The sequence below is a fragment of the Arthrobacter sp. HS15c genome, from assembly GCF_040812005.1.
Lineage (GTDB): Bacteria > Actinomycetota > Actinomycetes > Actinomycetales > Micrococcaceae > Arthrobacter.
In genome coordinates this window covers 1-115,343 of the sequence record NZ_JBFOHM010000002.1, presented here as the reverse complement: position 1 = coordinate 115,343, position 115,343 = coordinate 1, and the positions used below count along the sequence as shown (strand labels likewise).

The 115,343-nt window shown below is 66.0% G+C and carries 104 protein-coding genes, 1 tRNA gene and 1 rRNA gene (1 of these 106 running past the window's edge); 33 read left to right on the top strand and 73 right to left on the bottom strand.

Annotated elements, in window-relative coordinates; genetic code table 11:
* The 3 genes from ABV518_RS03550 to ABV518_RS03540 all read right to left on the bottom strand — a co-directional run.
* Positions 1-380, bottom strand: partial view of a DUF4192 domain-containing protein gene (locus ABV518_RS03550; RefSeq protein ID WP_367765428.1) — the start only. It extends 877 nt beyond the left edge of the window; 380 of the gene's 1,257 nt are visible here — the first part of the coding sequence; the start codon lies at positions 378-380; its stop codon lies off the left edge, out of view.
* An 82-nt stretch (positions 381-462) separates the two neighbouring features.
* Positions 463-1,812: a nitrate/nitrite transporter gene (locus ABV518_RS03545; protein ID WP_367765427.1), complete on the bottom strand. Its 1,350-nt coding sequence runs from the start codon at positions 1,810-1,812 to the stop codon at positions 463-465.
* A 69-nt stretch (positions 1,813-1,881) separates the two neighbouring features.
* Positions 1,882-2,820, bottom strand: coding sequence for a proteasome assembly chaperone family protein (locus tag ABV518_RS03540; RefSeq protein WP_367765426.1), 939 nt, complete (start codon positions 2,818-2,820; stop codon positions 1,882-1,884).
* Positions 2,821-3,079: 259 nt separating this feature from the next.
* On the opposite strand from ABV518_RS03540, the gene ABV518_RS03535 reads away from it, so the two are divergent.
* From ABV518_RS03535 to ABV518_RS03520, 4 genes are all read left to right on the top strand, one after another.
* Entirely contained in the window at positions 3,080-4,606 is a 1,527-nt protein-coding gene (locus tag ABV518_RS03535; protein WP_367765425.1) for a leucyl aminopeptidase, read from the top strand.
* Between the two features lie 251 nt (positions 4,607-4,857).
* Positions 4,858-6,240 carry a dihydrolipoyl dehydrogenase gene (gene lpdA, locus ABV518_RS03530; protein ID WP_367765424.1) on the top strand — a complete coding sequence of 461 codons (1,383 nt, stop codon included), beginning with the start codon at positions 4,858-4,860 and terminating at the stop codon, positions 6,238-6,240.
* Between the two features lie 116 nt (positions 6,241-6,356).
* A complete protein-coding gene (gene sucB / locus ABV518_RS03525; RefSeq protein ID WP_367765423.1) occupies positions 6,357-8,084 on the top strand; it encodes a 2-oxoglutarate dehydrogenase, E2 component, dihydrolipoamide succinyltransferase in 1,728 nt (575 codons plus the stop codon).
* Between the two features lie 167 nt (positions 8,085-8,251).
* A complete protein-coding gene (locus tag ABV518_RS03520; protein ID WP_131134244.1) occupies positions 8,252-8,602 on the top strand; it encodes a hypothetical protein in 351 nt (116 codons plus the stop codon).
* 88 nt (positions 8,603-8,690) lie between these two features.
* On the opposite strand, the gene ABV518_RS03515 is transcribed toward ABV518_RS03520, so the two are convergent.
* Positions 8,691-9,059, bottom strand: a complete 369-nt coding sequence (locus ABV518_RS03515) for a VOC family protein (RefSeq protein WP_367765422.1) — start codon at positions 9,057-9,059, stop codon at positions 8,691-8,693.
* A 136-nt stretch (positions 9,060-9,195) separates the two neighbouring features.
* On the opposite strand from ABV518_RS03515, the gene ABV518_RS03510 reads away from it, so the two are divergent.
* Positions 9,196-9,624 carry an OsmC family protein gene (locus tag ABV518_RS03510; RefSeq protein ID WP_367765421.1) on the top strand — a complete coding sequence of 143 codons (429 nt, stop codon included), beginning with the start codon at positions 9,196-9,198 and terminating at the stop codon, positions 9,622-9,624.
* Between the two features lie 118 nt (positions 9,625-9,742).
* On the opposite strand, the gene ABV518_RS03505 is transcribed toward ABV518_RS03510, so the two are convergent.
* Positions 9,743-13,210 carry a S41 family peptidase gene (locus ABV518_RS03505; RefSeq protein ID WP_367765420.1) on the bottom strand — a complete coding sequence of 1,156 codons (3,468 nt, stop codon included), beginning with the start codon at positions 13,208-13,210 and terminating at the stop codon, positions 9,743-9,745.
* 73 nt (positions 13,211-13,283) lie between these two features.
* On the opposite strand from ABV518_RS03505, the gene ABV518_RS03500 reads away from it, so the two are divergent.
* Positions 13,284-14,171: a TIGR01777 family oxidoreductase gene (locus tag ABV518_RS03500; RefSeq protein ID WP_367765418.1), complete on the top strand. Its 888-nt coding sequence runs from the start codon at positions 13,284-13,286 to the stop codon at positions 14,169-14,171.
* A gap of 62 nt (positions 14,172-14,233) precedes the next feature.
* Here the strand turns inward: ABV518_RS03500 and ABV518_RS03495 are convergent, their stop codons facing one another.
* Complete coding sequence (locus tag ABV518_RS03495) at positions 14,234-16,018, bottom strand: serine/threonine protein kinase (protein ID WP_367765417.1); 1,785 nt, start codon at positions 16,016-16,018, stop codon at positions 14,234-14,236.
* A 144-nt stretch (positions 16,019-16,162) separates the two neighbouring features.
* On the opposite strand from ABV518_RS03495, the gene lipB reads away from it, so the two are divergent.
* From lipB to ABV518_RS03475, 4 genes are all read left to right on the top strand, one after another.
* The gene (gene lipB / locus ABV518_RS03490; protein WP_367765416.1) at positions 16,163-16,831 is read left to right on the top strand and encodes a lipoyl(octanoyl) transferase LipB; all 669 of its coding nucleotides are present in this window, start codon (positions 16,163-16,165) and stop codon (positions 16,829-16,831) included.
* The gene (gene lipA, locus ABV518_RS03485; RefSeq protein WP_367765415.1) at positions 16,828-17,835 is read left to right on the top strand and encodes a lipoyl synthase; all 1,008 of its coding nucleotides are present in this window, start codon (positions 16,828-16,830) and stop codon (positions 17,833-17,835) included. Before lipB ends, lipA begins: the two co-directional genes overlap by 4 nt.
* A gap of 86 nt (positions 17,836-17,921) precedes the next feature.
* Complete coding sequence (locus ABV518_RS03480) at positions 17,922-18,674, top strand: DUF4191 domain-containing protein (protein ID WP_367765413.1); 753 nt, start codon at positions 17,922-17,924, stop codon at positions 18,672-18,674.
* Between the two features lie 100 nt (positions 18,675-18,774).
* Complete coding sequence (locus ABV518_RS03475) at positions 18,775-19,116, top strand: DUF3817 domain-containing protein (RefSeq protein ID WP_367765412.1); 342 nt, start codon at positions 18,775-18,777, stop codon at positions 19,114-19,116.
* A gap of 11 nt (positions 19,117-19,127) precedes the next feature.
* Here the strand turns inward: ABV518_RS03475 and ABV518_RS03470 are convergent, their stop codons facing one another.
* Positions 19,128-19,565: an RDD family protein gene (locus ABV518_RS03470; protein WP_367765411.1), complete on the bottom strand. Its 438-nt coding sequence runs from the start codon at positions 19,563-19,565 to the stop codon at positions 19,128-19,130.
* A 260-nt stretch (positions 19,566-19,825) separates the two neighbouring features.
* Here ABV518_RS03470 and glnA (ABV518_RS03465) point away from each other — a divergent pair, with 260 nt between their 5' ends.
* Entirely contained in the window at positions 19,826-21,250 is a 1,425-nt protein-coding gene (gene glnA / locus ABV518_RS03465) for a type I glutamate--ammonia ligase (protein ID WP_131134232.1), read from the top strand.
* A gap of 221 nt (positions 21,251-21,471) precedes the next feature.
* Here glnA (ABV518_RS03465) and ABV518_RS03460 read toward each other — a convergent pair whose 3' ends face one another.
* The 4 genes from ABV518_RS03460 to glnA (ABV518_RS03445) form a co-directional block, all read right to left on the bottom strand.
* Positions 21,472-22,032 (bottom strand): GNAT family N-acetyltransferase, encoded by a 561-nt coding sequence (locus ABV518_RS03460; protein ID WP_367765409.1) that lies wholly within the window; start codon positions 22,030-22,032, stop codon positions 21,472-21,474.
* Positions 22,033-22,037: 5 nt separating this feature from the next.
* Complete coding sequence (locus ABV518_RS03455; protein ID WP_367765408.1) at positions 22,038-22,481, bottom strand: VOC family protein; 444 nt, start codon at positions 22,479-22,481, stop codon at positions 22,038-22,040.
* Between the two features lie 63 nt (positions 22,482-22,544).
* A complete protein-coding gene (locus ABV518_RS03450; protein WP_367765407.1) occupies positions 22,545-25,556 on the bottom strand; it encodes a bifunctional [glutamine synthetase] adenylyltransferase/[glutamine synthetase]-adenylyl-L-tyrosine phosphorylase in 3,012 nt (1,003 codons plus the stop codon).
* 9 nt (positions 25,557-25,565) lie between these two features.
* A complete protein-coding gene (gene glnA / locus ABV518_RS03445) occupies positions 25,566-26,906 on the bottom strand; it encodes a type I glutamate--ammonia ligase (protein WP_310164672.1) in 1,341 nt (446 codons plus the stop codon).
* Between the two features lie 264 nt (positions 26,907-27,170).
* On the opposite strand from glnA (ABV518_RS03445), the gene panB reads away from it, so the two are divergent.
* Entirely contained in the window at positions 27,171-28,076 is a 906-nt protein-coding gene (panB, locus tag ABV518_RS03440; RefSeq protein ID WP_367765406.1) for a 3-methyl-2-oxobutanoate hydroxymethyltransferase, read from the top strand.
* Positions 28,077-28,114: 38 nt separating this feature from the next.
* Here panB and ABV518_RS03435 read toward each other — a convergent pair whose 3' ends face one another.
* The gene (locus tag ABV518_RS03435) at positions 28,115-28,279 is read right to left on the bottom strand and encodes an SPOR domain-containing protein (protein ID WP_367765405.1); all 165 of its coding nucleotides are present in this window, start codon (positions 28,277-28,279) and stop codon (positions 28,115-28,117) included.
* A gap of 133 nt (positions 28,280-28,412) precedes the next feature.
* Between ABV518_RS03435 and map the strand changes: the two genes are divergently transcribed.
* From map to ABV518_RS03420, 3 genes are all read left to right on the top strand, one after another.
* Positions 28,413-29,291, top strand: coding sequence for a type I methionyl aminopeptidase (gene map, locus ABV518_RS03430; RefSeq protein ID WP_367765404.1), 879 nt, complete (start codon positions 28,413-28,415; stop codon positions 29,289-29,291).
* Between the two features lie 72 nt (positions 29,292-29,363).
* Positions 29,364-30,167: a polyphosphate--glucose phosphotransferase gene (gene ppgK / locus ABV518_RS03425; RefSeq protein ID WP_310164678.1), complete on the top strand. Its 804-nt coding sequence runs from the start codon at positions 29,364-29,366 to the stop codon at positions 30,165-30,167.
* 35 nt (positions 30,168-30,202) lie between these two features.
* Positions 30,203-30,937 (top strand): SDR family oxidoreductase, encoded by a 735-nt coding sequence (locus ABV518_RS03420; protein WP_367765742.1) that lies wholly within the window; start codon positions 30,203-30,205, stop codon positions 30,935-30,937.
* Between the two features lie 82 nt (positions 30,938-31,019).
* On the opposite strand, the gene nrdR is transcribed toward ABV518_RS03420, so the two are convergent.
* From nrdR to ABV518_RS03405, 3 genes are all read right to left on the bottom strand, one after another.
* Positions 31,020-31,535, bottom strand: coding sequence for a transcriptional regulator NrdR (gene nrdR / locus ABV518_RS03415; RefSeq protein ID WP_367765403.1), 516 nt, complete (start codon positions 31,533-31,535; stop codon positions 31,020-31,022).
* A 151-nt stretch (positions 31,536-31,686) separates the two neighbouring features.
* Positions 31,687-33,063 (bottom strand): histidinol dehydrogenase, encoded by a 1,377-nt coding sequence (gene hisD / locus ABV518_RS03410; protein WP_367765402.1) that lies wholly within the window; start codon positions 33,061-33,063, stop codon positions 31,687-31,689.
* Between the two features lie 9 nt (positions 33,064-33,072).
* The gene (locus ABV518_RS03405) at positions 33,073-33,606 is read right to left on the bottom strand and encodes a hypothetical protein (RefSeq protein WP_310164683.1); all 534 of its coding nucleotides are present in this window, start codon (positions 33,604-33,606) and stop codon (positions 33,073-33,075) included.
* Positions 33,607-33,743: 137 nt separating this feature from the next.
* Here ABV518_RS03405 and ABV518_RS03400 point away from each other — a divergent pair, with 137 nt between their 5' ends.
* Positions 33,744-34,244 carry a flavin reductase family protein gene (locus tag ABV518_RS03400; RefSeq protein WP_347559580.1) on the top strand — a complete coding sequence of 167 codons (501 nt, stop codon included), beginning with the start codon at positions 33,744-33,746 and terminating at the stop codon, positions 34,242-34,244.
* Positions 34,245-34,247: 3 nt separating this feature from the next.
* Here ABV518_RS03400 and dnaE read toward each other — a convergent pair whose 3' ends face one another.
* The 23 genes from dnaE to dinB form a co-directional block, all read right to left on the bottom strand.
* A complete protein-coding gene (dnaE, locus tag ABV518_RS03395; protein WP_367765401.1) occupies positions 34,248-37,805 on the bottom strand; it encodes a DNA polymerase III subunit alpha in 3,558 nt (1,185 codons plus the stop codon).
* 35 nt (positions 37,806-37,840) lie between these two features.
* A complete protein-coding gene (locus tag ABV518_RS03390) occupies positions 37,841-38,767 on the bottom strand; it encodes an RluA family pseudouridine synthase (protein WP_367765399.1) in 927 nt (308 codons plus the stop codon).
* The gene (gene lspA / locus ABV518_RS03385; protein ID WP_367765398.1) at positions 38,760-39,356 is read right to left on the bottom strand and encodes a signal peptidase II; all 597 of its coding nucleotides are present in this window, start codon (positions 39,354-39,356) and stop codon (positions 38,760-38,762) included. Before lspA ends, ABV518_RS03390 begins: the two co-directional genes overlap by 8 nt.
* A gap of 109 nt (positions 39,357-39,465) precedes the next feature.
* Complete coding sequence (locus ABV518_RS03380) at positions 39,466-40,161, bottom strand: DivIVA domain-containing protein (protein ID WP_310164693.1); 696 nt, start codon at positions 40,159-40,161, stop codon at positions 39,466-39,468.
* Positions 40,162-40,334: 173 nt separating this feature from the next.
* Complete coding sequence (locus tag ABV518_RS03375; RefSeq protein ID WP_131134972.1) at positions 40,335-40,622, bottom strand: YggT family protein; 288 nt, start codon at positions 40,620-40,622, stop codon at positions 40,335-40,337.
* Between the two features lie 122 nt (positions 40,623-40,744).
* Entirely contained in the window at positions 40,745-41,275 is a 531-nt protein-coding gene (locus ABV518_RS03370) for a cell division protein SepF (RefSeq protein ID WP_310164697.1), read from the bottom strand.
* A gap of 88 nt (positions 41,276-41,363) precedes the next feature.
* Positions 41,364-42,086, bottom strand: a complete 723-nt coding sequence (locus tag ABV518_RS03365) for a YggS family pyridoxal phosphate-dependent enzyme (protein ID WP_367765397.1) — start codon at positions 42,084-42,086, stop codon at positions 41,364-41,366.
* The gene (locus ABV518_RS03360) at positions 42,079-42,768 is read right to left on the bottom strand and encodes a polyphenol oxidase family protein (RefSeq protein WP_367765395.1); all 690 of its coding nucleotides are present in this window, start codon (positions 42,766-42,768) and stop codon (positions 42,079-42,081) included. The genes ABV518_RS03365 and ABV518_RS03360 overlap by 8 nt, the downstream gene beginning before the upstream one ends.
* A gap of 8 nt (positions 42,769-42,776) precedes the next feature.
* Positions 42,777-44,009: a cell division protein FtsZ gene (gene ftsZ, locus ABV518_RS03355; RefSeq protein WP_066285766.1), complete on the bottom strand. Its 1,233-nt coding sequence runs from the start codon at positions 44,007-44,009 to the stop codon at positions 42,777-42,779.
* A gap of 188 nt (positions 44,010-44,197) precedes the next feature.
* Entirely contained in the window at positions 44,198-45,217 is a 1,020-nt protein-coding gene (locus ABV518_RS03350) for a cell division protein FtsQ/DivIB (protein WP_367765394.1), read from the bottom strand.
* Entirely contained in the window at positions 45,210-46,586 is a 1,377-nt protein-coding gene (gene murC / locus ABV518_RS03345; RefSeq protein ID WP_367765393.1) for a UDP-N-acetylmuramate--L-alanine ligase, read from the bottom strand. The genes ABV518_RS03350 and murC overlap by 8 nt, the downstream gene beginning before the upstream one ends.
* Positions 46,583-47,683 carry an undecaprenyldiphospho-muramoylpentapeptide beta-N-acetylglucosaminyltransferase gene (gene murG, locus ABV518_RS03340; RefSeq protein ID WP_367765392.1) on the bottom strand — a complete coding sequence of 367 codons (1,101 nt, stop codon included), beginning with the start codon at positions 47,681-47,683 and terminating at the stop codon, positions 46,583-46,585. The genes murC and murG overlap by 4 nt, the downstream gene beginning before the upstream one ends.
* Before the next feature lie 6 nt (positions 47,684-47,689).
* Positions 47,690-49,018, bottom strand: coding sequence for a putative lipid II flippase FtsW (gene ftsW / locus ABV518_RS03335; RefSeq protein ID WP_367765390.1), 1,329 nt, complete (start codon positions 49,016-49,018; stop codon positions 47,690-47,692).
* A 2-nt stretch (positions 49,019-49,020) separates the two neighbouring features.
* Positions 49,021-50,598: a UDP-N-acetylmuramoyl-L-alanine--D-glutamate ligase gene (gene murD, locus ABV518_RS03330; RefSeq protein WP_367765389.1), complete on the bottom strand. Its 1,578-nt coding sequence runs from the start codon at positions 50,596-50,598 to the stop codon at positions 49,021-49,023.
* Positions 50,580-51,689: a phospho-N-acetylmuramoyl-pentapeptide-transferase gene (gene mraY, locus ABV518_RS03325; RefSeq protein ID WP_131134981.1), complete on the bottom strand. Its 1,110-nt coding sequence runs from the start codon at positions 51,687-51,689 to the stop codon at positions 50,580-50,582. Before mraY ends, murD begins: the two co-directional genes overlap by 19 nt.
* Complete coding sequence (murF, locus tag ABV518_RS03320; RefSeq protein WP_367765387.1) at positions 51,686-53,152, bottom strand: UDP-N-acetylmuramoyl-tripeptide--D-alanyl-D-alanine ligase; 1,467 nt, start codon at positions 53,150-53,152, stop codon at positions 51,686-51,688. The genes mraY and murF overlap by 4 nt, the downstream gene beginning before the upstream one ends.
* 6 nt (positions 53,153-53,158) lie before the next feature.
* Complete coding sequence (locus ABV518_RS03315) at positions 53,159-54,799, bottom strand: UDP-N-acetylmuramoyl-L-alanyl-D-glutamate--2,6-diaminopimelate ligase (protein ID WP_367765386.1); 1,641 nt, start codon at positions 54,797-54,799, stop codon at positions 53,159-53,161.
* 78 nt (positions 54,800-54,877) lie between these two features.
* A complete protein-coding gene (locus tag ABV518_RS03310) occupies positions 54,878-56,680 on the bottom strand; it encodes a peptidoglycan D,D-transpeptidase FtsI family protein (RefSeq protein WP_367765385.1) in 1,803 nt (600 codons plus the stop codon).
* Positions 56,681-56,722: 42 nt separating this feature from the next.
* A complete protein-coding gene (locus ABV518_RS03305) occupies positions 56,723-57,412 on the bottom strand; it encodes a hypothetical protein (RefSeq protein WP_367765384.1) in 690 nt (229 codons plus the stop codon).
* Positions 57,409-58,401, bottom strand: a complete 993-nt coding sequence (rsmH, locus tag ABV518_RS03300; RefSeq protein WP_131134985.1) for a 16S rRNA (cytosine(1402)-N(4))-methyltransferase RsmH — start codon at positions 58,399-58,401, stop codon at positions 57,409-57,411. Before rsmH ends, ABV518_RS03305 begins: the two co-directional genes overlap by 4 nt.
* 168 nt (positions 58,402-58,569) lie before the next feature.
* Positions 58,570-58,998: a division/cell wall cluster transcriptional repressor MraZ gene (mraZ, locus tag ABV518_RS03295; RefSeq protein ID WP_108599862.1), complete on the bottom strand. Its 429-nt coding sequence runs from the start codon at positions 58,996-58,998 to the stop codon at positions 58,570-58,572.
* Positions 58,999-59,372: 374 nt separating this feature from the next.
* On the bottom strand, positions 59,373-59,747 hold the full coding sequence (locus ABV518_RS03290) for a DUF3040 domain-containing protein (protein ID WP_367765383.1): 375 nt from the start codon (positions 59,745-59,747) through the stop codon (positions 59,373-59,375).
* A gap of 239 nt (positions 59,748-59,986) precedes the next feature.
* Positions 59,987-61,198, bottom strand: coding sequence for a DNA polymerase IV (gene dinB, locus ABV518_RS03285; protein WP_367765381.1), 1,212 nt, complete (start codon positions 61,196-61,198; stop codon positions 59,987-59,989).
* Positions 61,199-61,286: 88 nt separating this feature from the next.
* Between dinB and ABV518_RS03280 the strand changes: the two genes are divergently transcribed.
* Positions 61,287-61,814, top strand: coding sequence for a hypothetical protein (locus ABV518_RS03280; protein WP_367765379.1), 528 nt, complete (start codon positions 61,287-61,289; stop codon positions 61,812-61,814).
* Positions 61,811-62,905 carry a polyprenyl synthetase family protein gene (locus ABV518_RS03275; RefSeq protein WP_367765378.1) on the top strand — a complete coding sequence of 365 codons (1,095 nt, stop codon included), beginning with the start codon at positions 61,811-61,813 and terminating at the stop codon, positions 62,903-62,905. The genes ABV518_RS03280 and ABV518_RS03275 overlap by 4 nt, the downstream gene beginning before the upstream one ends.
* A gap of 9 nt (positions 62,906-62,914) precedes the next feature.
* On the opposite strand, the gene ABV518_RS03270 is transcribed toward ABV518_RS03275, so the two are convergent.
* Positions 62,915-63,268, bottom strand: coding sequence for an Rv2175c family DNA-binding protein (locus ABV518_RS03270; RefSeq protein WP_131134989.1), 354 nt, complete (start codon positions 63,266-63,268; stop codon positions 62,915-62,917).
* A 241-nt stretch (positions 63,269-63,509) separates the two neighbouring features.
* On the opposite strand from ABV518_RS03270, the gene ABV518_RS03265 reads away from it, so the two are divergent.
* Both ABV518_RS03265 and pknB read left to right on the top strand, forming a co-directional pair.
* Positions 63,510-64,880 (top strand): LysM peptidoglycan-binding domain-containing protein, encoded by a 1,371-nt coding sequence (locus tag ABV518_RS03265; RefSeq protein WP_367765377.1) that lies wholly within the window; start codon positions 63,510-63,512, stop codon positions 64,878-64,880.
* A gap of 112 nt (positions 64,881-64,992) precedes the next feature.
* The gene (pknB, locus tag ABV518_RS03260; RefSeq protein ID WP_367765376.1) at positions 64,993-67,050 is read left to right on the top strand and encodes a Stk1 family PASTA domain-containing Ser/Thr kinase; all 2,058 of its coding nucleotides are present in this window, start codon (positions 64,993-64,995) and stop codon (positions 67,048-67,050) included.
* Between the two features lie 91 nt (positions 67,051-67,141).
* Here pknB and ABV518_RS03255 read toward each other — a convergent pair whose 3' ends face one another.
* Positions 67,142-68,536, bottom strand: a complete 1,395-nt coding sequence (locus ABV518_RS03255; protein ID WP_310164731.1) for a class II 3-deoxy-7-phosphoheptulonate synthase — start codon at positions 68,534-68,536, stop codon at positions 67,142-67,144.
* Between the two features lie 68 nt (positions 68,537-68,604).
* Entirely contained in the window at positions 68,605-69,381 is a 777-nt protein-coding gene (locus ABV518_RS03250; RefSeq protein WP_367765374.1) for a lysophospholipid acyltransferase family protein, read from the bottom strand.
* Positions 69,382-69,493: 112 nt separating this feature from the next.
* On the opposite strand from ABV518_RS03250, the gene ABV518_RS03245 reads away from it, so the two are divergent.
* The 3 genes from ABV518_RS03245 to ABV518_RS03235 are packed head-to-tail and all read left to right on the top strand — an operon-like array spanning position 69,494 to position 71,725.
* A complete protein-coding gene (locus tag ABV518_RS03245; protein ID WP_367765373.1) occupies positions 69,494-70,282 on the top strand; it encodes an alpha/beta hydrolase in 789 nt (262 codons plus the stop codon).
* Positions 70,279-71,112 (top strand): alpha/beta hydrolase, encoded by an 834-nt coding sequence (locus ABV518_RS03240; protein WP_367765372.1) that lies wholly within the window; start codon positions 70,279-70,281, stop codon positions 71,110-71,112. Before ABV518_RS03245 ends, ABV518_RS03240 begins: the two co-directional genes overlap by 4 nt.
* Positions 71,105-71,725 carry a hypothetical protein gene (locus ABV518_RS03235; protein ID WP_367765371.1) on the top strand — a complete coding sequence of 207 codons (621 nt, stop codon included), beginning with the start codon at positions 71,105-71,107 and terminating at the stop codon, positions 71,723-71,725. The genes ABV518_RS03240 and ABV518_RS03235 overlap by 8 nt, the downstream gene beginning before the upstream one ends.
* A gap of 18 nt (positions 71,726-71,743) precedes the next feature.
* Here ABV518_RS03235 and ABV518_RS03230 read toward each other — a convergent pair whose 3' ends face one another.
* Positions 71,744-72,835, bottom strand: coding sequence for an ROK family glucokinase (locus ABV518_RS03230; RefSeq protein WP_367765370.1), 1,092 nt, complete (start codon positions 72,833-72,835; stop codon positions 71,744-71,746).
* Between the two features lie 175 nt (positions 72,836-73,010).
* Here ABV518_RS03230 and ABV518_RS03225 point away from each other — a divergent pair, with 175 nt between their 5' ends.
* Positions 73,011-74,819 carry a long-chain fatty acid--CoA ligase gene (locus ABV518_RS03225; protein WP_367765369.1) on the top strand — a complete coding sequence of 603 codons (1,809 nt, stop codon included), beginning with the start codon at positions 73,011-73,013 and terminating at the stop codon, positions 74,817-74,819.
* Between the two features lie 102 nt (positions 74,820-74,921).
* On the opposite strand, the gene ABV518_RS03220 is transcribed toward ABV518_RS03225, so the two are convergent.
* The gene (locus ABV518_RS03220; RefSeq protein WP_367765367.1) at positions 74,922-78,317 is read right to left on the bottom strand and encodes a pyruvate carboxylase; all 3,396 of its coding nucleotides are present in this window, start codon (positions 78,315-78,317) and stop codon (positions 74,922-74,924) included.
* A gap of 304 nt (positions 78,318-78,621) precedes the next feature.
* Between ABV518_RS03220 and ABV518_RS03215 the strand changes: the two genes are divergently transcribed.
* Positions 78,622-79,440, top strand: coding sequence for a ParA family protein (locus tag ABV518_RS03215; RefSeq protein WP_310164745.1), 819 nt, complete (start codon positions 78,622-78,624; stop codon positions 79,438-79,440).
* A 79-nt stretch (positions 79,441-79,519) separates the two neighbouring features.
* Here ABV518_RS03215 and ABV518_RS03210 read toward each other — a convergent pair whose 3' ends face one another.
* The 5 genes from ABV518_RS03210 to gcvH form a co-directional block, all read right to left on the bottom strand.
* The gene (locus tag ABV518_RS03210) at positions 79,520-80,116 is read right to left on the bottom strand and encodes a MerR family transcriptional regulator (protein ID WP_066290467.1); all 597 of its coding nucleotides are present in this window, start codon (positions 80,114-80,116) and stop codon (positions 79,520-79,522) included.
* 237 nt (positions 80,117-80,353) lie between these two features.
* Positions 80,354-80,857: a bifunctional nuclease family protein gene (locus ABV518_RS03205; RefSeq protein ID WP_066285823.1), complete on the bottom strand. Its 504-nt coding sequence runs from the start codon at positions 80,855-80,857 to the stop codon at positions 80,354-80,356.
* Positions 80,857-81,573 (bottom strand): MerR family transcriptional regulator, encoded by a 717-nt coding sequence (locus tag ABV518_RS03200; protein ID WP_131135000.1) that lies wholly within the window; start codon positions 81,571-81,573, stop codon positions 80,857-80,859. Before ABV518_RS03200 ends, ABV518_RS03205 begins: the two co-directional genes overlap by 1 nt.
* Positions 81,574-81,596: 23 nt before the next feature.
* The gene (locus ABV518_RS03195) at positions 81,597-82,067 is read right to left on the bottom strand and encodes an FHA domain-containing protein (protein ID WP_131135038.1); all 471 of its coding nucleotides are present in this window, start codon (positions 82,065-82,067) and stop codon (positions 81,597-81,599) included.
* A gap of 139 nt (positions 82,068-82,206) precedes the next feature.
* Positions 82,207-82,593, bottom strand: coding sequence for a glycine cleavage system protein GcvH (gene gcvH, locus ABV518_RS03190; protein WP_131135001.1), 387 nt, complete (start codon positions 82,591-82,593; stop codon positions 82,207-82,209).
* Positions 82,594-82,710: 117 nt separating this feature from the next.
* Between gcvH and ABV518_RS03185 the strand changes: the two genes are divergently transcribed.
* Positions 82,711-83,580: an Fpg/Nei family DNA glycosylase gene (locus tag ABV518_RS03185; protein WP_367765366.1), complete on the top strand. Its 870-nt coding sequence runs from the start codon at positions 82,711-82,713 to the stop codon at positions 83,578-83,580.
* 51 nt (positions 83,581-83,631) lie between these two features.
* On the opposite strand, the gene ABV518_RS03180 is transcribed toward ABV518_RS03185, so the two are convergent.
* The 10 genes from ABV518_RS03180 to ABV518_RS03135 form a co-directional block, all read right to left on the bottom strand.
* A tRNA-Pro gene (locus tag ABV518_RS03180) sits at positions 83,632-83,708 on the bottom strand.
* Between the two features lie 147 nt (positions 83,709-83,855).
* Positions 83,856-85,406 (bottom strand): ribosome biogenesis GTPase Der, encoded by a 1,551-nt coding sequence (gene der / locus ABV518_RS03175; protein ID WP_367765365.1) that lies wholly within the window; start codon positions 85,404-85,406, stop codon positions 83,856-83,858.
* Positions 85,407-85,416: 10 nt separating this feature from the next.
* Positions 85,417-86,094 carry a lysophospholipid acyltransferase family protein gene (locus ABV518_RS03170; protein WP_367765741.1) on the bottom strand — a complete coding sequence of 226 codons (678 nt, stop codon included), beginning with the start codon at positions 86,092-86,094 and terminating at the stop codon, positions 85,417-85,419.
* Between the two features lie 31 nt (positions 86,095-86,125).
* Positions 86,126-86,839, bottom strand: coding sequence for a (d)CMP kinase (gene cmk, locus ABV518_RS03165; protein ID WP_367765364.1), 714 nt, complete (start codon positions 86,837-86,839; stop codon positions 86,126-86,128).
* Positions 86,839-87,948, bottom strand: a complete 1,110-nt coding sequence (locus ABV518_RS03160) for a prephenate dehydrogenase (protein ID WP_367765363.1) — start codon at positions 87,946-87,948, stop codon at positions 86,839-86,841. Before ABV518_RS03160 ends, cmk begins: the two co-directional genes overlap by 1 nt.
* 3 nt (positions 87,949-87,951) lie before the next feature.
* Positions 87,952-89,172 carry a pseudouridine synthase gene (locus tag ABV518_RS03155; RefSeq protein WP_367765362.1) on the bottom strand — a complete coding sequence of 407 codons (1,221 nt, stop codon included), beginning with the start codon at positions 89,170-89,172 and terminating at the stop codon, positions 87,952-87,954.
* 111 nt (positions 89,173-89,283) lie between these two features.
* Positions 89,284-89,946, bottom strand: coding sequence for an SMC-Scp complex subunit ScpB (locus ABV518_RS03150; RefSeq protein WP_367765360.1), 663 nt, complete (start codon positions 89,944-89,946; stop codon positions 89,284-89,286).
* Entirely contained in the window at positions 89,943-90,755 is an 813-nt protein-coding gene (locus ABV518_RS03145; protein WP_367765359.1) for a ScpA family protein, read from the bottom strand. Before ABV518_RS03145 ends, ABV518_RS03150 begins: the two co-directional genes overlap by 4 nt.
* 7 nt (positions 90,756-90,762) lie before the next feature.
* Complete coding sequence (locus ABV518_RS03140) at positions 90,763-91,662, bottom strand: ParA family protein (RefSeq protein WP_367765357.1); 900 nt, start codon at positions 91,660-91,662, stop codon at positions 90,763-90,765.
* Between the two features lie 261 nt (positions 91,663-91,923).
* Entirely contained in the window at positions 91,924-93,270 is a 1,347-nt protein-coding gene (locus ABV518_RS03135) for a cation:dicarboxylase symporter family transporter (RefSeq protein ID WP_367765356.1), read from the bottom strand.
* Between the two features lie 141 nt (positions 93,271-93,411).
* On the opposite strand from ABV518_RS03135, the gene ABV518_RS03130 reads away from it, so the two are divergent.
* The 6 genes from ABV518_RS03130 to ABV518_RS03105 all read left to right on the top strand — a co-directional run bounded on the left by ABV518_RS03130 (position 93,412) and on the right by ABV518_RS03105 (position 100,171).
* Positions 93,412-95,052 carry an ATP-binding protein gene (locus ABV518_RS03130; RefSeq protein WP_367765355.1) on the top strand — a complete coding sequence of 547 codons (1,641 nt, stop codon included), beginning with the start codon at positions 93,412-93,414 and terminating at the stop codon, positions 95,050-95,052.
* A complete protein-coding gene (locus tag ABV518_RS03125) occupies positions 95,049-95,762 on the top strand; it encodes a response regulator (RefSeq protein WP_131135012.1) in 714 nt (237 codons plus the stop codon). The genes ABV518_RS03130 and ABV518_RS03125 overlap by 4 nt, the downstream gene beginning before the upstream one ends.
* 96 nt (positions 95,763-95,858) lie before the next feature.
* Complete coding sequence (locus ABV518_RS03120; protein ID WP_367765354.1) at positions 95,859-96,527, top strand: GntR family transcriptional regulator; 669 nt, start codon at positions 95,859-95,861, stop codon at positions 96,525-96,527.
* 9 nt (positions 96,528-96,536) lie between these two features.
* Entirely contained in the window at positions 96,537-98,057 is a 1,521-nt protein-coding gene (locus tag ABV518_RS03115) for an MmgE/PrpD family protein (protein WP_367765353.1), read from the top strand.
* Positions 98,058-98,963, top strand: a complete 906-nt coding sequence (gene prpB, locus ABV518_RS03110; protein WP_367765352.1) for a methylisocitrate lyase — start codon at positions 98,058-98,060, stop codon at positions 98,961-98,963. It begins immediately after the preceding gene.
* A 68-nt stretch (positions 98,964-99,031) separates the two neighbouring features.
* Positions 99,032-100,171, top strand: coding sequence for a bifunctional 2-methylcitrate synthase/citrate synthase (locus ABV518_RS03105; RefSeq protein ID WP_367765350.1), 1,140 nt, complete (start codon positions 99,032-99,034; stop codon positions 100,169-100,171).
* An 89-nt stretch (positions 100,172-100,260) separates the two neighbouring features.
* On the opposite strand, the gene ABV518_RS03100 is transcribed toward ABV518_RS03105, so the two are convergent.
* From ABV518_RS03100 to ABV518_RS03065, 8 genes are all read right to left on the bottom strand, one after another.
* Positions 100,261-101,226 carry a hypothetical protein gene (locus ABV518_RS03100; RefSeq protein WP_367765348.1) on the bottom strand — a complete coding sequence of 322 codons (966 nt, stop codon included), beginning with the start codon at positions 101,224-101,226 and terminating at the stop codon, positions 100,261-100,263.
* Positions 101,227-101,228: 2 nt separating this feature from the next.
* Positions 101,229-101,738, bottom strand: coding sequence for an RNA polymerase sigma factor (locus ABV518_RS03095; RefSeq protein WP_367765347.1), 510 nt, complete (start codon positions 101,736-101,738; stop codon positions 101,229-101,231).
* 96 nt (positions 101,739-101,834) lie between these two features.
* Positions 101,835-102,320 (bottom strand): 8-oxo-dGTP diphosphatase, encoded by a 486-nt coding sequence (locus ABV518_RS03090; RefSeq protein WP_367765346.1) that lies wholly within the window; start codon positions 102,318-102,320, stop codon positions 101,835-101,837.
* A gap of 50 nt (positions 102,321-102,370) precedes the next feature.
* Positions 102,371-103,132 (bottom strand): hypothetical protein, encoded by a 762-nt coding sequence (locus ABV518_RS03085; protein WP_367765345.1) that lies wholly within the window; start codon positions 103,130-103,132, stop codon positions 102,371-102,373.
* Positions 103,133-103,134: 2 nt separating this feature from the next.
* Positions 103,135-103,638, bottom strand: coding sequence for an RNA polymerase sigma factor (locus ABV518_RS03080; protein ID WP_367765344.1), 504 nt, complete (start codon positions 103,636-103,638; stop codon positions 103,135-103,137).
* 124 nt (positions 103,639-103,762) lie between these two features.
* Positions 103,763-104,770 carry a site-specific tyrosine recombinase XerD gene (gene xerD / locus ABV518_RS03075; RefSeq protein WP_367765343.1) on the bottom strand — a complete coding sequence of 336 codons (1,008 nt, stop codon included), beginning with the start codon at positions 104,768-104,770 and terminating at the stop codon, positions 103,763-103,765.
* Positions 104,770-105,432 (bottom strand): NUDIX domain-containing protein, encoded by a 663-nt coding sequence (locus ABV518_RS03070; RefSeq protein ID WP_367765342.1) that lies wholly within the window; start codon positions 105,430-105,432, stop codon positions 104,770-104,772. The genes xerD and ABV518_RS03070 overlap by 1 nt, the downstream gene beginning before the upstream one ends.
* Before the next feature lie 25 nt (positions 105,433-105,457).
* Positions 105,458-107,281 carry a CTP synthase gene (locus ABV518_RS03065; protein WP_367765341.1) on the bottom strand — a complete coding sequence of 608 codons (1,824 nt, stop codon included), beginning with the start codon at positions 107,279-107,281 and terminating at the stop codon, positions 105,458-105,460.
* Between the two features lie 85 nt (positions 107,282-107,366).
* Between ABV518_RS03065 and ABV518_RS03060 the strand changes: the two genes are divergently transcribed.
* Positions 107,367-107,882 (top strand): DUF2867 domain-containing protein, encoded by a 516-nt coding sequence (locus tag ABV518_RS03060; protein WP_367765340.1) that lies wholly within the window; start codon positions 107,367-107,369, stop codon positions 107,880-107,882.
* Positions 107,883-107,904: 22 nt separating this feature from the next.
* Here the strand turns inward: ABV518_RS03060 and recN are convergent, their stop codons facing one another.
* From recN to rrf, 7 genes are all read right to left on the bottom strand, one after another.
* A complete protein-coding gene (gene recN / locus ABV518_RS03055) occupies positions 107,905-109,644 on the bottom strand; it encodes a DNA repair protein RecN (RefSeq protein WP_367765339.1) in 1,740 nt (579 codons plus the stop codon).
* Between the two features lie 3 nt (positions 109,645-109,647).
* Positions 109,648-110,673: an NAD kinase gene (locus tag ABV518_RS03050; RefSeq protein ID WP_367765337.1), complete on the bottom strand. Its 1,026-nt coding sequence runs from the start codon at positions 110,671-110,673 to the stop codon at positions 109,648-109,650.
* A gap of 13 nt (positions 110,674-110,686) precedes the next feature.
* Entirely contained in the window at positions 110,687-111,499 is an 813-nt protein-coding gene (locus ABV518_RS03045) for a TlyA family RNA methyltransferase (RefSeq protein WP_367765335.1), read from the bottom strand.
* A 2-nt stretch (positions 111,500-111,501) separates the two neighbouring features.
* On the bottom strand, positions 111,502-111,732 hold the full coding sequence (locus tag ABV518_RS03040) for a hypothetical protein (protein WP_367765334.1): 231 nt from the start codon (positions 111,730-111,732) through the stop codon (positions 111,502-111,504).
* Between the two features lie 9 nt (positions 111,733-111,741).
* On the bottom strand, positions 111,742-112,731 hold the full coding sequence (locus ABV518_RS03035) for an HAD-IIA family hydrolase (RefSeq protein ID WP_367765333.1): 990 nt from the start codon (positions 112,729-112,731) through the stop codon (positions 111,742-111,744).
* Between the two features lie 7 nt (positions 112,732-112,738).
* Positions 112,739-114,424, bottom strand: coding sequence for a hypothetical protein (locus tag ABV518_RS03030; protein WP_367765332.1), 1,686 nt, complete (start codon positions 114,422-114,424; stop codon positions 112,739-112,741).
* Between the two features lie 579 nt (positions 114,425-115,003).
* A 5S ribosomal RNA gene (gene rrf, locus ABV518_RS03025) occupies positions 115,004-115,120 on the bottom strand.
* Positions 115,121-115,343 lie beyond the last annotated feature (223 nt).

Sequence of the window (115,343 nt, the reverse complement as noted above, 5' to 3'; positions counted from 1 at the left end):
TACGAATCGCCCACATACCAGGCGTCCCGGACGGGCATCCCGGCGGTGCCAAGCGCTGCCTGCAGCGATGCCAACAGCCCTGTGTAGGTCTGGACCGAGCCCAGGCAGCCGTCCATCCAGCCCTCATTGGTGAAGAACACCAGCAACGAGGCGTCGGCGTGCCGGTCAGCGCGCAGGTAGTCCCGGACGGTGCCGGCAAACTTCTTCGGGTCCGCAAGGACCTCGGGGCCGGGCAGGTCAAGGCGGAGCGTGGCCCCGAGGCGTTTGCCCTGGAGTGCCATGGCCACCAGGCTGTCAGCCGGCCAATACCCGAGGGAGTGCGGAATGAACCCAAGGATGTCCTCGGGGCCGTGGACGGTGAGGTGTTCTGGAGGAGTCATGCCTCAAGCTTTGGCGCACCAGCAGCCAGGCGTCAGGGGCAACCTGCCTTAAGTGGAGAAAGCCCGGTGTGGAGGAACAGTGTCAGTCGTCGGCGGCGGGTGTCCGCTGCTTCTTCCGGGCCAGGTTTTCCCGCCGCTGCCGGGCGAGGGCCCGCAGGAGCGGCGGAACAACGACTCCTTGCGCCGCCATCTGCCGGCGCACCTTCCGCCGGGATGCCAGCGTCGCAAAGACGCCGATGCCGATGAGCAGGAACTGGACGCAGAGTGCGATCCGGAACGGTTCCAGCCCGTAGAGGACGCCGTTGGAGAACCCGCTGGCGTACAGGATGTCCAGCACCAGCCCGATCAGGAAAATCGCCACGAGCGCGGCGATGAAGCCGCCCACGTTGACGATGCCCGTGGCTGTGCCGATCCGGTGCGCCGGGTTGAACGTCCGGGCGAAGTCGAAGCCGATCATCGAACCGGGCCCGCCAATGGCCAGGACCACCACCAGCCCGGCCAGGAGCCACATCGGCGAGCGGCCCGGCATCAGCAGCACCGCGGCCCAGGCAGCTGCCGTCGCACCGGCGATGAGCAGGACCATGGTGGAACGCCGCAGCGGGTGCCGCGACACAAAGCGTCCGATGAAGGGGCCCACGGCCATGGCGGCGGCCACGTAGAGCGCCATCAGGGCTGCGACGGTTCCGGCGTCCAGTCCCTGGCCGGAGATGAGGAAGGGATAGCCCCAGGTCATGGCAAACACTGTGCCGCTGAACTGGATGGTGAAGTGGCTCCACATTCCCAGCCGGGTGCCCGGCTGGCGCCAGGCCCTCGCGAGCGAGGCTCCCGTGGCCTTGAGCCCCTGCTGCGCCTGGGGCCGCGGCGTGCCCGGCGGAACATCGAGCAGGAACAGGAGAACCAGTACGACGGCGAGCCCGGACATCCCTGCCAGCATCAGGAACGCCGGGGTCCAGCCGGCGGAATGCAGGACCAGGGCAAACGGGACGACGCTGAAAAGCTGCCCCAGCTGGCCTGACATTCCGGTCAGCTGCGTAACGAGGGGCACGCGCGCCGGGGCGAACCACAACGGAATCAGGCGGATGACCGAGATGAAGGTCATGGCATCGCCGGCGCCTACCAGCACCCTTCCCAGCACACCGCCGGGGATGCTGTCGGCGAACGCCAGCTGGAGCTGCCCGAGGCCCATCAGGACTGCGCCGCCGGAAATCATGGCCCGGGAGCCGAACCGGTCCACGAGGACGCCGACCGGGATCTGGAGCCCGGCGTAGACCAGGAGCTGGAGAACGGTGAAGAAGGAGATGGCCGAGGCGCTGGCGTGGAACCTCTCGGTGGCTTCAAGACCCACCACGCCGAAAGAGGTCCGCTGCGAGAGGGCTACCAGATACGCGAAAATTCCGATGGTCCATATCAGCCAGGCGCGGGGTGCAGTCACTCTCCCCATTATGCCCGGGCTGCCTTGCCCGCCGGGTGCGGGGCCGCCAGACGGACAGGCACGGGACGGCTACTGGCCGGGATTTTCCCGGGCGAGGTAGGCCTCGACGGCGGCACCCAGCTCGTCGCCGTTGGGCAGGTTGTCGTTCTCGTCGGCCAGCAGCGACCTGCGGACGGTCCCCTCCGCTTTCTCGTCGTAACGGGATTCGAGGCGTGAAACCACCTGCTGGACGTCCTCGGACGCATCGATCTGCTCGGCAATCTGGCGGCTGACTTCCCGGCCGGCTTCGCGGAGCCGGTCCGTGGGCAGCATCAGGGACGTCGCCGCGCCCAGGTATTCCAGGCCGGCCACGGCAGCCGTGGGGTATTCCGCCTCGGCGAGGTAGTGCGGAACGTGGATCACATAGCCGGCGACGTTGCGCCCGGCTTCGACGAGCCGGAGTTCCAGGATGTGGCCAACAGCCGCGGGGACTTCCACGGTGGGCTTCCATACCGAAATGCCCTCGATCAGGTCCGGCCGGTTTCCGTGGACGGTGACTCCGACCGGGCGCGTGTGCGGCACCGGCATGGGAATGGAGTGGATCCAGGTCACCAGGTTGACGTCCAGTTTTTCGGCGATGCCCACCACTGCGCGGGCGAAGCGCTCCCACTGGAGGTCCGGCTCAAAGCCGGCCAGCAGGAGGAACGGAAGGCCAAGGCCGTCCGTCAGCCTGTAGAGCGCGAGTTTTGGCGCCTGATAATCCTGCAGGTGGTCTTCCACGAACGAAACGTGGGGCCGCCGGGACCGGTAGTCGATGAGCTGGTCGGCGTCGAAAACCGCCACCGGCTCGGCGTCGAGGGTATCGAGCAGCTCGGCGTTGATCTGCTTAACAACATGCCCGGCGTCGGCAAACCCGGTAAACCCCATTACCAGGTTCAGGCCCCGGAGCGCCGGGCTGTTGAACAGCTCGATGTTGCTCGCATAGAGCGCATCGGGGTCCAGCAGGGAGCCGGAAATCCGTTCAAGCACGGCATGTTCCTTTCGTGGTTTCGGGTGGATACCTCGTACAACGCCCCGGGCCACCGCGGCATTCCACCTGGTGGTGTGTTGCAAGTCTCAGATGATTCCGCTGCGGCGGCGCAGACGGGCTACGATCGGAACTGGCCTGCCGGACGGGCTTGCGACGCCCCGGCGGAGTCCCAGGCCCACCGCAGCTTCGGTTTCCATGGCAGGACGCCAAACATGCATTCCTGCCCGAACAATCTTTGAGAATTGAGGACTGATCCCTATGGTCAAGAATACTGAAATCAACCTTAGTACCCTCTCGCGGGACCTTAAGAAGGCCCCCAGTGACGCCGTTGTCATCGGGGTGGGCCAGGGACCGGACGGCCCCGTCCTCCTGGAGAATCCGCTGACGGCCAAGTCCGCCGAAGCATTGGCCGACTCCCTGAAGGTCCTGGGCGTCACGGGCGCCGCCGACCAGGTGGTCCGGCTCCCCGGCCTCCCTGAAACCGGCGCCGGCGTCCTCGTCCTCGCCGGTGTGGGCAAGGTGGGCGCAGACCTCGCCCTCGCCGGGGAAGCGCTCCGCCGGGCGGCAGGTTCCGCCGTGCGCCAGCTTGCCGGCTTCACCACTGTGGTTCTGGCACTTCCGACGGCGGGTGTCTCCGATGTCGCGGCAGTCGCCGAGGGTGCCGCGCTGGGTTCCTATGCCTTCACTGAATACCGCTCCTCCAAGGACGGCCTGAAGGACCCGGTCAGCAACGCCGTGATCTACACGGATATTGCCGGCGGTCCGGAACTGCGTTCGGCCCTGGTGCGGGCCGGCCTGATCGGCAAAGCGGTCAACGCCACCCGGTCGCTGGTCAACCAGCCGCCCAGCCACCTGTACCCGGAGTCGTTCGCCGAGGCCGCCAAGGAACTGTCCAAGGGACTGCCCGTCAAGGTGACCGTCTGGGACGAAAAACGCCTGGAAAAGGAAGGCTTCGGCGGCATCATGGGCGTGGGCAAGGGCTCCACCCGGCAGCCCCGCCTGGTGAAGGTCGAATACGCCCCCGCGAAGGCGACTGCAAAGATCGCCCTGGTCGGCAAAGGCATCACCTTCGACACTGGCGGCATCTCCATTAAGCCCGCCCTGGGCATGGGCGACATGAAGTCCGACATGGCGGGCGCCGCCGTCGTCCTTAACACTGTGCTGGCGATCGCCGGCCTTGGCTTGCCGGTCAAGGCCACCGCGTGGCTCTGCATTGCCGAAAACATGCCCTCGGGTGCCGCTTCGCGGCCCGCGGACGTCCTGACGATGTTCGGCGGCAAGACCGTCGAGGTGCTGAACACCGATGCTGAGGGCCGCCTGGTCATGGCGGACGGCATCGTCGCGGCGAGCCGGGAATTCCCGGATGCCATCATCGACGTGGCCACGCTCACCGGCGCGCAGCTTATTGCGCTCGGCAACCGCACGGCAGGCGTGATGGGGTCCGACAGCGTCACCGGCCCGCTCAAGGCCGCGGCTGACCGCGCGGGCGAACTGGTCTGGCCCATGCCGCTGCCTGAAGAGCTGCGCCCCAGCCTGGATTCCCAGGTGGCGGACCTGGCCAACATCGGCGAACGCCACGGCGGCATGATGACCGCTGCCGTTTTCCTGCGCGAGTTTGTGGGTAAGGGTAAGGACGGGGAGCAGATCCCCTGGGCCCACGTGGACATCGCCGGGCCTTCCTTCAACAACGGGAGCCCCTACGGCTACACCCACAAGCAGGGCACGGGCTGCACGGTCCGCACGCTGGTGGCCTACGTGGAGGACCTCCTGGGCGCCACCGCCTGACCAGCCTGCTGACGTGCCGCGCGGCTTTGTGACACTGGGGTGATTCCTTGAACACAAAGCCGCGTGACACTCACCACAAGCGCTCCACAAACACGGTGGCAAGGTGGAGCATGGATAAGTGGTTCGCTAAGGTGAACCACGGTAGTCACAAATGCAAGAGAACCTGCCTGCTGGCATAATCACGGCAGTACAAGTTCCAAGACCAGATGATGCGTACTCTCGCGTCATCGTTCACGCGAGGGAGCGTCTAAGTGGCCGATCAGGCAACTGCGCAAGAATTCGACATCCTGGTACTCGGTGGCGGCAGCGGCGGATACGCCGCCGCCCTGCGGGCCGTACAGCTTGGCTTCACCGTCGGCCTCGTGGAGAAGGGAAAGCTGGGCGGCACATGCCTGCACAACGGCTGCATCCCCACGAAGGCACTGCTGCACTCGGCCGAACTGGCCGACCACGCCCGTGACTCCGCCAAGTACGGCGTGAATGTCACCCTTGACGGCATCGACATCACTGCCGTCAACGCCTACAAAGACGGCATTGTTGCCGGCAAGTTCAAGGGCCTCCAGGGCCTGATCAAGTCCAAGGGCATCACCGTCATCGAAGGTGAAGGCAAGCTCCAGGGCACCGACACCGTTGTGGTGAACGGCACCGCCTACAAGGGCAAGAACATCGTCCTCGCCACCGGCTCCTACTCCCGCTCACTCCCGGGACTGGAAATCGGCGGCCGCGTCATCACCTCCGACGAAGCCCTGAAGATGGACTCCATCCCCAAGAGCGCCATTGTGCTCGGCGGCGGCGTCATCGGCGTCGAGTTCGCGTCTGTCTGGAAGTCCTTCGGCGTCGACGTCACCATCGTCGAAGGCCTGCCGTCCCTCGTGCCCAACGAGGACACCACCATCGTCAAGAACCTGGAGCGTGCCTTCAAGAAGCGCGGCATCAAGTTCTCCACCGGCATCTTCTTCCAGGGTGTTGAGCAGAGCGACACCGGCGTCAAGGTCACCCTCGTGGACGGCCAGACGTTCGAGGCTGAATACCTCCTGGTCGCCGTTGGCCGCGGTCCCGTCACCGCCAACCTCGGCTACGAAGAAGCGGGCGTCACCATCGACCGCGGCTTCGTCATCACCAATGAGCGCCTCCACACCGGTGTTGGCAACGTCTACGCGGTCGGCGACATCGTCCCCGGCGTGCAGCTTGCCCACCGCGGTTACCAGCAGGGCATTTTTGTGGCCGAGGAGATCGCAGGCCTGAAGCCTGTCATCGTCGAGGACGTCAACATCCCCAAGGTCACCTACTGCGAACCTGAAATCGCGACCGTGGGCTACACCGAGAAGGCCGCCAAGGAAAAATTCGGCGACGACCAGATCCAGATCCAGGAGTACAACCTCGCCGGCAACGGCAAGAGCTCCATCCTGGGCACCGGTGGCCTCGTGAAACTCGTCCGCCAGAAGGATGGCCCCGTAGTGGGCGTCCACATGATCGGCTCCCGCATGGGCGAGCAGATCGGTGAAGCCCAGCTCATCGTGAACTGGGAAGCATACCCGGAGGATGTGGCCCAGCTGCTGCACGCCCACCCCACCCAGAACGAGGCACTGGGCGAGGCCCACCTCGCCCTGGCAGGCAAAGCCCTTCACGGCTAAGCAGCCCCGCAATACAACAGGGCTTAGTGCACCGGGCATGATCCGCCGGGTGCACTAAGCTCGAACAAGCCAGCAATCATCCGCACAAAAAGATCAATAAGGAGAACGGGGACGACATGTCTGAATCCGTTAACTTGCCCGCCCTCGGTGAGAGCGTCACCGAAGGAACCGTCACCCGCTGGCTCAAGCAGGTAGGTGACCGGGTAGAGGTGGACGAGCCGCTGCTCGAGGTTTCCACCGACAAAGTAGACACTGAAATCCCCTCTCCCATAGCCGGCGTTATCGAGGAAATCCTCGTTGCCGAAGATGAGACCGCCGAAGTCGGCGCTCCGTTGGTTCGCATCGGTGATGGTTCAGGATCCGCAGCCCCGGAGGCAGCAGCGCCGGCCGAAGAAGCTCCCGCCGCCGCCGCCGAAGAAGCCCCCGCCGAAGAGGCCCAGGCCGCACCGGCTGAAGAGGCTCCCGCTGCTGCCCCCGCGGCAACCGGCGGCGAAAGCCACGAGGTCACCCTCCCGGCCCTCGGCGAAAGCGTCACCGAAGGCACCGTCACCCGCTGGCTGAAGGCAGTAGGCGACTCTGTCGAGGTGGACGAGCCCCTCCTCGAGGTCTCCACCGACAAGGTCGACACCGAGATCCCCTCCCCTGTCGCGGGAACGCTGCAGGAAATCCGGGTCAACGAGGACGAAACCGCCGAGGTTGGTTCCGTCCTGGCCGTCATCGGTTCCGGTGCCGCTGCCCCCGCGGCAGCGCCCGCCGCCGCTCCGGCCCCGGCCGCCGAGGCGAAGGCCGAAGCCCCGGCTCCGGCTCCCGCTGAAGCCCCCAAGGCTGAAGCACCCAAGGCTGAAGCACCCAAGGCGGAGGCTCCGAAGGCTGAGGCTCCGAAGGCAGCGGCTGAGGCCGCACCGGCCGCGTCGGGCTCCGAGTCCGGCTATGTCACTCCCCTGGTCCGCAAGCTCGCCAACCAGCAGGGTGTGGACATCTCCTCGCTGTCCGGCACCGGTGTTGGCGGCCGCATCCGCAAGCAGGACGTGATCGCCGCAGCAGAAGCCAAGGCTGCTCCCGCCGCCGCTGCGGCCGCACCGGCAGCATCACCTGCCCCCGCCGGCCCGGCTGCGTCCTCCCTGCGCGGAACCACGCAGAAGGCTCCCCGCATCCGCCAGGTCATCGCCCGCCGCATGCGCGAGTCCCTCGAGGTCTCCACCCAGCTCACGCAGGTGCACGAAGTGGACATGACCAAGATCGCCAAGCTGCGACTCAAGGCCAAGAACTCGTTCCAGGCCCAGAACGGCGTCAAGCTCACCTTCCTGCCGTTCATTGCCAAGGCAGTGGCCGAGGCCCTCAAGCAGCACCCGAAGCTCAACGCTGCGTACGACGAGGACAAGCAGGAAATCACTTACCACAACGCCGAGCACCTGGCGATCGCCGTGGACACTGACAAGGGCCTGCTGGTTCCGGTCATCTCCGACGCCGGCAACCTGAACCTGGCCGGCCTGGCCGGCAAGATCGCCGACGTCGCAGGCCGTACCCGCGACGGCAAGATCGGTCCTGACGAACTGTCCGGCGGCACGTTCAGCATCACCAACATCGGTTCGGTCGGCGCCCTGTTCGACACCCCGATCATCAACCAGCCGCAGGTGGGCATCCTGGGCACCGGCGCGATCGTCAAGCGTCCCGTAGTGGTAGCCGACGAGAACGGTGACGACTCGATCGCCATCCGCTCCATGATGTACCTGTCCCTGACGTACGACCACCGCCTGGTGGACGGCGCAGACGCAGGCCGCTTCCTGCAGACCCTGAAGGCCCGCCTTGAAGAAGGCGCCTTCGAGGCTGACCTGGGGCTCTAACCTCAGGGCCGGAACGTACGACGGCGGTGCACGCACCGGTGGGAAACCGCCGGAACGCGTGCGCCGCCGTCGTGGTTTAAGTGCCCGGCGGCAACCGCGGATGCGACACACAGGGCGGCACGGCCAGCCTTACTACATGGCGTAGAACGTCTGGCTAGACTGTTGCCATGATTATCGTCTACAACATCATGGTCTTCCTGCACATCGTCGGCGCCGCCATGATCGTCGGCATCTGGATCGGCAACATGAAGAAGCCCACGGTCCACCCCCGGCAGTTCGACGGCGCGGCGCTGCAGCTCATCACCGGCATCGTGATGATGGGGCTGATCCCGGCCCTGGACATGGACGCGAACTACTTCAAGCTGGGCATCAAGTTCGCGATCGCGCTGGCCGTGGGCGTCCTGGCCTTCATCGGACGCCGCAAGTACAAAAAGGGCGAGGACATCAGCAAGGGCCTCGCCCACAGCGTGGGCGGGCTGGCGCTCCTCAACGTGGCCATCGCCACCTTGTGGAACTGACCCCTCAACCACCACGACGGCGCCGCTCCCCTTGCCCGGGAGCGGCGCCGTCGCTGTTTGATCACCGCTGTTTGATCACCGCCGGTGGTCAGTCCGCAGCGATGCAGAACTCGTTTCCCTCGGGGTCGTGCATGACCACCCAGTGGAAGTCGGCGATGTTGTGCCGCTCCACGAAGGCGGCGCCCAGCGACTCGGCGTGGGCACGGATGGCTGACGCATCGGGTCCGTGGATGTCCAGGTGGAGGCGGCGGCGTCCTTCGGTGGCATCCGGCACTTTCTGGAAAGCAAGACGGGGAGCTCCCGGAGTGGCTGGCGCCAGCCAGAGGAAGTCACCGGACCGGGAGGAAACCGGGGTCCCCAGGAGCGAGGACCAGAATCCCGCCAAACGCTCGGGATCCTCGGCATTGACCATAATGGTCGCGATCCGGGCCTGCGGGGCGGCGGTGTTTTCATCCATGGTCCACATCCTAGGCGGTCACAATCCACTGAGAGCGGACAGCCCGTGCATGGGCGCCGCAGAGTCCCTAGGATGGGAACCGGCGGGGCCCTGGCAGGAGCCGGCCCCGGTTCGAATCTACCTTTGAGGAGTGGACATGGCTGCAACACGCACCGCACACACAGTATGGAACGGCGACCTGATTTCCGGTTCGGGTCAGACCACGCTGGACAGCTCAGGCCTGGGCACGTTCGACGTCACCTGGAAGGCGCGCACCGAAGCAGCCGAAGGCAAGACCAGCCCGGAAGAACTGATCGCAGCCGCCCACGCCAGCTGTTTCTCGATGGCGTTCAGCCACGCCCTTGCCGGGGCCGGCCACGCTCCGGAGGAAATCAACACCAAAGCCGCCGTGACGTTCGTTCCCGGCACGGGCATCACCGGCAGCCACCTGACCATGTCCGCCAAGGTTCCCGGCATCTCCGAAGAAGAGTTCCAGAAGATCGCCGCAGAAGCCAAGGTAGGCTGCCCCGTCTCCGGCGCGCTGGCCAGCATCGACATCACCCTGGATGCGACCCTGGAGTCCTGATCCAGACACGCAGCGGCGCTGTTGGCAGCTGCAAACACTAGGCCCTGCTCCCGCCGGATTACCGGCAGGATCAGGGCCTATTGCGTTCCCGCAGCCTTTTGGGGCTCCGGGCGGGGCGTCAGTCGCCGTGCCGCCGCGCGGGCAACGGAGCGGGCTTGAGCCGGCGGTAGCCTTCGCGGACGGGCGGGCGGTCCGTGGGCAGTTCCTGGACCATCTCCTTCAGTGCGCCGATCCCGTATTCCAGCTGGGGATCCTGGCCGGCCGCATACGCGTGCGGCGGGTAGGCCACCTCGATATCCGGGTCCACACCGTAGTTTTCGACGCTCCAGCCCACACCTCCGCCGAACCAGGTGGCGTACCGGGGCTGGGTCACGCCGGTGCCGTCCGCAAGTGAGTACCTGTTGTCGATCCCGACGACGCCGCCCCAGGTGCGAGTACCGATCACCGGGCCGATGCCGCGGAGTTTCGAGACCTGGGTGATGATGTCGCCGTCGGACCCGGCGAATTCATCAGCGAGGACAATCACCGGTCCGCGCGGGGCGTGGTGCGGGTAGGTGCGGGGCGCCTCGCCGCGGGGCATGCTCCAGCCGGTGACCTTGCGGCCGATCAGTTCCGCAACCAGCTGGGACGTGTGCCCGCCGCGGTTGCGCCTGACGTCCACGATCAGCCCGTCCAGCGCCGTTTCGGTGTCGAGGTCCCGGTGCAGCTGGGCCCAGCCGTTGGCCATCATGTCCGGAATGTGCAGGTAGCCGAACGCACCGCCCGATGCCTCGCGCACCGTACGCCGGTTCGCGGCAACCCATTCCTGGTAGCGCAGCCGCTCCTCGTCCTTGACCGGGACCACGGCGATGCGCCGCTGGATCCCGGCGTCAGGGCCGTGGCCGGGACCGTTGCTGAGCGTGAGCTCAACGGCGCGGCCCGCCGCGCCCACCAGCTGCATGGCCGGCGTCACCGTTGCGGAGAGCGGGACCCCGTCGATGGCCAGCAGCAGGTCCCCCGCCTTGGCGCCGGCGCCGGGGCGGGTCAGCGGGGACGTTGCCAACGGATCCGAGGACTCGCCGGCCAGGATCCGGGTGATCTCCCATCCGGCGGCCGTGAAGGCAAGGTCGGCGCCCAGGCGCCCCTGGCCGTTGCTGCCGTTCTCCGTCACCGCGGCAGGCCGGACGTACGCGTGCGACGTCCCCAGCTCGCCGTGAAGTTCCCAGAGCAGGTCCACGAGGTCGTCATGGGAGCCAAGCCGGTCCACGAGGGGGCGGTAGCGCTTATGGACCGAGTCCCAGTCCTGGCCCGCCATGTCTTCGGCCCAGAAAAAGTCGCGCTGCAGGCGCCAGGCTTCGTCGAACGCCTGGCCCCAGACGCTGAGCGGGTCCATCATCACCCGGATGCGGCCCAGGTCCACCTTGACCAGCTGCCCGGACTCCTCGTCGGCCTTCGCACCCGACGGGACGACGCTGACCTTCTTGTCGCGGACCAGGACAACCTTCTTGCCATCCCCCGAAAGCCGGTAGCTGTCCAGGGCGTCCACCAGGGTCACCGCTTTCCGGCGGGCAAGGTCGAAGCGGACCAGGCTGGGCGGCGTGTCCTTGTCCTCCTGGCTGGCCTTGCCGTCGCCGGTGACACCGGTGAGGGCCCAATCCAGCCAGAGGAGGGCGCCGTCCGCGGCCCGGAGCGAGGAGTAGTTGCCCTGCGGGACCGGCACGCCAATGACCCGGTGTGCCAGGCCTTCCGCATCTACCCGTACTTCCGGGACGCCGGCGGGGTCCGTGCCCTCCGGCTCAACGGCTGCGCCGTCCAGGTCGATGGCCGGGCCAAACGGGGACGGAGTATCGGCGGCCAGGGCCACCAGGTAGGGCTTGATGGGGCTGGGGAACGACAGGTCGAAGGAGTGGCCGTCGTACACCGGGTCGAAGCTGCGGTTGGAGAGGAAGGCAAGGAACTTGCCGTCCGGCGTGAAGCTGGGCGATTTGTCGCAGAACCGGCCGTCAGTGACCTCAACCACCGCGGCTTCCTTGGCTCCGGTCTGGACCAGCCGAAGCCTGCTGCGCGAACCGAACGACGTGACAGGTTCAGACCAGGCCAGCCACCGTGAATCGGCTGACCAGCTCAGTTCCGAAATGGTGCCCTCGCCGATGCTGGCCACGAGGGAGAGTTCACCGGTGGCGGTGTCCGCGACGTAGACGTCGCCGAAGGACGTACCCACTGCAAGCCACCGGCCGTCGGGGCTCGCTTCCATGGAGCTGGCGCGGGCGGGCTTGGAGAACGCGATGCGAGTGGGTGCCGTGCCCGTGGTGGGTTCCGCCGTCCCGTCAGCAACGGGTGCGACGTCGGCGCGTGAGTCATCGCCCACCGGGGCTGTGACCGGCGCGGCCGGGGCTGCCGCGGCGGCCGTGCCTGCTGCCGGCACCGGCCGCGGCAGCGCAGCCACGTCATCGTCGGCAGGCGCGTCAGCAGGCACCGGTGCGGGTGCCACGTCAGCTGCCGGGGCCAGGCCGGGTACCGGCGCAGCGATCTCCTTGATGTACAGCGCCTCGACGCCGTCGTGATCGGCGATGTACGCGAGGCGTCCGCCGTGGAGCGGCCTGGGGAGCCGTGCGCGGACTCCGGGCGCGGCCTCAACCACGCGGGAGGGACCGTCCTTGTGGCGGAGCCAGTGGATGGTGCCGTGGGCCTCGACGGCGCTGGCGGAGCCGGTCGCATCCGGAACCACCGCCCCGAGGTGCTTCTCTGTCTTCAGCAGGGCGGGGCGCCGGGACTGGGAGGCCGAGCCGAGGGAGATGTCCAGCCGCACGGCGTCCGAACGCAGGTCGTGGAGGACCCAGAGTTCGCCTGCGGACTCGAACACGATCCGCTGCCCGTCGGTGGCTGCATGCCGGACGTAGAAGTCCTCATGGTCGGTGTGCCTGCGCAGGTCGCCGCCGCCCGGCAGGACCGAGTAAAGGTTCCCGAACCCTTCGTGGTCGGACAGGAAGGCAATCCGCCCGTCCACCCACATGGGATCGGTGAGGTTGCCGTCCAGCTCCGGGACCAGGCGTTCGAACTCCCCGTTGCCATCGGAATCGATCCAGAGCTTTCCTGCGGTGCCGCCGCGGTAGCGCTTCCACCAGGCCGGCTCGCGGGACAGGACGCTGGCAAGGACTACGGGGCGTTCGTCGCCGACTTCAGGCCCGAAGGCCACTGATTCCACCGGGCCGAACGGCAGCTCCTCGGCCCAGCCGCCGTCCACCGGAACGCTGTAGGCGTACGTGTGCCGGCTCTCGGCCTGGCGGAAGGCGCTGGTGACCAGTGCTGCGCCGCCGGCGGTAAATCCCTTCACCCGGGTGCTGGCGTGGCCGAAGTAGGTCAGCTGGCGGTAGCCGCCGCCGTCCACCTCCGCTGTCACTACCTCGGGCGCCGTCCCTTGGACGACGGTCCAGACCAGCCGCTTGCCGTCCGGCGTGAAGCGGGGGTTGCGGGCGGGGAGCTGGAGGGAGGAGACACGCCATGCCCGTCCTCCGCCAAGGGGCGCGATCCAGACGTCGTCCTCGGCCACGAAGGTGACCAGATCGCCGTGCACATGCGGGAATCGGAAGTAGCTCGAAGAGGTCATCAGTCGATCATAGTCAACTCACCGGGCCCCCTGGCGGAGGTGCCGCGGGATGCCGGGCATGGTGAGATGGATCATGCGCATCGTCATTGCCGGGGCCTCCGGGCTCATTGGAACCCACCTGTCCGCCGCCCTGAAGCATGCCGGCCACGAGGTGGTCACCCTGGTCCGGCGCGCACCCTCTTCGACGGCGGAAATCGGCTGGGATCCGTCGGCCCGCCGCCTCGACCCGGCCGCCCTGGCCGGTGCCGGCGCCGTGATCAACCTCTCCGGGGCGGGCATCGGTGACCGGCCGTGGACCCGCCGCCGGATTGAGGAACTGTTCAGATCCCGACTGGACGCCACCGGAACGCTGACGCATGCGATGCACCAGCTTGATGTCCCGCCGCCCACCTTCATCAGCCAGTCCGCGTCCGGATACTACGGCGACGCCGGAAGCACGGTGCTCAACGAGGACACAAAAGCCGGAACCGGCATCCTCTCCAGGCTGTGCGTCGAATGGGAGGCAGCCGCGCATGCTGCTCCCGCGGGCGTGCGCGTGGTGACGCCACGCACCGGTGTGGTTTTCAGCCGCTCGGGCGGGGCCTTGGGCAGGCTCCTCCCCCTGCTCCGCTGCGGGATCGGCGGTCCGCTGGGCCACGGCGGGCAGTACTGGCCGTGGGTGACGCTGCCCGATGTTTCCTCGGCGTTCCAGTTCCTGGTCGAGTCGCAGCACACAGGACCGGTCAATGTCTGCGCCCCCGAAAGCGCTGACGTTAATTCCCTGATCTCAGCACTGGCGGCTGCCCTGCATCGTCCGGCCATCCTGCGGGTGCCGGCACCGGTCCTGAGGCTGGTCCTGGGGAAGCTGGCCGATGAGCTGCTGTTGCCAAGCCAGCGTATGGACCCGAAAATCCTGGCCGATGCCGGGTTCGGCTGGGAGCACGCCTCGGTGGCGCGTGCGGCAGCGTGGATAGCGTCCTGACCTCGTCTGCAGGGCCTCCGGACCGGGATCTTCGACTTGGCACGCCCGCACTGGGTGCCCGGTCACGGCCCCGGAAGAATCTCGGCAACCCGCCATTTGCCGTCCACCTGCACCAGCACGAGCCGGAGTTGCTGTGGCGGGGCGGCGAGGCCCGTGGCCACCAGCCCTCCTGAGCGGTCGTGTTCCTCATAGGCTGATGCCGCCGAGGTGACTGCTACCACCGCCCGGCTTTCGTCGTTGTCGGGTTGGACGCTCACGTCGGTCAGGATGCTCGCGAAGCCGGCCAGGACATGGCCGGATTCACGGAGCGGGCCGGCGATGCGCCCGTCCGCGGCGGACGCCGTCGAGCCTTGCACATTGACCTGGTCCAGCAGGTCCAGCTGCCCCGAGCTGAAGGCCAGCGAGCGCAGCGAGGCGAGGCCCTGGACGGCCTCAGCCGGGTCCGCCGAGCCCAGCTGCGCCGTTACCGTGTCCGGGATCCGGACGTCGGCCAGCCCGGCGCTCCGGCTCTCCTGGGCCCGGCTGCCCTGGCTCTGGCTGTCCCCACTGCCCGCCAGCACGTGGTCCGGACCAGCCGGCGCCGTACCGCCCGGGACAGCGAACCACCACGCTGCCGCCAGGACCGCAAGCAACGCCGTGGCGGAAAGGACCCGCGACCCGTTCACGGGCCGCCGTCGGGCTGGCCGAACATGCCGGCCGCCCGGCCGTGCCGGTTCTGCGCCTGCAGTGTTTCCGCCGGCTGGTGGCGGATCTGTGCTGATGTGAGGTGCAGTGCCTGACGCTGCGCCGCTGATCCGCGGCGGGCGTTCCGCTCCGCCGTCGCCGTCGCCGTCGCCGGGAAAGGGCAGCACCTGCCGGGCGCCGATGACACCGGACCAGCGGGAGGTGGACATCCGCCGCCGCCACGCATGAAGCGACTCCCGTACCCCGGAGCCTGAACGCTCGGGAAGCGGACGGCGCGTCAGGAGTTCCGGCAGCACCGTTGGGTGCGCTGATCCGGCCAGGTCAACAGGGAGCGGGGCGGCACTGCGGTAGACCGCGGCGGCCAGCTCTACGGCCGTGGGCCTGAGCCGCCGGTCTTCGTTGAGGCCTGCCTCCAGGGCTGCGGCGAGTTCCGCCGGAACGCCCGGAAGGATCAGCGGCAGCGGCGGCCGGTCCGACGTCCGGCCGGGGATATCCCCGGTGAGGCAGTACCAGCCCAGCGCGGCAACGGAATAGACGTCCCGCTCGGGTTGCAGCCCTGCCCGCACCGCATCCACCGGCGCCGGATCCATGAATCCCCGGGTGCCGTGGCCCGGCACGGCAGCGACGTCCCCTACCATCCGGGCAATGCCGACGTCGGCCAGCAACGGTTTGCCGTGGCTGGTGAACAGCACATTGCCCGGTGACACATCCGAGTGGGTAAAGCCGTTGGCATGCAGGTACCCCAGTACCTGGGCAATCGGCGTCAGTACCGTCACCGTCTCGCCGATGCTGAGCTTTCCACGGCTGGCCACGAGCTGGGCCAGGGAGCCGCCTGGCGCATAGTCCACCAACAGCCCGAGTCCGTCGCGGGAGCCCACCACGATGCGGAGCACGTCGTGGGCCTTCACGAGGTGCTGGTGGTCCAGCGCGGACAGGATCCGGATTTCCCGCCGGACGCCACTTTCGACGGCGGCGTCCGGCGCGGCGTCCGGCGCGTTGTCCGGCGCCGAACCCGGCGGCGGGGCCCCGGGCACAAAACACTTCAGGGCAAAGTCCGTGCCCGTGCGCTCATTGGTCACAAGCCAGACGGTGGAGCTCCCGCCCCGGCCCAGCTCGCGTCCCACGGTATAGCCGGGCACCTCCGGAACTGCTGAATCAGCCATGGCTTATGTCTAGCGGAATCCGGCCGGCGCCGCAGAAGTTATCCACAGGCGGGAGCCGGACCGGGCCAGCACCTGCGTGCTGCGGCGATGAGAGCTTGGACACTAAATCGGGAGCAGCGCTGGCCGGGGTCTAAGCTGGATGCCATGACTCTTGAGTTTTCCACGCTGGGTCTTGCACCGGATTTCGTTGATTACATGTTGGGCTGGGACCGCCAGCGCGAACTCCATGACAAAGTAGTCGCTGCCGAGGCGCCCAGCACAGTCCTCATCCTTGAACACGCCGCTGTCTACACTGCCGGCAAACTCACCGAAGAACACGAGCGCCCGATGGACGGCACGCCCGTCGTGGCAGTGGACCGCGGCGGCAAACTCACCTGGCACGGCCCAGGCCAGCTGATCGCCTATCCAATCCTCAAGCTGAAGAACAGGTCAGGCATCCGCGACTACGTGGAACGGCTCGAAGCCGTCATGATCGCCGTCATAGCTGACTACGGCATCAAGGCTGAGCGCATCAAGGGACGCGCCGGGGTGTGGATCAAGGCTGACGGCAAGGGCCCGGACCGGAAGATCGCCGCCATCGGGATCCGCGTCCTGGACGGGGTCACAATGCACGGGATCGCCATCAACTGCAACAATGATCTGGCACCCTATGCCCAGATCATTGCCTGCGGCATCACCGACGCCGGCGTCACCACGATGTCCATCGAAGCCGGCAAAAACATCGCCCCCGGCGATATCGCGGACCGGCTCGCGGAAGAATTCCGCAAGCACGAAGAAGCACTCGTATCAAGCCCCGAAGGAGCTCTACTGTGACACTGGCACCAGAAGGCCGGAAGATGCTGCGCATTGAGCAGCGAAATGCGGCCACTCCGGTGGAGCGCAAGCCGGATTGGATCAAGGCCAAGGTCCAGATGGGCCCGGAATTCGTCCAGCTCAAGAACCTGGTCAAAAAGGAAGGCCTCCACACGGTGTGTGAAGAGGCCGGCTGCCCCAACATCTTCGAATGCTGGGAAGACAAGGAAGCCACCTTCCTCATCGGCGGTTCCGAGTGCACGCGCCGTTGCGACTTCTGCCAGATCGATACGGGCAAGCCCTCCCCCGTGGACATGTTCGAACCCACCAAGGTGGCCCGCTCCGTCCAGGCGATGCAGCTGCGCTACGCCACCGTTACGGGTGTGGCCCGCGACGACCTCGCCGACGAGGGTGTCTGGCTCTATGCCGAGACGGTCCGCAAGATCCACGAGCTCAACCCGGGTACCGGCGTCGAGCTCCTGATCCCTGACTTCTCCGGCAAGCCCGAGCACATCGAGGCGATCTGCGATTCCAAACCTGAGGTCTTCGCGCACAACGTCGAAACCGTGCCGCGGATCTTCAAGCGCATCCGTCCGGCCTTCCGCTACGACCGCTCCCTGGACGTCATCACCCAGGGCCGGAACCTGGGCATGGTGACCAAGTCCAACCTGATCCTGGGCATGGGCGAAACCCGTGAGGAAATCTCCGAGGCGCTCCGGGACCTGCACGAGGCGGGCTGCGACCTGATCACCATTACCCAGTACCTGCGCCCCTCCGAACGCCACCTCCCGGTGGACCGCTGGGTCAAGCCGCAGGAATTCGTGGACCTCCAGAACGAGGCCGACGAGATCGGATTCCTCGGTGTTATGTCAGGACCGCTGGTCCGCTCCTCCTACCGTGCCGGACGCCTCTGGGCCACCGCAATGCGCAAGAAGGGCTGGGAAATCCCCGCCGAACTCGCGCACATCGAGTCTTCAGGCACCACCCGCCAGGAAGCCAGCTCGCTGCTCGCAACGCATTCCTGACCACACAGCTGGAGTGCCTGAGGGCCGGCACCGGGTGTTATCCGGCGTCCGGCCCTCAGGCATAAATCACGTAGAATTAAGGCACTATGGCGAAATCCCCTGATTCCAGCAACTCCACTCCGGCGGCCTCAGACGCCCCGAAGCGTGGCCTCTTCTCGCGCAAGCCAAAAGAAGCGAAGGTCAAGAAGCCCAGCCGGCTCAAGCAGATCGGCGAAGTCTTCAACATGACCCGCCGCCACGACCCCATGGTCCCGTGGCTGATGCTGCTGGTGTTCCTGGGCGTTGTGGCCGTCAGCTTCCTGGTGGGCTTCTGGCTGGACAACTGGATTACCGGCCTGATCATCGGCATTCCGCTGGGCCTGCTCGGGGCAACCCTCATCCTGTCCCGGCGCGCAGAACGGGCAGCCTTTGCCCAGATCGAAAACCAGCCGGGTGCCTCCGGCGCGGCTTTGGGCACACTGAAGCGCGGCTGGATCACCGAGGACCAGCCCGTCGCGGTGAACCCCCGCACCCAGGACGCCGTGTTCCGCGCCATCGGCCGCCCGGGCGTTGTCCTGGTCAGCGAGGGCCCCAGCCACCGGGTCAAGCCGCTGGTTGAAGCCGAGCGCAAGCGCCTCGCACGGATCCTGCCGAACGTCACGGTCCACGTGATCGAGAGCGGCCGCGGCGAGGGCCAGGTCCCCATCAGCCAGGTGGCCAAGAACATGGGCAAGCTGAAAAAGGAACTCACCAAGCTTGAGGTCAACGCCGTGTCCAAGCGGATTTCCTCTCTGGGCAAGGGCCTCCCTATCCCCAAGGGCATCGACCCCTACAAAGCGCGTCCCAACCGCGGACGCTAGGACACATGGAGCCGTCCCGGTTCCGGCCCAGGCCGGCACCGGGACGGTTTTCATTTGGGCGCCTGGCCGCCACCAACACAGAGATTGGAAATCAATGAACATGCCGCTGAAAACCGTCGTCATCCGCGCTTTCCGGATCCTCGCGGTCGCCGAGGCCTTCAGCTGGGCGGCGCTGCTGACCGGCATGTATTTCAAGTGGATCGCCAAGACAACCGAGCTGGGTGTGGAGATCGCCGGACCCATCCACGGTGCGCTCTTCGTCGGCTACGGACTTGCTGCACTCGCGCTGTGGCGGATCCAGCGCTGGCCGTTCGGAGTGGCGTTTTTTGCCGGCGTATCAGCCGTCTTCCCGTTCGCCTTTGAACGCTGGGCCGGAAAGCGCGGCTACCTCACCGAGGGCGCCCGCCCACGCGCCGACGCGAAGGAAACGGCGGGGGTCTAGGGTACGTTCGGCTATCGCCGGATCAGGACCGTGTTCATTGCCTTGTCGTGAAGGCCGCGGTGGTCAGGATCGAAGATGACGGCCGGAATCACCAGGCACAGGAGCAGCGCCCGCACCACGGCTGCCAGCGGACCTGCCGGGCCACCGCCCAGGCGCACCACGTGGATTCCCACGAGCCGGTGGCCGATGCTGTAGCCAAGTGTGCCCACAAGCAGGATCTGCTCTGCCGCAAACACGGCCAGGTTGGCCCAGGAATCGCCGCCGAACGCCAGGTTGCTGATCAGCAGGGCAATCCCCCAGTCCACCATGATCGCCACAATGCGCCGCCCTGCCCGTGCAATGGAGCCGGGACCGGACTCGGGCAACCCGAGCCGCTCCCCCGGGTATTTGGAAATACCCGATGTATCCGGTCCGCTGAGCCAGGAGCCAATGTCTTTGCGATCTACCACCGTCCAAGCTTACCGACTCACCAACGTTCATACTGTGGAACCCGTTAGACCACAGTATGGACACGGGATAGCGTTGCTATATCAGGGCATTCTGTAACCTGCCCGAAACAATGTGGACATGGACGGGAAATGCCGTGTCCATAGGCTGGGTGCAGTTTCAAGCAATTCCACTGAGCAGGGAAACTGCGTTTCCCTGCCTTTCGGATTGCGCTGGATCAGATGGCTTGCAGCCAGATATTACATATGCGTTAGGAGCATAGATGTTCAAGAATGCGGACGAAGTCCTCAAGTTCATCAAGGACGAAGATATTAAATTCGTCGATATCCGCTTCACCGACCTCCCGGGCGTCCAGCAGCACTTCAACGTGCCGGCCAAGAGCGTTGACGCAGACTTCTTCGTCAACGGCCAGCTCTTCGACGGATCTTCCATCCGCGGCTTCCAGGGCATCGCCGAGTCTGACATGCAGCTGATCCCGGACGTCACCACCGCATTCCTGGACACCTTCCGCATGGAAAAGACGCTGGCGCTGAACTTCTCCATCGTGAACCCGCGCACCGGCGACCCGTACCACCGCGACCCGCGTGGCGTTGCTGAGAAGGCTGAAGCCTACCTCGCATCCACTGGCATCGCCGACACCGCGTTCTTCGCACCTGAGGCCGAGTTCTTCGTCTTCGACAACGTCCAGTACGAGTCCTCACCGCAGGGCAGCTTCTACAAGATCGACTCCGAAGAAGCTCACTGGAACACCGGCCGCCAGGAAGAAGGCGGAAACCTGGGCTACAAGACCCCCGTCAAGGGCGGTTACTTCCCGGTCTCCCCCACCGACAAGCAGGCCGACCTGCGCGACGCCATGTGTGTTGCCCTGGACGAGGCCGGCCTTGAGGTTGAGCGCAGCCACCACGAAGTCGGCTCCGCCGGCCAGGCTGAAATCAACTACAAGTTCACCACTCTGACCCACGCCGCTGATGACCTGCAGAAGTTCAAGTACGTCATCAAGAACACGGCCGACGCCTGGGGCAAGTCCGTGACGTTCATGCCGAAACCGGTCTTCGGTGACAACGGCTCGGGCATGCACTGCCACCAGTCGCTGTGGACCAACGGCGAGCCGCTGTTCTACGACGAGAAGGGCTACGCCGGCCTGTCCGACACCGCCCGCTGGTACATCGGTGGCCTGCTGAAGCACTCCTCCGCAGTGCTGGCATTCACCAACCCGACGGTCAACTCCTACCGCCGCCTGGTCAAGGGCTTCGAAGCCCCCGTGAACATGGTTTACTCGCAGGGCAACCGCTCCGCCGGTATCCGCATCCCGATCACGGGTTCCAACCCCAAGGCCAAGCGCATCGAGTTCCGCGCACCGGACCCCTCCTCCAACCCGTACCTGGCATTCGCTGCCCAGCTGATGGCCGGCATTGACGGCATCCGCAACCGCATCGAACCCCCGGCTCCCATCGACAAGGACCTCTACGAGCTCCCTGCCGAGGAAGCCAAGGACATCCCCAAGGCTCCGGGCACGCTCGAGGAGGCCCTGACGGCACTGGCCGAGGACAACGAGTTCCTGCAGGCCGGCGGCGTCTTCACCCAGGACCTGATCGACACCTGGATCGAGTACAAGTACGAGAACGAAATCAAGCCGCTCTCGCTGCGCCCGAACCCGTACGAGTTCGAGCTCTACTACGGCGTCTAGCATTATCGTCGGCTGAACACCTTTCAGTCCACACAGGTCCGCCCGGGCCGCCAGCTCTTACGCTGGCGGCCCGGGCGGACTTTTTGTGGCCAAAGGTGGAGGCTGACTCCAGACGTGCTGAGACCGGGAGCCAGCCCCCTGGCATGTGCTCCCCGAGACGAAGACTTTTCAAGCCTTCCCCCCAACAAGGTTTGAAGAACACCGCCAATCCACATGATCTGTCAATGTGGCGCCCGAGGCAATGGCAAACCGCCGGGCTGATCCTGTGTGAAGCTGCAGAACATGGTCCGCTGCGGCCCGGAACTGCCACCGAGATACTGTCCCCGGTCCACAAACCCGGCCTTTCCGTAGGCGGCCAGCCCTGCCGGGTTACGCTCGTTGACTGAAAGTACGACGCCGGCCTCGCCGCTTGAGTGCCTTGCCGTCAGTTTCGCGGCGGCTTCCACGGCCGCTGCCGCCGCGAGCCGGCCCAATCCCGTGCCCTGCCGCCGCCGGTCGATGAGGAAGCCCCGCAGGAGCCACGCGGAATCGTCGTCTGGCCAGCCTGCCAGCCTGGCGGCGCCTGCCTGAAGTGTCAGCACGCCCACTGCCTCCCCGCCGGCCTCGATGACATACGGCCGCCGCTTCTGCTCCGCGAGACCGGCCAGTGCCATCCGCAGCGGATCGCCGACGAAGTCTGACTGTCCCGGCGCCAGTTCCAACAGGGCAACCGCGCCGAGCTGGATGGCGCATGCGTCCGGTCCAAGGTCGTCAAGGGCAATCAGCCAGACTGACTGCTCCACGCCGCTCAGCTGGCTGGCGCTTCGGCGCCCCCGGCCGGGCTGCCGTCTGCCGGCGGGCCTGCAGGGTCCATCCACATGACCTCCCAAAGGTGTCCGTCAGGATCCTGGAAGCTGTGGTTATACATAAAGCCGTAGTCCTGCACTTCCTGGGACGGGGTGCCGCCGGCGGCGAGGGCTTTGCGTACGGTTTCGTCCACAGCGTCCCTGCTGTCCACGGAAAAGGCCAGGATCGCCTCCGTGGAAGCGGTGGCATCGGCCACGTCCTTGGAGGTAAAGGTCTTGAAGAAGCCTTCCACGAGCAGCATGACAAAGGCGTCGTCGTTGATGATCATGCAGGTGGCGTTTTCGTCGGTGTAGTCCGGGTTGAAGGAGAAGCCGAGGGCGGTGAAGAAGTCCACCGACCTCTTCAAATCCTTTACGGGCAGGTTGAGGTAGATTTGCTTAGCCATGGGCCCAAGGTAGCACCGGGCCGCCGAGGGTGTCAGCCGGCCCGGCCGGCCAGCCCAGGCCTGCTAGTGGCCGTAGAAGACCTTTTCGAAGACGGCGCGGGCGCGCCTGCTCAGGCGGAGGTAGTCCTCCTCGAGGGCGCCGGCCTGGCCGGGTTCGTACCCGCACCAGCGGGCGACCGCTTCGAGGTCGCGCCGCGACGACGGCAGCAGGTCTGATGCCCGGCCGCTCCAGATGACGTTGGCGGACCTGATCCTGCTGGCCAGGCGCCACGCGGCGGCCAGCAGCTCGGCATCACGCTTCTCCAGGAGCTGCAGGGCTGCCGCCGCGTCGAGGGCCTCCACGGTGGAGGTGGTGCGCAGCTCCGGATGTTTGCCCGCGTGCTGGAGCTGGATCAGCTGGACCAGCCATTCGACGTCGCTCAGGCCCCCGCGTCCCAGTTTCAGGTGGCGGGCGGGATCGGCCCCGCGCGGCAGCCGCTCCGATTCCACCCGCGCCTTGACGCGGCGGACTTCCCGGACGTCCTGTTCGGAGATCGTTTCCGGGTACCGGATGGGGTCGATCAGCTCCAGGAAGTCCCTGGCGAGCCCGTCGTCGCCGGCCATTGGCCGGGCCCGGAGCAGCGCCTGCGCTTCCCAGATCAGGGACCAGCGGCGGTAGTACTCCGCGAAGGAATCCAGCGACCGGACCATCGCGCCGTTTTTCCCCTCCGGCCGCAGGTCGGCATCGACCTGGAGGACCCGTTCGGCCATGATGGCCGGCTTCAGCGGCTGGGTGAGGAGGCTGGAGACCTTGGTGACAATCCTGGCCGCCTGGGCCTGGGCCTCCTCCTCCGTGTAGCCCGGCAATGCCCGGTGCACGTACATCACGTCGGCGTCGGAGCCGTAGCCGATCTCGCGCCCGCCCTGGCGGCCCATGGCCACGATCAGCACCGCGGTCTTCAGCGGCTCCTTGGCGGACACCAGGCCTTCGGCCACGCGCAGGGCCCCGAGTACGGCGGCGCGGTCCGTGTCCGCCAGGGCGGCTCCCACCTGGTCCTGGCCCAGCAGCCCGGCGGAGTCCGCGATGGCGATCCTGAGGATCTCCCGCCGCCTGATCAGCCGGATGAGGCGCATGGCGTTTTCCGGGTCTGAATGGCGTGACATCTTGGAGGTGATTTCCTGCCACTGGGCTTCGAAGCTGATCGGTGCGAGCTCCTTGTCCTGGCCCAGCCATGCCACCGATTCGGGCGACACCTCCAGCAGGTCCGAGATCAGCCTGGAGTTGGACAGGACGTGGCACAGCCGTTCGGCCGCGGCCGTGGAGTCACGCAGCATGCCGAGGTACCAGTGGGTGGTGCCCAGGGTTTCGCTGACGCGGCGGAAGGCGAGCAGGCCGGCGTCGGGATCAACGCCTTCGGCGAGCCAGTCCAGCAGGATGGGCAGCAGCTGCCGCTGCAGCGCGGCCCGCCGGCTGACCCCGGCGGTGAGCGCCTCGATGTGGCGCATGGCGCCCTGCGGGTCTCCGTAGCCCAGCGCGGCAAGCCGGCCCTGGGCGGCCTCGGGGGTGAGCCTGGCGTCTTCGCTGCTGAGCTTGGCTGCGGTGTTGAGCAGCGGCCGGTAGAAGATGCGTTCGTGCAGTTCCCGTACCGAGCGTTTGGTCTTCTGCCAGGCGGACAGCAGGGCGTCCGGGTGCGGCCGTTCGTTGGAGAACGGTCCGAGCACGGCCTTGGCGAGGGCGCGCAGCGCTGCGTCGGTGACTGGCATGAGGTGGGTCCGCCGGAGCTGGAACAACTGGATCCGGTGCTCGAGGAGCCGCAGGTACCGGTAGGCGTGGTCGAATCCGGCGGCGTCGGACCGGCCGATGTAGCCGCCGGCCGAGAGTGCGGCGATGGCGGACGTGGTGTCCTTGCGCCGGAGGGATTCGTCGGACTTGCCGTGGACCAGCTGCAGCAGCTGGACCGTGAACTCGACATCACGGAGCCCGCCGCGCCCGAGTTTGATCTGCCGTTGTTCCTCGGCGGCCGGAATGTGTTCCGTAACCCGGCGCCGCATGGCCTGCACCGACTCCACAAACCCTTCGCGTCCTGCGGAATTCCAGATCAGCGGCGCGATGGCCTCTTCGTAGCGGCGGCCCAGTGCCATGTCGCCGGCGATGGTGCGGGCCTTCAGGAGCGCCTGGAACTCCCAGCTTTCCGCCCAGCGGGCGTAGTAGCTTTCGTGCGACGGCAGCGTCCGCACCAGGGGCCCGGACTTGCCTTCCGGGCGCAGGTTCGCGTCCACTTCCCACAGCCCCGGCTCGCGGGCGATCGACGAAATGGCCCGCGAGATGCCGCTGGCGAGGGCGGTGCCGATGGTGTTGGCCCGCGCATCATCGAGCTCGGCGGAGTCGATCACGTAGATCACGTCGACGTCGGAAATGTAGTTCAGTTCGCGGGCGCCGCACTTGCCCATCCCGATGACGGCAAGGCCGACGTCCGCGACGTCGGCTGCGCCGAACTGCTCGGCCGCCTCGGCGCGCGACACCGCCAGGGCAGCTTCCACGGCGGCACCGGCCAGGTCAGCCAGCTCGGCCCCGACGGCGGGCATGAAGTCCAGCGGGTCGGCGGCGCACAGGTCCTTAACGGCCAGGTCCACCACACCGCGGCGGTAGGCGGTACGTAGGGAAACGTACGCTTCCGTTCCGGTGACTCCCGCGACCGGCCTCGCCGACCGGGGATCCGCCTGGACGGATTTCAGCAGGGCGGCCCGGAGCTGGTCCGGATCCGCCTGCAGCGGTTCCGGACTTGCCCTGACGTCAAAGGCATCGAGGTGCTCCGGATGCCGGATAAGGAACTCACCCAGGGCTTCGGAAGCACCCAGGACCCGGTACAGCGGCTCGCTGGTCTCCGGATCGGCCGCCGCAAGCTCCCGGAGCGCCGGATGCTTTTCGATCAGCCGGACCAGGGACTGCAGGGCAGTGTCCGGGTTCGCCGCCATCTGCAGGCCGGCGAACAGTTTGTCCTGGTCCAGGCCGTGCAGTTCCCGGGCAGCGAGGAACCGCTCGCCCTTCTCCAGGTCGCTGAAGCCGGCCGAGATCAGGCGGCGGGCAAGGCTCACCGCCGCAGCCTAGAGGATGCCGAGGTTGCGCTGCAGCTCGTAGGGCGTCACCTGGAGCCGGTAGTCCTGCCATTCGGCACGCTTGTTGCGCAGGAAGTGTTCGAACACCTGCTCGCCGAGGATCTGCGGCATCAGCTCGGACTCCTCCATGGAACGGATGGCGTCGTGGAGGCTGGCGGGCAGGGGGTCGTGGCCCATGGCACGGCGCTCGGCGGAGCTCAGCGACCAGACGTCGTCCTCGGCGGCCGCGGGCAGGTCGTAACCCTCTTCGATCCCCTTCAGGCCGGCCCCCAGCAGGACCGCGTACGCCAGGTAGGGGTTCGCGGCGGAGTCAATGCCCCGGTATTCGATCCGGGCGGACTGGCCCTTGCCGGGCTTGTACAGCGGGACCCGGACCAGGGCCGAACGGTTGTTGTGGCCCCAGCTGAGGTAGCTGGGGGCTTCCCCGCCGCCCCAGAGGCGCTTGTAGGAGTTGACGAACTGGTTGGTCACCGCCGTGAATTCGGGGGCGTGCTTGAGGATGCCGGCGATGAACTGCCGCGCTGTGGTGGACAGCTGGAATTCGGTGCCCGCTTCATAAAACGCATTGGTGTCACCCTCGAACAGCGAGAAGTGGGTGTGCATGCCGGAGCCGGGGTGGGCCGTGAAGGGCTTGGGCATAAACGTGGCGTACGTGCCCTGCTGGAGGGCAACTTCCTTGATCACGGTGCGGAACGTCATGATGTTGTCCGCCGTCTGGAGCGCGTCCGCGTACCGGAGGTCGATTTCGTTCTGGCCGGGACCGGCTTCGTGGTGGCTGAACTCCACGGAGATGCCCACGGATTCAAGCATGGTCACGGCGGTACGCCGGAAGTCCTGTGCCACGCCGCCGGGCACGTGGTCGAAGTAGCCGCCTTCGTCAACGGGTACCGGCGCGCCGTCCGGGCCCGGTTCCTGGGACTTGAGGAGGTAGAACTCGATCTCCGGGTGGGTGTAGCAGGTGAAGCCCATGTCGGCGGCCTTGGCCAGGGTGCGCTTGAGGACGTTGCGGGGGTCCGCGGCGGACGGTTCGCCGTCCGGGGTCAGGATGTCGCAGAACATCCTGGACGTCTGTTCGGTCTCGCCGCGCCACGGCAGGATCTGGAACGTGGAGGGGTCCGGCTGGGCCAGCATGTCGGATTCGAACACGCGGGCGAGGCCCTCGATGGCGGAGCCGTCAAAGCCCAGGCCCTCCTCAAAAGCACCTTCAACCTCGGCGGGGGCAAGCGCCACCGATTTGAGTGAACCCACGACGTCGGTGAACCACAGGCGTACAAACCGTACGTCGCGCTCTTCGATAGTGCGCAGGACAAACTCTTGCTGGCGGTCCATGATGGCCTCTTCTCCGGTCAACGTCCATGCCCCGGGTCCGCAGTTCAGGAAGCCGGCAGCAGTTCACAAACACTTTACTAAGCAATTGCCGCCGATGCGGGAGCCTGCGCCCCGCGTAACACAGCGTTTACACCACAGGAACGGCAGCGGCGCCGGACGGGTCGGCTGCAGGCGGCCCGCGGGGCGGACCAATATGACGCGAATCACCTGTCCGGCGCCACCGGCCGGTAGCTAGGACGGCGGCTGCCGCACTACGCTCTTGCCATGGCCTCAAGCAATAGCTCTGACTCTCGCGCGTCCGCTGAAGTACCCGCACCGTACGGAACCGGGCCCACCCCGGCGCAGGCGCCGTCGTCGGACGCCGCTCCCAAGCCTGCCCCCAGGGTCCGCATCCACCACCTCCAGCAGGCCAAGCGCGACGGCACAAAGTTCGCCATGCTGACCGCGTATGAACAGTACACAGCGGAGATCTTCGACCAGGCAGGCATCGAGGTGCTGCTGGTGGGCGATTCCGCGTCCAACAACGTCTTCGGCAACGAGACCAGCCTGCCCGTCACCGTCGACGAACTCCTTCCGCTGTGCCGCGCCGTGGCACGGTCCGCGAAGCGGGCCCTGGTCGTGGCGGACCTCCCGTTCGGCAGCTACGAAGTGTCCGCGCAGCAGGCCGTGGCTACCGGCGTCCGCTTCCTGAAGGAGGGCCTCGCGCACGCGGTGAAAATCGAAGGCGGCGCGTTCTACGCCGAAACGGTACGGGCCATGGTCCAGGCCGGGATCCCCGTGATGGCGCATATCGGTTTCACGCCGCAGAGCGAACACGCGCTGGGCGGGTACCGCGTCCAAGGCCGCGGCGACGACGCCCAGAGGCTGATTGACGACGCCGTGGCGCTGGCGGATGCGGGCGCGTTCAGCATCCTGATGGAAATGGTTCCTGCAGGGACAGCTGCCGCCGTCGACGCTGCCGTCAGTGTCCCCACCGTCGGCATCGGCGCCGGCAAGGAGACCACCGGGCAGGTGCTCGTGTGGCAGGACATGGCCGGCCTCCGTGGCGGCAGGATGGCGAAGTTCGTCAAACAGTACGCGGACCTCCGCGGCACGCTCAGCGATGCGGCGAAGGCTTACGGCGACGACGTCCGCTCAGGCCAGTTTCCCGGACCCGAGCACTCCTTCTAGGTTCCTCCGGGCTCCGCAAGCCAGGGGGCGGCCGGGCGTCAGTCCTCGTCGCCCTTTTCCCAGGCCTCGTTCCGTGCCTTGACCTTGTCCAGGGCGTGCTCCGCTTCCTCGCGTGTCTTGTAGGGGCCGATCAGCTGGGTCCAGTCTGAGAGCGCGTCCTCTTCCACCTCGTGGGTGTTGACGTTGTACCAGTACTCAGTCATTGTGGTTCCTCTTTCTGACGGCAGGGTTGCGGCTGCGGGTGCCGCCACGTGATCCACGTAACGTAAACACGTACGCGGGCCAGATGCGGCCTCCAGTTACTTGGCGTTCTGCGGTGCCTTATATGATCAATCTATGCCTTCCCTAGCCTCGACTGCACCCACCGGCACCCTCACCCCGGGAACCGTCAGCCCGCAGCTTCCCGTACCGGCGTCCATCCCCCGCCCCGAGTACGTGGGGAAGCCCGGCCCGGCAAAATTCACCGGCTCCGAGGTCAAGTCCGCCGAAACGGTGGAGAAGATCCGGATCGCGGGCAGGATCGCCGCGCAGGCCATCGTTGAGGTTGGCAAGCACATCACGCCGGGCGTCACCACGGACCAGCTGGATAGGGTTGGACACGAATTCCTCCTGGACCACAACGCGTACCCGTCGACGCTGGGCTACCGGGGATTCCCGAAGTCCCTGTGCTCGTCGCTGAACGAGGTTATCTGCCACGGGATCCCGGACAGCACCGTGGTCCAGGACGGCGACATCATCAACATCGACATCACGGCCTTCATCAACGGGGTCCACGGCGACACGAACTACACGTTCCTGGTGGGCGATGTCGACGAGGAATCGCGCCTCCTCGTCGAGCGCACGCAGGAGTCCCTGAACCGGGCCATCAAGGCAGTGGCCCCCGGCCGCGAAATCAACGTAATCGGCCGCGCCATCCAGTCCTACGCCAAACGCTTCGGCTACGGTGTGGTGCGGGACTTCACCGGCCACGGTGTTGGTGAAGCGTTCCACACCGGCCTGATCATTCCGCACTACGACGCCGCCCCGGCTTACAACACCGTGATCGAAGCCGGCATGGTCTTCACCATAGAACCCATGCTGACCCTGGGCACTGTGGATTGGGACATGTGGGCCGATGACTGGACCGTGGTCACCCGCGACCGCAAACGCACTGCCCAGTTCGAACACACCCTCCTGGTGACCGAGTCAGGCGCCGAAATCCTCACCCTGCCCTGACACGCCCCCTTTTTCAGGTCAGCCCCTCCGGCCGGCCTCCCCTGCCCGCCCACTGCCACGAACGGAATCACATTGGCCAAGAAGGACGAGAAGTCGCACAAGAACGCCCCGCTGATCGGCATCGACATCGGCGGCACGGGAATCAAGGGCGGCATTGTCGACCTGAAGAAGGGCAAGCTCCTCGGTGAGCGGTTCCGCGTGCCCACGCCGCAGCCCGCCACCCCCGAGGCCGTGGCCGAGGTCGTCGCGCAGGTAGTGGAGGAGCTCTCCTCCCGGCCCGACGCGCCCGCGGCCGGCTCCCCCGTTGGCGTCACGTTCCCCGGCATCATCCAGCACGGCGTGGTCCATTCCGCAGCCAACGTGGACAAGAGCTGGCTGAACACGGACATCGATTCACTCCTCACCGCGCGGCTTGGCCGCCCGGTGGAGGTCATCAACGACGCCGACGCCGCCGGCCTCGCCGAAGCACGCTACGGCGCAGGCAAGGGCGTGGAAGGAACCGTCCTGGTGATCACGCTGGGCACCGGCATCGGCTCGGCATTTATCTTCGACGGCCGCCTGGTCCCCAACGCGGAACTGGGACACCTCGAAATCGACGGCTTCGACGCCGAGACCAAGGCCTCGGCCGTGGCCCGTGAGCGCGACGGCCTGAGCTGGGAGGAATACAGCGTGCTGCTGCAGCGCTACTTCTCCCATGTTGAGTTCCTCTTCTCGCCCGAGCTGTTCATTGTGGGCGGCGGCATCTCCAAGCGCGCCGACGAGTACCTGCCCCACATGAAGCTCCGCACACCGATTGTGCCGGCCGAACTGAAGAACGAGGCGGGAATCGTCGGCGCCGCCATCGAGATCGCGCTGAAGCACAAGCTCTCCAAGTAGCGTTGGGTCTGCGGGCCGGGGATCGTCCCGGCGTGATGATCGTGACCGGCGCGAGCCGCGGCATCGGCGCGGCCATCGCCCGCCGCGCGGCCCTCGCCGGGCACACCGTCGTCGTGAACTATTCGGCGGACCGCTCCGGCGCCCGCGCGGTGGTGCAGTCCATTACGGACGACGGCGGCTCGGCCGTGGCTGTGCAGACGGACGTCAGCGACCCCGGGGCGGTCCGGGACATGTTCGACGCCGCCGCCCGGCTGGGTCCGCTCACGGCCGTTGTTAACAACGCCGGAACCACCGGGAACCTGATCGGCAACCTCACCGAGGTGCCGGCAGAAACTGTCCGGCGCGTGATGGACGTCAACGTAACCGGCCTCATCTACGTCTGCCAGGAGGCCGTCCGCCGCCTGCGTGCGGACGGGTCCGGCAGCGGCGGGTCCATCGTTAATATCTCCTCGACGGCCACCAAGGCGGGCTCGCCCGGGACGTGGGCCCACTACGCGGCGTCGAAAGGGGCCGTTGATGTCCTGACGGCGGGACTGGCAGCCGAGGTGGCGCCCCTGGGAATTCGGGTCAACTGCGTGGCTCCCGGGAGCACCAACACGGGTCTTCACGCGGCCGCCGGAATGCCCGACCGGGTCGAGCGCCTGAACCCGACCATACCGATGGGACGCGGCGCCGAGCCCGATGAGGTGGCGGCTGCCGTGATGTGGCTGATGTCCGCTGAAGCCGGCTACATCACCGGCGCCGTACTGCCGGTCTCAGGCGGCCGGTAACGGGCAACCGGGCCCGGCCTTACCGGGCAGCGAGCGGTGCCGGTGGTGACTGCGGCTTCCCCTCCGCTGCCACCACCGGAATCTACAGGGAGCTCTTCTCGGAGCTCGTGGCGCCCTTGGACGTGTCCGCCCCGGCGGTTTTCGCTTCCTGCTCCGACTCATGGCGGAGGAGGGAGATGGCCGTTTCGAAGTCCTCAAGGGATTCGAAGGCCTGGTACACGCTGGCGAAGCGAAGGTAGGCCACCTTGTCCAGCTTCTGCAGCGGGCCGAGGATCACCAGCCCCACCTCGTGGGCGTCGATTTCAGCAGCCCCGGAAGCCCGGATCTGCTCCTCGACCTCCTGCGCCAGGAGGGCGAGGTCGTCTTCGCTGACCGGCCGGCCCTGGCACGCCTTGCGCACACCGTTGATGACCTTGCTCCGGCTGAAGGGTTCGCCAACGCCCGACCGCTTGATGACCGAAAGGCTGGTGGTCTCCACGGTGGTGAACCGGCGTCCGCATTCGGGGCACTGGCGGCGGCGCCTGATGGCAGAACCGTCATCGGCCATGCGGCTGTCCACGACGCGGGAATCCGGGTTGCGGCAGAACGGACAGTACATGGCGTACCTCTCTCGCTCTCTCGGTCACAGGTTCTTCGGTGAATGGCGGCTTCCGCCTGAATTCTCCAGCTATCAGTCTACGACTACATGTAGCGTAATAACAAGCTTGTAATTACTACATGTAGTGCTTTTGGGCCCGCCTGCCGTGGGGTTAGGCTCGCCCGCCGAAGCGGGCTGTCACGGCTTCCCCGTGGGCCGGGAGGTCTTCGGCTCCGGAGAGGCTCACGATGTGTCCGCTGACCTCCTGCAGGGCCTCCCTGGTGTAGTTGATCACCTGGATGGCGCGCAGGAAAGTGGTCACGTTCAGGCCGGAGGAAAAAGCCGCCGTTCCGCTGGTGGGCAGGACGTGGTTGGAACCCGCGCAGTAGTCCCCCAGGCTGACGGGGCTGTAGTCGCCCACGAAGATGGCGCCGGCGTTCCGGATGCGGGCGGCCACCGCGGCAGCGTCCGCCGTCATGATTTCAAGGTGCTCGGCCGCGTAGGCGTCGCAGGCCGCGATGCCCTGCTCGAGGTCCTCCACCAGCACCACGCCGGACTGGGGGCCGGAGAGCGCTTCACGGACCCGTTCGGAGTGTTTGGTGGCCGCCGCCTGGCTGGTGAGCTGCGTCCGGACGGCGGCAGCGAGGTCCTCCGAATCCGTGATGAGGACCGACGCGGCCTTGGGATCGTGTTCAGCCTGGCTGATCAGGTCCGCGGCCACCAGGGCCGGCTGGGCCGTGGAGTCAGCCAGGATGGCAATTTCAGTCGTTCCCGCTTCCGAGTCGATGCCGACGACGCCCTTGACCAGCCGTTTGGCGGTGGCAACGAAGATGTTGCCCGGACCGGTAACAACGTCCACGGGCTCCAGCGCAGGCCCGGCCTCTGTGGCGTCCACGCCGTAGGCGAACGCCGCGATGGCCTGCGCCCCGCCGATGGCATAGACCTCACCGATGCCCAGCAGGGCGGCCGCGGCAAGGATGGTGGGGTGCGGAAGGCCGCCGAAGTCCTTCTGCGGAGGCGATGCCAGCGCAATGGACGCAACGCCGGCAGCAAGGGCGGGGACAACGTTCATGATCACCGAGGACGGGTACACGGCGAGGCCGCCGGGGACATACAGTCCCACCCGGGCCACGGGGACCCAGTTCTGGCTGACGAGGGCACCGTCCCCGAGTTCGACATCGATATTCCGTGGACGCTGGCTGTCAGCGAACCGCCGGGCACGGCTGATGGACTCCTCCAACGCCTTCCGCACGGCCGGGTCAAGTTCCGCCAGTGCGCGCGCCAGCTCTTCGGCCGGGACGCGGGGGTGGGCCTGGTCCACGCCGTCGAAGCGCTGTGCATAATCGGTGAGTGCTGCGTAGCCACGCCGGCGGACGTCGCCGATGATGTCCAGGACTTTCTGTTCAGCATCCGCCACCGTCTGGTGCTGGGCACGCGGAACGGCTGCGCGCAATCCGGCCAGCGTCAGGCCCTTGCCGCGGAGATCAACCGTGCGGAAGCTGACGGCTGTGGCAGGAGGGGTGGCAGGAAACTCAGGAGAAATGGTCACCGGTCCATTTTACGCGCCGGGAGCCGCGTCCCCGGCGACGGGGCCGGCAGTACCTTCCGGCCCCTTTTTCAGGAGCGTCAGGAGGCTGATGGCAAAGGTACCGACCGCGGTGGCCGCCGGCCACAGCAGCAGCACCGGCAGCGACCGGAGCGAGAAGGCCACGCTGGCATTGACGGACGTATCAGCCGGTGCGCCCCAGAACTGGGCCGCGAAAATCCCCACCTGCCACGCAAGGACGGCTCCCGCCAGGCCGCCGGCCAGGGCAAGGACCAGGTCCTCCTGCCGGGACTGCCTGGAGTTGTCGGTGATGAACACAGCCAGCAGGCAGCCGGCAAAAACGAACAGGCCGGCAAGAGTCAGGTCCCGCGGCAACCACACCTCCGGGTTGGAGCCGGTCCCCAGGGCAGGGTCCCTGGTGATCAGGTTCAGGCCGCCCGGTGCAAGCAGCCACCACAGCAGGCCAACGGGGAGGCCTGCGGCCGTTGCGGCCGCGAACCAGGCCCACTGGAGCCCGGAGGAGCGTCGCCGGATGCGTTGTGTCATGAAACAAACCTTAACAAATGTTCAGGCCCCTCAACCGGGGGACGTGCGGGTAAACAGTTTCCTACGGATGCCGCCTCCGCCATACCCTTGAAAGCAGAGGCAAGTCTCGTTCAGGGTAATCCAGGGAGTTTTTCATAGTGACCGAAGACCGCGTGCCGTTCGAGCGTACGTTTAAGGAAATGTTCCGCCGCCATGCGGCCGGCGTGGCCATCATCACTGTCAACTACCAGGGTCAGCCCTATGGCTTTACCGCGACGTCCGTGGCGTCGCTGTCCGCCCAGCCGCCGCGGTTTACGTTCAACATGGCCAGGAGCTCCAGCTCCTGGCCCGCCGTGGCAAACACCACGCACATCGGCGTGCACATGCTGGGCCTCGAAAACCAGGAGCTCGCAGACCGCTTCGCCCGTACCAAGGACCGGTTCGGCGGCGACCACTGGGAGCTTGGCCCGCACGATGTTCCGGTGCTCAAGGACGTGGCCGGCTGGCTGATCGGCAAGATCCAGATGCGGCTCTCCTTCGAGAACAACGCCGTGGTGGTGGTTGAGGTCGTGGACGGCCAGGTGGGCGAGGACGGCTCGCCGCTGCTTTACCACGCCGGCGGCTACAGCCAGCCCGTCCCCCTGGACTATGAAATCTAGCTGCTAGACATCAAGGCAGGCCGGTCCAAGCAGCACTTTGAGGTCGCCGAACAGCGAGGGGTTGGGATTCACCCGCATGTGGACGGGAAGGCCCATGACCTCCACCCGTGAATCGCCATGCAGGTGGACCCTGACCTCCGAGTTTCCCCGGTGGTTCCGCAGGACGTCCCCGAGTTCGGTGACCACCGCCTCGGTGGCTTTGTGTGTGGGCATGGAGATCTGGAGCGGCCCGTTGGTGCCCTCGCTGAGGTCGGGTACGGACAGTTCCATGCAGTTCAGCGTCACGGCGCCGTCGTCGCGCCGCTGCAGCCGGCCTTTGACAACAACGATCAGGTCCTCGGCCAGGACCGAGGCGATGGGGCCGTAGACCTGGCCGAAGAACATGACCTCCATGGAGCCGCCAAGGTCTTCGATTTCGGCACGGGCGTAGGCGTTGCCGCTGGCTTTGGCGATCCGGCGGCTCAACGAGGTGATCATTCCGGAAATCGTGATGATGGCACCGTCGTGCGGGCCGTCCTCGGCAATGATGGACGTAATGGACTGGTCGGCGTGCTGGCTCAGCACACCCTCCAGCCCCTGCAGCGGGTGGTCGGACACGTAGAGCCCCAGCATGTCCCGTTCGAAGGACAGCTTGTCCTTCTTCTCCCATTCGGGAAGTTCCGGGATTTCAATACTGAGTGAGGCCTCGGACTCGGCTTCCTCAAACCCGGCGAAGAGGTCGAACTGACCGATCGCCTCGTTGCGCTTGAGCGTGATGACCGAATCGATGGCCTCTTCATGGATCATCACCAGGGCGCGCCGGTGGTGGTTGAGGGAGTCGAATGCCCCTGCCTTGATCAGGGATTCGATGGTCCGCTTGTTGCAGACCACTGCGGGGACTTTCATCAGGAAGTCCTTGAAGGAGGTGTAGGCCCCTTCGCTCTCCCGGGCAGCCACCATGGCCTGGACCACGTTGGAACCGACGTTGCGGATGGCGCCCATGCCGAAGCGGATGTCGGTCCCCACAGGCGTGAAGTTCAGCGCGGATTCGTTGACGTCCGGCGGGAGCACCGTAATGCCCATGCGGCGGCACTCGTTGAGGTAGATCGCCGACTTGTCCTTGTCATCGCCCACGGACGTCAGCAATGCCGCCATGTACTCCGGCGCGTAGTGCGCCTTCAGGTACGCGGTCCAGTACGAAATCACCCCGTAAGCGGCCGAGTGTGCCTTGTTGAAGGCGTAGTCGGAGAACGGCAGCAGGATGTCCCAGAGGGTCTTGACCGCCTCCATGGAGTAGCCGTTGTCCTGCATGCCCTGGGAGAACCCGGCGAACTGCTTGTCCAGCTCGGATTTCTTCTTTTTGCCCATGGCGCGGCGGAGGATGTCGGCCTGGCCGAGGGAATAGCCGGCGAGCTTCTGCGCGACGGCCATAACCTGTTCCTGGTACACGATCAGGCCGTAGGTTCCGCCGAGGATTTCCGCGAGCGGTTCCTTGAGTTCCGGGTGGATCGGAATGACTTCCTGGATCCCGTTCTTGCGCAGCGCGTAGTCGGTGTGCGCGTTGGCGCCCATCGGACCCGGGCGGTAGAGGGCCAGGACGGCGGAGATGTCTTCGAAGTTGTCAGGCTTCATCAGCTTGAGCAGGGACCGCATCGGTCCGCCGTCGAGCTGGAACACGCCCAGGGTGTCGCCTCGGGCCAGCAGCTCGTAGGAGGCGACGTCGTCCAGGGCCAGGCTGTCCAGGTCCAGTTCGTGGCCGCGGTTGAGCTTGATGTTCTCCAGGGCGTCGGAAATGATCGTGAGGTTCCGCAGGCCCAGGAAGTCCATCTTGATCAGGCCCAGGCCTTCGCAGGTGGGGTAATCGAACTGCGTGATCACCTGCCCGTCCTGGATGCGCCGCATGATGGGAATGACATCGATGATGGGGTCCGAGGACATGATGACGCCGGCGGCGTGCACGCCCCACTGGCGCTTCAGCCCTTCGATGCCCAGAGCCGTTTCGAAGACTTTGGCGGCCTCGGGATCCGTGCCGATCAGCTGGCGGAAGTCGCCGGCCTCGCTGTAGCGCTTGGAGTCCTTGTTCTGGATGTCCGCCAGCGGGATGTCCTTGGCCATCACGGCCGGCGGGAGCGCCTTGGTCAGCGTCTCGCCCATGCTGAACGGGTAGCCCAGCACGCGGGAGGAGTCCTTCAGCGCCTGCTTGGTCTTGATGGTGCCGTACGTGACAATCATGGCCACGCGCTCGTCGCCGTACTTGCGGGTCACATAGTCGATGACCTCGGAGCGGCGCCGGTCATCGAAGTCGACGTCGAAGTCAGGCATGGAGACGCGGTCCGGGTTGAGGAAGCGTTCGAAGATCAGGCCGTGGTGCAGCGGGTCAAGGTCGGTGATGCGCATGGCGTAGGCCACCATGGAGCCTGCACCGGAGCCACGGCCGGGTCCCACGCGGATGCCGTTGTTCTTGGCCCAGTTGATGAAGTCAGCCACGACGAGGAAGTAGCCGGGGAACCCCATGGAGGTGATGACTTCGAGTTCGTAGTCGGCCTGGGTGCGGACCTTGTCCGGCACACCGCCCGGATACCGGTAGTCCAGTCCGGTGGCCACTTCCTTGACCAGCCAAGATGTTTCGTCCTCGCCCGGCGGGCAGGGGAAACGCGGCATGTAGTTGGCCCCGGTATTGAACGAGACTTCGCAGCGCTCCGCGATCAGCAGGGTGTTGTCGCACGCGTCGGGGTGGTCCCGGAACAGGTTCCGCATCTCCTGGGGGGACTTCAGGTAGTAGCCGCTGCCCGAGAACGCAAACCGGGAGCCGCCGTTGTCGTAGGTGGGCTCCAGCAGGGTGGAACCTGACTGGATGGCGAGCAGTGCCTCGTGCGCCTTGGCGTCATGCTCGTGCGTGTAGTGCAGGTCGTTGGTGGCTACGAGGGGAAGGTTGAGGTCCTTGGCGAGCCGCAGCAGGTCCCCGGTGACCCGGCGTTCGATGTCCAGGCCGTGGTCCATCAGTTCGCAGAAGTAGTTCTCCGCCCCGAAAATGTCACGGAACTCGGAGGCTGCTTCCAGGGCTTCACGGTACTGGCCAAGCCGCAGCCGGGTCTGGACTTCCCCTGACGGGCAGCCGGTGGTGGCGATCAGGCCTTCGGAGTAGGTGTTCAGGAGCTCGCGGTCCAGCCGTGGCCACTTGCCGAACACGGCGTCCAGGGATGCGATGGACGAGGCCCGGAAGAGGTTGCGCATGCCGGCGTTGTTGTAGCTCAGCAGCGTCATGTGGGTGTACGAGCCACCGCCGGAGATGTCGTCCTTGCGCTGGTGTTCCTCGCCCCAGCGGACACGGCTCTTGTCCGTCCGCGCCGTGCCCGGCGTGACGTAGGCTTCGACGCCGATGATCGGCTTAATGCCCTGGTCCGTGGCGCGTTTCCAGAAGTCGAAGGCGCCGAACAGGTACCCGTGGTCAGTGGTGGCCAGGGCCGGCATGCCCAGGCGTTCGGTCTCATCGAAAAGCTCCCCCAGGCGGGCGGCGCCGTCCAACATGGAGTACTCGGTGTGGTTGTGCAGATGGACGAACGAGGCATTGCTGGAAGTCACCGGACTATTCTATGCGCTCGGTCCGGGCCGGGTGCTCAGGCTTGCCCGGACTCCAGGACTTCGAGCGCAAAGGACAGGTCCTGCGGGTATTCGCTGGTGACGGTCACCCGCTCCCCCGTGACCGGGTGGTCGAAGCCGAGCTGGCGGGCGTGCAGCCACTGCCGGGTGAGGCCCAGCGTGGCGGCGAGGCGCGGGTCCGCACCATAGGTCAGGTCCCCCGCGCAGGGGTGCCGCAGTGCGGAAAAGTGCACGCGGATCTGATGTGTGCGGCCCGTCTCAAGGTGGACTTCCACGAGCGTGGCCTTGCCGAATGCCTCCAGCACTTCGTAGTGCGTAATGGACGGCCGGCCGTCCTCAATCACGGCAAAGCGCCAGTCGTGTCCTGGGTGCCGCCCGATCGGCGCGTCGATGGTTCCCTCCAGCGGGTCCGGCAGGCCCTGGACCACGGCGTGGTAGACCTTGTCCACCGTGCGCTCCTTGAAGGCCCTTTTCAGGGCCGTGTAGGCGCGTTCGGTCTTGGCCACGACCATCACGCCGGACGTGCCGACGTCGAGCCGGTGGACGATGCCGGCGCGTTCCGGCGAACCCGACGTCGAGATCCGGTACCCGGCCCCCGCCAGGCCGCCCACCACGGTGGGTCCGACCCAGCCCGGTGACGGGTGGGCGGCGACGCCCACCGGCTTGTCGACAACAACAAAGTCGTCGTCATCCAACAGAATCTTCAGGCCTTCCACAACTTCCTCCACCACTTCGAGCGGGTCCCGCCGTTCGGGCACCGTGACGTCCAGCACGTCTCCTGCGACCAGCTTCGCGGACTTGCCTACGGCCTTGCCGCGGCTGATGACGTTGCCTTCGGCGATCAGCGTGGCCGCGAGGGAACGGGATATGCCCATGAGTTTTGCCAGCCCGGCGTCCGCACGTGCCCCGCCGAATTCATCAGCCACCACGATGCGTTCAGGCATCGTCCGACTCCTTCTTCGGCGCGGACTTCTCCGGTGAAGCGGCCGCCACATGCCGGGACCCGTCCAGCGAGATCCCACGGAGTGTCAGGATGCAGATGATGGACACCGCTGAGACCACGGCCGAGTCGGCTATGTTGAAGATCGCAAAGTTGGGCAGCTGGATGAAGTCCACCACATGCCCCATCCCGAACGAGGGCTCCCGGAAGAGCCGGTCCGTGAGGTTGCCCAGGGCCCCGCCCAGCAGCAGGCCGAGCGCCAGCGACCACCAGGCGGAGCCCAGCTTGCGCACCTGGAACAGGATCGCCACGGAAACCGCGGCCATGATGATGGAGAACACCCAGGTCACGTTTTCGCCGATGGAAAATGCTGCGCCCGAATTCCGGATGAAGTACCAGTGCAGTACCGGCGGCAGGACGGGGATGCGTTCGCCTTCCACCATGCTGGAGGTGACCCAGAGTTTCGTCAGCTGGTCCAACGCGTAGGCGAAGACCGCAAACCCGGCGAAAAGGGACAGCAGGAGCCTGCGGCGGGGGCGCCGCGGCGTGGGGGGAAGCGGGAGTGCAGCGTCAGCGGCAAGTTCGTCTGTCATGGTGCTTTCATTCGGGTACCGATGTTAATCACAAAAGCCGGCGGCCGAGGAATCCTCAGCCACCGGCTTTCAGAATACGTGCTTGACGATCCAGTGTGGTTCGACCTAACTAGTTGGCTTCGACCTCAGGTGCGGCCACTGAACCACGGGCGTCAAGGTCGCGCAGCTGACCTTCGATGTAGGCCTTCAGGCGTGAGCGGTAGTCGCGCTCGAAGCCGCGCAGCTGTTCCACCTTACGTTCCAGCACGGAGCGCTGCTGCTCCAGGGCACCGAGGATCTTGCGGGACTTCTCCTGGGCGTCGTTGACGAGGCTGCTGGCTTCGATCTGCGCCTCGGCGATGATCTTGTCCTTCTGGGACTGGCCGTCAGCGACGTGGCGGTCATGCATCTGCTGCGCCATGGCCAGCAGGCCGGCGGCGGACTCAGCAGAAACGGTGCTGCCTGCCGCCTGGGCGGGGGCGGCAGCGGGAACAGCAGCCACGGGGGCAGCCTGCTCGGCTTCCTTCTTCTTGCTTGCCTCGGCGGCCTTCGCTTCAGCCTCGGCCTTGGCGCGGGAGTCATCCTTCTCGGCCTTGACGGGCGCGGGGACCTTCTCGACCACCGGTGCTGCAGCGGTGGAGCTGGCAGGAACGGCGGATCCGCCTTCGGCGAGCTTCTTGCGCAGCTCGTCATTCTCCTGGTTCAGGCGCCGGAGTTCAACGACGATTTCGTCCAGGAAGTCATCTACTTCGTCCTGGTCGTAGCCTTCGCGGAACTTGGTCGGCTGAAAGCGCTTGTTGACAACGTCTTCTGGCGTCAAAGCCATCTGGTCACCTCACTGGTCTAGTTAGTCAGTGGCCTTCCGGCCGTCAAAACTACGGTACCTAAATATGGTCTGGTTCCTCTAATTCAACACCGTAGTGTCAAACCGGAGTTTCTTCGCGTTGCAAGTAACAGTTCCCTAAGGATCAGTACCTGCAAGCTAGGTCTAATCGAAATTTACGCGAAACTCCTGGTGATCCCCATCGCCACGCTGACGGCGATGAACAATATCAGGAACCCAAGGTCCAGGCTGATGCCGCCAAGCCTGAGCGGAGGGATCATCCTCCGCAGGACTTTCAGGGGCGGATCGGTGACCGAATACACAGCGTGGGCCACCACGAGGGCCGGCCCCCGGGGCCGCCATTCCCTGGCAAACATCTGAACCCAGTCGAACACCAGCCGCACGATGAGCGCCACGAGGAACAGTAAAAGGGCGATATAGACAAGTCCGAAAACAATTCCCATGACTTAACTCATATCTCCATCTTCATTCCGGATACCGCGGTGTCCTGCCAATGCTTCATTGTCTATTTCAGCACAGATGCCAGACAGGTCCACCTGCCTGGCATCCGCAATGAGCTTAAAGGCTAGCTTTGATTGAAGAAGCTGGCCTGGGTCTCGCTGACCTTCTTGTCATCGCCGATGACCTCGATGTACGACGGCGACAGGAGGAAGACCTTGTTCGTGACACGTTCAATGCTGCCGCGGAGTCCGAATACGAGCCCTGCGGAGAAGTCCACAAGGCGCTTGGCATCGGCCTCGCCCATGTCTGTGACGTTCATAATGACGGGGATGCCGTCGCGGAAACTCTCGCCGATCAGCTTGGCGTCGTTGTAGGACCGCGGGTGGATGGTGGTGATCTGCCGGAGCCCGGTAGATTCTTCGCGGCTGGATGCCGCACGCTTGATGGGGGTCACTGGTGCGCGGTATTCCTCTTCGGGGACGTAGGACGCCTCACGGCTGACATCGCGGACGGGTGCGGGTGCACGGCGTTCCTCGCGGTCAACTTCCATGGGTTCGTCCTCATCCTTACGTGTGGTGTGGTGCTCGGACTCGTAGTGTTCATCGCCATCGGCGAGCCCAAGATAGATCATTGTCTTGCGCAGAGCGCCGGCCATGGTCGACTCCTAATCGTGTCCGTAGGCGGGCCGACCAATGATTTGACAGCACTGGAAATCCCCGCCATTCACTTCCAATGCTTTGACGCTACCCCACCGCAGGACGCGATCCGAGAATATCCGAACCGATCCGCAGGTGTGTCGCTCCGTAGCGGATGGCCACTTCAAGGTCCTGGCTCATGCCTGCGGAAATGCCGGTGGCGGCGGGATGGTCCGTGGTGAGCCGGGCAGAGATCCCGGCCAGCTTCTCAAAGGATGCTTCAGGCGGAACCCCCAGCGGTGCCACGGCCATGACACCGGCCAGGACCAGTCCGTCGGCGGCGGCCAGTTGCTCTGCGAGGGATGGGACGTCGGCCGGAGCGGCGCCGCCGCGGTGTGCGCCGGCGTCGTCGTCGAGGCTGACCTGGATGAAGCATTCCAGCGCGGCCCGTCCGGACCGGTCCTGTTCGGCGGCAACGGCCCGGGCGAGCCCGTCGGCGAGCTGGGGCCTGTCCACGGAGTGGACGGCGTAGGCGTAGCGGACCACGGATTTGGCTTTTTTGCTTTGGAGCTGGCCCACAAAATGCCAGTGGAGCCCGAGCTCGTGCAGGGCGTCGGCTTTCGCCGAAGCCTCCTGGTCCCGGTTCTCACCCACGTCGGTGACGCCAAGTCCGGCGAGTCGGCGGACATCCTCTGCCGGATGGAACTTCGTGACCACGATCAGGGTGGGTTCGTTCGCGCGGCCGGATGCCTTGGTGGCGGCCCCGATGCGGCTCCGGACGGCGGCGAGCCCCTTCTCCAGCTCCGCGGTACGTGCACCAGCCTCAGTCATGGGACCACACCAATCCGGCAAACCGGCCGGTGTCTTTGTTCCGTCGGTAGGAGAACAGGTCCTCGTTCTCCAGGGTGCAGGGCCCGGAGTACATGATGTCCACGTCCGCGGCTTCCAGCTGGCTCCGGGCGCCGGCGGGCAGGTCGAGCCCGGGCGTTCCCCAGCTGGTGGTGGACCATGTTGCAGGGACAGCGTCCGCCACGTCCTCACGGAGCGCGGCAGGAACTTCGTAGCAGGCGCCGCAGATGGATGGACCAAGCCAGGCCTGGATGCCGGCGGCTCCCAGGGCACGCATTTGCCCTATGGCGGCGGGAATGACGCCCGCTGCCAGCCCCGGCCGGCCGGCGTGGACAGCGGCAAGAACCGGTCCGCCGGCTGCCTGGCCGACCAGCACCGCAGGGATGCAGTCTGCCACCATGACCGCAAGCGGCACGCCATGGGAAACCATGGCGTCTGCCTCCGGCGTTTCACTGCCGGCTTCCATCACCGCCACGGCGGTTCCGTGCACCTGGTTCATGAACCGGAGGGAGCCCGGAACCATGCCCGCGCCGCGCTCGAGTTCTTCCCTACGCGCCCGGACGCCGACGGGGTTGTCCCCCACGTGCAGAGCCAGGTTGCCGGCGCGTGTGTCCGTGAACGCCACGGACACACCGGGCAGGACCTCAGCCTTCCAAAGGAACAAGCCGGGTCCTACTTCAGGAAGTCGGGGACATCCAGGTCATCGGAGCGGCTGCCGGACAGGTCCGGCTCCACTACCGAAGGGAGGTCGACGTCGAAGCCGGAGTCCGCGGGGACAGCTGACGGGCGCTGCTGGCCCCAGTTGCTCAGGCCGGATGCGCCGACGCCGGCGTGGACCGGCTGTACGTTCATCTGGTGGCTTCCGCCCGACGGGGCCTGGGCCGGTGCCGGCGCGGGGGCAGCGGGGCGCTGGGGGGCCACCTGCGGCTGGGACTGGTCCATGGAGGGCGAGGTTGCCTTCACGTCGTCGAAGCCTGCCGCGATGACCGTCACGCGGGCTTCGTCGCCGAGGGCGTCGTCGATGACTGCACCGAAGATGATGTTCGCCTCGGGGTGGGCCACCTCCTGGACCAGACGGGCCGCTTCGTTGATCTCGAAGAGCCCGAGGTCGGAGCCGCCCTGGATGGACAGCAGGACACCGTGGGCACCGTCGATGGAAGCCTCAAGCAGCGGCGAAGCGATGGCCAGCTCGGCAGCCTTGACCGCACGGTCCTCGCCGCGGGCCGAACCGATGCCCATCAGCGCGGAGCCTGCGCCCTGCATGACCGACTTCACGTCGGCGAAGTCGAGGTTGATCAGCCCGGGGGTGGTGATGAGGTCGGTGATGCCCTGGACACCGGACAGCAGGACCTGGTCAGCGGAGCGGAAAGCGTCCAGGACGGAGACGTTGCGGTCGCTGATGGACAGGAGGCGGTCGTTCGGGATCACGATCAGCGTGTCAACTTCGTCGCGGAGGGCGTCAATGCCGGCCTCGGCGGAGCCGGCGCGGCGGCGGCCTTCGAACGTGAACGGGCGGGTGACCACGCCGATGGTGAGCGCGCCAAGGGAGCGTGCGATGCGGGCCACCACGGGAGCGCCGCCGGTACCTGTTCCGCCGCCTTCGCCGGCGGTCACAAAGACCATGTCCGCGCCACGGATGACCTCTTCGATTTCGTCAGCGTGGTCCTCTGCAGCCTGCTTGCCCACCTCCGGGTTGGCGCCTGCACCGAGACCGCGTGTCAGCTCCCGTCCGACGTCAAGTTTGACGTCGGCGTCGCTCATCAGCAGGGCCTGGGCATCGGTGTTGATTGCGATGAATTCGACACCGCGAAGACCGACTTCGATCATGCGGTTGACTGCGTTCACGCCACCGCCGCCGATGCCGACGACCTTGATGACGGCCAAGTAATTCTGCGGAGCTGCCACGTTACGTGTCCCTTGTTCGTGTCCTATTGCGAAAACTTTTGGAGTCGGGCTTGAAGCTTTGAACCTTAACCTTCGAGTTGAAGGTTATAGTTATGTCAAGTAACTCATGTCTGTGACGGTATTTCCTATGGTTCGCACATTCAATAACCGGGGCCGCGTGTCGTGCGAATACCGGGAAATAAAGAGGTTCAGCGCGTCACGGGATGCCTGGGCACACTGACGTCGTAAACGCGCACAGGGTTCTTCGGATCGGCAGGCACCTTCAGCAGTGCCTGCAGCACCTTGGCCTTCAGCTCCCTTTCGGAGGCATTCCCCCACACGATGGTCTGCCCGTCCACAAGCTTGAGTTCAACGGCGTCCACCGACTGGGCCGAGGCATTTGACAGCTTGGCCAGGACTTCGGCGGGAAGGGCACCCAGCACCGCCGCGGTCGCCTGGAACAGGTCCTTGCCGATCGTGCCCGCGCCGCCGTCGATGACCGGCAGTGACACGGACTCCGGGTCGGCGGTGGCGGCCAGCTGGACGCCGTCGACGTCCACCAGCTGGTACTGCTCCCCCTGCTTGACCAAGGCCACCGGGACGCGTTCCCTGACGTTAACCACCAGTCCTGACGGGGGCCTGGCCTGCGTGGTGACGGCTTTGATCTGGACCAGGGGTTCCAGGAGCCGGTCCACTTCTTCGTCGCTGATCTGTGGCAGCGGCTTGCCTTTCAGGGGTTCCAGGGCGTCCTGCACCTGGTCCGGGGTCAGGAGGTTCGTGCCGGACACGGAAATGGTTCCGACGGCGAGCAGCGGCGAAAAAATGGCGGCCGCGAGGATCCCGGCTATCAGCGCCGCCACGGTGCATACCGTGACGATGATGTTCCGCTTCAGCCGTCTGCCCCTGGGCTCCGGGAACGCGAGGACGTTCGCGCCGGCGGCGGCGCCCGGGGGCAGCTTGTCCTTGGATTTCTTTTCCTTTCGGCGTGAGGCCCACGACGGCGCGTCATTGGACCTGGCGCCCTTGGACCCCGTGTCCTTGGCCTGTTTGCCCCGGGCCGGGTCCGGATCCGGCGCAGGAGCGCTCTTGGAGGCGGAGATGACCTCCGGCTGCGTCGACTGGCCGGGCGCGCGGTTCCCGGGAAGGCCGCCGGATCCGCTTCCGGATCCGCTGCTCCCCCGCTGGGTGCGTCCCGGCGACGTGTAGGTGGGGCGCCGGGCACTAGCCACGCAGTGCCTGCACGATCTTCGGCCCGAACGCCGTGACGTCGCCGGCCCCCGCGGTCAGGATAATGTCGCCCGGACGCGCGGCGGCGACCAGTTCGGCCACTGCCGCGCCTCCGTCCACGAGGCGCCCGCCGGAACCCAGGTGGTCGGCGATCAGCTGGCTGGTGACGCCGGGGATCGGATCTTCGCGGGCCGGGTAGATGTCCAGGACCAGGGCGGTGTCCGCCAGGTCCAGGGCTTCCGCGAAGTCCCGGGCAAACTCCCGGGTCCGGGTGAAGAGGTGCGGCTGGAAGAGGACGTGGACCTGGTGGTCACCGGCGACGGACCGGGCTGCCGATAGGGCGGCCCTTACCTCTGTGGGGTGGTGGGCGTAGTCGTCGAAGACACGGACACCGCCGGCCTCCCCCTTCAGCTCAAAGCGCCGTGACGCGCCCGAGAAGCCCGCCAGTGCGGCGGCGGCTGCTCGCGCGTCCACCCCCAGTTCCAGGGCGACGGCAAAAGCGGCGGCGGCATTCAGGGCGTTGTGCCGGCCGGGGACCTGGAGTTCGAGGGCGAACCGGCCGTCAGCGGTGGAGACGGAAACGTCGCCGGGGCCGCCGTCCTGCAGCACCACGTCCGCATCCGCGGACGTCCCGTACAGGACCACCCGGGTGTTGCCGCGCGCTTGGGTGCGCCGGGCAAGGGCCAGCGCACCGGCGTCGTCGGCGCAGGCCACCAGGACGCCGTCGGCGGGCAGCAGGGCGGTGAACCGGTCGAAGGACGCGTAAACGGCTTCAGCGGTTCCGTAGTGGTCCAGGTGGTCCGGCTCCACATTGGTGACCACGGCAATCCGGGGCCGGTAGTTCAGGAACGAGCCGTCCGATTCGTCGGCTTCGGCCACAAAAATCCCGGAGGCGCCGTGTGCGGCGTTGACGCCGAGGGCCGGAACGTTGGCGCCGATGGCAAACGAGGGCTCCAGGCCCGCGCCCTGCAGCAGCACGGTGACCATCGACGTCGTGGTGGACTTCCCGTGCGTTCCCGCAACGGTCACCACAACGTCATCGCCCATGGTGGCTGCCAGGGCCTCGGAACGGTGCAGTACCGGCAACCCGGCCTCCCGGGCTGCCACCAGTTCAGGGTTGTCGGCGCGGATGGCGGAGCCCGCCACCACGGTCTGGGCGTCGCCCAGGTTGGCAGCTTCATATCCGACGGCGACCCTGGCACCCGCCGCCTGCAGGTCTGCCATGACGGGCAGGTCCTTGGCGTCTGAGCCGCTGACTGCCACCCCGCGGGCAACCATGATCCGGGCGACCGCGGACATGCCGACGCCGCCGATTCCAATGAAGTGGACGCGGCCCAGGGATTCCTGGCTGTGGATGTTGGCGGGGGTCATGCGGATACCGCTTCCAGGACAAGACCAGCCATGCGCTGGTCGGCGTTTCTGATTCCAAGGCGCTGGGAGTTGGCGGCCATGGCGGCCAGCCGGGACGGGTCGGTCACGAGCGGAATGAGCTTCTCGCGGACCCACTGCGCGGAGAAGTCCCGGTCTTGGACGAGGAGCGCCCCGTCCGCCCGCACCAGCCCGGCGGCGTTGAGTGCCTGTTCGCCGTTGCCGATGGGCAGCGGGACGAAGACAGCCGGTACGCCCACGGCGGCCACTTCGCAGACCGTCGCGGCGCCGGACCTCGCCAGCAGCAAGTCCGCGGCCGCGTAGGCCAGTTCCATGCCGTCGATGTACTCCACCTGCCGGTAGCCGGGTGCTGTGAGCTTCGTGCCATCGGCGTCGAGCAGGGTCTTCCCTCGTCCGGTGATGTGGAGTGTCTGGACGCCCGCGGCGGCCAGGTCCCCCACGGCGGCTTCCACCGTGCGGTTGATGCTCTGGGCGCCGGAGGATCCCCCCGTGACGATCAGCGTGGGCAGGTCCGGGTCCAATTCCAGCGCTTCGCGGGCACCCGCCTGGGCGGCGGACCGTTCCAGCCCGGAAATTTCGGTGCGCATGGGCATCCCGACGTGGCGGGCGTGCCGGAGCGGCGTGGTGTCGAAGGCGACGGCCACATATTTGGTCAGCATCGCGCCAACACGGTTGGCGAGGCCGGGGCGCGCGTTGGCCTCGTGGATCACAATGGGGATCCGCCGCCGCCGGGCAGCCAGGTACATGGGGGTGCACACGTACCCGCCAACGCCCACGAGCACGTCTGCGCCGTGTTCGTCCAGGATCCGGCCGGCCTGCCGTACGGCCCCAGCCAGTCGGCCGGGGAGCCGGACCAGGTCCATGGAGGGTTTGCGCGGCAGCGGCACCCGGTCGATCGTGGCAAGGTCCAGGCCGGCCGCCGGCACCAGGCGGGTCTCCATGCCGGACGGTGTCCCGACGGCAAGGAGGCTGGCTTCAGGCGCGGCGGCCCGGATGGCAGCGGCGATGGCAAGCAGCGGGCTGATGTGGCCTGCCGTTCCGCCGCCGGCGAGGACGATGGAGAGGTTCTGGGAAGTCATCTGGTGCTAGGTACGCTTTCTGGCGGTTTTCTTCGGGCCGGTGGATCCGCGGGAGGCCCTGTTGCCGAACTTCAGCATCCTCTTGGGCCTGATTGATGGGGGCATCTGTTCCCGGGCGAGGGACAGCACCACACCGACGGCGCACAGCGACATCATGAGCGCCGAGCCGCCGTAGGAGATGAAGGGCAGTGGGACACCGATCACGGGCATCAGCCCGGTGACCACGGACATGTTGACGGTGGCCTGGCCAAGGAGCCAGACCATGATGGTGCCCGCCAGGACCCGGTGGAACATGTCCTCCTGCGCCACCACAACGCGGTAGATCGCCGCACCCAGGATGGCGAACAGGATCAGGACGACGACGGTGCCCACCAGGCCCAGTTCCTCACCGATGATGGCGAAGATGAAGTCGTTGTGGGCTTCCGGGATCCAGCTGTACTTCTGCCGGCTTTGGCCAAGGCCCACCCCGAACCAGCCGCCGGATGCCAAGCCGTAGATCCCGTTGGTGGCCTGGTAGTTCGCATCGATGCCGTCGGCACAGGACTGCCCCGTCCACCAGGACGTGATGCGGCACATGCGGTTGGAGCTGGTGACTGCCATGGCCGCGGTTCCAGCAGCGCCGATCAGTGCGGCGAAGCCGAACAGGTACAGCGGCACGCCTGCGAAAAAGAGCGCGGCCGCGGTGATCATCATGATGATGATCGCCGTGCCCAGGTCGTTCCCCAGCACAACGAGGCCGATGACGAGGCCGGCGACGGGAATCGCCGGGATCAGTGCGTGCTGCCACCGGCGCAGCAGCTTGCTTTTCCTGGCCAGGACGGTGGCCATCCAGAGCGCCAGGGCAAGTTTGGACGCCTCGGACGGCTGGAAGGTGATGCCGCCGATGTCGATCCAGTTCTTGTTTCCGTTGACTTCATCGCCGATGACCTGGACCAGGGCCAGGAGCACCAGGGCGATGCCCAGGCCGAGCCAGGCCAGGCGCTTGAGCCAGACAACGTTGATACGCGACAGGACGAACATGGTGAAGATGCCGATGGCGGCAAACATGCCTTGCTTGAGGGCGTCCCCGTACGGGGATTTCCCGGCGGCGATGGATTCCACGCTGGAGGCCGAGAGGACCATCATGATCCCGATGGCGGTCAGTGCGAGGGTGGAGCCCAGGATGAGGTAGTAGGTGGAGCCGTTCCGCGAAGTCCCTGTACCTTCCAGCGCCGACCAGAAGCGGCGGTACCCGTTACGGATCCGGGCGGGCAAGGAAAGCCGGGGGGAGGCCGCCTTGGCGGTGTTCCCCGGGCGCGGCTTTGCAGCCGGCGGCCGGGTGGGCGTGCTGACCATTGTTACTCCTCGCCGGTCTGGGCCTGCCCTTCCACCAGCTCGCGGACAGCTTTGATAAAGGCGTCGCCACGGTGAGCGTAGGAAGAGAACTGATCCATGGATGCAGCTGCCGGAGCCATCAGGACGGTGTCTCCCGGCGCGGCCAGCTCCGCCGCTGACGCAACAGCCCGGGACATCACGGCCTCCCCGGAATCCGGCGAGCTGCCTGCGACGGCACCGTCCTGTGCGGCAGTCTGCATGTTTTCAGTGTCGCCCGCAGGTGCTCCGATCACCGGGACATCCGGTGCGTGTCGCCTGAGGGCCTGGGCCAGGGCCGCCGTGTCGGTGCCGATCAGGACCACGGCTTTGAGCCGTGCGGCGTGGTCACGTACCAGGTCGTCGTAGCTGACGCCCTTGGACAGGCCGCCGGCGATCCAGACCACGTTCTCGAAGGTGGCCAGCGACGCCGAGGCTGCGTGCGGGTTGGTGGCTTTGGAGTCGTTGACCCACAGCACGTCGTTCTGCCGGGCAACGGGCTGGATCCGGTGGTTGCCGGGGACGTAGTCCCGGATGCCCTGACGGACAGCTTTGGGGTCAACGCCGTAGGCCCGCACCAGGGCCGCTGCCGCCAGGGCGTTGGCCACCATGTGGCGCGGGGCGAACTCGCCGAGGTCTGCCATGGAGGCGAGCTCGGCCGCACTGTCCTTGCGCTCGGCGATGAACGCGCGGTCGACCAGCAGGCCCTCCACTACCCCGAGCATGCTGATGGCAGGGGTGAGGGTGGTGAAGCCTACGGCCCGGCAGCCTTCCGTCACGTCCGCGTTCTCCACCATGCGCTCGGTTTCGATCTGCTCCGCGTTGTAGATGCACGCCTTCTGGGTGCGTTCGTAGACTTTGGCCTTGTCCGCGAGGTAGGACGTGTAAGAGCCGTGCCAGTCCACGTGGTCTTCGGCCACGTTGAGGCACACGCTGGCCACCGGTGACAGGGATTCTGCCCAGTGCAGCTGGAAGCTGGACAGCTCCACCGCGAAGGCGTCGTACTCCACTGGATCGCGGAGGGCGTCCAGGATGGGAGTCCCGACGTTTCCGACGGCGATGGCCTTCAGGCCCGCGGCCTGCAGCATCGCTTCGGTCAGCCCTACAGTGGTGGTTTTGCCGTTGGTTCCGGTGATGGTCAGCCAGTCAGCGGTCTTGTGGCCTTCGCGAATGCGCAGGCGCCAGGCGAGTTCGACGTCGCCCCAGACCGGGATGTGGGCACGCGCGGCCGATGCCAGGAGGGCCTGGTCGGGGCGCCAGCCCGGTGACGTCACGATGAGTTCCGGCAGGGCTCCGTCGATTTTCGGGATCCTGCTGACTGCTTCCTCGCCAAGGAGCACGTCCGCGGCGCCGACGATCTTGAGGGTGTCTGCCTGGGCTTTGGCGGTCTCGGACGTGGCGGCGTCAACCACCACGACACGGGCGCCCAGTTCGATGAGGGTGTCGGCCGCGGCGAAGCCGGACACGCCGATACCGGTCACCACGACCCGCAGCCCGGCCCAGTCCGAGTCCCAGCTGACGAGGTCCTGAAGGCGGGAGGAAACGGTCACAGGAGCACAACCCATTCAGCGTAGAAGATGCCCAGGCCAACGGCCACGAAGAGCCCCCCAAGGATCCAGAACCGGACCACCACGGTGACCTCGGCCCATCCCTTGAGCTCAAAGTGGTGCTGCAGCGGTGCCATCTTGAAGAAGCGCTTACCGCGGGTGGCTTTGAAGTAGCCGACCTGGATGATGACGGACAAAGTGATGAGGACAAAAAGGCCGCCGATGATGCCCAGCAGCAGTTCGGTCCGGGACAGGATGGCGAAGCCGGCAATCGCGCCGCCGATGGCCAGGGACCCGGTGTCGCCCATGAAGATTTTGGCCGGCGAAGTATTCCACCAGAGGAATCCAACGAGGGCGGCACTCATGATGGCGGCCAGGAGGGCGAGATCGAGCGGGTCGCGGACCGAGTAGCAGCCGCTGCCGGCCTCCCGCGGGGAGCCGCAGGCCTGGTTGCTCTGCCAGATGCCCATCAGGGTGTAGGCGCCGAACACCATAACCGCAGCGCCGGCGGCCAGGCCGTCCAGGCCGTCCGTGAGGTTCACTCCGTTCGTCGCGGCGGTCACAATCAGGTTGGACCACACGACGAACAGGATGGCGCCAAGCACGGTCCCGCCGAAGGCGAGGTCCAGCCATGGAAGGTCCCGGACCAGGGAGATTTTGGTGGAGGCCGGCGTGACGCCGTCGGCGTCCGGAAAGTTCAGGGCGAGCACGGCGAACGCGATTCCCACGGCGCCCTGGCCGATGAGCTTGGCCTTGGCGTCCAGCCCCAGGCTCCGCTGTCTGGAGATCTTGATGAAGTCGTCCAGGAAGCCAACCAGTCCCATGCCCACCATGAGGAACAGCAGGATCAGGGCCGACGCCGAGGGGCCCGCGGACGCCGGATTCAGCATCCACATGATGAGGTGCGTCAGCCCGTAACTCAGCAGGACGGAGCCCACCACCACGGTTCCGCCCATGGTGGGCGTGCCGCGCTTGGTGTGGTGGGAGGTCGGTCCGTCATCCCGGATGAACTGGCCGTAGCTCTTACGGACCAGCAGCCGGATAAAGAGCGGGGTTCCCACCAGGGCGCACAGCAGGGCCAGGCCAGCGCCGATCAATAGTGCAATCACAGCTGCTCGCTCCCTTCAGTGGCAGGTACCGGGGTTTGTGGGGGTAATGCTATCCGATCGCCTAAATGGCGCAGTCCCACGCTGTTGGAGGACTTAAACAGCACCAGGTCGCCGGGTTCAAGCTCGGCGTTCAGCAGTTCGTAGGCCTCATCGATCGTTTCGGCAAAGCTGCATTCATCGCCCCAGGAACCTTCCTGGACGGCGGAGACGTACAGTGGCCGGGCCGCCCGGCCAACAACCACCAGGCGGGAGATGTTGAGGCGCACAACCTGCGTGCCCACAATGGTGTGTTCGCGGATGGATTCGGGTCCGAGTTCCAGCATGGCGCCAAGGACTGCCCAGGTGCGGCGGCCCCGGCCCAGGTCGGCGAGGGTGCGCAGGGCAGCCCGCATGGATTCGGGGTTGGCGTTGTAGGCATCGTTGATGACCGTGACGCCGTCGGCCCGCTCGGTCCGCTCCATGCGCCAGCGGCTGGCAGCCGCCTGCGTGCTGAGTGAGGCCGTGATGTCGGGCCCCGGGACCCCCGCGGCACCCGCGGCCGCAGCTGCGGCCAGGAGGTTGCCCACGTGGTGCGCGCCGATCAGTTTGCTGCTGACGTGCAGGTCCGGCTCGCCGGAGGGCAGGATGAGGTCGAATTCGGGGTTTCCTGCGGAGTTCGTGTCCGGGTTGACTGCCTGCACGGCAGCGCCGGCGCGGCGCTCGGCGGAATACCCCAGCACCTCCGCCTGCGTACGGCCGCGCATTGCGGCCACGCGGTCGTCGTCGAGGTTGATGATGGCGGTCCCGGTGGCGGACAGCCCTTCGAGCAGTTCGCCCTTGGCGCGTGCGATGTTTTCGACTCCGCCGAACTCGCCCGCGTGGGCAGTACCCACACCCAGGACCACGCCGATGTCCGGCTTCACCATGTCGGCGAGATAACGGATGTGGCCAATGCCTGTCGCACCCATTTCAATGACCAGGAACCGGGTGGTGCCGTCCGCGCGGAAGACGGTCAGCGGAACGCCGATCTCGCCGTTATAGGAGCCCTGCGGCGCGACGGTGTTTCCCTGGCCTGCGAGGATACCGGCGAGCAGGTCCTTGGTGGTGGTCTTGCCGGCAGAGCCGGTGATGCCTACCACCGTGAATTCCTCACCGGCGGCCTGGCGGGCAGAACGGATGCGGCGCACTGCCTCAGCGGCGAGGGCGCCCATGGCCAGCACGGCGTCGGCGACAAGCACCGCGGGGTAACGTGCTCCGTCCGGGCCGGCAACCGGCCGCTCCACCAGTGCCAGCGTTGAGCCGTTACCGAATGCGGTGGCAACGAAGTCGTGGCCGTCCGCGTGCTCCCCCGGTTTCGCGACGTAGAGGGACCCGGGCGTGGCTTCGCGCGAATCCGTGACCACCGACAGAGGGGTGATCCCGGGATCGGCGTCCAGGCGGCCGTTTGTGATTTCGGCGATTTCCGCCGCAGTAAATGCAATCATCTCGGTCTAGGACTCTATCCGGTCGTCTTGGAGAACGGTGAATCCCCTGGCTGTCAAGGCGTTCCGGAGTTCCACCCTGTCGTCGAGGGCAACGTTGACGCCCTTCACTTCCTGCCAGACCTCGTGTCCGCGGCCGGCCACGAGGATGGTGTCCTGCGGCCCGGCGAGTTCCACGGCCTCCCGGATGGCGGCGTCGCGCGGGAAGATTTCGAGGATGCGGCACGCAAGTGAATCCTGTTTCTTCGCTTCCAGGGCCCCGGCCAGCACGTCTGCGCGGATCGCCGCCGCGTCCTCATCGTGCGGGTCGTCGTCGGTCACAATGACGGTGTCGGCGAGGGTGGCCGCGATGGCGCCCATGGCCGGGCGCTTCCCCTGGTCCCGCTGCCCGGTGGCGCCGAAGACGACAATCAGGCTGGACCCCGGCTGGGGGGACCGCACGGCTTCCAGTGCCCGCGCCAGGGCGTCGGTGTTGTGGGCAAAATCAACAACCGCGGCCGGCGACTCGGAGACCAGCTGCATGCGGCCCGGGACTGCCACGGTGAACGGGTCGTGTTCATCCAGGGCGGCCTGGACTGCCGCCACGTCCACGCCGCTGGCCAGGACCATGACGGCAGCCAGGGCCGCGTTGGCCACGTTGAAGCTGCCCGGAAGGCCGGTGTGGACGTTCAGGGACGCGCCGCCAGGCCCGGTGAGGGTGAAGTCCGTGCCCAAGCCGCGGGGCGTCGCCGACGCGACCGTCCAGTCTGCGGGAGCCCCGGCTGATGTGGCCGCGAGGGTAGTGACCGGGATCTCCGTTGTGGAGGCAAGCTGCCGACCCCAGGAATCGTCCACAGTCACCACTGCATGGCGGGCGCGCGGCGGCGTGAAGAGTTCGGCCTTGGTCTGGAAGTAGTCGTCCATGGTTCCATGCAGGTCCAGGTGGTCCTGCGTGAGGTTGGTGAACCCTGCAACGTCGAAGACCACCCCGTCCACGCGCTGGAATGACACGGCGTGTGAGGAGACTTCCATGGACGCGGCGTCCAGTCCCCGCTCCCGCATCAGAGCCAGCAGGGCGTGGACATCCGGTGACTCCGGAGTGGTCAGCAGGCTGGGAATGGGCTCTCCGCCGGCCATGATTTCAATGGTCCCGATCAGCCCTGTCTTCAGGCCCAGGGCACGCAGCAGGGCATTGATGAAATAGGTGGTGGTTGTCTTGCCGTTGGTGCCCGTGACACCGAACAGCGTGGGCTTTCCGCCGGCCGGAGGCTGGCTGCCGTAGATCATGGCGGACAGCGGCCCCACCACATTCCGCGGGCTGTCAACCACCAGGACCGGAACCGACGTGTCGGCAGACAGCGCGAGGAGGCGTGCGCCGGCGTCGTCCGTCAGCACGGCCGCGGCCCCGGCGTCGATTGCCTGCGCCACAAAGTCCGCGCCGTGCCTCGTTGCCCCGGGAAGGGCGACGTAAAGGTCGCCCGGCTCAACGGTGCGTGAGTTCAGGGAGATCCCGGTGATGCTGACCGATGCCGAGTGGCCGGGAACGGACACGCCAACGGATTCGCCGATGCTGTCCAGGCGCACCGCGGAAACGGACGTGGGCCTGAACTGCGACGTGGCGGATCCCCCGGCCGGAACAGTATTGGCGCCGGGGGCATTGTGATCTGACAAGAGAGTCTCCGAAAGTGCTAGTGGATCGTGCCCGCGGGAAGTGCTGGGCCAGCGGGCGCTGCTGGGCGTGCGGCCGTGCTACTTGGCGTATTGCGGCAGCCGTGCCGGTTCACCGGTGGACGGCTGGACGTTGTAGGTCCGCAGCGCCTGGCTCATGACTGACCGGAAGACCGGCCCTTGGGTAATGCCGTAGATGCTGCCCTTCGGCCGCTGCAGTACCACCTCAACAATAAACCGAGGATCGTCCATCGGCGCCATGCCAACGATGGACGCGGTGTACCCGCAGAATCCTGACTTGCCGTCGTCGCACGGCGATTCCGAGGTTCCCGTTTTGGCGCCAACCCGGTATCCGTCAATGGCTGCGTCCTTGATCTGCCCCTCGGTCACGGCGCTTTCGAGGATGTCCTGGACCTGCTGTGCGGTGTTGTCGGACACCACTTGCCGGGGCGGCTCCTGGGCTGCCTTTTCTTCGGATCCGTCCGGTGAAATGTACGAATCGATGAGGCGCGGCTGGAGCATAACGCCGTTGTTGGCGATGGTTTGGAAGGCGCGCACTGTCTGGAGCGTTGACTGGGATACACCCTGGCCGAACAGTACGGTGTACTCCTGCCGGCCGTCCCACTGGTCCGCCGGCGTGAGGATGCCCGAGGCGGTGGAGGGCAGGCCGACATCCGGTGCCTCCCCGATGCCGAACTTCTGCAGCCAGTCGTGCCTTTGTTCCTTGCTCAGCCGCTGGCCTGCCATGACCGTTCCCGTGTTCATGGACCAGCCAAGGATGCCGGCGAGGGTCCGCTCCTCGGTGCCGTGGGCAAACGAGTCGCTGAAGGTCTGGCCATCCACGGTATATGACGGCGGGAGGGTGAACGTATCCAGCGGACTGGATTTGCCTTCCTCAATCAGCGCCGCGGCAGTGATCATCTTTTCCACGGACCCTGGCTCGTAGGCGGCGGTCACGGAACGGACGCCGCGGTCCTTGGCAGCCACCAGGCCCGGGTTGTTGGGGTCGGGGGAATTGGTGTCGGCCATGGCGATGAGGTTGCCGGTCTTGGCGTCCATCACAATGATGACGCCCCACTCGGCGCCCAGTTTGTCCGACTGGCTCTGGATGGCCTGCTGGGCAAAGTACTGGAGGTCGGAGTTGAGCGTGAGCTTGACGTCCTTGCCGTCCTCCGGTGGCGTGAGTTCGTCCAGGCCCACCGGAATCCTGAGGCCGTCGGCACCGATCTCGAAGAGCCGCTTGCCGTCTTTGCCTTTCAACAGCTCATCCTGCGTTTGTTCGATTCCGGCCTGGCCCGTGTACCCGTCCTGGAGGAAGCCAACAATGCCGCCGGCCACCGAACCGTTGGGGTAGACGCGCTTGCTCACGCCCTCCGTGACGATGCCGGGGATCTGCATCTTGGAAATCCTGTCCTCAACGTCAGGCTTCAGGTCCTTGGCCACGATGTAGTAGCGGGATTCTCCGGTGACGGCATTGCGGACGTCATCCTTGTCCATTCCGAGTGCCCCTGCCAGCTCGGAAATACCCTGGTCACGGGAGACATCAACGAGTTTTTCCTGGCCGTCCACCGTTTCCAGGCGCTTGAAGGTTTCCGTTTTGGTGTTGACGGTCTGGTCAACCACCACGTTGTACCGGATAACGCTGTTCGCAAGGACGGTGCCGTCCGCGTCCAGGATGCTCCCACGCTCGGCCGGAAGGACAGTCTGGGTCATCCGCTTGTTCAGGGCTGCTTCGGCCATTCCGCCAACGTCCAGCCCTTGGACCAGAAACAGCTTGCCGCCCACCACCAGGAGCAGGGTGAGCATGATGCCCAGGCCGAGGCGCAGCCGTCTTGTGGCGTTGGGCACCTTGCCGTTCTTCGACTTGCCGGTCCTCTGCGCCACCGTGAATTCCTTGCTGTTTGCTGTGTTGCCTGTCAGTGCCAGTTACTGCCCGGGCGTCTTCTGTTCCGGTGCCGGCACCGAGCCACCGTGGAGTTCCACGGCGGCCGCTGCAGGGGCTGCCGCCGGCGGGTTCGCAGGGGCCTGCGCTGCAGCCTGCGCGGCCGGCGGATTTGCGGCAGGTTCTTCAGCCACCGGCTTCCGGCTGGCCAGCGGCTCCCCGGTGCTTGCCGGCGGGACCACGGTCAGCTGCCCGGCAACTGCCGGCGCCGGGATAACGGCACCGGCGTTTCCGCCCTTGACGGCCGGTGTCGCCTTGCCGGTGACGGCCAGGGTGGAAAGGTCGATCTGGCCTTTCACCGTGGATGCCACCATTCCCAGATCTGCAGCCTTGGCCGCCAGATTCTGGGGAGCTTCGAAGTTCTGCACCTGTTGTGTCAGATCCTGGTTCTGCTTGGTCAGCGTGCTTTGCTTGCCCCGGAGTTCCACGAGCTGGTACTGGGCGGTGGACACCGAGATGTTCAGCACCAGGACGGCCACGAGTGCGACGGCGAGCAGCGCAAAGCAGAGGACAACAAAGGGCGCGCGGCGCTTCCTGGGAGCGGTGCGCACCACTGAGAGAGGCGTGCGGGCCTTGCGGACCGGGCCGGGAGCGCCCGCGGGAGTGGGCCCAATCGCAGGCGCAGCGCTGCCGGAGACGACCGGAAAGTTCTTGACGGCGGCTGCGGTGCTCATGCGGTTCTCCTGGTTCTGATGCGTTCCACGGCCCGCAGCCTTGCGGAGGCAGCGCGCGGGTTTTCGGCGATTTCGACGGCGGTGGGCACCTCTGTGCCCTTCGTGAGGGTCTTGAGTTCGGCTTTGTGTTCCTCCAGCTCCACCGGAAATCCGAGCGGTGCCGAGGATTTGGAGCCCGCCTGGAAGACGCCCTTGACGATTTTGTCCTCCAGCGAGTGGTAGGACATGACCACAATCCGTCCGCCAAGGGCCGTTGCCGCAACGGCGGCGGGAACCGCCCGCTCGAGGACGTCCAGCTCCTCGTTGACTTCGATGCGGAGCGCCTGGAAGGTCCGTTTGGCGGGATGCCCGCCTGACTTGGCCGCGGCGGCCGGAACCACCGAACGGATCTGTTCGACGAGTTCCCCGGTAGTGGCGAAAGGCTTCACTGCGCGGGCTGCGACGATCCTGTTGGCAATGCGGCCAGCAAACTTCTCCTCGCCCCATTTGCGGATGATCCGCACAAGCTCGTCTTCGGAGTAATTGTTGACCACATCTGCGGCGGTCTGCCCGCGGCTGGTGTCCATTCGCATGTCCAGCGGCGCGTCGAAGGAGTAGGCGAAGCCGCGTTCGCGTTCGTCAAGCTGCAGCGAGGAAACGCCGAGGTCCATAAGGATTCCGTGGACTTCGCTGACGCCGAGGTCGTCAAGGACGTCGGCGATCTCATCGTAGACGGCGTGCACCAGGTCAGTACGTGCGGAGAATGGCGCCAGCCGTTCGCCGGCCAGGGCCAGCGCTTCCTCGTCGCGGTCGATCCCGATCAGGTGCAGGTCCGGGAACCGCTGCAGCATGGCTTCCGAGTGGCCGCCCATGCCGAGTGTGGCGTCGATGGCGACAGGAGTGTCTCCCCTGAGCCTCGCCGCCTCAAAGCCCGGGGCCAACAAATTGATGCACCGGTCCCGAAGGACCGGTACATGGCGTTCGGACGTTGGCTTCGGGTGATCGTTCATGCCTTCGTCCTCTCCTGCCATGGTTGCCGTGGTGTTGCTTCTTGAGCCAGATCCCCATCCGCGCCTGTCGTCCTGCCCGCCTGGCTCCGGGGAAGTGAGCCAGGTTGGCCGGCCGATGGGCGGCTGGAGATCTCGTTCAAGAAGCTTTCCGCCGTTCCATGCCGGCGATCACAGAATCCCCGGAATGGCGTCGTCAGTCTCAGAGAAGGCTGTTTCCTTCTCTGCCAGGTACTCGTTCCAGGCTTGGGCGTCCCAGATCTCGGCGCGGGTTCCTGCGCCGATCACGGCCAGCTCCCTGCCGAGGCCTGCGTACTCCCGAAGCGCCGCCGGAATGGTCACGCGCCCCTGCTTGTCAGGTACCTCGTCCGAGGCTCCAGAGAGAAAGACGCGGATGTAGTCCCGGGCCTGCTTGGAGGAGATGGGCGCCTCCCGCATTTGCTCGTGGACACGTGCAAATTCCTGCTCACTGAAGACGTAGATGCAACGCTCCTGGCCCCTCGTGAGTACCAGGCCGCTGGCAAGTTCCTCGCGGAACTTCGCGGGGAGGATAATTCGGCCCTTTTCATCCAAACGCGGCGAGTGGGTGCCAAGAAACACCGGCCCACCGCCTGTCTGCTGTCAGGAACTGCACATCCCCTGTGTTGCAACTACCCTCTTATGCCCTCCACATTACTCCACTTTCCCCCACAGTCAACGCAAGATTGGCGCAGTTTGCCCCCACTTCAGGGAATTGGGCCCGCAAATCCGGCGATTCCACGGGTGGTGGAAAGTGGAGGGCTTTTTGCATGCCGACGAGCGTCCGGGAGAGCCGGTTTCAGTGCGCGGTAAAGCAAAAGACCCGCCGTGGCGGGTCTTTTGCATGAATTACTGGTTTGGCTTACTGAACGGCCGCTTTAGCGGGGCGCAACGGAGACGGCGTGGGGGCAGCTGGTACGGAATGGAGGAGTCCGGCGGCCTGGCGGCCGGCTGGATCAGGAGTCGCCGCGGCGCCGCTCGTCCCAGCGTTCCTCAAGGCTGCTCATGAAGGAACTCCTGGATTTGCCCGGCTTCCCTGGACGGCCGCCGGTGCGGGACTTTCCGGGTGCCGAACTGCGCATCGTCGCGAAGTAGACGCCGGCTCCCATCACCACAAATCCCAGGACGCCGACGAAGATGTTCTGGAGGGTGACGCCAACAAGCAGGAGGAAAATCCCGGCGAGGGCACAGAGAACGCCGATCACCACATGCCGCGTAGACCATGAGCGCCCCGGATCAGACCCCATGGAATTCGCGAATTTTGGATCGTCCTCGTGCAGCTGCTTTTCCAACTGTTCAAGCAGCTTCTGTTCGTGCTCCGAGAGCGGCATCACGACCTCCTTAAGTAGGCCAACGTCCGGGCTGGGCCCAGCCAGTACTTCTGCTCCGATAACGACCGGCCTCCCGTACGAGTTCCCGCTCCGCCGTCAATGGCGGAACGGGAGCGGTATGTCCAGTCGTTCGAAAACTATGTATATATAAGGATAGTTTGTCGAGGGCCGTTCTGAAAGACAGCAATGACTTTCGTCAAGGGGCTCGACGACGGGAAAGACGCCGCAGGGGGCAGGAACTAGGCTGAACCTTTTCCGGAATCCAACAGGCGTGCCGGGAGCACGGATTTATTGCCGAATTTCCGGCTCACTTTGTCCAAGGCCTGTTCAGCTGCCCGCCAGTTGTCATCCCTCCGGTCCAGGCTGAGCTGCAGGGAGGTTTGGGCCGCTTCTTCCAGCTGTTCTGCCCGGACGCCCACCAGCCGCACCGTCATGCTGCGGTCACCAAGTGACTCCAGGAGCTGGAGCACAACGGCGTAGATCATCTGCGTGCTGTCCACCGGCGTGTGCACCGTCCGGCTACGGGTGATGGTGGAGAAGTCCGCGTAGCGCAGCTTCAATGCCACCGTCCTGGCCACCATTCCGGAACTGCGTAACCGCTCCGCGGTCCGGTGTGACAGGCGCAGCAGTTCGCGGTGCAGGAGGGCATTATCGGCGGTGTCCACGGCAAAGGTTTCCTCGGCTCCGATGCTCTTCTCGAGCCGCACCGGGGTCACTGGACGCGGGTCGATCCCCCAAGACAGCCGGTAGACATGCTCGCCCGTGGCGCCCAGGGTCCGTTTCAGGGTGTGAAGCGGGGTGGCGGCAAGATCCGCAACGGTCCTGATTCCCATCCGCGCGAGGACCTCGGCAGTCTTTGCTCCCACTCCCCACAAGGCACCAACCGGCAGGCTGTGCAGGTAGGGGACGGTTTCTTCCGGCCCGATCAGGAGCAGTCCGTCGGGTTTGCACCGCGTGGATGCGATCTTGGCCACGAACTTGCTCGCGGCGATACCCACCGAGGCGGTGATGCCCAGTTCGGCGGCTACGCGCCGCCTGATCAGTTCGCCGATGTCACGGGGCGGCCCGAGCCGCCGGATAGCGCCGCCAACGTCAAGGAAGGCCTCGTCGACGCTGAGCGGTTCGACCAGATCGGTGACCGATTCAAAAATCCCCATCAGCTGGGCGGAGACCTCGTAGTACAGCTTGTGCCGCGGTTCGATGATGACCGCCCTGGGACACATCCGTGCTGCGATGACCATTGGCATGGCGGACTTCACACCGAATTTCCGGGCCTCGTATGAGGCGGACAGCACCACCGAACGGTCTGCGGGGTAACCCACAATGACAGGCTTGCCGCGCAGTTCAGGCCGGGTACGCAACTCGACGGTGACAAAGAAAGCGTCCATGTCCACGTGCATGATGGGCGTACGGCGGAGCTCCCGAAGACCCGCTTCGGTGTGCTGATTCATCCCGTCCGGCCCCACGAAACAATCCTATCCGCTGGTACTGACTAAACTGGAGGCTGAATCCGGCATCAACACCAGGAGGAAAGTCCCTGTGACGGTCATTGGAAGTCTTAAGCCAACAGGATCGGCCGCCCTCGTGGCCATCGCAGCGCTGGCACTGGCCGCCTGCAGCCCCGCGGCACCGGGAGTAACCACGCCGTCCTCCGCCACCTCCCCGCAAACCACCGGCCAGCCCACGGCCACGGCGTCGGCCAGCCCCTCGGCCTCACCCGGGACGTCAGCAACAGTGGGCGCGCTCGTCGCCGGGTTCCCACAGCAGCTTCTTCCCGTCATGCCGGGAGCCATCGTGATTTCCAGCAGCTTCGACAAGTCAGCGACGCCGGCAACGGTTGCGCTGGTGGGTAGCATCTCCGGCCCGCCCGGACCCGTCGTCGAGTACTACACCAAGGCCCTTGAAGCCCAGGGCTTCAAGGCGGTGCCCGGAGAAACCGTGGGCGCCGTGGCCTCCAAGGACTTCGTCCGGGGCGACAACGAGACCGTGAACCTTGCGGTGGTTGAAACCGCGGGCGCTTCCACGTTCACCATCGGCGCCAACGTGGCAGCTGAGTCAGCCAAGTGACGGTTGCCGAGCAGCTGCGCCTTGAACAGACCGGATACGTGGCGGCTGTCGCCGGTGAACTGACGGACTTCCTGACCACCCGCCAATCCGTGATGACGGCCATTTCCCCGGACATAGATCCGATCATGGGTTCCATCTCCAACCTGGTCACCGGCGGCAAACGGCTTCGGGCCCTGATGTGCTACTGGGGCTGGCGGGGCGCCGGCGGGGAAGCCGGGGCCAGCCAAATTGTGACAGCAGGCTCGGCGCTGGAACTCTTCCAGGCCGCGGCGCTCATCCATGACGACATCATCGACCGGTCCGACACACGTCGGGGCGGGCCCAGCGTCCACCGCCGCTTCAGCCAGCTGCACACGGCACAGGGGTGGGCCCTGGACAACGAAAGGTTCGGCCACGCCGCTGCCATCCTGACCGGCGACCTGTGCCTGTCCTTCAGCGAGGAAGCCTTCACGGACATCGGCGAAAAAGCCGCTTCCGGGAGCAGGGCCCGGCTGATCTTCAACCTCATGCGGGCCGAGGTTATGGCCGGCCAGTACCTGGACATCCTCGAAGAAGTGGCCGGACCTGTCCGGGAGAGGGCCGGTGCCGTGTCCCGGGCGCAGTCCATCATCCGCTTCAAGTCCGCCAAGTACTCCACTGAGCATCCACTGGCACTGGGCGGCGCACTTGCGGGAGCCTCCAACGAGCTGCTCCGCGGATACTCCGCCTTCGCGCTTCCGCTGGGTGAAGCCTTCCAGCTGCGCGACGACGTCCTGGGCGTCTTCGGCGACCCCATCACCACGGGAAAGCCCGCCGGCGATGACCTCCGGGAGGGGAAGCGGACCGTTCTGGTGGCGCTGGCCCTGGACCAGGCAACGGCTGAAGAATCTGCCTTCATCGACGCCAAGCTCGGAAGCCCGGATCTCGGCGACGCAGACATCGCCGAGATCCGCCGCATCATCGAAGAATCCGGAGCCCTGCAGGCAACCGAAGTCCTGATTGGCGAATTCGGGGCAGCGGCGTTTGACGCGCTGGAACAACTGGAGCTGGACGAATTGCCAAAGACAGCCCTCCGCAGGCTGGCCGAGGCAACCGTCAGCCGCGCATCCTGAAAATTCCGGTTACCAGGCCAGCGTTTGGGCGCGGCGGCGGATTTCCGTTTTGCGGCCTTCACGGAGGGCATCAATAGGCCGGCCGCGCAATGATTCGTCGGCAGTAAAAAGCCAGACAATCAGGTCTTCGTCTGAATAGCCGGCATCCGACAGCACCACAATGGTGCCTTTAAGGCTGTCCACCACGTGACCGTCCTGGATAAATTCCGCGGGGACGCACCGGATTCGCCGTTCTCCCACGCGCAGCGCGGCCAGCGCCCGCTCATCAAGGAGACTGTGGACTTTCGTAATTGAAACGTCCAACAACTGCGCGACATCAGGCAAGGGCAGCCACTCGCCAACAAGGCTTTCTACGTTACTCACGGATCAAGGTTGCCATGACGTGCACCCTGACGCCTAGTCGCTGCCATTCCGGCGGATGCTTCAGCAGGCGACACTCCAAAAATTTCCCGTTGTCAGCCTTTAGAGAATTCTTGTGCTAATTGCCAATCCATGAGAGATTCACATAGATCACATTGGTAACAGCAATAACTTAAGTAACACTAGAAGCACTATTAACACAGGCAACACCCATCGCTCCGCAGTTGAGAAGAGGATTCCTTCCATGACGACGTCCCGCTCGCCACAGCAGCCACCCAGGCCGAGCCTGCCGATGATAGCCGCTACGACGGCGGCGCTCCCTGCGGTTGTCCTGTCGTCACTGGCCCTTGCCCACCCTGCCGAGGCTGTAGCCCCCGCCCGCACGATCCCTGCCACCCTTGTGGCGGCGATGCAGGCCCAGGCAGCCGCTGCCACGGCCGCCGTTATCCCGGCCGCCTCGGTTTCGACCACGATTCCGTCCGCGTTCCGGCCCGCCCAGCCGTCCGTCCCCGCCGAATACACAATCGCTCGGGGCGACACCATCAGCAGCGTCGCCGGAAAGCACGGCCTGGACACCTACGAGGTGCTCAAGCTGAACAATCTCCAGCCAAACACCATCATCTACCCGGGCCAGAAGATCAGGCTCTCAGGTAACGGCAGTGCGCCCGCCGCAGCTCCTGCTGCCCCGGCGGCCGCGCCGCTGGCCACGTCCGGTGCAACCTACACCGTCAAGTCCGGCGATACCCTCAGCGCCATCGCCTCCAGGCACGGAGTGGGCCTTTCGGAAATCTTCGGCTGGAACGGCCTGAACATGCGTTCCATCATTTACCCCGGCCAGAAGATCAAAGTGAATTCAGCTGACGCCGCACCCGCTGCAGCTCCTGCGCCCGCGCTCCAGCCCGCGTCCGCACCCGCTGCTCCGGCGCCCGCCGCCCCCACCGGTTCCTATACGGTAAAGGCCGGCGATACCCTCAGCGCCATTGCTTCCAAGCACGGCGTGAAGCTTTCCGACGTCCTGTCCGCGAACCAGCTGAGCCTGTCCAGCATCATTTACCCGGGCAACAAGCTGGTCATCCCCGGCGCCGCCGTTCAGCCGGCCGCGACGCAGCCAGCCGCGAATGTCACTCCCCTAGTGCCCAGTTCGTTCCTTGGATTCACCTACCCCGCTGCCGTGGTCAGCTCAGCCAACGAGAACAAGGCACTGCTCAACGCATCTCCCGTTCCTTCCCGGGACCAGATGCGGGCCATCGTGGCGGACACCGCACGGAGCATGGGCGTGGACCCGGCACTGGCACTGGCTTTTGCCTTCCAGGAATCCGGTTTCAACCAGCGCGCAGTCTCCCCTGCGAACGCCATCGGCACCATGCAGGTCATTCCGTCCTCCGGCCAGTGGGCCTCGGACCTGGTCGGCCGCAAGCTCAACCTGCTGGATCCGTACGACAACGCGACCGCAGGCGTAGCGATCATCCGCCAGCTGATCGCCACCAGCAAGGACCGCGACACCGCGATCGCCGGCTACTACCAGGGCCAGTATTCCGTCAGCAAGTACGGAATGTACGACGACACCAAAACCTACGTGGAGGCCATCAAGGCGCACGAAAAGAACTTCGGCTAGGCCACCAAGCCCAACGCCCGGTCCCGCAAGGGACGTGGCAAGCGCAGTAACGATACGGGTCCGGATCGCATGTTGATTCGGGCCCGTTTCGTTGCGGGATTAGGATCGTAGGGTGCAGGAACACGTGTCTGACCGACTTGTTGGAACGCTGGTGGATAACCGCTACGCCGTCCAGTCCAAGCTCGCGCGCGGCGGAATGTCCACCGTTTACCTGGCAACGGACCTGCGGCTGGAACGCGACGTCGCACTCAAAGTACTCCACCCGCACCTCGCCAGCGACGATACCTTCCTGGGCAGGCTGGGCCGTGAAGCGAAGGCAGCGGCCCGGCTTTCCCACTCCCACGTTGTGGGTGTCCTGGACCAGGGCAACGACGGCCAGACGGCCTACCTCGTCATGGAGTACATCAAAGGCCATACGCTCCGGGACGTCATTAAGTCCAAGGGCGCGTTGCCACCCCGGCTCGCCCTGGCACTCATCGATCCCGTCGTCGAAGGACTAGGGGCGGCGCACGCCGCCGGCATGATCCACCGCGACATCAAGCCCGAAAACGTCCTGATCGCCGACGACGGGCGGATCAAACTGGGCGACTTCGGCCTGGCACGGGCCGTCACAACGTCCACCAGCACGGGTGCACTGATCGGCACAGTGGCCTATCTTTCCCCCGAACTGGTGCTGGGAAACCAGGCCGATGCCCGGAGTGACATCTACTCGGTCGGGATCATGCTGTACGAAATGCTGACCGGCCAGCAGCCCTTCAGCGGCGAGGTCCCCATCCAGGTTGCGTACCAGCACGTGAACGGCACGGTGGGGCCGCCGTCGGCCCTGGTCCCGGGCCTGGCCGCCGAAGTCGACGAACTGGTGCAGTGGTGTACTGCCAACGACCCCGAGAACAGGCCCGTGGACGGCACCGCCCTGCTCCAGGAACTCCGCCACATCCGCACCAACCTCACGGACCGCGAACTGGACCTCCAGCCGCCGGCAGCGCTGGACCACGGCGCGCAGAACCCCACTGAAATCATCACCCGCCCCAGCCACCCCACTACGGTGATGTCACCGCTGGCGCGGCCCGAAAGACAACCACAGTCTGCCCCGTCCGGGGATTACGCAACTACGGCCCTTCCCGCTGCCCCGGCCGCACAGTACACGGCCGCGTACTCCCCCTACCCGGACACCACGCCCGCTCCCCTGACCAAGCGCGCCCGGCGCAAGGCAGACAAGGAGGCCGAAAAGGCAAGGTCCCGGGCGGCCGCCACTCCGCTCAGGTCGCTGCGGGAAGGCAACCCCCGGCGCCGTGGCGCCCTGTGGGTGGTAATCCTGATCATCGCGGCGCTGCTGGCCACCGGGGCAGGCTGGTTCTTTGGCATGGGCCCGGGATCCCCGGCGACCATCCCCGCCGTCGCGAACAAGACGGTGGCGCAGGCCCAGCTGCTGCTGGGCGAGGCCGGATTCCAGTCCAGCACGCGTGACGTATTTGATGATGACGTCCCCTCCGGCCTCGTGGTGGGAACGGAGCCCGGGGCCGGCACGGAGATCAGGAAATTCCAGCCGGTGGCCTTGTTTGTCTCCAAGGGTCCCCAGCTGTTTGAGCTGCCGAAACTGACCGGACAAACGCTGGAGCAGGCCAAGTCGGAACTGAACAAGGCTGAGATGGCCCTGGGCACCATCACTGAGCAATTCGATGAGGGCGTTGCCGCCGGCGTCGTGCTCGCCCAGGACCCGGCATCCGGGACCCCAGCACGGCACGGCACCGCGGTGGCCCTGGCCGTCTCCAAGGGTCCGCAACCCATCCCGGTGCCGTCCGTCGTCGGGATGGACGAGAACGACGCCGTCGATGCCATCGAGGCGGCCGGGCTGAAGGCAGACGTAGCCAAGGACGAAGTGAACGACAAGAAGGTGCCCAAGGGCGCAGTGGCCAGCCAGTCGCCGTCGAACGGCACTCTCACCCGCGGCGGCACAGTCACGCTGACCATCTCCGATGGCCCGAAGATGGTGAAGGTTCCCAGCTACGTCGGCAAGCAGGCCAAAGAAGCCGAACAGGCCCTGCGTCAGCTCGGCTTCGAAGTGAAAGTGAACAATATCCTGGGCGGGTTCTTCGGAACCGTCCGGGACCAGGACCCGGTTAACAAAGAGGTTCCCGAGGGATCAGTCATTACCCTGACGGTGGTGTAGCGAGGCCGGCCCGTGCCGGCAGGCGCAAAAGGATGCCTCCCGTGACGCGAAGTCCGGGAGGCATCCTTTTCGACTGAAAAAACGACGGCGGTCAGTGCTTGGAGAGTGCCCCTGCGACCAGGAACGCCATTTCGAGCGACTGCATGTGGTTCAGCCGCGGATCGCACACGGACTCGTAACGGTCCAGGAACGCCTCCTGGTCCACGGGATCGGCGCCGCCAAGGCATTCGGCGACGTCGTCGCCGGTCATCTCGACATGCAGGCCACCGGGAACGGTGCCCAGCGAATGGTGGACCTCGAAGAAGCCACGGACTTCATCGATGACGTCGTCGAAGTTGCGCGTTTTGTAGCCGTTCGGCGAGGTGACGGTGTTGCCGTGCATCGGATCGGTGACCCAGAGGACCTGGGCGCCGGAGGCGGTAACCTTCTCGACGACGGCGGGCAGCTTCTCCCGGATGTTCTTCGCGCCCATGCGGGTGATGAAGGTGAGCCGTCCGGGCTCACGCTCGGGGTCCAGCTTGTCGATGAGGCGAAGGGCGTCATCGCCCGTGGTGGAGGGCCCGAGCTTCACGCCGATCGGGTTCCGCACGCGTGAGAGGAAGTCGATGTGCGCATGGTCCAGTTCGCGGGTGCGCTCCCCGATCCACAGGAAGTGGGCCGAGGTGTCGTACGGGAATCCGGTCCGGGAGTCGATGCGCGTCAGCGCCCGTTCGTAATCGAGCAGCAGGGCCTCGTGGCTGGCGAAGAACTCCACACGCTTGAGCGCCTCAAAGTCGGCGCCGCAGGAGGCCATGAACTTGATGGCACGGTCGATGTCGCGGGCCAGGGACTCGTAGCGCGCGTGCGCCGGGTTCTCGGTGAAGCCCTTGTTCCAGTGGTGCACCAGGCGAAGGTCCGCGAAGCCGCCCTGCGTGAACGCCCTGATGAGGTTCAGGGTGGATGCCGACGTGTGGTAGGCCCGGAGCATCCGGGCTGCGTCGTGGCCACGGGATTCGGGCGTGAAGTCGTAGCCGTTGACGATGTCGCCCCGGTACGCGGGCAGGGTCACGCCGTCACGCGTTTCGTCGTTGGAGGACCGCGGCTTGGCAAACTGGCCGGCCATCCTGCCCATCTTGATCACGGGCATGGCCGCGCCGTAGGTGAGGACCACCGCCATCTGCAGGATGGTCCTGACGCGGGCGCTGATCTTGTCCGCGGTAGCGGCTTCGAAGGTTTCAGCGCAGTCGCCACCCTGAAGCAGGAAGGCCTTGCCCTGGGCGGCGGCGGCCAGCCTCTCACGGAGGATGTCCACCTCACCGGCGAAAACCAGCGGCGGGAGCACGGACAGCTCCTTGACCGAAGAGTCGAAGACGTCCTTGTCCTGCCAGCTGGGCTGCTGGGAGATGGGGAGGTCTCGCCAGTCATCCAGGCCTGGATAATTGGCGGCGCCGCTCTGGGCGGTACTGGACAGCGAGAAGGCGGGTTTTGCGGATAGCTCAGTCACCATCTAAGAGTAGTGTCACTGGGCGGCATCCGGACACCCGGCCGTCACGCGCGGGGGCGACCGGCGTCACATCATCCGGCGGCCGGCGTCCCGTCGTCGTCCTGCAGCTCCGGTGTGGCACCGCCGCCGGAAGTATCAGCGGCCCTGTCAGTCGCCGGCTTGTCCTGCTTGCCTGCAAGCCGGAGTTTCACCACGGCGGCATATTCGTCCACGTACTCCTGGCCGGAAAGACGCATCAGTTCGAACATGATCTCGTCAGTCACCTTGCGCTGGACCACGCGGTCTTCGGCCTGCTCCCGGTATTGGCTGAAGTCCAGCGGCTCCCCGAAGATCATGCCGATCCGGCGGATGTTGGGCAGTCGTTTGCCGATGGGCTGGACCTTGTCCGTACCGATCATGGCCACCGGAATGACAGGAACACCGGCCTGGAGGGCCAGTCGGGCCACACCGACCTTGCCGCGGTACAGTCGGGCATCCGGGCTGCGGGTGCCCTCGGGGTAGATGCCCAGCAGGCCGCCGCCGGTCAGGACGTCCATGCCCGCGTTGAGCGAAACAGCCGACGCCGCGCCGCCCGACCTGTCCATGGGAAGTTGGTTGGTCAGCCGGAAGAACAACGCCGTCAGGCGGCCTTTGAGTCCGGTTCCGGTGAAGTACTCGGACTTCGCCAGGAAGATCACCGGCCGGGGCACCATCAGCGGCATAAAAATCGAATCGGAAAACGACAAATGGTTGGAGGCGATGATGGCTGCACCCTCCGCCGGGACGTTGTCCAGGCCTTTGACCCAGGGGCGGAACAGGAGCCGCAGCACAGGACCCAGAAAGATCCTTTTCATGACCCAATAAAACACGCGACGAACCTCTCGAAGAAGGCGGCAGGCCCGGGCTCTGCAGGGCAGGGCCAGGACTCCAATGCCACCCTACTCTAGTGAGATTTATCCCGAACAGTGACACGATGGAGTCATGACAGAAAGCAGCATCCCGCCCCGGCCTGCCGCTTTCAGCTACCCCGGCCACGGACCCAATGCCAGGACCGGCATCGCCATCTGCCACGGGTTCACCGGGAGTCCCCTCAGTGTCCTGCCCTGGGCGGAACATCTCGCGGCCCAGGGCTTCGCCGTCTCCGTGCCGCTCCTTCCGGGGCACGGGACGGACTGGCGCCAGCTTGCCCGCTCCACCTGGCCTGACTGGCAGCGCACTTTTGAAGCCGCCTACCTTGACCTAACCGCACGCACGGAAACCTGCTACGTGGCCGGCCTGTCCATGGGCGGGGCCATCGCGCTGCTGACTGCATCCCGGCATTCGGTGGCCGGCGTGTCCGTGGTCAACCCCGGCCTGAGTTTCTATGACCGCCGGGTGCGGGTCATCGGCGTGCTCAAGTACTTCCAGCAGACCACGCTGCCCATCCAGGAGGACGAGTCCACAGCAGCCGTCACCGATGACGGGGACTATTCACGGACGCCCCTGGCCGCTGTCCACCAACTCAAGAAGCTCTTCGGCGCAAGCATCCGCGGCCTGCCACGGGTCACGGCGCCGGTCCAGGTATTCAAGTCACGGACCGATGCCGTGGTTCCCCCGTCGTCGCTGGCCATGCTGAGGCGACGCCTGGGCGGGCACCTGGTGGAGGTCGTGGACCTGCACCACAGCAGCCACGTGGCTACCCTGGACGCCGACGCCCCTGAAATTTTTGCGAAATCCACCGCGTTTTTCCTTCAGCACGCCAACCGCCCCATCACGTCGGAGAGTTCATGACAGCGCTTCCGGACCACAGCCCGTTCCACAGTGCGTTCCGCGGCGACGGACCACGCATCGGCGTGGTTCTGTCGCACGGCTTCACCGGCAGCCCGCACGGCCTGCGGGCCTGGGCCGCATCCTTGGCCGAGGCGGGATTCGCCGTGCGCATGCCGCTCCTTCCCGGCCACGGCACCACGTGGCAGGAACTGGCGCGGACCCGCTGGACCCAGTGGCACGGTGCTTTGGACGACGCCTACCTCGAACTCGACGCCGAATGCGACCACGTTTTCTCCGCCGGACTCAGCATGGGCGGCGCCCTGGCCCTGAGGGTCGCGGCCACGAGGCCTGTTGCCGGGGTCATCCTCGTCAACCCCGGCCTTGTCATTGACGATCCCCGCGCCCCGCTGGCGGGCATCCTCAAGCTGGTGCTCAAGAGCACGCCGGCGATCGCCAACGACATCCTGAAAGCCGGCATGGACGAGGGCGCCTACCCCCGGACCCCGGTGGCTGCCGCCCATGAGCTCAACAAGATGTTCAAGGACACCATCCGGCTTCTCCCCCGGGTCACGGCGCCCGTACGTGTTTTCAGGTCCACGGTGGACCATGTGGTGTCCGACTCCAGCATCGTTGCCTTGCGCCGCGGCCTCACCAACGCCACGTTGCAGCTGACCAGTTTGGAGAACAGTTACCACGTGGCCACCCTGGACAACGACGCGGACCAGATCTTCGAAGGCTCAATCGAGTTCATCCGGTCGGTCATCCCGGCGTCGGCGCCGGCCGGCGGAAGCAACACCGCACCTGTCCACCAGGCGCCCGCCACGAGCCAGGAGGGCACCGCCCGTGACTAAACCCGATTCCGGCGCCCCGGATCCGAGTGCCAACCAGGACGACGCCATCTGGCTGGATCTGGTGGCACGCCTGGAAGGCTCCTCATCGGCCCATGACGAAGCACTGCGGCCGGGCGCCGCCGAGGCCCCGAAGCCGGCCGGTGCACCGGGCTCCACCGAAAGCCCGGCCGCCGGAACGGCAGCCCCGCGCAATACGGCTCCGCGCAATACGGGCACCGGCGCCAGCTTCCGGGACTTTGATCCGTTGGGGCTGGCACCGTCTGCCCCGACCGAGCCGTCAGCTGCCGAGCGGCTGGCCGCCGCCGCGTCCCCTGGGACTCCCGGGAGCACGGACGACCCCACCCAAGGACCGCGGGACTACGGGGTGGACGACGACGACACTTTTGTTCCGGAGGAGCCCCCGAGCCTTGCCGGCACCGACCCGCTGACCATGCTCGCGTGGCTGGGCGCCGTGGGAGGCCCGCTTGCCCTGCTGCTTTCCGTGATGTTCTGGCGGTCCGCACCGCTGCTTGCCATCCTGGGGATGGTGGCGGTGTTTATCCTGGCGGTGGTGTACCTGATCATGAAGCTGCCCCAGGAAAAGGACGAGAACGACGACGGAGCCCGCGTCTAAGCTGCGGTTATGTAGCCGTCAGCTGCGCATCCGGCTGCTGACCCGGGACAGGTCTGCGGCGCCGATCAGGCCTGCGTTGGGTCCCAGTGCGGCGAGTTCGATGCCCGCCGCCGGGCGGAAGCCGCGGCCGGTCAGGTTCCTGGCGAACGCTTTCCTTGCCGGCTCCACCAACAGATCTCCGGCCGAGCAAAGCCCGCCGCCGATGACAAACAGGCCCGGATCCAGGGCGGCTGCCAGGTTGGCCAGTCCAAGGCCCAGCCATTCCCCGACTTCCTCAAGTAGCTCGCGGGACGCGGCATCGCCGGCCAGGGCAAGCTCCGTGACGATCGCCCCGGTGATTACGGCGGGGTTTCCGCCGACGGCGGCAATCAGTTCCTGCGCCACGGGTGAATTCGCCTGGGCCAGGATCCTCGCTTCCCTGCCCAGTGCGTTGCCGGAAGCATACTGCTCCCAGCAGCCGCGGTTTCCGCACTCGCACCGGTGGCCTCCAGGCATGATGATCTGGTGCCCGAACTCCCCCGCGACGCCAAACCTTCCGCGCTCAACCCTCCCGTCCAGAACCATCGCGCCGCCGATTCCGGTCCCCAGCGTGATGCAGACGAGCCGGCTTTCGCCCTGCCCTGCACCAAAGCGCCATTCGGCCCAGGCCGCGGCGTCGGCGTCGTTGGTGAGCAGGACAGGCCTGCGCAGGAGGCGTTGGAGGTTTTCCCTCAGGGGCTCGTTGCGCCAGGCGAGGTGGGGGCTGAACAGGACCGTGCCGCCGTCGAGGTCCATCCAGCCCGCCGCGCCGATGCCGACAGACCAGATGCGGTGCCCCGCCCCAAGTTCTTCAACAAGCTCGACAATGACCCGCTCCACAGCCCTTGGATCGCTGCCCGGAGTTGAGCGCCGCGCTTCGCTGAGGATCCTGCCGTCGGCATCCACTACCCCGGCGGCAACTTTGGTCCCGCCGATGTCTATGCCGATGGCGAGTCCTTTCCGGCCCAACCGGAGGTGCTCACGGAAAGTTGCCCCCTGCCCGGTCCGGGCCGCGATGGCGGGTGGCCGCCGCTTCCAGGGCGCCGGGCGTCTGGGGGGGCCGGCCTGTACGCCGGGGGGCGGTTCATACATAGGTCCCCATTCTAGGCCGAGGGATGCCGCCTCCCGGCAAGCCCGGGCGGCCCCTTGACCGGCCCACATTGACGCGTAAGTTACTCGCCAGTAGGTTTGTTACTGCACTGCCGGGTACAGGCGTACTAGTGTTAGACATACCCTGTCCGGGCCTACGGATATCAAAGGAGCTATAGTGCGCGAATTCAGCGTTCCGCCGCTGGTTGTTGTCCCACCTGAAACCAACATCACCGACCTCGTGCTGCGACAGGCTGCCAAGCCCAGCAACCCTTCGCTTTTCTCGCGGCTGGACTCAGCAGGCGCCTGGCAGGACGTGTCCGCGAAGGACTTCCTGGCCGATGTCCAGGCGCTGGCCAAAGGCCTGATCGCCAGCGGCGTCAACGCCGGAGACAGGGTGGGAATCATGTCCCGCACCCGGTACGAGTGGGCTTTGGTGGACTTCGCCATCTGGTTCGCCGGTGGCGTTTCGGTCCCGATCTACGAGACCTCCTCACCGTCACAGGTCGCCTGGAACCTCGGCGACTCCGGCGCGGTGGCCGCGTTCGGCGAAGCCGCCCACCATGAGGACATCATCCGGCAGGCGGCCACCTCGGAAGGGCTGACGGCCCTGCAGCACGTGTGGCAGCTCGAAGGCCGCGGCCTGGACGCCGTCCGTGAAGCAGGCCGGGACATCAGTGACGCCGACCTCGAAGCCCGACGCAGTGCCGCCGGCCTGGCCGACATCGCCACCATTATCTACACCTCCGGAACTACCGGCCGGCCCAAAGGCTGCGAACTCACCCACGGCAACTTCGTTGAACTCTCGGAAAACGCGCTGGCCATCATCGGCGAGATTGTGCACGAGAACGCCAAGACCATCATGTTCCTGCCGCTGGCGCACGTGTTCGCGCGCTTCATCTCCGTCCTGGCCATGGCCGCCGGAACCACCGTGGCGCATACCCCGGACATCAAGAACCTGCTTGCCGACCTGCAGAGCTACGAGCCCACGTTTATCCTGGCTGTTCCGCGGGTCTTCGAGAAGGTCTACAACTCGGCGCTGACCAAGGCCGAGGACGGCGGCAAGGGCCCCATCTTCCACCGGGCCGCGGATACCGCTATCGCCTTCTCCAAGGCCCGGCAGGCAGGGCACGTTGGCCTCGGCCTGAAGCTCCGCCATGCACTGTTCGACAAGCTGGTCTATGGCAAGCTACGTGCCGCCATGGGCGGCCATGTTGCCCACGCCGTGTCCGGCGGCGGGCCACTGGGAGAGCGGCTGGGCCACTTCTTCCAGGGCATCGGCCTGCAAGTGCTCGAGGGCTACGGCCTGACCGAGACTACCGCCCCGATCTCCGTCAACACGCCCTCGCTGATCAAGATCGGCTCCGTGGGAAAGCCCCTGCCTGGCAACTCGGTTAAGATTGCCGACGACGGCGAGATCCTCGCCAAGGGCGTCTGCGTGATGCGCGGCTACTACAAGCGTGAGGACCTGACCAGCGAGACGTTTGCCGACGGCTGGTTCAGGACCGGCGATATCGGGCGCCTCGATGACAGTGGCTTCGTCTGGATCACTGGGCGCAAGAAGGAAATCATCGTCACCGCCGGCGGCAAGAATGTGATCCCTGCCCTCCTGGAGGACCAGATCCGCGCCGACGCACTGGTTTCCCAGGTCCTGGTAGTTGGCGACAACAGGCCCTTTATCGGAGCGTTGGTCACCCTGGACCAGGAAGCACTCCCCGGCTGGCTGCAGCGCCATGGCCTGCCGAACACCACCACCCTCGACGAGGCCGTGGAGAATCCGGTGGTGAAGGCCGCGGTCCAGGACCTCATCACCCACGCGAACGCTTCCGTGTCCCAGGCTGAGGCCATCAAGTCCTTCCGCATCGTGGCCGCAGACTTCACCGAGGCGTCAGGCCACCTGACGCCTTCAATGAAGGTCAAGCGCGGCCAGGTCATGAAGGACTTCGAAACCGTCATCGAAGAGATGTACGGCGCGCCCCGCGGCTGAACGATGCCGGCGGGTCACTGACCGGCCTTAACTGAGAAAGGTCCTCCCGGCTGGAGCCGGGAGGACCTTTCTCAGTTAAGGCGGTGTGGCACGTGCGCGGGGTTACTCCACAACCAGGAGCAGGTCCCCGCCCTGCACCTGTTCAACCGTTGAGATGGCGAGGCGGGAGACCTTGCCGCCCACCGGCGTCGTAATGGACGCTTCCATCTTCATCGCTTCGATCGTGGCCACCGTGTCACCGGCGTTGACGGTGTCACCTGCCTTGACCGTGACGGTGACGGCACCGGCGAACGGCGCGGCGACGTGGCCCTGCTGGGCCGGGTCCGCCTTCTCGGCAGCTTTGACGTTGCTCACCACGGAACGGTCGCGGACGACGACGGGCCGGGACTGCCCGTTGAGCGTGCACATGACGGTGCGCATGCCCTTCTCATCCGGCTCGGAGACAGCCTCCAGCGAGGCGATCAGGCGGACGCCCTTTTCCAGCTGGATCTCGTGTTCCTGCCCGCGCTGCAGGCCGTACAGGTAATCCCTGGTGTCGAGCACGGAGATGTTGCCGTAGGTTTCCACGCTCTTGAGGTAGTCCTTGGTGGGGCCGTCGAAGAGAAGGCGGTTCAGCGTACCCTGGCGGGTCTTGGAATCGCCCTGGAGCGCGGCACTGTCCTCGGGGCTGAGCTCAACGTCTCGGACCTTGATGCTGCGGCCCTGGAGTGCCTTGGTCCGGAACGGTTCCGGCCAGCCTCCCGGCGGGTCACCGAGCTCGCCGGACAGGAAGCCGATGACGGAGTCGGGGATGTCGTAGTTCTGCGGGTTCTCGTTGAAGTCCGCAGGGTCGGCGTTCAGGCCCACCAGGTGCAGCGCGAGGTCGCCCACCACCTTCGAAGACGGCGTGACCTTCACCAGGCGGCCCAGGATGCGGTCCGCCGCTGTGTACATGTCCTCGATGGCTTCGAAGCGCTCCCCCAGGCCCAGGGCCATGGCCTGCTGGCGGAGGTTGGACAGCTGGCCGCCCGGGATTTCGTGCTGGTAAACGCGGCCTGTGGGGCCCGGCAGGCCCGACTCGAACGGCGCGTAGACGCGCCGCACGGCCTCCCAGTAGGGCTCCAGGGAGCTGACTGCCGCCAGGCTGAGTCCGGTGTCACGGGGCGTGTGCGCCAGTGCCGCCACCAGGGCTGAAGCGGACGGCTGGCTGGTGGTTCCTGCCAGCGAGGCGGACGCCACGTCCACCGCGTCCACGCCGGCGTCCACGGCTGCCAGGAGGGTGGCCAGCTGGCCGCCGGCGGTGTCGTGGGTGTGGAGGTGGACCGGAAGGTCGAACCTCTCACGGAGCGCGGCCACGAGCTTCGCAGCGGCCGCGGGGCGGAGCAGCCCTGCCATGTCCTTGATGGCCAGGATGTTCGCGCCGGCATCCACGATCCGCTGGGCGAGCTCGAGGTAGTAGTCCAGTGTGTAGAGCTTCTCGTCCGGGTCCAGCAGGTCGCCGGTGTAGCACAGGGCCACTTCGGCGACTGCCGTGCCGGTGGCGCGGACTGCACGGATGGCGGGCGCCATCTGGTTGACGTCGTTCAGGGCGTCGAAGATCCGGAAGATGTCGATGCCGGTGGCGGCTGCCTCGTTGACGAAGGCAACCGTGACCTCTTCGGGGTACGGGGTGTAGCCGACCGTGTTGCGGCCACGGAGCAGCATCTGGAGGCAGACGTTGGGCAGGGCCTTCCGCAGTGCGGCAAGCCGGTCCCACGGGTCTTCGCCAAGGAAGCGCAGGGCCACGTCGTACGTGGCACCGCCCCAGGCCTCGACGGAGAGCAGCTCAGGTACCAGGGCGGTGACGGCCGGTCCGGCGGCCACGAGGTCGCGGGTGCGGACCCGGGTGGCGAGCAGGGACTGGTGGGCGTCGCGGAACGTGGTGTCCGTGACGGCCACAGCCGTCTGCTCACGCAGCGCCTTGGCGAAGCCCTCGGGGCCCAGCTCCTGGAGCCGCTGGCGGGACCCCTTCACGGGCTGGATGCCTGCGACGGACGGAAGCTTGGATGCGGGGTTGGAGTGGACGGTGAGTTCGCCGTTGGGCTTGTTCACCGTGACCTCGGCCAGCCAGGTGAGCAGCTTGGTGCCGCGGTCCGCGGAGACCCGGGCCTTCAACAGCTGGGGCCGCTCGTCGATGAAGTTGGTTGCGACGTTGCCGGCAATGAAGTCGGCGTCGTCCAGCACGGCCTGCAGGAAGGAGATGTTCGTGGAAACGCCACGGATGCGGAATTCCGCGAGGGCCCGGCGGGCACGGGCCACGGCAGCCGGGTAGTCGCGGCCACGGCAGCTCAGCTTCACCAGCATGGAGTCGAAGTGCGGGCTGATTTCGGCACCCGAGTACACGGTGCCGCCGTCGAGCCTGACACCGGCGCCGCCGGCTGAACGGTAACCGGTGATCTTTCCGACGTCGGGCCGGAACCCGTTGGCGGGGTCCTCGGTGGTGATGCGGCACTGCAGGGCCGCGCCCTTGAGCTGGACCGTTTCTTGGGAGAGACCCAGGTCCGCAAGGGTTTCGCCGGACGCGATCCGCAGCTGCGCCTGCACCAGGTCAACGTCCGTCACTTCCTCAGTGACGGTGTGCTCGACCTGGATGCGGGGGTTCATTTCGATGAAGACGTGCTGGCCGGCGCGTTCGCCGACGGTGTCCACCAGGAACTCGACGGTTCCGGCGTTGACGTAGTTCAGCGCCTTGGCGAACTTGACCGCGTCACGGTAGAGGGCCTGGCGGATCCCCTCGTCAAGGTTGGGGGCCGGTGCAATCTCGATGACCTTCTGGTGGCGCCGCTGGATGGAACAGTCGCGCTCGAAGAGGTGCATGACGTTGCCTTCGGCATCAGCGAGGATCTGGACCTCGATGTGCCGCGGCCGGAGCACAGCCTGCTCCAGGAACATGGTGGGATCACCGAACGCCGCATCCGCTTCGCGCATGGCCGACTGCAGGGCTTCCGGAAGGGCCTCGCGGGTGTCCACGCGGCGCATGCCGCGTCCGCCGCCGCCGGCGACCGCTTTGGCGAAGATGGGGAACCCGATCTCGTCGGCCGCAGCGATGAGCTCATCGAGGTCCTTCGACGGCTGGCTGGACTTCAGCACCGGGACGCCGGCCTTCCGGGCAGCTTCCAGCGCGGCGACCTTGTTGCCGGCGAGTTCCAGCACCTCAGCCGGCGGACCAACAAAGGTGATCCCGGCTTCCTTCGCGGCACGGGCGAGGTCCGGGTTCTCGGACAGGAATCCGTAGCCGGGGTAGATGGCGTCGGCACCGGACTCCTTGGCCACCCGGACCACTTCAGCCACGTCAAGGTAAGCCCTGACGGGATGGCCCTCTTCACCAATCAGATAAGCCTCATCGGCCTTCTGGCGGTGGATCGAGTTACGGTCCTCGTTCGGGAACACAGCAACGGTCTTGGCGCCCAGCTCGTAGCCGGCGCGGAATGCCCTGATCGCGATTTCGCCGCGGTTGGCCACCAGAATCTTGGAAAACATACTTCTCCTGCATCATTGCGGGTGTATCGGTAAGTGGTCACAGTGTCTAAGACCCGCGCTTAGAAATACAAATCATTGTGGCCACCGTCACAGAAGTTGCCGTCATGTCCGCGACGCTTTGACCGGGACCGCCGGAACCAGCTGTTGCCATCACGCCGAGGTGCCATGCCGACGCCCGATAAAGCAGGAATCGCCGGCGCATCAACATATGATGAGTAGGGCGGCAGGAGCCGCCCGGCTTCGGCACTGCCGGAGCAAACATTACCCCCAACACGGCAGCCGGCGTTAGGTTTTGGTCTCTCAAGTGCAAGTAGTCAGCATCAGCAGCCTCAAGGGCGGGGTCGGCAAGACTTCCGTCACCACAGGATTGGCGTCTGCGGCGCTTGCCGCGGGCATCCCCACATTGGTGGTGGACCTTGATCCCCATGCAGACGCGACCACGGCCCTGGGCGTGCAACCCGGCGACCAGCTGGACATCGGGCGGATGCTCAAGAGCCCGCGGAGGGCCAAACTCGCGGACAACGTGGTGGGCAGCAGCTGGACGGCCCGCGCACTCTCGAACGGGTCCGGTCCGGGAGTCCTGGACGTCGCGGTCGGCTCTGCGTACACCGGGATCTATGACCGGCCGGACCTGGGCCGCCGCGATCTCCGCCGGCTCTCTTCGGTGCTGGCCGGCGCTGACTACGAGCTCGTCCTGATCGACTGCCCGCCGTCGCTGAACGGCCTGACCAGGATGGCCTGGTCGGCCAGTGACAAAGTGGCCCTGGTGGCCGAACCCGGACTGTTCTCCGTGGCGGGAACCGAGCGGACCATGCGGGCCATCCAACTGTTCCGGCAGGAGTTCGCCCCCAACCTTTCGCCGGCCGGCATTGTGGCAAACCGTGTCCGCACCGGCTCATCCGAGCACACCTACCGGCTCGCCGAAATGGAATCGATGTTCGGCGAACTGCTGTTGAGCCCCCGGATCCCGGAGCAGGCAAACTGGCAGCAGATCCAGGGCGCCGCCCATCCGGTACACCACTGGCCCGGCGACTCTGCGAAATCGGCTGCTGCCCTCTTTGACACGCTGCTGGCCAACCTCCTCGCCGTTGGCAACGGCCTCCGGAGCCGCGGCCAGCGCTAGGCGCTGTGGCGGCGGCGCACGTTGACCGCATGGAAAAGGCCACCTTCCAGCTGGAAGGTGGCCTTTGACGTTTTAGGGTTCAGCCGGTTTTCCGGGCTGCACGGCGTTTGCTGAGCTCGTCGTCCGGAAAGGACTGTTCGGCTGCATGCTCGCTCGGGAGGGACGCCAGGCTGCCTTCGACCTCCCGCCACACGCGGCCAACCGCAATGCCAAACACACCCTGTCCACCCTGGACGAGGTCGATCACCTCGTCGGCGGAGGTGCACTCGTAGACACTGGCGCCGTCACTCATCAGAGTGATCTGGGCGAGGTCCTCCACGCCACGCTCCCGCAGGTGTTCGACGGCGGTCCGGATCTGCTGGAGCGAGACTCCGGTGTCCAGGAGCCGCTTGACGACTTTCAGGACCAGGATGTCGCGGAAACCGTACAGGCGCTGCGAACCGGAGCCGGCAGCACCGCGCACGGCGGGTTCCACCAGGCCGGTACGGGCCCAGTAATCAAGCTGGCGGTACGTGATGCCGGCCGCCTTGCAGGCAGTCGGTCCGCGGTAGCCCGCGTCCTCGTCAAGAACGGGAAGGTCTTCGGTAAACAGGAGGCCCTGGGCACCGCTCGCGGGCACAGCGACACCAGCCGTCGAGGGCTGTTTCAGCTCGCCTGCTTCGCCTTTGGGACTCACCTGGATCCTCCTTGTCATAAGCTCCCGGGGAAAAACTGCAGCAGCCTGGACGGGCACGAAGTCCATGCATGTAATTTCCTGGAGCCGCACCTTACAGTGTGACTTGCGCTGCTGCTGTAAGCAATGGGAACTTGATACCTTTGACGTTAGGCCTGCCGGGTCCCAAGGTCAAAGACGTTCGGCTCTTTGCGGGGGCGTGTCGAAACTTTCAGCCTCAACTTTAACCTTAACGTGATCTCAGCCGTCGAAGTCTTCCGGCTCCACGTCGTCCAGGAACTCACGGAACCGCCGCAGTTCACGTTCCTCGTCGACGGTGGGCCCGGGCTCGGTGTCTTCGCCCTCGTCATGTTCGGTGATGCGGACCCCGGCCTCGTCCATGACCGAATCGGCGCACCAGATCCGGCATTTGGCCCGCAATGCGATGGCCAGCGCATCAGATGCACGTGAGCTGACAGTGGTGCCGTTCTCGAACTGCAGCTGGCCGTAGAAGATGTTGTCCTCCACGGCGACGATGTTCACGCTGACCACCGAATGGCCCAGGGATTCCACCACGTCAACCAGGAGGTCGTGGGTCATGGGCCGGGGCGGGACCACTCCCTGCTGGGCCAGCGCAATCGCGCTGGCCTCCGGCGTGCCGATCCAGATGGGCACGTGCCGCTCGCCGTGGATCTCGCGAAGCAGCACCAGCGGCTGGTTGGAAGGAAGTTCGATCCGAACCCCTACGATCTCGACTTCGATCATCAGATGTCCATGCGTGAGATATGGTCCTGCACCAGGGCCCGGTGCAGGGTGAGGCAAAGGTCGCTGATCTCGCGCGCCGCTTCGGCCGCCCGGGCCTGCGACGCCGAGTCCTTGCGGGATGCGAGCGGCGCCACTGCACGCTCCACGAGACCGAACTCACGTTCGGCCGCAGCCTGGAAGGGCCGCAGGTGGCGCGGCTCCAGGCCATGGCTTTCCAGCTGGACGCACGCCCGGGCCACCTGCAGCGCGTGTTCATCAAACTTGCCGTTGCTGTGGCTGATCAGCCCGAAGCTGAGCAGCGACTGCAGCAGCGGGACGCTGGCACCGGACTCGGTCCGGAGCTGCTCCTCGGTGAGTTTACGGCCGCGGTTCTGCAGCTCGGCTGCCAGCTCGTCAGAGACGATCCGCGGGGAAACCACGACGCCGGGGGGAAGGTTTTCGGGCCGCTCTCCCCTGTCGATCGCGTCGAGGTAGTCCTTGATGACTTTCAGTGGCAGGTACTGGTCCCGCTGGAGTGCCAGTACAAAACGGAGGCGTTCGACGTCCCCGTCCGAGTACTGCCGGTACCCCGCGGGCGTCCGGCGGGGGTTGATGAGTCCCTTTTCTTCGAGGAACCTGATTTTGGACGCGGTCATTCCGGGGAAATCGCCGCTCAGCTGGGCGAGGACCTCCCCGATGTTCAGGACCTGGGGTCCACGGCGTTCCGGTTGTGCCATTGCCACAGGCAACTGCCCCGGGATCAGGCGCGGCCTGCAGCGCGGGCAGGGCTCAGGTAGAAGGTGAGGCGGAATTTGCCGATCTGGACTTCGCTTCCGGACTTCAGCTCAACACTGTCCACGCGGTCATGGTTGACATAGGTGCCGTTGAGGCTGCCTTTGTCCACCACTTCGAAGCTGCGCGCCGTGCGCTGGAACTCAACATGGCGGCGTGAAACGGTCACATCGTCCAGGAAGATGTCGGCGTCCGGGTGGCGGCCGGCGGTGGTGACGTCAGAGTCCAGCAGGAACCGGGCACCGGCGTTGGGTCCGCTGTGGGCGATCAGCAGCGCTGATCCGGCGGGCAGCGCCTCCACGGAGCTGCGCTCGTCCGATGAGAGCTTGGGGGTAATGGTGGGTTCTTCGGTGACGGGCGTGAGATGGATCGAGGTGGTCTCCGAAGCCTTGCCTGTGCCGTAATCCCCGTCGGCAGGGTTCTGCTTGTGGCCAACCATGGCTTCCTCCTCTTCCGCTGCAGCGTCACCTGCAATCAACATGTCCCCCCGGCCTGCCTCGCAAACCCGGCCCCGGACGCCAGATCCGGCCATTGACGTGCGAAGACGTACATGGCCGGACCGGATGAACCGGTTAGCTTTAGCCTACCTGTTGTTCGTACTCCGACGCACTGAGCAACGATTCCACGGCGTCGGCTTCTGCAAGTTTGACTTCGATCAGCCAGCCATCACCGTAGGGATCAGAGTTGATGAGGGCGGAGTCTGTGTCCAGGGAGTCGTTGCGTGCCACCACTTCACCGCTGACGGGCGCGTAAATGTCGCTGACGCTCTTGGTGGACTCAACTTCGCCCACTACTTCGTTCGCGGTGATTTTTGTACCCACTTCAGGCATCTGCGCATAGACAACGTCTCCGAGTGCGTCCTGGGCGAAGTCTGTGATGCCCACGCGGACCACGCCGTCGGCATTGGGCGCGGTGACCCATTCGTGCTCTGCGGTGTAGGACAGGTCTTCGGGAATGTTGCTCATCAGGGGCCTTTCATCGGGTCAAACACCAATGTCAACGGGGCCTGCTAAACAAGCCGCCGCTGAAAGTATAGGCACAACTCCCGGGGCGTTCGAGGTGGATTCTGACATGATGGGACCATGCCCGAGCTTCCTGAGGTTGCAGGCCTGGCTGACTATCTGGACGGCCACCTGCGCGGCACGGTCCTGGAACAGGTCCAGATTGTGTCCTTCGCCGTGCTTAAGACTGCGGATCCCGCCTACACCGATCTCTACGGGCGGGCTGTGACCGGCGTCCGGCACTTCGGCAAGTTCGTGTGTATTGATACCGACGGCCCGTCCCTGGTCTTCCACCTTGCGCGGGCAGGATGGGTCCGGTTCACGGATTCGCCGAGCAGCGCTGAACTCAGGAAAGGGAAGGGGTACATCGCTGCCAGGCTGTCCTTCTCCGGTAATTCGGGCAGGCACGGGATGGACCTTACCGAAGCCGGCACAAAAAAGAGCCTGGCCGTCTATGTGGTGCGCGAGCCGCAGGATGTTCCGGGGATCGCGGCCCTGGGTCCGGATCCGTTCAGTCCGGAGTTCGACGCCGGCACGCTGGCGAAGATCCTCGGCACCAGCTCCCAGCAGGTCAAGGGACTCCTCCGAAGCCAGAGCGTCATCGCAGGGATCGGGAACGCCTACAGCGACGAGATCCTGCACGCCGCGAAAATATCCCCGTTTGCGATCGCCAAGTCCCTTAGCCCCGAGGACGTCCAGGTTTTGTATGACGCCATCCACAGCGTCCTGGGCACGGCGCTGGCCGAAGCCCGCGGCAAACCGCCGAGCGAACTGAAGGACGTCAAGCGGAGCCACATGCGGGTCCATGCCCGGACCGGCGAGTCCTGCCCGGTCTGCGGCGACACGGTCCGGGAAGTGTCATTCGCGGACACTTCGCTTCAGTACTGTCCCACCTGCCAGACCAAGGGAAAGATCCTGGCGGACCGGCGGACATCCAGGTTCCTGAAATAACGCCAAAAGCAGAAGCGCCCCGGAGAAATTCTCCGGGGCGCTTCTGCTTTTTGGTCGGGCTGACAGGATTTGAACCTGCGACCCCTTGACCCCCAGTCAAGTGCGCTACCAAGCTGCGCTACAGCCCGTCAGTTCCGCCGTTCTCCGCTGCGTTTACTCCTGATGTTTGCCAGGATTTCAACTCAGCAGTCCGGCCGAACCACCTTGAAAAGCTTACACGATGCGAAGGGGTGCCTGTGACACTTTCGGGCATCCGATCAGCAGGTGTGTCGGAATTAACGCTTCTTGCCGCGCTTTTCGCGGACACGCATGTTGACCTCGATGGGGGTGCCCTCGAAGCCGAACGTCTCACGCAGCCGGCGGGTGATGAAGCGGCGGTAGCCGGGGTCAAGGAATCCGGTGGTGAACAGCACGAACTTCGGCGGGCGGCTGGACGCCTGGGTGCCGAACAGGATACGGGGCTGCTTTCCGCCACGGACGGGATGCGGATGTGCCGCCACGAGTTCGCCGAGGAAGGCGTTCAGGCGTCCGGTAGCGATGCGCTTGTCCCAGCTTTCCAGGGCAAGGTCCAGTGCAGGGACCAGCCGGTCCTTGTGCCAGCCGGTCAGCGCCGAGATGTTAACCCGGGGCGCCCAGGCAACGTGCGCAAGGTCCTGCTCAATTTCCCGCTCCAGGTAAGTGCGGCGTTCGTCGTCGAGCAGGTCCCACTTGTTGTAGGCGAGAACCAGCGCGCGGCCGGATTCGATGGCCAACTGCAGGATCCTGACGTCCTGTTCGCTGAGGACTTCGTCCACGGCCAGGAGGACGACGGCGACCTCCGCCTTCTCCAGGGCAGCCTGGGTCCGGAGCGAGGCGTAGTAGTCGGCGCCCTGCGCCATGTGCTGGCGGCGTCGGATGCCTGCCGTATCAACAAACCGCCAGGTCCGGCCGCCGAGTTCAATGAACTCATCCACCGGGTCACGGGTTGTGCCTGCGGTGTTATCCACCACCACACGCTCCGAGCCGGCGAGCTTGTTCAGCAGCGACGACTTGCCCACGTTGGGACGCCCGATCAGCGCGATGCGGCGCGGGCCGCCCGAGCGCTCCAGTCCTTCAATCGTGGAGAACTCAGGCAGTGTGTCCATCACGTGGTCCAGGAGGTCGGCGACTCCCCGTCCATGCAGTGCCGAGACGGGGTAGGGCTCACCGAAGCCGAGGCCCCACAGGGTTGCCGAATCTGCCTCCTGGGCGAAGTCGTCCACCTTGTTCGCCACCATGATGACGGGCTTCTTGCTGCGGCGGAGCATCTTCATGACGCCTTCATCCGTGGCGGTTGCGCCCACGGCGGAGTCAACCACGAACAGCACGGCGTCGGCCAGTTCCACGGCCATTTCGGCCTGCTCGGCTACGCGGGCGTGGATGCCCCGGGCATCGTGCTCCCAGCCGCCGGTGTCCACGAGGGTGAAGTTGCGGCCGTTCCAGTGGGCCGAGTACATCACGCGGTCCCTGGTGACACCTGGGGTGTCTTCCACCACGGCTTCGCGGCGGCCCAGGATGCGGTTAACCAGGGTGGACTTGCCCACGTTGGGGCGCCCGATGATGGCCAGGACGGGGTCCAGCTTGACCGGTCCGTCGAAGTCCTCGTCGTCGTACCGGCCGCTGAGCAGGGCGGCGTCGTCCTCATCGAGTTCGTAGTCTTCCAGGCCCGCCCGGAGGGACGCCGCGCGCAGCTCCGCTTCGTCGTCGTCCAGGGCTGCCAGCCGCTCGGCCACCTGGTCGGTGCCGGTGGGCGTGTATTCGTCTTCGCCGGCGCCGGAGTGGCCGGATGTTTGAGTCGTATCGCTCATTGCACTTTCCTTAGTGGTCATCTGCCGGCGTCCCGGCTACTGCTGGTTCGAGCGGTGAGCCCGCGTGGGGCAAAGGCTGCCCACTGTGTTTGATTGCATCCCGGACGTGCCCTGCCAGCGCAGCGCGGATTTCCATTCCCGCCCTGTCCATTGAAGCACGGCCGGTTTCGCCGGGATTGCGGCTAATTGTCAGGGCGTTGCCGAAGCTGACATGGAACCGCCGCCCCGGCCTGGGGACGGTGTCGAGGTGCTCATCGCCGGTCCGGGTACCCAGGATGGCGACCGGCACAACCGGAGCCCCCGAGTTCAGTGCCAGCCAGGCCACGCCGTTGTTGATGTCGGTTGCCTGGCCGCTCCCCCGGGTGCCTTCCGGCAGAATCCCGACGCAACGGCCGGCGTCGAGCACGTCCTTGCTGAGCAGCAGCGCTGCACGGTCGCCGGAGCGGTCCACGGGCACCTGGCCGGAGGCCCGGAGGACCCGGCCAAGGAAGCCCTTGAACATCTCCTTCTTGACCAGGATGTGCATGGGCCGCGGGGCCGCGCCGAACATCACCGGCCCGTCCAGGAAGCTGATGTGGTTGCCGGCAAAGATCACCGGTCCCCCGGTGGGGACGTTGGAACGGCCGGTCACCGAGGTGCGGTACACCAGGTGGTCCAGGATCCAGCCGACAGGGCGGCTCCACGCCATGGTCCAGGCGGCGGGAAGCTTGCTGGGGCGCTCAGTCACGGTTAAGGACCTTGGTGACGATCACGAGGGCGGCGTCCACGGTTTCCTCGAAGTCAAGGTCCGAGGAGTCCAGCGTCACCACGCCATCGGCGGCCTGGGTGAAATTCACCACAGTGGAATCCTTGGCATCGCGGTGGATGACCTGGGCAGCGAGCTGCTCGGCGTTCTGCGTGCCACCCAGCTGGATCCCGCGGCGCCGGAGCCTGGCTTCCTCGCTGGCGGTCAGCAGCATCCGGACTTCCGCGCCGGGCGCGACGACGGTGGTGATGTCCCGGCCCTCCACCACCATCCGGCGGTGGTGCTTTTCAATGAGCTCCCGCTGGCGGCGGATCAGTTCGGTCCGGGCGCCAAGGGTGGTGGCCACGGCACTGACGGCCGACGAAATGGCCGGTTCGCGGATGGCCTCGGCGACGTCGACACCGTCCACCCGCACGAAGTCCTCGTGCGGGGTGGTGCTCAGTTCCAGTACCAGGTCCCTGGCTGCCTGCTCCACGGACGCGGCGTCATCAAGGCTGATTCCGGTGTTGACGCAGAACCAGGTCAGGGCCCGGTACATGGCACCGGTATCCAGGTAGGCAAGCCGCAGCCTGCGGGCCACTTCCTTGCTCACGCTGGACTTGCCGGAACCGGACGGGCCATCGATGGCCACGACGAGCGGCCGGCCCACCCGCAGGGCGGGCAGGGTTTCAATGAGTTCCTGTGTCATTACTGCAGTACCCGCCATCCGCGGTCGTTGAGTGCTTCGATCAGGTGGTCATGTTTGTTGGGCAGCACCGAGAGCTCCACCATGCCGACGTTCTGGCCCGACGAATGGTCCAGCCGGAGGTCTTCGACATTCACGCCGATCTCCCCGATCTCGGTGAGGAGCAGGGCGATCTGGCCCGGCTTGTCGTCCACCAGGACGGTGAGCCAGGAGTACGCCTGCGGCGGGCCGCCATGTTTGCCGGGAATGCGTGCCTGGCCGGCATTGCCTTCGCTGATCAGCTGGGCGAGGTCCAACCGTGCGCCGGGTGCGCCGGGCGCCTCCAGCGTGCCGATGAGGCGGTTCAGGTCCTCGCGCACGCCGTAGAGGATCTCCACCACTTTCCGGGCGTTGCCGCCCAGGATCTGCACCCAGAGGGTGGGATCGCTCGCGGCGATCCTGGTGACGTCCCGCAGGCCGTTGCCGGCCAGGGAAAGCGCATGGAGCGGCGTGCCCTGCAGCCGACTGGCCAGCAGTGACGACATCACCTGGGGCAGGTGGGATACCAGTGCAACGGCTTCGTCGTGTTCGTCTGCGGTGAACTGGGAGACGATTGCGCCCAGGTCCGAGGCGAGGGCGCGCGCCACCCGGGTGGCTTCGGCCGAGGACTCTTCCGACGGGCAAACCACCCACGGCATGGACGTAAAAAGCTCGCCGCGGGCCGCAACCGGCCCGGATTTCTCCCGTCCGGCCATCGGATGGCTGCCAACGTAGCGGGAGATGTCCGCGCCGCGGGCTCGAAGGTCGGCCAGGATGTCCGCCTTGACGCTGGCAATGTCCACCACCACGGACTCCGGGTAGTCCGCCAGGGCGCCCGCCACAACCGAGGCTGTGACATCCGGCGGTGCCGCCACAACCACGAGTTCCGGTGCCTCCCCCGACAGCTCGGCCAGGGGCAGACCGGCGCCGATGTCGACGGCGACGGCCTGGTTGGTTGGCGACGGGTCCGACAGGTACACGGGGACGGCGCGGCCACGCAGGCCGAGCCCGATGCTGGCGCCCAGCAGGCCGGTGCCGATCACGACGACCGGGCCGTTAAGGTGTCCGCGGCCGTGCGTACGAAATGCGGACATGCCTCAGAGCCCTACGGATGCCAGCAGGTGGCCGACTTCCTGCTTGCCCAGGTTCCGGATGCTGCCCTGTCGCTGGTCGCCCAGGCCGATGGGTCCGACCTTGACGCGCACCAGGCGCAGGACGGGGAAGCCCACGGCATCGAACAGGCGCCGGACAATCCGGTTCTTGCCCGAGTGCAGGACTACTTCGATCAGCACGTGGCCCGGAGTGGAGTCCACCAGCTTGAAGGAGTCCACGGAGGCGAAGCCGTCCTCAAGTTCCACGCCTTCCCGGAGCTGGGCGCCGATTCCCTGCGGGAACGGGCCGCGCACCTGCACGAGGTAAGTCTTGGGCACCTCATAGGACGGGTGCGTCAGGCGGTTGGCCAGTTCGCCGTCGTTCGTGAGCAGCAGCAGCCCTTCGGTGGCGACGTCCAGGCGGCCCACGTGGAACAGGCGTTCGCCCTGGTGGGTCTTCCGTACGAAGTCGCTGATGCACGGACGGCCGTCGGGGTCCTCCATGGTGGACACAACGCCCTTGGGCTTGTTGAACACCATGTAAACGAGGTTTTCGTCCAGCTGGATGCGGAGGCCGTCTACGTGGATGACAGCGGTTTTGGGGTCCACCCGGACACCCAGCTCGGTGACAACCTGGCCGTCGACCTCGACGCGTCCCTCGGCGATCATCTCCTCGCAGACGCGGCGCGAAGCCACGCCGGCCTGCGCCATGACCTTCTGCAGGCGGGTGCCGTCGGCGTCGTGCATTTCAGACTGCGGGACGGGCCCGCGGGGACCGCGCTTGCGCGACGGCTTGCGGACCGGGCCGAGGTTCTGGCCAAAACGTTCACTGCCGAAGGCGCGGGATGCCGCGGCCCCCGGTTTGCCGGTGCGTGGCTTGGGCTTGAGCGCGCCCGGAGTGCCGGGAGCCTTCTTGGCGCCGGGCTTGCGGGCAGCAGGCTTCCGTGCCGAGGGCGCGGCGGGTTTCCAGTCGGACGCGCCGCCTTGCTGGCCTGCGGGTGCTTCGTCGGGATCGACAAAGCGTTCCTCGCGGGGCTTGGGTGCCTTGTGGGGGCGGTCGCCGCCGCCGAAGCCTGCGTTGCGCTTCCCTGCAGCGCCGCGGAATCCGCCAGCCTGCGCGCCCCCGCGGCTGGCGCCGCCCTGCGCGCCGCCTTGTGATGAATTGCGTTCCGGACCTTTACGTCCTGAACTGTTACGTGGTGAACCCTGGCGTCCCGCCTGTGTCATGACCCGTCCTTCGATATGTTGACCGGCAAGTTGTCCAAGGACAACCCTAGCCAGCCGTGCAGAATAATTCTGCCCTGATGAATACTCTTGTGCGCAGGCAGGATGCCCCGCCTACATTCTTCCGGCGTCGTAGAACTCCTCGATGCCTTCCAGTCCCGGAAGATGGGGTGAAAGCTGAGGCAACTCAGCCACGGAGCCGATCCCCATCCGCTCCAGGAAGTACGATGTTGTCCGGTACAGGACGGCGCCCGACTCCGGATCGTTCCCGGCATCTTCGACCAGCCCGCGCTGCGTCAGTGTCCGCACGACCGAATCAACGTTTACTCCCCGAATTGCGGACACCCTGGCCCGGGAGACCGGCTGCCTGTACGCGATGACGGCCAGTGTTTCCAGGGCCGCCTGCGTAAGCCTGGCCGTTTGGCCCTCCAGCACAAACCGGCCGACGATGTCGGCGAAGTCAGTGCGTGAGTAGATCCGCCAGCCACCGGCGATGTTCCGCAATTCAAAACCCCGGGGGCTGGCGCTGAAGCCAGCATCGCTGGCAACGTCCATGTCCGGGGCTTTAACAGTATAGCCGTTATACTCCCGCTGCAGTTCCGCCAGCAGTTGCTCCACAACCTCGACGGTCAGGTTCAGGCCCGCTGCGAGCTCCGTAGCGGTGGCCGGCTGGTCCAGCACCATCAGCACGGCCTCGACGGCGGCTTTCGCCCCGCCCGGCAGGTTCGTGACGTCCAGTGCCTCGTCGTCCACGGCCCCAGGATGCTCTTCGGTCACGGCTGTTCCTCGTATTCTTCACTCAGGTTCTCGGTGGACCATTCCTGGCCTTCGGCTGTCCAGTGCACCGTCAGGTCACCCAAGGGACTGAGCTGGTCGAAGGCCACCACCTTGTCGCGGAACATTTCCAGCAGCGCCAGGAACCGGGCCACCACCACCAGGGTGGAGTCCGCGTCTGCGATCAGCGCCCGGAAGGACAATGGGTTCCCCAACTGGAGGCGGAGGCCCATGATTTCCGCCTGTTCTTTCACACTGACAGCGCTGCCGTGCAGGTGGCCCAGGCCGACTTCGGTGGGCCTGGGCACCTTGGGTTCCAGCGCGGATTCGGCCAGCTTGGCGAACTGTTCGGGGGTGTGTTTCCAGACCAGCTCAGGCAGCATGGCGGCGAAGTGTTCTTCGAGGGCAACCTGTCGCGGGAAGCGCCGGGATTCCTGGTCCAGGGTTACGGCCATCAGGCCTGCGACCTGCTTGAAGGCCTTGTACTGCAGGAGGCGGGCAAAGAGGAGGTCGCGGGCTTCGAGCAGGGCGATGTCCTCGTCGTCCTCGACTTCGCCCGCGGGCAGGAGGCGGGCGGCCTTGAGGTCCAGCAGTGTGGCGGCAATGACCAGGAATTCGCTGGCCTCATCCAGGGCCCAGTCCTCCCCCAGTTTCTGCAGCTTCCTGATGTATTTGATGAATTCATCGGTGACGGTGGCGATGGCCACCTCGGTGATGTCCAGCTGGTGCTTGGCAATGAGGCCCAGCAGGAGGTCGAACGGTCCGGTGAAGTTGGCCAGCCGGACCTCAAAGCCGGGCTTGGACTCAGCCACAGCCTGGCTAGGGTGCGCCGCCGCGCGAAATCAGCTCTTTGGCCAGGCGGCGGTAGGCATCTGCACCAATGTGGTTGCCGGCGTAGCTGGTGATCGGCTCCGCCGCCACCGTGGCGTCAGCGAACTTGATGGAGCGCTTGATGACGGTTTCGAACACCTTGTCGCCGAAAGCTTCCACCAGCCGTGTGATGACTTCGCGGCTGTGGAGCGTGCGGGCGTCGTACATCGTGGCAAGGACGCCGTCCACCTGCAGGCGGGGGTTCAGCCTGTCCTGGACCTTGTCGATGGTCTCCACCAGGAGGGCGACGGCCCGGAGGGCAAAAAACTCGCAGATCAAGGGAATGATCACGCCATGGGCGGCAGTCAGGGCATTGACGGTCAACAGTCCAAGGGATGGCTGGCAGTCGATCAGGACGACGTCGTACTCGTCCTCGACCTTTTTGAGGGCCCGGTCCAGGACCTGCTCGCGGGCGACCTCGTTGACCAGCTGCACTTCGGCGGCGGAGAGGTCGATGTTGGCGGGCAGGAGGTCCACGTTTTCAACACCGGTGTGATGGATGGCGTCGCGGATATCAACCTTGCGGTCCATCAGGACGTTGTAGACGGTCAGGTCCAGTTCGTGCGGGTTGATGCCCAGGCCCGCCGACAGCGCACCCTGCGGGTCAAAGTCGACCAGCAGTACCCGGCGGCCATATTCGGCAAGGGCCGCCGCAAGGTTGATGGTGGACGTGGTCTTGCCGACGCCGCCTTTTTGGTTGACCATGGCGATGACGCGCGCCGGACCGTGGGAGGACAGCGGAGCGGGTTCAGGAAATTCGCGGTGCGGGCGCCCGGTGGGACCCATCACGGCGTCTTCCAGATCAAGTTCCGTGCCTTCCAGAGTTGCCGAACCCTGTTCGCTGCTCACGTATCTATCCACACTTTCGATGACGGTGATTTACCTGCCGCTGGATATCCAGCGCCGTTCCTGCTTTTCACCAAGGCTACAGCCCCCGACACGGTAATCGAGGGAACTTGACTTTGCGCGCATTCTGAGCCTTTACCTTCTGGTAGAGGTCGAAGGTTAGGCTCCTGCACGCGCAAACCGCCCGCGCAGCCGGGGGCTGCGCGGGCGGTTTGACTATGAATTTCCCGGCTTTGCCGGCGGGGCCTTCGCCCCGCCTGTTGCCTAGACGGTGGCCGGGACCGGCTTTGCTTCGGCCGGTTGGTCCGCCGGCCCGCCGTGGCCGGCGATCATGGTCTGCTCGTCGAAGGGAGCCCGTCCCGAGAGAACTTCGCCGACCTGCTTGTTGTCGATCTCCTTGACCCAGGTGCCGATCAGGAGGGTGGCCACAGCGTTGCCCGTGAAGTTGGTCAGGGCGCGGGCTTCAGACATAAAGCGGTCGATCCCGACGATCATGCCCACGCCGCCCAGGAGCTCGGGCTTGTGTGCCTGCAGGCCGGCGGCCAGCGTGGCGAGGCCTGCACCGGTGACACCGGCTGCGCCCTTCGAGGCGATGATCATGAAGATCAGCAGGGATACCTGGGCACCAAGATCCAGCGGGGTTCCCATGGCGTTGGCCACGAACAGCGATGCCATCGTCAGGTAGATGGCGGTGCCGTCAAGGTTGAAGGAGTAACCGGTGGGCACGGTGACGCCGACGACCGGCTTGGAAACACCCAGGTGCTCCATCTTGGCGATCAGGCGGGGCAGCGCTGCCTCGGAGGAGGAGGTGGAGAAGATGAGGAGGTATTCGCGGGCCAGGTACTTCATCAGCTTGAAGATGTTCACTCCGGTCACTACCTGGAGCAGGCCGCCGAGGATCACCACGATGAAGAGGGCGCAGGTGATGTAGAAGGCGGCCATGAGAGTGAACATGCTCACGATTGCCGCGACGCCTGTGGCGCCGACAACAGCTGCGATGGCACCGAAGGCGCCCACCGGAGCAAGCCACATGATCATGATGAGGATCCTGAACACCAATACCTGGCCGTGGCCGATAGCCTTCAGGACAGGAGCGCCTTGCGCGCCCATCTTCTGGAGGGCGAAGCCCACGAGGATGGCGGCGAAGAGTGTGGGCAGGACTGGAATGTCGCCCGGGATAATGCCCAGGAGGAAGGCGACGGTGCTGTCCACTTCGGCCTTCTTATTGGGGTCATACGGCGCCAGCTTCAAACCCTCACCCGGGTGGATCAGGTTGCCGACCACAAGGCCGATGCCCAGGGCGAAGGTGGACATAAGGACAAAGTAGCCCAGGGCCAGTCCGCCCACCTTCCCTACGGTGGCAGCCTTCGCGATGGAGCCAATACCAAGGACGATGGTGCAGAAGATGATCGGCGCGATCATCATCTTGATGAGCTTGATGAATCCGTCGCCAAGCGGTTTCATCGCTTTGCCGACCTCGGGGAACAACAGACCGACGATAGCGCCCAGGATCACGGCGGCAATGACGGCAATATAGAGGTAGTGGGATTTGTCCAGGCCCTTGCGGGCGGCCTTTGCAGGCGCTGCTGACTCTCCTCGTTGAGAAGCCATGATGTGTCTCCTTATGGATAATCTGGTAGACGCTGCGGCGCAGTCTCTGGGCTCATCGCGTCGGTCCGGTGTGATATCCATCATTGGGCACGCCGTGACTTAGCTCACCGTTGCGTTCATATTGGTCATGGGAGGTGCTTGATGATCCACCGCTGGAGTATCGCCCGCAGGCTGTTTGTGGCGAACCTGGTGATTGTGCTGGCGTTCATTGCCATCGGAGGCACCGCCGCTTACGTTGACGCCCGGGACCGCAGCTATGAGGAAGCCGGCCTGCGGATGACCGGCGTGGCCGCCGCCATCGCTGCCAGCCCCCTGGTCCTCCAGGCTGCTGGCACGCCGGATCCGTCGGCGTTGCTGCAGCCGTACGCGCTGGAGGTGATGGCCGGATCCGGAGCAGATTTCATCACCATCATGGCGCCGGACCGGACGCGCTGGACGCATCCGCGGGATGAGGAGCTCGGCAGGCCGTACATCGGCTCGATTGATGCTGCGCTTCGTGGCGAAGTGTTCACCGAGGTCACCGCAGGAACCCTGGGCCCATCGGTGCGCACGATTGCCCCCGTCAAGGACTCGGCCGGGAACGTCAAGGCGCTGGTTGCCGCCGGCGTCACGGTCCGGACGGTGGACGTTGCCCTGTCCGGCCGGCTGCCTGCCCTGCTGGCGCTGGGACTGGCCCTTCTCCTGGGCGGGTCCCTGGCTTCCTGGCTGCTTGGCCGGTACCTGCGCCGGGTGACCCGTGGATGGGGGCCGGAACAGCTGGCCCAGCTGTTTGCCTACTACGAGTCCGTCCTCCATTCCGTCCGTGAAGGACTCATCCTGATCGATACCCGGGGCAGGGTGGTGATGTACAACGACCAGGCCGCCGAGCTGCTGGGCCTCGAACCCCGCGGTTCAGGCGATGACCCGTCACGCCCGCCCGCCGTCTCGGACCTCCCGTTGGCAGAGAGCCTGAAGGACCTTTTTGAATCCGGCCGCCCGGCACACGATGAAATCCATCTGACGGGTCCCCGGATTGTGGTGGTGAACCAGGGCCCGGCCGTGGGACCGGACTCCCCCGGCGTCCGCCGCCCGGCGGTGTTCGGCACGGTGGCGACCATCCGCGACCGGACGGAGATCGAGTCGCTGGGAAGCGAACTGGAAACGATGAGGACCCTGTCCAGCGCCCTCCGCGCCCAGACCCACGAACACGCCAACCGGCTGCACACCATGGTTTCGCTGCTGGAGCTGGGCCGCACCCGGGAGGCACTCGAGTTTGCCACCAGGGACCTTGAACTCAGCCAGCAGCTCACCGACGAAATGGTCAGTTCCGTGGACGAGCCCGTACTCAGCGCGCTCATCATGGGGAAGGCTGCAGAAGCCAACGAGCGCGGCGTGAAGCTGACCCTCGCCACTGTGGGGTCCGCGTCGGTGGCGGGACTGGCGGTCCAGGACCTCGTCACCATCCTGGGCAACCTGCTGGACAACGCCATCGACGCCGCCGCAGAGGGCCAGGCCCCCAAGCAGGTGGAGCTGACAGTGGAGTCCGACGCCGAGGGCCTGGACATCACTGTCAAGGATTCCGGTTCCGGAATCGACCCGGCAGCCGTCGACAATATCTTCAAGCACGGCTTCAGCACCAAGGCCTCCGGCCCCTTCGGCAGGGGTGTCGGCCTGGCGCTGGTGCGGCAGGCCGTGCAGCGGCTGGACGGTACCATGACCATCACAGGCACGGACGGAGCACAGTTCCACGTCTTCCTGCCGGCCATGGCCGCCGGAACCGACAAAGAGGAGCAGTTCCAGTGAGCGATATCCGCGTCCTCGTGGTTGAGGACGAACCGGTCGCCTCCGCAGCGCACGCCGCCTATGTCGGCCGGCTGGAGGGATTCACCCTGGCCGGCACAGCCCCGGACGGCCAGTCGGCACTGCGGCTCCTCACTGACTTCCTTGCATCCGGAGAACCTGTGGAGCTCGTGCTGCTGGACATGAACCTCCCGGACCTGCATGGCCTGGACATCGCCCGGCGGATGCGCGCCTCAGGGATCCTGTCTGACATCATCGCCATCACGGCCGTCCGTGAACTCGCCATTGTCCGGAGCGCCGTCGCCATCGGGGTAGTGCAATACCTGATCAAACCCTTCACCTATGCCACCTTTGCCGACAAACTGGCCAGCTACCGGCTGTTCCGGCAGCAACTGGCGTCCCCGGAGTCCGGCTCCACAAAATCCGGAGCCTCCCAGAGTGACGTCGACCAGGCCTTCGCCAGCTTGCGGGCCCCCTCCGAAATGCCCCTGCCCAAGGGCCTGTCCGTCTCCACCCTTGAAGCGGTGCAGGAATTCCTGAAGGGACAATCGGACGCCGTCTCGGCCACCCAGGTGATGGATGCCCTGGGCATGTCCAGGGTTACCGCCCGCCGCTACCTGGAGTACCTGGCCGACGCCGGCACCGTCTCCAGGTCACCGCGCTACGGCACGCCCGGCAGGCCGGAAAATGAATACAGGTGGAGCGGCCGCTGACCTCCCACTGGCTGCAATGTATACACGGAAGGCATTTTCTCCGAAGAATTCCCTGAAATCGTTCCACTTGCGGTGTTCTGTGTATACACTGAGGTAATGCAGCCAACGAAGGGTCAAAGCGTCCGGGCCAGCGACCGCGCCTACGCGGCGCTCCGTGACGACATCGTCGAGTGGCGCCTTCTCCCCGGAACCCTGCTTGCCGAGGTGGAGCAGTCCGAACGACTGGGTGTCTCCCGCACCCCCCTCCGGGAGGCGCTGGGGCGCCTGACCGCAGAAGGGCTGACGACGGCGGCAGGCGGCCGCGGCGTGGTCGTCACCGGCATCTCGCTGGAGGACATCGACGAACTCTTCGAACTTCGCGAAACCCTCGAAGGCAGGGCCGCGGAACTGGCTGCCGAACGTGGCGATCCGGACGATTTCGCGCGACTGCACCGGGAACTGCTGGCGGCACCGTCCCTGATCAGCGGCGACGACCCGGCGCGCCACGACTACTACGCACTGGTGGCACGGCTCGATGCGGCCATCGACACAGCCGTATCCAACACCTACCTTGCCCAGGCCATGGGTGCCCTCAGGGTCCACCTGGTGCGGGTGCGCAGGCTCGCCGCCGACGACGCGGCGAGGCTCTCGGCCGCCGCCGCCGAGCATGCCGCGATCGCCGAGGCGATCGCCGGCCGCAATCCCCGCCTGGCCCACGCGGCCACAACCCTTCACTTGCACCGCAGCCTTTCCCATATCAAAGCCACCCATACACCCCATTCGTAAGGAGACCCCATGGTCAAGGAACACCACGTCCGCGTGTACAAGAGCGAGGAAAACCTGGCCCGCGAGGACCAGTTGGCGCACAAGATCGCCGTGGTGGCGGCGGACCCGGTGGCAGTTGCCGCCGACGTCACCGATATGGTGATCAACCGCGTGATTGACAACGCCTCCGTCGCCATCGCGTCACTGAACCGTGCCCCGATCGTGGCCGCCCGGGCCCAGGCCCTCACCCACGGCCCCAGCACCGGCGGCAAAGGCGCAAAGGTCTTCGGCATCGCCGAACGCGTCTCGCCGGAATGGGCGGCGTGGGCCAACGGCGTTGCCGTGCGGGAACTGGATTACCATGACACGTTCCTGGCCGCGGACTACTCCCACCCCGGGGACAACATCCCGCCGATCCTGGCGGTGGCCCAGCACGTGGGCTCCAGCGGGGCGGACCTGGTCCGGGCCATCGCCACCGGGTATGAGATCCAGGTGAACCTGGTCAAGGCGATCTGCCTGCACAAGCACAAGATCGACCATGTTGCCCACCTAGGCCCCTCGGCCGCCGCCGGCATCGGCACCCTCCTGGGCCTGGACGTCGAGACGATCTTCCAGTCCGTGGGCCAGGCCCTGCACACCACCACCGCCACCCGCCAATCCCGGAAGGGCGAAATCTCCACCTGGAAGGCCCACGCACCGGCGTTCGCGGGGAAGATGGCCGTCGAGGCCGTGGACCGCTCGATGCGCGGGCAGACCTCGCCCGTGCCGATCTATGAGGGTGAGGACGGGGTGATCGCCTGGATGCTGGATGGCCCCGACGCCTCGTACACGGTGCCGCTGCCGTTGCCCGGAGAGGCCAAGCGCGCCATCCTGGACACCTACACCAAGGAACATTCCGCCGAGTACCAGGCCCAGGCCTGGATCGACCTCGCCCGCAAGCTCCACCGCGAGCACCCGGAAGCCACCGACCCCGCCAACGTGGCATCCGTACTGATCAAAACCAGCCACCACACCCACTACGTGATCGGCTCCGGCGCCAAGGATCCCCAGAAGTACTCCCCCACCGCTTCACGGGAGACGCTGGACCATTCCATCCCGTACATTTTCACGGTCGCTTTGCAGGACGGGTCCTGGCACCACGTGGACTCCTACTCCCCCGAACGTGCCGCCCGGCCGGACACCGTGGAACTCTGGCACAAGGTGTCCACCGAGGAAGACCCGGAATGGACCCGCCGCTACCACTCCCTGGACATCACCGAGAAAGCCTTCGGCGGATCGGTGGAAATCACCCTCACCGACGGAACCGTCATCACCGATGAGATCGCGGTGGCCGACGCGCACCCGCTCGGCGCCCGGCCGTTCGCCCGGGAGCAGTACATCAACAAGTTCCGCACCCTCGCCGCCGGCCTCGTAACCGAAGACGAAATCGGCCGGTTCCTCGCCGCCGTCGAACGCCTCCCCGAACTCGCCGCGGGCGAACTGGACCAGCTGAACATCACCGCAGCCCCCGGCGTCATCGACTTCGCGGCCGCGCCCAAGGGGCTGTTCTAAATGCTGTACTCCACCGTCACCCCCGAACAGAAGCGGATCCGGTTCCGCGAACTCCTCGCCTCCGGCACCATCCAGCAGTTCCCGGGCGCGTTCAACCCGCTCTCGGCCCGGCTGATCGAAGAAAAGGGCTTCGCCGGCGTCTACATCTCCGGCGCGGTCCTCGCCAACGACCTCGGCCTGCCGGACATCGGCCTGACCACCCTCACCGAAGTAGCCACCCGTGCCGGGCAGATCGCCCGGATGACCGACCTGCCCGCGATCGTCGACGCGGACACCGGCTTCGGTGAGCCCATGAACGTGGCCCGCACCGTCCAGGAAATCGAAAACGCCGGCCTCGCAGGGCTCCACATCGAGGACCAGTTCAACCCCAAACGCTGCGGACACCTCGACGGGAAAAACGTGGTGGATCTGGACACCGCCACCAAACGCATCCGCGCCGCAGCCGATGCCCGCCGTGACCCGAACTTCCTGATCATGGCCCGGACGGACATCCGCGCCGTGGACGGACTGGCCGCCGCGCAGGCCCGGGCCAAGGCACTGGTGGACGCCGGGGCGGACGCCATCTTCCCGGAAGCCATGGCCACGCTGGAAGAGTTCCAGGCCATCCGCGACGCCGTGGACGTGCCCATCCTGGCCAACATGACCGAATTCGGCAAAAGCGAACTGTTCACCGTGGACCAGCTCCAGCAAGTGGGCGTCAATATGGTCATCTATCCGGTGACGCTGCTCCGTAGTGCCATGGGCGCCGCGGAGCGTACGCTGGAATCGATCAGGTCCGACGGCACCCAGGAGGCACAGGTAGAGAGCATGCTGACCCGTGCGCGGCTGTACGATCTCGTGGATTACGAAGGCTACAACCGCTTTGACACCGGAGTCTTCAATTTCAAGGTTCCAGGTACCCGCTGACCCCGCACCATCGAAGGACTTTCCGGCTTCGGCCGGCCCACAGGCACAAGGAACGAAGGAGTTTCAGCATGGCTGAAAATGAGATCAAAAAGGGCCTCGCCGGCGTCGTGGTGGACTACACCGCGGTGTCCAAGGTCAATCCCGATACCAACTCGCTGCTGTACCGGGGCTACCCTGTCCAGGAACTCGCCGCCCGCTGCAGCTTCGAGGAGGTGGCCTACCTCCTCTGGAACGGCGAACTGCCAACCGCCGAGGAACTGGCCGCCTTCACAGCGCGGGAACGGGCCGGCCGGCCGCTTGATCCGGTAGTCAAACAGGTCATCGACGCGCTGCCCACCAGCGCCCACCCGATGGACGTCTGCCGGACGGCGGCATCGGTCATGGGTGCCCGCCATGAACTGGCCGAAGACTCCTCGCGCCAGGCCAACATGGACAAGGCCATCGACCTGTTCGCCGCGATGCCCGCGGTGGTGGCGTACGACCAGCGCCGCCGCCACGGCCAGGAACCGGTGGAACCGCGCGATGACCTGGACTACTCCGCCAACTTCCTCTGGATGACCTTCGGCGAAGAGCAGGTGCCCGAAGTCGTTGACGCATTCAACGTCTCGATGATCCTGTACGCCGAGCACTCCTTCAACGCCTCCACGTTCACCGCGCGGGTGATCACGTCCACGCTCTCGGACCTGCATTCAGCCGTGACCGGAGCCATCGGGGCGCTCAAGGGTGCGCTCCACGGCGGAGCCAACGAAGCCGTTATGCACACCTTCGACGAGATCGGCATCCGGCCCGAGGAATCCCTGGAGGACGCCGCCGCCCGGGCCAAGACCTGGATGGAGGACGCCCTGGCCCACAAGAAGAAGGTCATGGGCTTCGGCCACCGGGTCTACAAGCACGGCGACTCCCGGGTGCCCACCATGAAGGCTGCCCTGGACAAGATGATCGCCCACTACGGCCGGCCCGAGCTCCTTGGACTGTACAACGGGCTGGAGACGGCCATGGACGAGGCCAAGGGCATCAAGCCGAACCTCGACTACCCCACCGGCCCCACGTACCACCTCATGGGCTTCGACACGGCAACGTTCACGCCCCTGTTCGTCGCCAGCCGGATCACCGGCTGGACCGCGCACATCATGGAGCAGCTGGATTCAAACTCGCTCATCCGTCCCCTGAGTGAATACAACGGCGTGGAGGAGCGGCACCTGCCGTAACAGCCACTCCAGCCAGTACGACGGCGGCCCGGTCATCTCTGGAAGGTGACCGGGCCGCCGTCGTCAGCGGTGCTTCCCCGCGTCCGCTGTTAGGGGACCAAGCTCAAGGACATGAACATTCGCTTGAGCTGCGTGTACTCCCCCGTGGCCATGTACGCCTTCGCTTCGTCGACCGAATCAAAGGCGAGGCCTTGGGTGTCACTGAGAGTGACCTGGAACTGCGTGGCAAAGGAGAGCGTCGCAACAGGCGAGGTCACCATGTTGTAGTACATGCACGACGTGGTCAGCTGCCGGTCGGGTTGGTTCAGGCCCAAGGAACCCCGGACTTTCAGGCCACTACCCGTCCCGTCAAGCACCCGGAAGCTGAACTCCGGCGCGCCGGCACGTGCAGAGGCGCGGTACGGAATATCCACCGGCCCTGAATCGAGGGTGAGCAGCGGGACAGGCTCCGGACCGCAGGCGCCACCCAGTCCCCCTGAATTCGCATGTTCCAGCCCGGCAATCCGGATTCCCTGTTCATTTGCCACGTCCAGCTGAACGGACGGTGTTGCGCCGTCCACTTTTTTCTCAATCACCGTCCAGCCGGGCGGCAGATCGAAAGAAAGCCGGGCGCTCGGGCTTGAATACCGTTCCCATGCTGCGCCAGCGGGCGCCGCCGGTGCCGAGGGAGTGATGGGCTGTGCGACGCCGGACGTCGGTGCCTGGCTGGCCGACGGTGTTGGGCTCGGGGTGGCAGTCGGTGTCGGACTGGTGCTTGAGGCAGCAGACGGAGTCGCAGTGGACGTGTTGGCCGGCGCCGGCCCTGCTGTCAGGGGCCCCAGGTTGATGGAGACCAGAACACCGGCTGTCACGGCCGCTGCCGCTATGGTCAGCAGCCCTATGGTCCTGCTGCGGCGCTGCCTCCGCTCCGCGAGGGTCGGAATGTCCGCGGACACGCGGTCAGCGTAGACCTCGGGGCGGGAAAACATCGAGTGCAGGGCCTCCTCGGCGTCCGGAATGGTGGGGTTGGGGCCGATCGGGTCAGCTCCCGCAACGAGATTCCTGATGGCATCCATGGCTAGGCACCCACTTTCTGTTCGAACGGGCCGGAAAGGGCCGGCAGTATTTTGCGGAAAGCCTCCCTGGCCCGGTGCAGCCGCACCTTGGCAGAAGATTGGGTGCATTGGAGTACCTGCGAGATTTCCGCAATGGTCAGTTCATCCCAGTAAGCCAACTGCAGAATGTCCCGGTCCTTTTCCCGCAGTGCCATCAAGGCGTCCTCCACGGAAGCGTCGTCACTGGTTCCCCAGGACTCCGCCACTGAGGAAACCATGAGCTTGTCGTGCAGCGCCTTCTGCCGGTCCCGGCCACGGTAGGCGTTGCCGATGAGATTGCGGGCCACAGTAAAGAGCCATGGAATTTCCGTGCTGCCCGCGCCGTCCCACTTTTGCCAGGCGACGCGGAAGACGTCGGCCGCGAGCTCCTGCGCCAGCTCGGCGTCATCAACCCGCCGCAGGACATACTTGTGGATTCTTGGATAGCTGTCCTTGTACACGGCGATAAACGCCAACTCGCGCTCTGAAAGCACGATCCCCCCTGAGGTCGTATTGTCGTGGCCTTGCATGTAACCGTGTAGTTTCCGGCTGGACCGGAACGGTTACACCCGCCCTGACCAGTGCCCGCCTCAGCGGGTGGTGTAGTCCAGCACTTCGCGCACGGTCTCGTTGTCCTCGTTCAGGACCACGGTGATGTGGAGCACGGACCCCTCCAATGCAAGCGGGAGCCAGTGGGCGGCGTCCTGCCACATCCGCTCCGCCGGAAGGGCGCCGACGTCGAACCATTCCGGCCGGATCTCCGCGCTTTCGGACGGTTCGCCGGTCCACCGGTCCGCCACAAACAGCCGGGTGGTCATGTTCCATTCGGGCTTGGCCGGAAAGTCGAAGACCACCACGCCGGCGTCGCGGAGGTCCTGCTGCCGGACCACAACGCCGGCTTCCTCATGGACTTCCCGGCAGGCAGCCTCCGCGTCGGTCTCGCCGGGTTCAACGTGGCCGCCCAGGCCGACGATCTTTCCGCGCCCAAAGCCGGTCTTCTTCATACCCAACAGGACCTGGGGCACGCCAGCCAGATCCCGGGTCAGGAAGCACAGCGTGACCGGAGTGAATGTCATGCCCTCAACCCTATAGCCTGGCTGCCTGCGAACCCCGGCCGTTTCCTTGCTCACGAAGCGAAGGCCGGCCCTTCTCCAACAAGTCGCGGCCGGAGCTCAACTGGGATACCTTTCTGAGCGAATTCCTGGTCCATGGCTTCCTGCGCAGTCACTCGTTGGCCGTTCTGCGAAACGTCATTGTTCAGGGCCTGGAACTTCCAGGTGAAAACGGTGGACCAGGGCGCCTGCACGTCAAAGAGGAACCGGCCGTTTTGCAGCTTGGCGATGCGATACCAGGCGTTTCCGCCGTCGAGTTGAAGGTCCCTGGCGCCGTCGTCGGAAATCTCGTAGGCCAGCCAGCCATCGGCGCAGCCAAGCACTGCGTAATAGTGCTGCTGCGCTTCAGCAATTGGCTCAATGGCGCGCGCAGGCGTGTTCACCAGCTGGTCAATGTTGGCCACGGTGCAGGGGACGCCGCCGGTGGTCAGGACTGCGGGTGTTGTGGCGGCGGGACTGTCCGAGGGTGCGGGCGCGGGTTCGGTGATGGTGCCGCTCGGGGCAGGTGTGGCTTCGGCGGTGCCCGCGGGCGCGGGCTCCGGCTGCGGTGCCACCATTCCCCCGGCCACAACGACGGCGCCAACCACTGCAGCTGCCGCAAGGGCGACGACTCCCGCCCGGACCGCCGTACGGCGCGCGGTCCCGTGCCCTGGCCGGGGCACGACGTTGGGGTCCGCAGAATACACAATGGAGCGCGCAGCGGCGGCTGCCGCAGCGGTCCGTGGTTCCTCCACGCGGGGTTTGGCGTCCTTCATGAGCTGTTCGATCCGGTCCATGGCTAGCCTTTCCGTTCGGTCATAAGTTGTGCAGGGGCGACGCTGGCAAATGCACGGCGTGCGCGGTGCAGGCGGACAGCGGCAGCCGAAGGGGAACACCCCAGTGTCTGGGCCAGCTCGGCGGTGGTCAGATCGTCCCAGTAGCTGAGCATCAGGACCTCCCGGTCCCGCTCCTTGAGCCGCAACAGGACATCGGCCACAGCGGCCTGCTGTTCATCGTTGGAGCCAGGAGCCTGGCTGCGGGCCTGGTCCTCCAGGCGATCGATGAGTTCGAGGCGGCGACGGCGTCCCTTGTACTCATTGCTGAGCACCTTCCGGGCGGTTGCAAGCAACCAGCCAATGCCGGGCGGTTCCGCCAGTTGCCTCTCCCAGGCGATCCTGAACACGTCCGCGGCCAGTTCCTCGGCGCGCGGCAGGTCATTGATGCGGTAGGCGATGTAGCGGTAGACGCGCGTGAAATGCTGAGTGTGCAGGTCGATGAAGTCATGTTCACTGGCTGCCAACATAGTGTTCCCCCCGGCATCGGATGACCTTGGTTGTTAACCAATAAGTGTCCCGTCATGCCGGGTTTCTTACATCCGGGCAGGAATATTTTCGCCGCAACCGGAAACGGGGGTGCAGGCGCGAATGTCAGCCCAGCGCCCGCGGGTGGGCGGCAGCGTAGATCTCGCGGAGGGTATCGGCGGTGACCAGGGTGTACACCTGTGTGGTGGTCACGGACGCGTGCCCCAGGAGTTCCTGGACCACCCGGACATCGGCGCCGCCTTCCAGCAGGTGGGTGGCGAACGAGTGCCGGAGCGTGTGCGGCGATACGTCCTTGGTGATGTTGGCCTTGTCCGCGGCGGCTTTCAGGATGGTCCAGGCACTTTGGCGGCTGATGCGTCCGCCCCGGGAATTGAGGAACAGCGCCGGCGTCCCCTTTCCCTTGGCGGCCAGCAACGGCCGGCCACGGACCAGGTACGCGTCCAGCGCCCGGGCACCGTAGGAACCCAGCGGCACCAGCCGTTCCTTGGAGCCCTTGCCGAACAGCCGCACGATCGCGGGGCCGGACTCCGCCTCGTGCAGCGAGATGTCGTCAACGTCCAGACCCACGGCTTCGCTGATCCGGGCCCCGGTGGAATAGAGGAATTCGAGCAGGGCCCGGTCCCTCAGCCCGGTCGCGGTGTCGGCGCCGGCGGCTTCAAGGATCCGGGTGACCTCGTCCACGCTGATGGCCTTGGGCAGCCTCCTGCCCGGCATGGGCGGGTGGACGTCGGCGGCGGGGTCCGTCGTCGTGTGCCCTTCGAGGGCCCAGAATTTATGCAGTCCACGGACTGCCACCACGGTCCGGGCCGCGGACCTCACGCCGAGGGCCGTGCCGCCGTCGGAACCGTCCGACAGCGCCTGGACGAAGCCGGTGACGTGGTGCCGGGTGATCTGCGCGGGGCCTTCGCACCCTGCACCCGCGAGGTAGCTGGCGTACCGCGTCAGGTCGCGGCGGTAGGCGGCGAGCGTGTTGAGCGCCAGGCCCCGTTCAACCCCCATGTGCTGCAGGTACTCGGTGATGGCGTGGTCGATCGCGGTCCGGGGCCGAGTTGGCTTCGCCGGTTCGTCAGGGACCGGCGGTGCGGGGGCTTCCGCGGAGGTATCCGCCGTCATCAACGCTGGCTGGGGTGGGCGGGCCAAGGCGCGTCGGCGGCGCGGAGGCCGGCAAAGCCGTCAGCCCGTGCTGCGGCGGCGGCAAGGATCCCGACGACGGCGGACGGGTTATGCAGCTTCCCTTCCAGGACTGCGGCCACGGCGTCGTCGAGGGCTATCCAGTGGAACTCAATCTCCGCTTCCTCGTCCGTCCGCTCGTGGCGCTCATGGTGGGGCACCTCGGTGAGGTCGCGGGCAAGGTAGATCCTGATGGCCTCGCTGGAGGAGCCGGGCGAATTGAAGAAATCGGCCAGGACGTTCCATTTGCCGGCGGCGAGATCCGCTTCTTCGGCGAGTTCGCGGGCGGCGCCGGTGACGAATTCTTCCCCTTCGACGTCCAGCAGGCCGGCCGGGATCTCCCAGAGGTCCATCCCCACGGGGTGCCGGTACTGCTTCAGGAGCAGGATTTCGCCGGACTCGTTCATGGGCAGCACCGCGACTGCGCCGGGGTGGTCGATGTAGTCGCGGGTGAGGGCGTCGCCGGAGTCGCTCAGCTGGAAGCTGTCGCTGACCACGTCCCAGATCCGGCCTTCGTAGACCTTCTCTGTGGACAAAAGACGGCGCGGGCTCGGTGCATCCGAAACCTTCCGTGCAGCATGGGGGGTTTCAGGTGTACCGGGCATCGCGCCGTCCTTTACGTATTCGGTTTTACTTTGCGGCGACCGTGCGTGCCTGCTTGGCCGCCGGCGCTCCGTTTTCGGGGGCCGGGGCCTCCTGAGCATCCAGGGCCTCCGGGGCTGCGGCGCCGGGCAGTCCGGCATCCCGCAGGTCGATGCCGGCCTGGTGGTCCAGGGCCGCCTTAACCAGCCCGGCGAACAGCGGGTGCGGCCGGGTGGGCCGGGAGCTGAGCTCGGGGTGTGCCTGGGTTGCCACGTAGTACGGGTGCACCTCGCGCGGGAGTTCAACGTATTCCACGAGCTTGCCGTCCGGTGACGTTCCGGAGAACACCAGGCCCTTCTCGGCGATCTGTCCGCGGTACTTGTTGTTGACCTCGTAGCGGTGGCGGTGCCGTTCGCTGACGGTGGTCTTGCCATAGGTCTCGGCGATAACGGAGCCGGCGTCGAGTTTGGCCTCGTACAGGCCCAGGCGCATGGTGCCGCCCAAGTCTCCCTTGCCTTCGACGATGTCCAGCTGCTCTTCCATGGTGGCAATGACCGGGTACTTGGAGTCGGGCTCGAACTCGCTGGAGGACGCGCCTTCCAGTCCCACGACGTTCCGGGCGTATTCGATCACCATGCACTGCAGGCCGAGGCAAAGGCCCAGGACCGGCAGTTTGGTTTCCCGGGCGTACTTGAGCGCCCCGAGCTTGCCTTCGAGGCCGCGGATGCCGAAGCCGCCGGGCACGCAGATGGCGTCCACACCGTCGAGGGAAGCAACGGCACCCTCGTGGGTTTCGCATTCGTCCGACGGCACCCAGCGGATCTTGACCTTGGTGTCGTTGGCGAAACCTCCGGCACGCAGGGCCTCCGTGACGGACAGGTAGGCGTCCGGGAGGTCGATGTATTTGCCCACCAGCGCGATCTCAACCTCGTGCTTGGGGTTGTGGACGGCTTCGAGCAGCTTGTCCCAGCTTGTCCAGTCGACGTCCTTGAACGGCAGGTCCAGGGCACGGACGATGTAGGAGTCCAGGCCCTGGGAGTGCAGGGTCTTGGGGATGTCGTAGATGCTGGGTGCGTCGGCGGCGTTCACCACGGCGTCGATGTCGACGTCGCACATGCGGCCGATCTTCTCGCGCATGGCGTCGGGCACTTCGCGGTCCGAGCGGATCACGATGGCTTCCGGCTGGATACCGATGGAGCGCAAGGCTGCCACCGAGTGCTGCGTCGGCTTGGTCTTCAGTTCCTGGGACGGGCCGATGTACGGGACCAGGGAGACGTGCAGGAAGAACACGTTGCCGCGGCCGATGTCCTGGCGGACCTGGCGGGCTGACTCAAGGAACGGCTGGGACTCGATGTCGCCGACGGTGCCGCCGATCTCGGTGATGATGACGTCGGGTGCGTTCTTGCCCTCGGCGGGCAGCCTCATCCGGCGCTTGATCTCGTCCGTGATGTGCGGGATGACCTGGACGGTGTCGCCGAGGTATTCGCCGCGGCGTTCCTTGGCGATCACGGTGGAGTACACCTGGCCGGTGGTCACGTTGGCCGAGCCTTCAAGGTTCTCGTCCAGGAAGCGCTCGTAGTGTCCGATGTCGAGGTCCGTCTCGGCGCCGTCGTCGGTCACGAAGACTTCGCCGTGCTGGAAGGGGTTCATCGTGCCCGGATCCACGTTCAGATAGGGATCGAGCTTCTGCATAGTTACAGACAGGCCGCGTGCCCGCAGGAGGTGGCCGAGGCTTGAAGCCGTCAGCCCCTTACCGAGCGAGGACGCCACACCACCGGTTACGAAGATGTGTTTGGTCGTCTTGGACGAGCCCGGGAACCGGGAATTTACACGGGAATTTGATCGCTGCACCACGGAATTCGAGCCTATCATCAAATGAGCCTTCCAAGGATCGCCGAAACTGTTCCCCAAATGCTCCAGTGTGCAGTGCGGGCAGCCTTACGATCAAGGGGTGACCATGGATCCGGACCCTGAAAACGCGCCATCCGGCACTGTCGGCGGGGCGGATGCCGGGAATTTGCCGGTATTCCGGTCGCTGGCCCTGGAGTCCATCCCGGCCCCTGACTACGCCGATGTGATTGTCCTCCCAGTGCCCCGTGGTGCTTCGGTGGAGCCGCGGGTCTGGGCCGAGGAGCTGTTCTCACTGAAGTCCATGCCCGGCTGGGTGGCAGCGCTGATGGGGGTGCGCCAGGCCGTGGTTGGACTGGTGGGCATCAGCCGGGCGCCGGCAGGAGTCTTTGCCGTTGCCGAAGTCCGAGGCGAGGAAGCGCTGATCAGCGCGGACGACACGCACCTGGACTTCCGTTGCGGCGTGGCCTACGACGCCGGCGCCCGGCTGTTGCGCGTCACCACGGCCGTGCGCCTGAAGGGCTGGCGGGGGCGGCTGTACTTCGCTCCCGTGCGGCTGCTGCATCCGTTGGTGGTGCACGCCATGATGGTCCGCACCATCCGCCGCCTCACGGTCCTGCCCTAAAGGCCGTCTGGCCGCTGCGTTACTAGGCCCGCTGCGGCAGCAGCTTGGCGTCGTCGAGCAGCTCCTGGGCGTGGGCCTGCGCCGATTCAGAGTCCTCCTGGCCGGCCAGCATCCGGGCGAGCTCCTTGACCCGTTCGGGGCCGTCGAGCAGCCGCACGTCGCTGGAGGTGAACCCGGTGGCGGTGCCGCCGTCGGCCCCTCTGACCGATGTCTTGGTGACGGTGATGTGCTGGTCGGCGAACGCGGCGACCTGAGGCAGGTGCGTGACCACCAGGACCTGCACGTGCTGCGCCAGCATGGCCAGCCGGCGGCCGATCTCGACGGCGGCCCGCCCACCGACCCCGGCGTCCACTTCGTCGAACACAAACGTGGGCACCGGATCAACTGCGGCGAGGACCACTTCGATGGCCAGCATGACGCGGGACAGTTCACCGCCTGAAGCGCCCTTACCCAGCGGACGGGCCGGCGCGCCGGAGTGGGGCTGGAGCAGGAACGAGATCTCGTCCGCGCCGTAGGGCATGAGCTGGGCGGCGGGCTCGATGGTGATTACCAGCGTCGCGTCGGCCATGGCCAGCGCCTTCAGTTCGGCGCTGACGCGAGCCGAGAGGTCCTTTGCGGCCTTGCTCCGGACCTTGCTGATGGCGGCGGCCTGCTTCTTCAGCTCGGCTTCGGTCCGGGCAACTTCCGCGTCCAGCGCCTCGATACGGGTGGAGTCGTCCTGCAGTTCGTCGAACCTGACCCGGGCGTTCTCCGCCCACACCAGGACCTCATCGATGCTGGGGGCATACTTGCGGACCAGTTTGGCCAGCGCGGCCCGCCGGTCCTCGATTTCCGCGAGCCGTTCCGGGCCCTCTGAATCCAGGCCTGCCTGGTAGCTGGCCAGTTCGGTGGCGATGTCGTTCAGCAGGAAACCGACCTCTGCCAGGCGGGCAGCTGCCGCGCCGAGTTCGGCGTCGTGCTCGGCTACATGTTCCAGGGTCCGCTTCGCCGCGTCCACCAGGGTGGTGGCGTCGCCCTCGTCACCGTAGTCCTCGGCGATGAGGGCCTGGTGCGCGGTGTTGGCGGCAATCCTGAGCTCTTCGACGTTGGCCAGTTTCACGGCCTCGGCCTTGAGGGACTCGTCCTCCCCCGGCTGCGGGTCCACGTCGTCGATTTCGGCCAGCGCGATCTGAAGCGACTCCGCTTCCCGCAGCCTGTCCCGGGCCGCGCCGCGCAGCGTGTCCAGCTCCGCCTGGCTGGCCTTCCAGTGGCTGTACAGGGCCTGGTAGGTACCGAGCGGGCCCGCCAGGGCGTCGCCGGCAAACTTGTCCAGTGCACCACGCTGTGCGAGTGCCCCCTTCAGCCTGATCTGGTCCGACTGGCCATGAACCACCACCAGGCTTTCGCCGATCTCCGCGAGGACGCCCACGGGGGCGGCACGCCCGCCAAGGTAGGCGCGGCTGCGTCCGTCCGCACCCAGGCGGCGGGCAAGGATCAGCTCAGCGCCGCCGTCGAACTCCTCCACCTCGGCACCGGCCTCCAGCGCGCGTGCGATGGCCGCGTGTCCGGCGTCGAGCTTAAGGACCGCCTCCGCGGAGGCGCTCTTCGCGCCGCTGCGGACCGCACCGGCGTCGGACCTGGCACCCAGCAGAAGCCCGACGGCGGTGACCACCATGGTCTTTCCTGCGCCGGTCTCGCCGGTCACCACGCTCAGCCCGGGGCCCAGCGGCAGTGTGGCATCGGTGATGACGCCCAGATCGCGGATTCTCAGTTCTTCAAGCATGATTCACTTTGCTGTTGACGGATCGGTTTCATCTTCAGGGTGGTCTGCGTGCGTGACCTGCAGCGGCGCCATCGGCCGGGGTGTCCGGACAATCGGGATCGGGCCGGTATGGATGGCTTCCGCCTGCGGAACGGGACCCCGCCAGCCGTGGATGGGGAGCTCGAATTTCCGGACCAGGCGTCCGGAAAAGGGTGTCTGGTGCGTCCTGGCGAGTCGGACCGGCGTGGCGGATTTGGTCACTTCCACGCGCGCGCCCGGCGGCAGGTCCACAGAGCGGCGGCCATCGCACCACAGCACACCCATGGCGTCGGTGCGGTTCAGGACCTCCACGGCCAGCCGCGACCGCGGCGAGACCACCAGGGGCTTGGCGAAGAGGGCGTGGGCGCTGATGGGGACGATGAGGAGGGCTTCGACCTCGGGCCAGACAACGGGCCCGCCGGCCGAGAAGGCGTACGCCGTGGACCCGGTGGGGGTGGCAAGCACCACGCCGTCGCAGCCGAAGGTGGTCAGCGGACGCTCGTCGACTTCGGTGACCACCTCGAGCATCCGTTCCCGGTTGCCCTTTTCGATGGCTGCCTCGTTCAGGGCCCAGGTGTGCCAGATTTTCTGGCCGCGGACCCACACCTGCACGTCGATGGTCATGCGTTCTTCCACCGTGTAGTCACGGCGGGCAATCCACTCCACAGTCTGGGCGAGGTCGGCCCGCTCGCTCTCGGCGAGGAAGCCCACGTGGCCGAGGTTGACGCCGAGGAGGGGGACGTCCACTTCACGCACCAGCTCGGCTGCGCGCAGGATGGTCCCGTCGCCGCCGAGCACCATGACCAGCTCAACGTCGGGGAGCTGCACGTGGTCGTGCAGAATCTCCACCGGCTGGGTCAGGTGCCCGAAGAAGCGCTCCATGTCGCCCAGTTCGGATTCCTGCATCACCGGGACGATGCCCGAGGCGTGCAGCTGGGCGCAGGCTTCCCAGGCGGCCTTCAATGATTCCTCGCGGCCAGTGTGGGCAAGGACCAGTACGCGCCTGCTCATCGGGTTCCGCTTTCTAGTGGTTCGGCCAAAGATGTCCAAGCAACCCAGCAATGGCTGAATCGCGCTCTTCGATCTTAGGCAAGTCTTGGGTCATCCTGCGCTTTATCCACAGGAAGTATTCGACGTTTCCGTCCTGGCCCGGCAACGGACTCGCCGCGAGGCCGCACAGGTCCACGCCGGCGTCGAGCGCCGCATTGGCGACTTTTTCCACCGCCATCCGGCGTTCGCGCTCGGAATTCACCACTCCAGTGCGGCCGAGGCGGTCCTTGCCGATCTCAAACTGCGGCTTCACCATCAGCACCAGGTCACCGCCGGGTTCTGTGCTCAGGGCCAGAGGCAGGACTACCATCGTCAGTGAAATGAAGGACAGGTCCGCGACGGTCAGTGACACGGTGCCGCCGATATCACCGGCGGACATGTACCGGACGTTGAGGCCCTCGTGCACCTCCACCCGGGGATCGCTCCGGAGCTGCGGCACCAGCTGACCGTGCCCGACGTCGACAGCCACCACGTGTGCCGCACCGCGCCTCAGGAGCACGTCGGTGAAGCCGCCGGTGGAGGCGCCGGCGTCCAGGCACCTTTTGCCCGCGACGGTGATGGCGGGAAAGGCGTCCAGCGCGCCGGCAAGTTTGTGGCCGGCCCGGCTGACGTAGCTGTCCTCTTCGCTGTGTTCGACGGCCAGGTCCTTGCCGTCGTCCACCTGCAGCGAGGCTTTGGACAGCACCTGGCCGGCCGAGGTCACCCGGCCCTCGGCAATCAGGGCCGCCGCGTGCGTGCGTGACCGTGCCAGGCCGCGCGCAACCAGTGCCTGGTCGAGTCTCGCCATGCTCACGCCCCGCCGTTCCCGGCCGCAGGCTCTTCGTTCAGTGATACGAGCAGGGCGTCATGGAGTTCGCCGTAAATGGCCTCGTGGTCTGCCACCGGCGTTGCTTGGAGACTGTCCAGTCCGGCCAGGGCGGCCTGGACGGACGGATCCCCCAGTTCAGTGTCTGCGGTGTCCGGCCACTCCGGGGTGGGCTGGGCTGCAATCGGGTGGTGCGCTTCGTTCAGCTCAGTCATTTGACCAGTCTAATGACTGAGCCACTCGAGTTTGGGCGCACTGGCTGTGGCGGCCTCGGGGACCGCAGCCCACCAGGCGGCGCAGGCCGCGCGCCAGGAGTCGAGGTCGCTGTCACTGCCATGGACGTGGACGGTGTCGCCGCTGACCCGCGCGGTGGACGTTCCGCAGCGGTATGTTCCGTCGGTGTGCTCCACCGCCGGGTACGGCACATAAAGGTCAGTCAGTGAGTTGATGACGTAGTCCGGGCGTTCGGCCGTGCGTGCAGCCAGGATGGTTTCCCTGGTGTCGACGCCGGTCAGGACGGCCACGGTGGCAAAGCCTGCGTTGTTGCCGCCGAGGATGTCGGTGTCCAGCCGGTCGCCCACCACCAGCGGGCGGTCGGCGGCAAGCCGCTTTGCCGCGGCGTGGAAGAGCGGCGCCTCCGGCTTGCCCGCGACGCGCGGCGTCTGGCCCGTGGCCGCAGCCACGGCCGCCACGAGGGTGCCGTTGCCCGGGGCAATACCGCGGGCCTGGGGAATGGACATGTCAGTGTTTGTGGCCACCCACAGGGCTCCGCCAGCGACCACGTAGGCAGCTTCGGCCAGGTCCTTCCAGCCGATCGCAGGGTTGAAGCCCTGGACCACAGCCACGGGGTCATCGTCCTGGCTGCTGACGGGAGTCAGGCCAACGAGCTCAATCTCCTGAGCCAGTGCCGGACTGCCGGTGATCAGGACCCGGGCACCGGGCGCCAGCAGCGACGCCAGGAGTTCTGCGGCGGCCTGCGACGAACTGACAACCTGCTGGTCCTCGGCGGGGGCACCGAGCTCACGGAGATGCTCGGCAACCTGCGCCGGGGTGCGGGAGGCATTGTTGGTGACATACCCGAGTCCGATACCCAGTCCAGACAGTTGCTGCAGCGACTCCACGGCACCAGGGATGGCGTGCGGACCGGCGTAGACCACGCCGTCAAGGTCGGCGAGCAGGGCGTCAAACAGCGAAATGAGGGGCACAGCAGTCATCGTCGGATCAGTCTTCCCGGCGTTCTGTGTGCCCTGCCTCGGCGTCGTCTGCGCCGTGGATGTCAGAGCCGTCGGCGTCCTCGATGGCCTCGTCGGTGGCGGCGTCCGCGGCGTCTTCAGAGGATTCCAGTTCGTCCTGTTCGACGGAGTCCTCATCGGACTCGGAATCGTCAGACTCGAAGTAGTCCGATTCGGCGTCGTCCACGGAGGAGTCCACGCCGTCGCGTGCGGGCACGATGTTGCCAGTGTTGGCCTCAGAGGCTGCGGCGGCCGCAGGCGGAGCGCCCGTTTCCGGTCCGCGGGAAGCGCGCTCGATGAGGCGGCGGCGTTCTGCCTCCTCGCGGGCTTCCTCTTCCTCGTCCCAGCCGAGGTCCACGATGTCCGGCTCCTCGTCGACGCCGAAACCGAGGGCGTTTTCAGCCACGACGGCCTGCTTCTGCCATTTCACCGCCTCCTGCTCGCGGCCCACGGCAGTCAAAGCATCGGCGTACGCACGGAAAAGGCGCGGGCTGTACGAGAAGGCCCGGTTGATGTCCAGCTGCGGAATCTCGAGTTCGGCGACGGCGGCATCGAGCTGGCCGAGGTCCGTCCGGGCTCCCGCGGCGACGATCGCCAGTTCGGCCTTGCCCGGGGCGTCGAGATCCTTGGCTTCCTCGGAGCGCACCACGTCGAGGGCACGGTCCGGCCGGCCCAGGCCGCGTTCGCAGTCGGCCATGACGGGAAGGTGGACGTTTGAGCCGCTGATCCTGCGGTACGTGCGGAACTCACGCAACGCTTCGCCGTAGTGGCCCGCGGCGTAGGCCGTCAGGCCTACGGCTTCACGGACCGCGGCGAGCCGGCCGCCTCGGCGGCTGGCTGCAAGGGCGTGCTGGAAGGCCAGCTCCGGCTCGTCATCGATCAGCCGTCCAGCCATCACCAGGTGGCGGGCCACCCATTCGGCGCTTTTCGGTTCGAGCGTCTTGATCTGGTGCTGGGTGGCGCGGTCCAGTTCCTTGCCCGTGACGTCTTCGTCGATTTCAGGCGACCGCTCACGGTCCGGGCGGTTGGCGCTGCGCAGGTCGCGGGCGTTGGGAACCCGCACCGGACGGTCCTCTGCACGGTCACGGCCGAACTGGCGCGGTCCGGACTCGCCCCGGTCGAAGCTGCGGGGTGCCCGCTCCTGACGGTCGCCGAACGGCTTGCGGTTGTCACGGTCGCCGAAGCTGCGGCGTTCGCCGTCACCTTCACGGCGCGGACGGTCACCGTAGGGCTTGTTTTCGCGGTCACCGTAGGGCTTGCGGTCACGGTCGCCGAAGGGCTTACGCTCCCCACCGCTGAACGGCGGCTTACGGTCTCCCGCGCCAAAGCTGCGGCGTTCGCCGTCACCTTCACGGCGCGGACGGTCACCGTAAGGCTTGTTTTCGCGGTCACCGTAGGGCTTGCGGTCACGGTCGCCGAAGGGCTTACGCTCCCCACCGCTGAACGGCGGCTTACGGTCTCCCGCGCCAAAGCTGCGGCGTTCGCCGTCACCTTCACGACGCGGACGGTCACCATAGGGCTTGTTCTCCCCGGAGCCAGGCGCGCGCCGAGGGCCGTCGCTGCCTTCCCGGTTTTCGCGGGAGCGGAATCCACGGGGATCTCCGCCTGAATTGTTCGGTCCGCGGAAGGGACCGCGGTCCTTGCCGCCGCGGTTGCCGCCGTTGTGCTCAGCCATGTGGGATTCCTCCTGTTGCGAGCCGACCACTGGCGCAATCGCAGCCGCTCTATCCGTGTTTCGTTTTCCTACGCAACCCGAAATCAAGCGCTTCGAAGTCCGTACATCTCAATCAATTCTAGGCGAGTCGCCAAACCAACGATGACAGATAGCGCCCCTGGCAGTCAGTCGTGGGAATCTTCACACCCAGGACGCTCTCGCAGTTGATGCCGGTTTTTCAGCAACGCTCTCGCAGTTGATGCCGGTTTTCCACGGACGCTCTCGCAGTTGATGCGGGTTTTGGTCGGACGCTCTGTGACTTGCGACGGCGGGCGGCGCCTGGGCTGGGTGCCGGCGGGTGGGCTTGTTGCGGGTGGTGAGAGAGGGTCCGTTCAAAACCTGCAGGATGTGCGAGAGGGTCCGTTCAAAACCTGCAGGATGTGCGAGAGGGTCCGTCAAAAACCTGCAGGATGTGCGAGAGGATCGGCCGGAAACCTGCAGGATGTGGGAGAGGGTCCTGGGTGGGGTGCGGGGTGTGCTGTTAAATGGGAGGGCCCCCCAACACGTGTGTGTTGGGGGGCCCTCGACCTTTTAATGATGTTCCGGCGGTGACCTACTCTCCCACACCCTCCCGGGTGCAGTACCATCGGCGCTGTGGGTCTTAGCTTCCGGGTTCGGAATGGGACCGGGCGTTTCCCCCACGCTATGACCGCCGTAACCCTTCTACCCGTCACGCACCCGGGGGTGTGTGTGGGAAATCTATGGTTACAACATTGTGGTGTTGTTATTCAGTTGTTGGTTCCTGTGCAACAAATCTGGGTTTGTTGTTTGGGAACCACATAGTGGACGCAAGCAGTCTTGTTTCTTTTTACCAGTGCTTGGTGTGAACGTCTTTTGAATGCCGTTCACGCATTGGTGTGTGGTGTAAGTTATCGGCCTA

Coding starts and splice junctions, on each gene's coding strand:
- ABV518_RS03050 (WP_367765337.1), bottom strand. CDS start 110,673: ATGAGCAGGCGCGTACTGGTCCTTGCCCACACTGGCCGCGAGGAATCA.
- glnA (WP_310164672.1), bottom strand. CDS start 26,906: ATGGACCGCCAGCAAGAGTTTGTCCTGCGCACTATCGAAGAGCGCGAC.
- murD (WP_367765389.1), bottom strand. CDS start 50,598: ATGGGTTGTGCTCCTGTGACCGTTTCCTCCCGCCTTCAGGACCTCGTC.
- ABV518_RS03390 (WP_367765399.1), bottom strand. CDS start 38,767: ATGCCTGAACGCATCGTGGTGGCTGATGAATTCGGCGGGGCACGTGCG.
- ABV518_RS03045 (WP_367765335.1), bottom strand. CDS start 111,499: ATGGCGAGACTCGACCAGGCACTGGTTGCGCGCGGCCTGGCACGGTCA.
- murG (WP_367765392.1), bottom strand. CDS start 47,683: ATGACTTCCCAGAACCTCTCCATCGTCCTCGCCGGCGGCGGAACGGCA.
- lipB (WP_367765416.1), top strand. CDS start 16,163: ATGACTCTTGAGTTTTCCACGCTGGGTCTTGCACCGGATTTCGTTGAT.
- ABV518_RS03420 (WP_367765742.1), top strand. CDS start 30,203: ATGATCGTGACCGGCGCGAGCCGCGGCATCGGCGCGGCCATCGCCCGC.
- ABV518_RS03505 (WP_367765420.1), bottom strand. CDS start 13,210: ATGACCTCTTCGAGCTACTTCCGATTCCCGCATGTGCACGGCGATCTG.
- ABV518_RS03035 (WP_367765333.1), bottom strand. CDS start 112,731: ATGACTGCTGTGCCCCTCATTTCGCTGTTTGACGCCCTGCTCGCCGAC.
- nrdR (WP_367765403.1), bottom strand. CDS start 31,535: ATGTACTGTCCGTTCTGCCGCAACCCGGATTCCCGCGTCGTGGACAGC.
- ABV518_RS03200 (WP_131135000.1), bottom strand. CDS start 81,573: ATGGCACAACCGGAACGCCGTGGACCCCAGGTCCTGAACATCGGGGAG.
- gcvH (WP_131135001.1), bottom strand. CDS start 82,593: ATGAGCAACATTCCCGAAGACCTGTCCTACACCGCAGAGCACGAATGG.
- map (WP_367765404.1), top strand. CDS start 28,413: ATGCCTTCCCTAGCCTCGACTGCACCCACCGGCACCCTCACCCCGGGA.
- dinB (WP_367765381.1), bottom strand. CDS start 61,198: ATGAATCAGCACACCGAAGCGGGTCTTCGGGAGCTCCGCCGTACGCCC.
- ftsW (WP_367765390.1), bottom strand. CDS start 49,018: ATGGTCAGCACGCCCACCCGGCCGCCGGCTGCAAAGCCGCGCCCGGGG.
- cmk (WP_367765364.1), bottom strand. CDS start 86,839: ATGACACAGGAACTCATTGAAACCCTGCCCGCCCTGCGGGTGGGCCGG.
- ABV518_RS03205 (WP_066285823.1), bottom strand. CDS start 80,857: ATGATCGAAGTCGAGATCGTAGGGGTTCGGATCGAACTTCCTTCCAAC.
- ABV518_RS03030 (WP_367765332.1), bottom strand. CDS start 114,424: ATGGCTGAGCACAACGGCGGCAACCGCGGCGGCAAGGACCGCGGTCCC.
- ABV518_RS03535 (WP_367765425.1), top strand. CDS start 3,080: ATGGTCAAGAATACTGAAATCAACCTTAGTACCCTCTCGCGGGACCTT.
- ABV518_RS03515 (WP_367765422.1), bottom strand. CDS start 9,059: ATGGATGAAAACACCGCCGCCCCGCAGGCCCGGATCGCGACCATTATG.
- ABV518_RS03130 (WP_367765355.1), top strand. CDS start 93,412: ATGATCCACCGCTGGAGTATCGCCCGCAGGCTGTTTGTGGCGAACCTG.
- ABV518_RS03305 (WP_367765384.1), bottom strand. CDS start 57,412: ATGAGCACCGCAGCCGCCGTCAAGAACTTTCCGGTCGTCTCCGGCAGC.
- prpB (WP_367765352.1), top strand. CDS start 98,058: ATGCTGTACTCCACCGTCACCCCCGAACAGAAGCGGATCCGGTTCCGC.
- ABV518_RS03155 (WP_367765362.1), bottom strand. CDS start 89,172: ATGACACAGGCGGGACGCCAGGGTTCACCACGTAACAGTTCAGGACGT.
- ABV518_RS03070 (WP_367765342.1), bottom strand. CDS start 105,432: ATGCCCGGTACACCTGAAACCCCCCATGCTGCACGGAAGGTTTCGGAT.
- murC (WP_367765393.1), bottom strand. CDS start 46,586: ATGACCCCCGCCAACATCCACAGCCAGGAATCCCTGGGCCGCGTCCAC.
- ABV518_RS03085 (WP_367765345.1), bottom strand. CDS start 103,132: ATGGACCGGATCGAACAGCTCATGAAGGACGCCAAACCCCGCGTGGAG.
- ABV518_RS03435 (WP_367765405.1), bottom strand. CDS start 28,279: ATGACTGAGTACTGGTACAACGTCAACACCCACGAGGTGGAAGAGGAC.
- ABV518_RS03455 (WP_367765408.1), bottom strand. CDS start 22,481: ATGGCTAAGCAAATCTACCTCAACCTGCCCGTAAAGGATTTGAAGAGG.
- panB (WP_367765406.1), top strand. CDS start 27,171: ATGGCCTCAAGCAATAGCTCTGACTCTCGCGCGTCCGCTGAAGTACCC.
- ABV518_RS03365 (WP_367765397.1), bottom strand. CDS start 42,086: ATGACTGAGGCTGGTGCACGTACCGCGGAGCTGGAGAAGGGGCTCGCC.
- ABV518_RS03475 (WP_367765412.1), top strand. CDS start 18,775: ATGCCGCTGAAAACCGTCGTCATCCGCGCTTTCCGGATCCTCGCGGTC.
- ABV518_RS03380 (WP_310164693.1), bottom strand. CDS start 40,161: ATGGCTTTGACGCCAGAAGACGTTGTCAACAAGCGCTTTCAGCCGACC.
- ABV518_RS03245 (WP_367765373.1), top strand. CDS start 69,494: ATGACAGAAAGCAGCATCCCGCCCCGGCCTGCCGCTTTCAGCTACCCC.
- ABV518_RS03040 (WP_367765334.1), bottom strand. CDS start 111,732: ATGACTGAGCTGAACGAAGCGCACCACCCGATTGCAGCCCAGCCCACC.
- recN (WP_367765339.1), bottom strand. CDS start 109,644: ATGCTTGAAGAACTGAGAATCCGCGATCTGGGCGTCATCACCGATGCC.
- ABV518_RS03495 (WP_367765417.1), bottom strand. CDS start 16,018: ATGGCTGATTCAGCAGTTCCGGAGGTGCCCGGCTATACCGTGGGACGC.
- ABV518_RS03520 (WP_131134244.1), top strand. CDS start 8,252: ATGATTATCGTCTACAACATCATGGTCTTCCTGCACATCGTCGGCGCC.
- ABV518_RS03120 (WP_367765354.1), top strand. CDS start 95,859: ATGCAGCCAACGAAGGGTCAAAGCGTCCGGGCCAGCGACCGCGCCTAC.
- ABV518_RS03375 (WP_131134972.1), bottom strand. CDS start 40,622: ATGGGAATTGTTTTCGGACTTGTCTATATCGCCCTTTTACTGTTCCTC.
- der (WP_367765365.1), bottom strand. CDS start 85,406: ATGAGCGATACGACTCAAACATCCGGCCACTCCGGCGCCGGCGAAGAC.
- ABV518_RS03195 (WP_131135038.1), bottom strand. CDS start 82,067: ATGGTTGGCCACAAGCAGAACCCTGCCGACGGGGATTACGGCACAGGC.
- glnA (WP_131134232.1), top strand. CDS start 19,826: ATGTTCAAGAATGCGGACGAAGTCCTCAAGTTCATCAAGGACGAAGAT.
- ABV518_RS03240 (WP_367765372.1), top strand. CDS start 70,279: ATGACAGCGCTTCCGGACCACAGCCCGTTCCACAGTGCGTTCCGCGGC.
- ABV518_RS03220 (WP_367765367.1), bottom strand. CDS start 78,317: ATGTTTTCCAAGATTCTGGTGGCCAACCGCGGCGAAATCGCGATCAGG.
- ABV518_RS03265 (WP_367765377.1), top strand. CDS start 63,510: ATGACGACGTCCCGCTCGCCACAGCAGCCACCCAGGCCGAGCCTGCCG.
- ABV518_RS03135 (WP_367765356.1), bottom strand. CDS start 93,270: ATGGCTTCTCAACGAGGAGAGTCAGCAGCGCCTGCAAAGGCCGCCCGC.
- ABV518_RS03255 (WP_310164731.1), bottom strand. CDS start 68,536: ATGGTGACTGAGCTATCCGCAAAACCCGCCTTCTCGCTGTCCAGTACC.
- ABV518_RS03370 (WP_310164697.1), bottom strand. CDS start 41,275: ATGGCCGGCGCTCTGCGCAAGACAATGATCTATCTTGGGCTCGCCGAT.
- ABV518_RS03500 (WP_367765418.1), top strand. CDS start 13,284: ATGCGCATCGTCATTGCCGGGGCCTCCGGGCTCATTGGAACCCACCTG.
- murF (WP_367765387.1), bottom strand. CDS start 53,152: ATGATTGCATTTACTGCGGCGGAAATCGCCGAAATCACAAACGGCCGC.
- ABV518_RS03105 (WP_367765350.1), top strand. CDS start 99,032: ATGGCTGAAAATGAGATCAAAAAGGGCCTCGCCGGCGTCGTGGTGGAC.
- ABV518_RS03060 (WP_367765340.1), top strand. CDS start 107,367: ATGGATCCGGACCCTGAAAACGCGCCATCCGGCACTGTCGGCGGGGCG.
- rsmH (WP_131134985.1), bottom strand. CDS start 58,401: ATGAACGATCACCCGAAGCCAACGTCCGAACGCCATGTACCGGTCCTT.
- ABV518_RS03510 (WP_367765421.1), top strand. CDS start 9,196: ATGGCTGCAACACGCACCGCACACACAGTATGGAACGGCGACCTGATT.
- ABV518_RS03480 (WP_367765413.1), top strand. CDS start 17,922: ATGGCGAAATCCCCTGATTCCAGCAACTCCACTCCGGCGGCCTCAGAC.
- ABV518_RS03115 (WP_367765353.1), top strand. CDS start 96,537: ATGGTCAAGGAACACCACGTCCGCGTGTACAAGAGCGAGGAAAACCTG.
- ABV518_RS03090 (WP_367765346.1), bottom strand. CDS start 102,320: ATGACATTCACTCCGGTCACGCTGTGCTTCCTGACCCGGGATCTGGCT.
- ABV518_RS03160 (WP_367765363.1), bottom strand. CDS start 87,948: ATGTCCGCATTTCGTACGCACGGCCGCGGACACCTTAACGGCCCGGTC.
- sucB (WP_367765423.1), top strand. CDS start 6,357: ATGTCTGAATCCGTTAACTTGCCCGCCCTCGGTGAGAGCGTCACCGAA.
- ABV518_RS03185 (WP_367765366.1), top strand. CDS start 82,711: ATGCCCGAGCTTCCTGAGGTTGCAGGCCTGGCTGACTATCTGGACGGC.
- lspA (WP_367765398.1), bottom strand. CDS start 39,356: ATGACAGACGAACTTGCCGCTGACGCTGCACTCCCGCTTCCCCCCACG.
- ABV518_RS03290 (WP_367765383.1), bottom strand. CDS start 59,747: ATGCCGCTCTCGGAGCACGAACAGAAGCTGCTTGAACAGTTGGAAAAG.
- ABV518_RS03405 (WP_310164683.1), bottom strand. CDS start 33,606: ATGACACAACGCATCCGGCGACGCTCCTCCGGGCTCCAGTGGGCCTGG.
- ABV518_RS03100 (WP_367765348.1), bottom strand. CDS start 101,226: ATGGATGCCATCAGGAATCTCGTTGCGGGAGCTGACCCGATCGGCCCC.
- ABV518_RS03230 (WP_367765370.1), bottom strand. CDS start 72,835: ATGTATGAACCGCCCCCCGGCGTACAGGCCGGCCCCCCCAGACGCCCG.
- ABV518_RS03170 (WP_367765741.1), bottom strand. CDS start 86,094: ATGGCGTGGAGCCGCCCTGTCGGCTGGATCCTGGACCACCTGGTGTAC.
- ABV518_RS03065 (WP_367765341.1), bottom strand. CDS start 107,281: ATGATAGGCTCGAATTCCGTGGTGCAGCGATCAAATTCCCGTGTAAAT.
- xerD (WP_367765343.1), bottom strand. CDS start 104,770: ATGACGGCGGATACCTCCGCGGAAGCCCCCGCACCGCCGGTCCCTGAC.
- ABV518_RS03080 (WP_367765344.1), bottom strand. CDS start 103,638: ATGTTGGCAGCCAGTGAACATGACTTCATCGACCTGCACACTCAGCAT.